Below are 115,343 nucleotides of genomic sequence, written 5' to 3' on the forward strand. Positions count from 1 at the left end.
AGAACGCAGCGTCGTCAAAGAAGAAGCACCGGCAGCCACCCCCACGCCGCAAGGTGCAGCACTGATCCGCTTTCCACTGGAACAGATTTTTGTCGATGGTATGACGGTTTATAAGGAAGAGGATATCCGCCCGCTATATCAGAAGATGATTGGCGAAGACGTGACGCTGGTCGATATCTTCGCGCTGGCGGATGCGCTGACGGTCAAATACCGCAATGACGGCTATATTCTGACCCGCGCCGTTGTCCCCGCACAGGAAATCGAAAACGGCACGGTGCGTCTGCAAGTCGTCGAAGGCTATATTGACGCCGTCAAAATCGAAGGCGATACCCGCGCTGCACATAAACGCATCCGTCATTACCTGACTCCTGTTCAGGCGGCACGGCCTTTGAATATGAAACAGCTGGAACGCGCCCTATTATTGATTAATGATCTGCCCGGTGTGACGGCACGCAATATCCTCAGCCCGTCCCTCAACACATTCGGCGCGGCTGATCTGACGCTGATTGTCACGGATACGAAAATTTTCAGTGGCAATCTGCGCGCCGATAACCGCGGCTCCCGCTATCTGGGTCCGTTACAGGTCAGCGCCACCGTCAATACCGAAAATCTTCTGAAACAGCATGACCGCATTTTCCTGCAAAGCGTCACCGCCCTGCACAGCAGCGACACGCGCGAAATGGATTATATCGGCGCGGGATACAGCCAGCCTGTCGGGCGTTTCGGCACGATCCTGTCCATTGGCGGCAATATTTCCTTTAGTGAGCCGGGTTATACGCTGACCCAGTTCAATATCGACGGACGCACCGATACCGTCAATATCGCCCTGACCCAGCCTTTGATCCGCTCCCGCCTGACCAATCTGAGTCTGACCGGCAGTTTTGATCTGATGAACACCAAGCGCACCGATAATATCAACCCCGCCCCGACCGAAGACAGGCTGCGCGTCTTGCGCCTAGCCGTCAGCGGCCACCATTTCGACCGTTTTTCCGGCGTCACCTCCGGCAATCTCCAAATTAGTCAGGGCTTGGATATCCTCAACGCCACCGAAACAGGTTCTGCCAATCTGACCCGCGCCCGCGGCGTCAGCGATTTTTTCAAAGCCACGGCACAGATCGACCGCCTGCAGCGCGTCACTGACCGTATCCAGTTTTACGGCGCGGTCACCGGCCAGAAATCAGCCCATATGCTGCTGTCATCAGAGGAATTCGGTATCGGCGGCGCGGATTTCGGACGCGCCTATGATGCCTCGGAAATAACGGGGGAAGACGCTGTTGCCGCAAAGGCCGAGCTGCGCTTTCTCAACCCGCTGCCGCTGGTCATTAAAAGCCACCAGTTTTACGGTTTCTACGATATCGGCAAGGTCTGGGATCCGGATAACAATATCGTCTCCGCGCAAACGCGTTCCCTCGCATCGGCAGGGCTTGGCGTCAATATGACGTTTTGGAAAGATGTTGCCTTGAATATCGAAGCGGCAAAACCGCTGACCCGTCCCGTTGCCTATAACGGCAGCAGTAAATGGCGCTGGTTTTTCAGCCTGAATGCGTCTTTCTAAAATTGTCCCGACTTTAGAATTGTAGTGTGCGGCACATCATATGCGGACGGGCGTTTTTCAATCCGCGCCCTGCCAGCCACAGGCTGGAATCGACATCCTGTGCCGTCAGGCCGGATTTTTCCGCCAGTTTCTCGCAGGCCACAACCGCCGCCGCACGCAGAACCGTCACTTCTGCCGCGTTTTCAGCAAACAGCTCGCGTTTTTCCAGCTTTTCCGTCAGTGCGGGTGAAAATTCCAGCACGCCGACATGATCGGCATTCAAGACCTGCGGCAAAATGTAATCCGCCGCCACGGTCAGATCGGCCACATCACAGGATACGCCGTGATGATGCACGTTCCCCGATGCCATCAGCGCCGTCAGAATGGATTTTTTGAAAAACGGATCATTGCCGAAACCCTCGGGCAGAATATCCGCCAGTTTTTCCGCAAAATCCATATAAAACACATATTGCTTGCCGTCATAGGCATCTTCCAGCAATTCCGCCACCGCCTGAAAACGGGCGGGGTCGGCAAAGGCTTTGAAAATTTCCAGCCGCTCTTCCGCAAAGGGAACATCTTTCAGCAGCGGCGCGATTTTATCCTCCACCTCATCCGCCGTAATATCGTAAAAAGGTAATGCTCCGGCATCGCGAATTTCCGCCATTTTGGCCACCATCGCCTTGGCCCCTGACCCGTCCAGATTCCATTTCTGCGCCGCGCCTTTTTCATCCGCGTAAATAAAGCCGCCCTGATTGGCTATCACCATCGCCATCTCGTAAAAGGCGCGGGTGAACTCATATCCCGTATCCGCGCCGCCATTCGCAGCGGCGCTGATATAATCTTTCCAGTCCGGCACAAAATCGGATGCCTGCATGGTTTGGGCAAATTCTTCCAGCTTGTCTTCATTGATCGTCACATCGCTTTGTGCGGCCAGAATATCTTCACAATTTTGCAGGAATGACTGATGGGTCGGGGAATAGAGTTTGCTCATAATATATATCCGTATAACAATATTGCTCTAGGGCGTAAACTACACGCCCCGGCCGCAAATGTAAATACGGGAAGATATGAATCTAGAAAGTGTCATTCAGACGAATTGATACGGGAGCACCTCGACTATCCGCCGTGGATTGAATTTTTCCCGTTGCGCCATAACCTGTCTTTTGACTGACGGAGTCACGCGCCGATGAAATAATTTTCTCTACCAGACGGCGTCCGGTCTTGCGCGCCGCTTCGATCACGCGCAGATTTTCCGCCAGAATTTCCGAGAATTTCAGACGCGCCGCCACCAGTTTTTCCTTGTCATCCTGAGGCAGCGTCGCAATATCATCCTTGCGGTCCACCAGTCTTTGAATACGTTTCTTATATTGCCGCGCCATTTCCTGTTTTTGCGGCTGCATCTGTTTGGCATCTTCAAATTTCGCCGCACGCAGCGCCTGCGTTTCCGCCTTCAGTAACAGCGCAAACTGTTCCATGAAATGTGTGACATCGGCAATATCCTCATGCAGCTTATGTTTTGTTGCGGGATTGCTGTCCATTATTTTTCTCCCTGTCCATCCTGTTGTTCCGGCGCATTCTGGGCGTTTTCCTGCGCCGAGATCATAAAGCTTTTCACTGAATCCGCGATTCCCAGCCCGCCGGCCGCCGCGATTTCCTTGCCGTATTCGCCGATCATCAGATCACGATACATGTTTTCCGCATAGCCGCCGCCGAACATGCCGTCGGTTTTGATACCGGCAAACATCTGCGTCAGCATTTGCGAGAGAAAGACGGCTTCAAATTCTTTGGCTGTCTTCTCGATATCACCGATATTCTGCGGTGCCTTCATTTTTCCTGTGGCATCAGCCACGCGGACATTTTGCATCCCTGAGACGGCTGTGCTGAAATTTGCGGCTGCTGTGTCCATCATCTTGCGCGCCCTCCCTTACATCACATCAATTTCGGCCTGCAATGCGCCTGCGGCCTTGATTGACTGTAAAATGGTGATGATGTCACGCGGACCGATACCCAGCGCATTCAGGCTTTGCACCAGCTCTTGCAGAGTGACGCCCTCCTGCATGACGGCGATGCGCTTATCCTGATCGGAGCTGATCGTCACATTGGTGCGCGGCACCACGACGGTCTCGCCGTTTTCCGAGAAAGGCTGCGGCTGTGACACTTGCGGTGTCTCGGTAATGCTGATCGTCAGATTACCCTGCGCAATCGCCACTGTTGAAATACGCACATTCTGCCCCATGACAATCACGCCCGAGCGTTCATCAATCACAACACGCGCAATCTGGTCCGGCACAATCGATAACTGTTCGATATCGGTAATCAGATTCACCAGCCCCGCACCGTAAGAAGGCGGCACCGTCAAACGGATCGAGGAGGAATTTTCAGGGAAAGCCGCCGGATGTTTCAGGTATTTGTTAATGGCATTCGCCACGCGGCGCGAGGTCGTGAAATCAGGATTCCGCAAAGACAAACGGATATTCTCCAGATCCGCCAGATTGAAATCGATTTCTTTCTCGACAATCGCCCCTGCGGCAACACGGCCGCCGGTCGGAATATTTTGCGTCACGCTTTCCCCGTCTCCGGAGGCGGAAAAACCTGCAACGGCAACCTGTCCCTGTGCAACGGCATAAACCTCGGCATCCGCACCCAGCAGCGGCGTCACCAGCAATGTCCCGCCTTGCAGGCTTTTGGCATCACCCATAGCGGAAATCGTCACATCAATGCGCGATCCCTGATTGGCAAAGGGCGGCAAAGTCGCCGTGACCATAACGGCGGCAATATTTTTCGTGTTCAAATTGGCATTACGGACATTCACGCCCAGTCTTTCCAGCATCCCGATCAGGCTTTGCTCGGTAAAAGGCGAGTTTCGAAGACTGTCCCCCGTACCGTTCAGCCCGACAACGAGGCCGTATCCGACCAGCATATTGTCGCGCACACCTTCAAAATCAACGATGTCTTTAATCCGCGTCGCCGCCGCATCAGCGGGTGCCATCAACACCAGACAGCTGAACACAGCCATCAGCATCAGCGTTTTCCGCACGGTTTTGCGCACGGTTTTTCGGGCATTTTTTACGATTCTTTCCAGCATCTCATCTCTCTCTTTCAAACATTTTTATCATTTTATAGCGTCTGAAAAGACTTATCATCTCCCCTTATATCTATGCGAAATTCATGCCAGTTTTACATTTTCGCGCCTTACTATTGAATATAAAGGATATTTTTAAACAACCCCACCCGTTTCCCATGTCTTTTTACAGGCATGCGGGCAGTTTTTGCCTGTTGGTCTTACCCTGAAAGCGCGTTATACTGGAAATATAGGGAGAAACAGCCATGAAAGTCGAAGGACCGCGCCGCGGCGCGGATAAAACCAGCAATAAGAAAGCCGTTTCCGGCAAAGATAACGGCGCTTTTTCCGCCTTGGTCAAACAGGCCGCCGATCTGCATAAGGCGCAGGATACCGGAGAAATCGGAAAAATCGCGGCTTTGCCGGTTCTTGAAGACAGCCTGTCCGGAAAATCACCCGAACAACAGGCCGTCGCAGAGGCGGATACGCTGCTATTGCAGCTGGAAACCCTGCGTCTGGGACTGCTGAGCGGCTCCCTGCCCGTCAAAGTACTGCATAACCTTTCCGCCAGTCTAAAAAAACAGCGCCCGCAAGTCAGTGACCCGCAGCTGCTGGAAATTCTGGATGAAATCGATTTACGCGCACAGGTGGAACTGGCCAAATACGACAGGCCATAAACACAGTACATTCGCTATCCGCGGATTTCCGCTTGCGTTAAGCACCGTCTTCACTAAAATAAAAATTGCTGCAAAGCACCAAAAACAAACCGCGAAAAGGATGGCCCGCAGATGGTAGAGAACGCGTCTCTTAGTGAAAGCCGTTTCAATATGTGGCGTGCGCTTGTCGCTCTTGTCCATACTGACCATAAAGTGATGGATGAGGAATGCGATTTTTTTATCAGACGCTTTGACGCCATCCCCTTTACGGAAGACCAAAAACAAATTCTGCGGCAGGATTTGGCGGATGTGCAAGATGTGTCAAAACTCTATGAGCTGATCAGCGACAAGGAAGACCGCGGCACATTCATTTACTTCGCGCGGTTGCTGTTCTGGTGTGACGGCGAATTTCATGCACAGGAAGATGCCATTCTTCAACATCTGCATCAGCAAACCATCAGCAAGCTGGATCTGGAAGCCATTATGACGGATGTCAATGCCGAGGTGCGCCGCACCATGACGGAATATGATATCGACATGGAAAGCAAACAACAAAACTCCGGCCCGTGGTCAGCCTTCCTGTTCGCACTCAGCAGCGGATTATGGCCCGCCAAAAAGATACGCGACTTCCTGAATGATTGACCGCATTGTCATCAAACCGTGTCTGTTATAAAAATTTTCTAAAAAAACAATCCTGACAGCCGTTGGCGTTATTTATTGCGCAGCTGTGTTCCGCCCGTCAGAGATTCCTCGGATGTGTTGAATTTCATGGAAGAGCGTGCCTGCAGAACCGTATTGATCTGCGCCTCCACCTCGGCAATATCTTCCAGCAATATCGCGATCAAGGCTTCATTCACAACCTGATCCTGCCGCAGAGCGCCAAGATCGGTATTACTTTTCAGCAAAGTGTCCAGATTCATGAAATATTCTTTCGAACGTGCCAGAATGGCTTCGTTATAGCTGGGTGACGCATGACGCAATGCCGCCGGAACACCCGCCGCCAGACGAATATCCTGAACCGAAACCTCATAGCCGCTATTCGGAATAGCTGAACGCCGCGCAATAATACCGGCCACCGGTTCAACGACCGCCTGACGCAGGGTCGCATAGTGGTTACGCGCATTGATTTGCTGATGCGCCTGTGCCGTCGCGACAGCGCCTGTGTAAACGGGTTCTGCGACCCGGAAATCCACCAGATTTTTCAGGATTGCCTGCGCCGCCAGACGCTCATTCGCATCATTCATATTAATTGTGTCACGGAACAGGAAGCGTTCCACATCCACATCCGCACCGCGCAGACCGGGAACACCGCCGCAACCGTTTGTTACCCCGCGGTTATCTGCGGGATCGGCAAAGATATTACAGTAATTGGCCCATTCGGTACTGTGATAAGCACGCGTACCGTTCTCCGTTCCCGAACCCGGCAGGTTCAGGGCACGGGAGGCCGATTCATGCAGCATCGCCGTTTTCATGGCACGCGTTGTTTGCAGGGCGCGCTGCAGACCCGGCGCAATTGACGCCATACTGCAAGTGTTCTCACTGGGTTTATAGCGTTCCATGGCCTCGACTTCCAGATTTTGCAGCGTATCCTGCTGCTTCGTCTGGTTCGACGCATCCATGAACTGCCCCAGAGACAGGCTTTGATCCAGAATGGAGGTGTTCCACTGTTTCGTCATATCCTGCATATCGGGCAGGTATTCGTTAAACCACCAATCCTCCATATAAGTCGCAAATTGTTCCCCGCCTTCAAAGTTCTGGGCAAAGGTCAATCCCAACTGATCCATGGTAAATTCACAGGGGTCAATACCGGTCACCAGACCTGCCAGAAACCCGAATGCCGATAGATAGCTGCTACTATCACACAGTCCGGGAAGCAGTCCCGAACCCGGACCCGTCATACAACCCGCACCAACACAGGCTCCCGGACCCGGCGGCGGCGGAATAATCACCCCGCCCGTACAGGTCGGATCAACGGTGTAATCACAAACCGGCGGCAACGCATCCATATATTCCTGCATCGTCAGGCAGGTAAAGCCGCCGACCGCATCATATTGGCGCGCCACAAAACCGGGCGGGCAACCGATATCATAAGTCGGCGCACATGTACCGCCCGGCGGATTCGGCGGGCAACCCATCGGCCCCAGCACGATATCACCGGGATTAATCGTCACAGTCGGATTTGCCGGTGCATAGGAGGTACAGCTTTCACACAGACAGGTACCGAAATCCCAGGCGATACAGCTGCCCCACCATCCGGGCGGGCCAAGACCGTCCCATGCCGTACATAAATATTGCGAACAGGTCGTGGCCTGACAGAAACTGACACCTTGTTGCGTAAGAACACTCTGCGTCGCGCCGCTAATGACGCTGGTACCGACCGGCCACATATAGGCGCGTCCGTCCGGCACGAAAACAATCGGATCAACAGGCTGTTGGAAACTATAGGCATGAACCGTACCGCAAGGCACCCAGTTCCACGTGACCGTATCCCAGCAAACATCCTGCCCCATACCGTAAGGTGCGGCATTTTGCGGCGCAATAATCGACGGCAGCGGCGTATTTGACGCAACCGGTCCGACGAAAGAACTCAAGGGCTGGGAAATAACCTGGCCACCACCACCGGCACAGCTATACAGCGTTCCGCCGGGCGCCTGCGAACAGGAACATTGCGGACCGCCGGGGAATTGTTCACGAAAACCGGGCTGAATCGCCACACCGTAAAAATTCCCTGCCGGATAGGCGGATGCGGGCGTTGTCGGCGGCGTCGGCGTTAAGCCGTAAAGATTCATATTCTGCCCGATACAACCCGTTCCCGGGTCCCACCAGCACGGATTCCAGCCTGTCGCCTGATTCCCGATCGGCACAATCGGCTCGGATACCGCATCCAGAGACGCACCTGCCGGCGGCGCTGTCGTGCCGGGCGGGAAAACAGCCGTCACAGCCGGAACTGCCAAACAAGCCGGCGTCATCAAAGGCGGGTTATCCGGAGGAAACATCAAAGGATCACAGACAAGGCGCTGCTGCGCCATGGCCGGATTTGCAAAAAATGTGGAAAAAAGCGTCAAAACGAGTGCGAGGGCGGCCAGCTTCTTTGAAAAAAGCCTCCATTTACCCCGGAAGGAATATTCTAAATTATTTTTACACTCCATACGATACACTGCAACTGCCTAAATCGCGTTCCATATCTTTCTATTATAGCATAAAAAAAAATACCTGTGTTTAAAATCAGGAATTTTTTTCTTCCCCTGATTATGTCTGAACATCCGTCGCGCCGCTATCCTGCTTGCTTTCCGGCGATTGCGGCGCCGTGTTTTTTTCTGCTTTTTCTCCCGCTGCATCCGCCGCTTTCGAGTCTTTGTTTTTCAAAAGACCCGATGCGATATTGCGGTTAATTTCAATCAGCGCCGCGATTTTTTCGGGTACGGGATTCGCCAGCACCGCAATCGTGCGTTTAAAGACAAAAACCGCCAATGTGGCGATATTGTTTTTAATCTCTTGCGGCAAAGCATGCGCATCTTCCCCCGCTTCGCTTGAAAAAACCGTCCAAAGCTTGCGGTTATAGGATAACGCCTCTTCCACTTCCATCGGCGGTACAACTTCGCCCGTTGCGAGGCGCTTGCTAAGTACGTCAAGCTTCTGCGCCGCTTTCATCAAAAGCTGTCCTTCCAGTGTCCGCTGATCCACCACGGCGGTTTTGGCATTGTTGCCATAGACATTTGTGGCGTGGGTATAGGGATTATTATGCGACATTAGATGTCAGCTCCTTTTCGTATTCGATCAGATCGCGGGCACGTTTCAGCGCGTTATAATATTTTCCTTCATAAATCATATCATTGATTTCCATGAAATAAACGGATGTGCTGGGCGCGGCATCCTGAATCATTTTCACCAGATCGAAATACTCCTTATGCATATCCTCCGGATGCGCGGACAGATACATCATCTGCAAAAACATATAGATTTTCTTACAGGGCGTATCCGCATCATCCACACGCATAATGTCTTTTTCTCGCAAAATCGGCGCAGAGCCTTCGATATGCAGACGCGTGCGTGATTTATCATTTGTAATCAGCGCAGATCCGATAATAACGCGTTCTGAGGGTTTTAAATCAATGATAAGGGCCATGAGCTTCTCTCCCGGCTAGACGTTAATATCTGGGACAATTCTTCCCGTCTTTCATCCAGTATGACACGGAAAGGTAAAAGAATGTTAAATATTTTTCGCGGCAAACGGGCGGTTTCCTTTCGATTCCGTCAATTTGTCGCGACAAAGAAGGCTTTCGGTGCGGGGTCGATCACCTTCAAGCCGTTGCTTGTGATTTGCAGAACGGCAAGACCGCGTTCGACCAGATTATCGGGGCGGAAGCGGAAAATTCCGTCAATCCCGGCAAATCCCTGCGGTGTGACAATACGGTCGCGGGCATAGGGGCTGCCGTAACCGTTATGCGTTTTGGCCAGCACGATCGCCAGCGCGGTTGAATCATAAGCCAGCGACGCCAGACGTTCCGGTTCTTTCCCGAAATTCGTGTCGAAATTGGCATCGAAATCGCGGCGCAGGGACGGGTCTGAGGCCGCAAACCACGCGCCGTGCAGAGTTTGTTCATTCACCAGCGTCGGATCATCCCACAGCCCTGTTCCCAACAGACGCACACGTTTCTGCGGCGCATTATAATAGCTGAACATATTGGACACCGATTGCAAGGTCTGCCCGCCGACCGGAATCATCACCGCGTCAAAAGGCGGCACATATTCCTGCGCGGCGGCAGCGCCTTTTTTGCCTTTTACAATGGCGGGCGCTTCCAGAAATTCGCGCACCGTTTCATGCAGATCGGGCTGCGCCATTGAAAAATTGCCGATTTTGGCAATGTGATAACCGTTTTGCTGCAGGCTGTAATGCAGTGTTCTCAGCACAATCGTCGCATATTCATTGCCCGGCCCGAAAAAGCCGATATTGTTATAGCCCTTATGCAGCGCGTAATTCGTGACCCGTATCACCTGCGAAAACGGCAGGAAACCCATCACATACGTATTGCGTCCGGCGGCTTTCCAATCCGTCGTATAGGCGATCATCGGCACGCCGCGCGGCTCCGTGACTGATTTCACAGCCTTCACGGATTCGGAGAACAGCGGCCCCAAAATCAGCTGCGCCCCTTCGGCAATCGCATCCTGCGCCGCCGCTGCGGCACCTTCGGGCGTGCCTTTCGTATCTTTGGGCATCAGGCGGAATTTACTGCTGTCCAGATCAAACAGCGCCATTTGCGCCGCCTGCATCATGGATTTCCCCAATTTCCCGTGCTGACCGGAAAGCGGCAGCAGCAAGGCAACGGCCACTTCATTCTGCCCCAGCGCCGGAACGGCTGACGGACCGCGCTCATATTCCGGACTGCCGGCAGGCGGTTTCAAAATCTCGCTGGACACCGTGCCGTCACGCCCGAAACGCTGTTGATAGCGGCGCTCCTGCTCCAATTGGCGGGAATAATCCCCGCCCTGCTGTGCGGCGGCTTCACGGGCGGCCTCATGATAATAGACTTCCAGACTTTGCCGTTTTTCCGCTGTCTGCCAGTCAATTTCAGGACGCTGCGTAGTCTCCGCCTGCGCATTCTGCTGATGCGCTTCCTGTTTTGAAAACGACCAGGGCGAGGTATAGGGGAAACCGCCATAAGATTGACACCCCGCCAAAAATAACAGGGAAAGCAGTAAGGGGAAGAGAAAGACTCGTCTGAAAGCTTGACAGCGCGGCAAGGGTAGCATAATCATAATACCTTGAAATAAAAGAATATTGCTGTTATCGGAACCGCTTCAATGAACCAGCCCACCTCTTTTTTTACACCGAATCCGTCAGGAATGCCAGAGCCGGGACTGTATATTGTCGCCACACCGATCGGAAATTTGCGTGACATGACGCTCCGTGCCGTCGATATCCTTGCCGCAGCCGATCTGATCGCCTGCGAGGATACCCGCGTCACCGCCAAATTAAAAAGCGCCTATGGCTTAAAAGCGCCGCTTTGCTCCTATCACGACCATAATGAGGAAAAAGCCACCCGCCATCTTTTAAATGTGCTCTCTGACGGCGATAAAATCGTCGCGCTGGTCTCCGATGCCGGAACGCCGCTGATGTCCGACCCCGGCTACCGTCTTGCCCGCGCCTGTATTGATGCGGGATATCCGGTTTATTCCATTCCCGGTGCCTGTGCCTCGGTCACGGCTTTGACCTTGTCAGGCCTTCCGGTCAGCCGGTTTCTGTTCAGCGGTTTTCTGCCTGCCAAAAGCACCGCCCGCAAAAAAGAGCTGGAAACACTTGCCGATATTCCCGCCACGCTGGTTTTTTACGAAAGCGCCAAACGTGTTGTTCCCTGCATGAAAGACATGCTGACCGTATTGGGTGACCGCGAAGCCGCTTTGGCGCGCGAGCTGACAAAACGCTTTGAAGAAGTGCTGCGCGGCCCGCTCTCGGAACTGATTGCCCGTTGCGAAAAAGACGGCATCAAAGGCGAGATTACACTTGTCATCGCCCCGGCGGATAAAAATGCCGCCAAAGACGCGCTGACGCAAGATGATATTGATGCGCTGCTGATCGCCGCATTGGACGGCGGCAAGGAAAGCATCAAAACCGCCTCTGCCGCAATTGCCGACAAAACCGGCCTGAAAAAACGCCTTTTATATAACCGCCTGCTTGAGCTGCAAAAACAATGACAGCCCGCCGGACAGAAAAACAGCGCGATAAACGCGGCTTCTGGCGCAAAGGATATTTTGCCGAGGAATTTTGCCGTTTTTACCTGCTGCTGCACGGTTATAGAATTCTGGCGCATCGTTACAAAACCCGTCTGGGCGAAATCGACTTGATTGCGCGGCGCGGCGGGCAGATTGCCTTTATCGAGGTTAAAGCCCGCAAAACATCGCAAGGTGGCAGCGAAGCGGTGCAGGAAAAATCCATGCGCCGCATCGACAATGCCGCAAAAATTTTCCTTGCCGCCCATCCCAAACACGGTAATTGCGATATGCGCTTTGACGTCATGGTGGTGACGTCGTTTTTGAAACGCCCCGACTGGTATAAAAATGCCTGGCAAAGCCGCTGACGCGAAAATCATTTGGGTTTTTCCTGAAAATAGAATAGAATCAGGAGTGAAGAGACAATCCGGTGCGGTGTTCTGCCGTCGCCGTTTTCACAGAATCTTTTAAAAGGAGTGACGCTTTCATGCCACGCAATGTGATAAAGAAATGCGGTAAAACTTTTTCAAAAACAGGCAAAGCCCTGTCCCTGTGCCTTATTGCCTTTACCCTGTCGGGCTGTACGCCGACCAGCCTTGCCCTGTCGGGCGGCACCGCCGTTGGCGTGGCGGCCGCACGCGAAGGCGGGTTGAAAGTTGCGGCAACCGATGCCGCCATCCGTCTGCAGATTCATGATTTATGGTTCCGCCATGATTTCGACATGTACCGGAAACTGTCACTGACGGTGCGCGAAGGCCGCGCCCTGATTACAGGCACCGTTCCCGACCCCGATATGCGCGTTGATGCCGTGCGCCTGACTTGGCTGGCTGACGGTGTCCGCGAAGTGATTAACGAGGTTAATGTCGATGACCCAAGCGGCGTCCGCGGCTATCTCGGCGACAGTCTGATCACCGCAGGTCTTAAAACAAGGCTGACTTTTGACAAAGATGTGCAATCCATCAATTACACCGTCGATACGGTTGATAACGTCGTTTATCTGATGGGCGTTGCCCAGAATGAGGCAGAGCTGAACCGCGCCATCGATCATGCCCGCCGCACAAAAGGCGTCAGCAATGTCGTCAGCTATGTCCGGCTGCGCGGCGAAATGCCCCCTGCCCTGACGGCAGCCCCCGCCAAACCGCCTGAATTCAGCTCCCCCGCCCGTCAGGAGGCCGGTTTTGAACAGGCACAAGTTAATGAAACTTTTTAAAATTTCAGGAGTATAACAAGCATGGCATTGGTCACCGGTATTTGTCTGTTGGTTCTGGCCGTTTTGTATCTGGGCGAAAGCATCAAACATGAAAGCTTTCAGAATTTTTACAAAAAGCTTGCCGCTTTCCGCGATACGATCGGCTATTGGAGCTTTCTCTACGGTATTGTCGGCAGTTTTCTGTCGATCTTTTTTGCCGCTTCGGCAAAAAGCGGATTTCTGGTCTTTATCACCAGCTTCCTGATTATCTTCCTCGCCTCGCCGATGGCCTATCCCAAGCTGCAAAAATACATCAAAGGCGATAATCCGGTCTTAAAGGAAGAGCTGGAAAAAATGGTCAATGCCGCCAATAATTACGGTTATGTCATGTCCGGCATCGCCGTCATCCTCGCCGGCGTCTGCCTCAGCACGATTTTTTAATCGCTATTATTGTGTTTTTTTGTTTGCGCGGAAGACTTTTTCGGTGCAGGCCGACACAAGTCTTTCTCATACAGCTTTAGGCTGTCACGCCCTTCGGGGCAGTAGCATGTCCCCAGCCCATACCATGGAACGTCCACAAATATTTTCTCAAATACATTCGGCGGCGGCACATATGACGGATGCCCCGTTGAAATCGTATAGGACTCAGAACGTTCATATTTTGCACACCCATAATTCTTCACAAACATCGGATAGTAATTGAACTGTACCGTCACCCTAGATGTTATGGCCAGCACATAACAAGCAGCCAAAAAATAAACGCCGACACTTTGCTGTGTCATAAAACCGTGTTTAAAATAAACGCGACCGAACCATAGAACCAGCCCCATAGGTACAAAAAACCACATCACAACGGTGACAAACCACTCCATTGTTATGCGGTAAATAGGTGTTGCAAATAGAGGAAAGAAAGAACAAATAATTCCCACACATATTAGCCCCAACAAGTAAAAAACAATCGGAAAACGCTGCCGTTGTTCAGTACACTTCTTTCCTTTTATAAAAATCCGTAACCAGTACACAGGAGGCCCTACCAACAAAAGAAGTACGGGTAATAAAATAACCAGCACTTCAGAAAAAATCAGCACGACAATCAGAAGAGCACTTGCAATGACGAGGTGGATTATCAGATCGCTCTCTTTTTTTCTCCATGACTGATAAGCAAGAAACGCAAAAGGAATAAAAACTGCCAATGGCAATGTGATGCCAAAAAAATATTTAGGTTCCGAAAACAACGGAGAAAAAGACGGCGGCTTCTCAAACACATCCAAAATAAAACCCAACATAGTCAGTAGAGCAATATAAATAATGGCCGTTTCACCATACAATTCCGCCGCGACAACAGGACGGCCTTTTCTAATATCCCGCCACATCGCAACGATGCGTATAATCAAATATAATGCTGAAGAATACAGTAACGGAAAAAAATGAGCCCGCAGATGATCGCGACCAAGACAGGCTGTATATAAAACAGCCACCGTCAACATTACACCCAAAATATAAACGTCTTTTTTTGTCCATTCCATCTGATGACGTTTTTGAAAAAACGCATAAGCGCAATACAGCGCCGCGCCCACCGGCACGGCGACCAGAACCACAAATGCTGCGATTTGCGTCAATATCACTTTGCTCTTCCCTGTTCCTTTATTATAACGCGGCTCATCCGCTTTTATGCCTCAGCACGATTTTTTAATCGCCGTCATTCTGTTTTTTCTTCCTGCTTGGACGGCTTCCTTGGCTCCGGCAGACACAGACTCTTTTCATACAATTTCAAACTGTCGCGCCCTTCGGGGCAGTAGCATATCTCTAAACCACCATGCCGTGGAATCTTTACAAATATTTTTTCAAACACATTGGGTGGCGGTACATACATGGGACGCCTCGTTGGAATCGTATAGGAGCCAGAACGCTCATATTTTGCACATCCATAATTCTTCACAAACATCGGATAGTAATTGGACTGTACCGTCACCTTAGATGTTATGGCCAGCACATAACAAGCAGCCAAAAAATAAACGCCGACACTTTGCCGTGTCATAAAACCGTGTTTAAAATAAACACGACCGAACCATAAAACCAGCCCAATAGGTACAAAAAAACACGTCACAAAAGCGACAAACCACGCTATTGTTATGCGGTGAATGGGTATTGCAAGGTTAATAGGTGTTGCAATTAGAGGAGTGAGAGAACAAAAAATTCCCACACATATTAACCCCAGCAAGTAAAAAACTATCGGAAAACGCTGTCGTTGTTCAGTACAGCTCTTTCCTTTTATAAAAATCCGTAACCAGTACACAGGAGGCCCTAGCAATAAAAGAAGTACGAGTACTAAAATAGCCAGCACTTCATCTGAAAAAATCAGCACGATAATCAAAGGAGCACTTACAATGACGAGACGGATTATCAAATCACTTTTTTTCCATGACCGATAAGCAAGAAAAGCAAAGGGGATAAACGCTACTAGAAGAGCTGTAACATGCAATAAAGATGGGGGCTCTAAAAGCAACTTAGAAAAAAGCAATGGGATAGCTTCAAATACATCTGAAATAAAACCCAGTATAACCAATAAAGAAACATAAATAATGGCTGTCTCACCATATAATTCCGTAGCGACAACAGGGCGGCCTTTTCCAATATCCCGCCACATCGCAACGATGCGTATAATCAAATATAATGCTGAAGAATACAGTAACGGAAAAAAAAGAGCCCGCAGATGTTCACGACCAAGACAGGCTGTATATAAAACAGCCACCGTCAACATTACACCCAAAATATAAACGTCTTTTTTACCCCACGCCATCTGATGACGTTTTTGAAAAAACGCATAAGCGCAATACAGCGCCGCGCCCACCGGCACGGCAACCAGAACCACAAATGCTGCGATTTGCGTCAATATCACTTTGCGCTTCCCTGTTCCTTTATTATAACGCGGCTCATCCGCTTTTATGCCTCAGCACGATTTTTTAATCGCCGCTATTTTCTGTTTTATCCTGCCAGTTTTTCCTTGCCTCGGTTTCCGAAAGGCAAAGCTTACTTTCTTCATAGCTTTTCATGTGTGTTCTCCCCTCAGGGCAGAAACACAGTCCTTTCCGTTGGTCATTATTCCGGAATATTCTTTGAAAGACATTCGGCGCCGATGAAGTAATCCGATACCCCGTTGTGATTTTCACATCTCCTCCGTTATATACGACGCATCTATATTCCTTCAAAAACATCGGATAATAATTAAAACGCACTGTCATGTATGACGCGAGTCCCATGACAAAAAGACCGATTAAAAAATAATCTGCAGAACTTCTTCGTTTCGCACGCTCTACATTATCTTTCCAAAAATACGCGCGATTAATCCACAATGTGATTGCTGGCGGTATAACAAAAAGGAAAAGAAAAAATGTAACCTTATCTGCGATACCTTGTTCCAAGAAACAGAGATACATCACAAAAGCAAAGAAAACTGCAACAAAAAATAACCCTAGCATAGCGAGAAAACGCGGTAGGTAAGGCCTCTCTAACTTCTCTATTTCCAGTTTAAACAGCCCCAAAAGAGACATAATCAATAATATGAATGGTAAAAACACCAAACCGAGTGGAAAGAAAGACTTCACGACCTTTTTAAAAATGAATGTATCAAATTTATAAAATATATCATGATGAACGTATAAACCGTAACATGCAGCCAATCCCGCAATCAAAGAAAGGCTGAAAAACAACTTATGATTTTTTGTTCGTTGCTTTGATATACGTATCGAAAACCATGACAAAAATGCTGGCAAACCAACCATTAACAAAAATTCATACCGCATCACGTGCCGCAAAAGAAATAGAGAAGGCTCGTGAAATAAAATAGCTCCCCAGATAAGAATAACCGTCATAACTCCGGCGATAGTAATGTAAAATCTTTTTAGTGTATGTGTTTCCATTTCTTTTTGGTCACGCAAGACAGTCAACAAACGAACCCCAAGATAGGTTGCACCTGCCGAAGCAAACATGAATATATACGCCATGTGAAACAGGATGGATGAATATATAATTACCAACGCGGCAATGACATAGAGATCGACCAATGATCTCCACGCCCATTCTGTTCGTTTTCGTTTTTGAAAAAACGCATAAGCGCAATACAGCGCCGCGCCCACCGGCACGGCAACCAGAACCACAAATGCTGCGATTTGCGTGAATATCACCCTCTGTTCTCCTCGTCTTTTTATTATATCATAATCTTACATGCGATGTGTTTGCTGCGGTTTAATTTTCTGGCCTCGCCGCCGCAGCAATGGTAATTTATCTGCATTATGGCTTCAGACAACACGCAAAAAAAATGGCAGTTCTGGATCGACCGCGGCGGCACCTTTACCGATATTGTCGCCCGTGACCCTGACGGCAATTTCGTCACCCATAAGCTGCTCTCGGAGAATCCCGAACACTATAAAGATGCCGCCGTGGCGGGTATCCGCGCCTTAACAGGGCTGGCGGAAACAGATGACGTGCCGCCCGCGCTGGTCGAACATGTCAAAATGGGCACAACGGTCGGCACCAATGCGCTGCTGGAACATAAAGGCGCGAAAACCGTGCTGGTCACCACCAAAGGCTTTAAAGACCAGCTGCGCATCGGCTATCAGGCGCGCCCCGATATTTTCGCACGTCATATCATTCTTCCCGAAATGCTCTATGGCGATGTCATCGAAGCGGCAGAGCGTTTCGGCGCAGACGGCGCAGAAATCTTGCCGCTGGATGAAAGCGCTTTGCAGAAAGATTTACAAACAGCCTTCAATCAAGGCTATCGCAGTTGCGCCATTGTTTTCATGCATGGCTACCGCTATACCGCCCATGAAGAACAGGCCGCAAAAATCGCGCAGGAGATCGGCTTCACGCAAATTTCCGCCAGCCATACCGTTGCGCCGCTGATCAAAATGGTCAGCCGCGGTGATACCACCGTGGTCGATGCCTATCTCTCCCCCGTGCTGCGCCATTATGTCGATCAGGTTGCGGGGGCTTTGCCCTCCATTCCGCTAATGTTCATGCGCTCGTCAGGAGGCTTAACCGATGCACATCTTTTTGCAGGCAAGGATTGCATCGTCTCCGGCCCCGCAGGCGGCATTGTCGGCGCGGCGGAAACGGCAAAGGCGGCGGGTTTTGACCGCATTATCGGTTTCGATATGGGCGGTACCTCCACCGATGTCGCGCATTACGCAGGCGAATATGAGCGCCGCTTTGACACCGTCATCGCAGGGGCAAGAATCCGCGCCCCGATGATGGATATCCACACCGTAGCCGCAGGCGGCGGTTCAATCTGTTTCTTTGACGGCATGCGCATGCGCGTCGGCCCTGACAGCGCAGGCGCAAATCCCGGCCCTGCCGGATACCGCAAAGGCGGGCCGCTGACGGTGACCGATTGCAATATCATGCTGGGCAAGCTGCGCCCTGAATTCTTCCCGCATATTTTCGGCCCCGACGCCAACCGGCCGCTGGATAAAGACACCGTCGCGCAAAAATTCGCGGAACTCTCCGCGCAGGTTTTTGAAGCCACAGGGGAACGCCGCACGCAGGAGGAACTCGCCGAAGGTTTCCTGACCGTTGCCGTTTTAAGCATGGCGGATGCGATCAAGAAAATCTCCGTCCGCCGCGGCTATAACGTCACGGAATATACGCTGGCCTGTTTCGGCGGTGCGGGCGGGCAACATGCCTGCCTTGTCGCCGATATGCTGGGCATGAAAAAGATTTACCTGCATCCTTTCGCAGGTGTTTTGTCAGCCTATGGTATGGGGCTTGCCGCCACCACAGCCATGCGCGAGAAAAGCGTCGAGCAGAAACTGGATAAAAACACCCTGCCCGCCATCGCAGAAATTCTGGACGCACTCATCACCGAAACCACGGCGGAAATGACGCATCAAAATTTCGCCGCCGCTGACCTGACCCATCACCGCCGGTTGCATATCCGCTATGACGGCACCGACAAGGCGCAGACCGTTCCCTTCGGCACCTATGACGAGATTATCAAAGCTTTCGAGGCGCAATATCTGCAACATTACGGTTTCCTGATGCCCGAAGCCGCGCTGGTGATCGAGGCCGGTGCTGTGGAAAGCATTGCCCGCGCCTATCAACAGCAGGGCGATGCGGAATTCTTTCCCGCCGAAAAAACCGACAAACCGCTGAATACGGTACAGGTCTATATGGCAGGCGCGCGCCGTGACACCCCTGTCTATAGCCGTGACACATTGCCGGCAGATCATGTCATTGACGGCCCTGCCATCATCCGCGAGGCCACAGGCACAACCGTCGTCGAACCCGATTGGCAAGCCGCGCAGGATAAAAGCGGCAATCTGGTACTGACCCGCAAAGCCGCCGCCGCCGCCGCGCAGGAAAAAATCGCCACCGATAAAGCCGACCCTGTGATTTTAGAGGTCTTCAATAATCTGTTCATGTCAATCGCCGAACAGATGGGCGCGGTTTTGGAGAACACCGCCTATTCCGTCAATATCAAGGAACGGCTTGATTTCTCCTGCGCCGTTTTTGACAAGGAAGGCGGTTTAATCGCCAATGCGCCGCATATGCCCGTGCATCTCGGCTCGATGGGCGAAAGCGTCCGCACCATCATCAATAACCGTACAGGTCAGATGAAGCCGGGTGACGCCTATATGCTGAATGATCCCTATCACGGCGGCACGCATCTGCCCGATATCACCATCATCACCCCTGTTTTCGGCACGGAAGACACGACCGCACCGCTCTTCTATGTTGCCTCACGCGGCCACCATGCCGATATCGGCGGCATTACCCCCGGCTCCATGCCCGCCTATAGCACCCATATTGATGAGGAAGGCATTTTGCTGAATGATGTCGAAATCGTGCATGAAGGCCGCTTCCGCGAAGCCGAGATTCGCGATATCTTAAGCAGCGGCAAATATCCCGCCCGCAATATCGACCAGAATATCAAAGACCTCCGCGCACAAATCGCCGCCAATGCCCGCGGCGCGCAGGAACTGCTACGCATGGTCGAGACTTACTCGCTGGATGTCGTCAATGCCTATATGCAGCATATTCAGGATAATGCGGAGGAACATGTCCGCCGCGCCATCACCGTTTTGAAAGACGGCAGCTTTATTCAAAAAATGGATAACGGCGCGGAAATCCACGTCAATATAACCATTAATCAGGAAACACGCAGCGCCAAGGTTGATTTCACCGGAACTTCCGCCCAGCTGACGGACAGCAATTTCAACGCGCCGCTTTCCGTCTGCCGCGCCGCCGTGCTGTATGTGTTCCGCACATTGGTCGATGATGCCATCCCGATGAATGAAGGCTGTCTGAAACCTGTGGAGCTGATCGTGCCGGATGCCTCGATGCTGAACCCGCAGCCGCCTGCCGCCGTCGTCGCGGGCAATGTCGAAACCTCGCAATGCGTCACCAATGCGCTCTATGGCGCGCTTGGCGTGATGGCCGCCGCGCAGGGGACGATGAATAATTTCACCTTCGGCAATAAAAAATACCAATATTACGAAACCATCGCGGGCGGCAGCGGCGCAGGGCCTGATTTTGACGGCACATCCGCCGTACAGACCCATATGACCAATTCACGCCTGACCGACCCCGAAATTCTGGAATTCCGCTACCCCGTGCGGCTGGAGGAATTTTCCATCCGCCAAAACTCGGGCGGCGGCGGCAAACACAAAGGCGGCAACGGCGTCATCCGCCGCTTGCGTTTTCTGGAGAACATGACCGCCTCACTTCTGGCCAATCACCACGAAATCCCGCCTTTCGGCGTCAATGGCGGCGGCGAAGGACAAACAGGCATCTGCCGCGTAGAGCATAGCGACGGCACAATCGAAATGCTCTCCGCCACAGGCCAAGCCAAGCTGGAAGCCGGAGACATCATCCATATCGAAACCCCCGGCGGCGGCGGTTACGGCAAAAATTAGACATTAGTGACAGTGAACAATGCCCGTCTTGTGATCCATATGGCAGCATTGTCCGGGCGGAGAGCTTTTACGGCAACCGCCGCCATGCGCAACACTATCGGATTGCATGACTTTTTGCTGGGCTGACGGCGCGGCGCTTCCGTACCCTGCGCCAAAAACCATCGCGGTGACCAAGAAAACAACTGATAAAAACTTTTTCATTTTAAAATCCTTCTTCAAAAATATGTTAGGGACGCATCCCGCCGTTCTTCGGATTACGGCGTTGCTGCACCTGCGGTTTTTGCCCGCGACCGGCTTCAAACTCTTCCAGTCTTTTCGCGATCTCTTCATGCCCGTTCTGGCGGGCGATGGTGATCGGTGAATATTTCGTATCGGTATAGGTTGCGGCAAGGCTGATATTCTCAACCTTTAACAATTCCTCCACCACATCGCTATGGCCGAAACCCGCCGCATTCATCAGCGCGGTACCGCCCCAGCGCCCAAGCCTGTTCGCGTCACAGCGCGGATCAGCCAGCAGGATTTTCACCGTGCCCAGATGCCCGCCGCGCGCCGCCGTCATCAGCGCTGTCGTGCCGCCTGCATTCAGCGTATCAACATCGGTTTCAGGGAGGGAGAGCAGATATTTCACAACATCCTCGCGCCCTTTGGCGGCGGCCGCCATCAGCGGCGTCATTTTCAGCATGCCGCGCTCATTCACATCCTTGCCTGCCGCAATGGCGCGTTTGACACCGTCAAGATTGCCCTCTTCCGCAAGGTCACACAGTTTCGAAGATCCAAAAAGATTGAACATGCTCTCTCCATCAATTTTATAAAAGGAGAGGTAAATTACAGAGAATAAGGAAATATGTCAAGTTGACGTTTATTTGCGCAAACCGCTTTTGGCCTGCTGTTTCGGTGCCGATGCCGTTTGTTTCGGCGGTTCACTGCCGGGAACGGTTTTTAAGGGGGTTTTGCTCCAATACTGGCCTTCAATCGCCCGCGGCTTACCGTCAGGTAAATCCGTGCCGTGATGCGTCACGGCCTTCGCCAGATCTTTCGCATCCATCACCGTGCCGTGCAAATCATGTTTATCTTCCAGAAAGACGGATTTGCCCTTGGTGGAAAAGAAATTCCCCATACTGTCGTCAAAGGTAAAAGACCAATGTGACATATCAAGGTCTTTGACCGCTGCAATCATCACGCCTTTACCCGCCGCACCGTCTTCAATCGCCTGTTTGACCACTGCGGGGTCGTTGGTGACACGGAAAAAAGTCGGATTTTCCCTCTCGGGTTTAACGCCGTCCGGCGCATTATCGCGCAGCCAGCTATCGGTCTGCTGACGGTCGGCATGATACAGTTGCTGGTCACGATTGCCGTTTGCATCGGCTTCGCCAATACCGCGATGCGGGTGGATTTTCTCCATCAAGGCCACAGCCTCGTCTTTCGGCAAATCCATCACTGAAGACAGCGGGTCGATTTCAGGATCATAGCCGCGGATCACGTAAAAGCCGTCCAGCGCATCCGGCTGCTGCCCGAACTTACTGCCCACCGCACCGTCTTTTTCCTGTGATTGCGAGAATTTTGTCGTCATTCCCATTTCCGACCTGTTGATAAAACTTTACCAATTCTAGCAAAAAATGGTTAAAAAAGCCTGTTATCAAGGCTTTTGCCCGCCGCCGTCTTTGGGATCGCGGCGGGTATATTGGCGGATATTCTGCTGGTTCTGTTTTTGCGCCGTATCGCGGTTCTGGCGGCGTTGCGCACCAAAATCCTTGGACAATTTACGGCGGTGTTTCGGATATTCGCGCAGCAGCGTAATCATCTCGGGCGGGGCATTACGCTTTTTCGCAAATTCGATCAGGGTTTCGCCGGGGATTTTCTGCGTTTTTTCATCTGCGCCGCGTTCCAGCAGCAATTTCACCAATGAGGTCGAGCGGCTTTGTACCGCGCCCGCCAGCGGTGTTGACCCGTCATAGGCACGGCTGTTCACATCCGCGCCGTAATCCAGCAGCTTGCGCGCCAAATCGCCGCGCCCGTTTTCACAGGCCAGCATCAGCGGCGTCATGCCTTTGCCGTCCGGCACATCGCAAGAGGCCCCGTAATGCAGCAGCAAATCAATCGCGGCATCCTGTTTGGGTGTGGAACTGTTATAACCGCCGCGTGCCGCACGAACGGCTTTCAGCAAAGCGGTTTCACCGTCATCACTGCAAATATCGGGATCCGCGCCTTTATCCAGCAAAGCCCGCACAATCGGCAAGTGACCGCCCGCCGCCGCCTTATGCAGCGCCGTCAGACCTTTATCGCGGCATTGGCTGTCAATATCCGCGCCGGATTTGATCAAAGCGACCGCAGCATCGTAAAAGCCTTGCAATGATGCACCGGCATGGGCGCTGTATTGCGGAATGGCCAGATCAAGCACCGACTGCCCTTTTCCGTTCACGGCTTTCGTATCCGCACCATGAGACAGAAGCAGCTCCGTCATGTCTTTATTGCCGTTCCTTGCCGCGACATGCAAGACGCTATTGTGGATATTGTTTTCCGGCTTTGTCGAAGCGCCCTGCTGTAAAAGATATTCCGCCGCCTTTTTACGGTCGCCCGCCACGGCATAATGCAGCGCGGTATTACCCGTGCCGTCCGTCCCGTCAATGCGCGGCTTACTCTTGCCCTCGCACAGGATTTTCAGCATTTCGACATCATTACGCTGCGCCGCCGCATGCAGGGGCGTTGCGCCGCTTGTGCTTTGCGCATCAGGCTTTGCACCTTTTGCCAACAGCATTTCGGCAATCTCTTTCCGCCCCGCCAGCGCCGCATAAAATAAAGGCGTGCCGCCTGCCTCGGAGGAAATAAACTGCTCATAACCCTGCGTTTGCGCACGGTAAGGCCCGCGCCCATCATCACCGCGGCGTTTTTTCGCCACATCCGCGCCTTTGCCCAACAGGAACTTCACAGCAACCGCATCGCCTTTGACAACGGCGCTGTGCAGCAATGTTTCACCATTCGGGGCGTAATCATTCAAAATCGCGGGTTTTTCATCCAGTACGGTCTGCAAAGCGGCATGATCGCCGCGCAATAAGGCATCCTGGGCTTTCTTGACGGGATTTTCGACAGATGCAGGCAGCAGCGGCGCGCCGCCGCCGGTAATTTCATCGGCGACGTTTTTAAAGCCTTTTTTCAGCTTATCGAGAAATGTCTTACGCTGCGGCGGATTATTCCTGCGTGGGGGCATATCGCCTCTTTTTCTTCCCATGTTCTAAAATCAATAAGCCATTGTAATAATCACGCCTCCTAAGTCAAGGCGCAAGCCGCATAAGAAAGACCCGCCTCCTTTTGGGGGAGACGGGTCTTCCAGAGTCTTGGTCTTAAAAGACGGGCGGTTTAACCGGCCACCATCTTCGCGACGATGGCGACCAGAAGAATGGCCACGATATTCGCGATTTTGATCAGCGGGTTCACTGCCGGACCGGCCGTATCTTTGTACGGATCGCCGACGGTGTCACCTGTCACAGCCGCTTTATGGGCTTCGGAGCCCTTGCCGCCATGATTGCCGTCTTCAATGTATTTTTTGGCGTTATCCCATGCGCCGCCACCGGCGGTCATGGAAATCGCGATAAAGATACCGGTTACAATCGTACCCAGCAGCATCGCGCCCAGTGCCTGGAAGCCTGATGTCATGGAACCGTCAATGCCCCAGACAACGAGGAACAGGATAACCGGTGCCAGAATCGGCAGCAGGGAGGGAACGATCATTTCCTTGATCGCCGCACGTGTCAGCATATCAACGGCACGACCGTATTCCGGTTTGGTTTTACCGGTCAGGATGCCTTTGATTTCCTTGAACTGGCGACGGACTTCGATCACGATCGAGCTTGCCGCACGTCCGACAGCCGTCATACACATTGCCGCGAACAGATAGGGCAGCATGCCGCCGATGAACAGACCGATGATAACAAAGGGCTCTTCAAGCGGGAATGTGACCGTGATGTCCGGGAAATAGTGACGCAGTTCTTCGGTATAAGCCGCAAACAGAACCAGCGCAGCCAGACCGGCGGAGCCGATGGCGTAACCTTTTGTCACAGCTTTGGTTGTGTTACCGACAGCATCCAGCGCATCCGTTACCGTACGCACTTTTTTCGGCAGATCGGACATTTCGGCAATACCGCCGGCATTATCCGTCACCGGGCCGTAAGCATCCAGCGCCACAACCATACCGGCCAGTGCCAGCATTGTCGTTGCCGCAAGGGAGATACCGTAAAGACCGGCTGCGTCATAAGCAACGAAGATACCGCCGCAAATCACGATCACCGGAAGTGCCGTGGATTCCAGCGAAATCGCCAGACCCTGAATAACGTTCGTGCCGTGTCCGGTTTCCGAAGCTTTCGCAATCACGCGCACCGGACGGTATTCCGTCGAGGTGTAATATTCGGTAATCCAGATCAGCAGACCCGTTACGGCCAGACCTGTCACAACGCAATAGTAAAGCTGCGTTCCGGTAACAACACCGCCTGACAGCAATTCCATTTCACCGTTCATGCCGATATTTTTCTTGATGATCCAGTAGATCAGACCGGCAGAAGCGATGGCACTGACAACAAAGCCTTTATACAGGGCACCCATGATATTCTCGGTTTCGCCGAGTTTCACGAAGAAGGTTCCCAGTACCGAACCGGCAATACAAAGTGCGCAGATCAGCAGCGGCAGATTCATCGCCATATCCAGCGATGCGGCTGCAAATGTGCTGGTTGCAATCAGCATTGTCGCAACGATTGTCACGGCATAGGTTTCAAAAAGGTCAGCCGCCATACCCGCACAGTCACCGACATTGTCGCCGACATTATCAGCAATACAGGCAGGGTTACGCGGATCATCTTCGGCCAGATCGCCTTCAACCTTACCGACCAGATCGGCACCGACATCCGCACCTTTGGTGAAGATACCGCCGCCAAGACGGGCAAAGATCGAAATCAGCGATGCACCAAAGCCGAGGGCAACAAGTGCTTCCAGCGTGTGACGCGTTTCAAAACCGTAATATTTCAGCGCGATGTAGTAACCGGCAACGCCCAGCAGACCGAGACCGACAACCAGCAGACCCGTAATCGCACCGGATTTGAACGCAATGTCCAGTGCCGGAGCAAGGCCTTTTTGTGCCGCATCAGCCGTACGTACGTTGGCACGTACTGAAACATGCATGCCGATATATCCGGCAGCGCCTGACAATACCGCGCCGATCACGAATCCGATGGCGACCTGCAGACCCAGCAAAATGCCGAGGCCGATGGCCACAATGATTCCGACAATGGCGATTGTCGTATATTGGCGGTTCAGATAGGCACTTGCGCCTTCCTGAATAGCGCCCGCGATTTCACGCATCCGCGCGTTACCGGCACTGGCGTTCATCACCTTGAAGCCGGCCATAAGGCCGTACAGCAAGGCCAGCACACCTGCACCGAGAATGATAACATCCGTTTGTGTCATAACCTGTTCCTTTTGTTTTGGTTTCTAGTGTTTTCGTTTTACAAACTTCAAAACTTTTAAAATTCCCACCGGCTGCCCGCAAAAATGCGGATATGCCGATGTTGTAAAGAGGAAAAAACCCCTTTGAATGCGCAAGCAAGATGCATGATAATTATCTGGAATGCAAGAAATTTATTCCGATCTGCGGAAAAGCGGATAAAAGCTGAGAAGCATTGAGCCTTCCTGCAAAACATGCTAGAAAGAAGGGCTTTATATAGCTTTACAGGTAAGAATCCCAACAAAGGAAGGCGCTCCGCGCGTTTAAAATATGACGACTGAAACAGACATCCCGCATACCGGCAGCAATATCGCCACCATTGCCATTGAAGATGAAATGCAGCGCTCCTATCTCGATTACGCGATGAGCGTGATCGTCAGCCGCGCCCTTCCCGATGTGCGCGACGGCTTAAAACCCGTACACCGCCGCATTCTTTACGCGATGAAAGACGGCGGATATGACAGTAGCAAACCCTATAAAAAATCCGCCCGTATCGTCGGTGACGTCATGGGTAAATACCACCCGCATGGCGACAGCGCCATTTATGATTCTATGGTGCGGATGGCGCAGGATTTCTCCTTGCGTCTGCCGCTGATTGACGGACAGGGCAACTTCGGTTCCATGGATGGCGATTCGGCCGCCGCCATGCGTTATACAGAGGCACGCCTGCAAAAAGTTGCGGAAACCCTGCTGGATGATATTGATAAAGACACGGTCGATTTTTCGCCGAACTATGATGAATCCGTGCTGGAGCCGGTTGTTCTGCCCGCACGTTTTCCGAATCTGCTGATTAACGGCACCGGCGGTATTGCCGTCGGTATGGCCACCAATATCCCGCCGCATAATCTGGGCGAAGTGATCGAAGGCTGCCTGCAGCTGATTGAAAACCCCGATCTGACGATCGAGGAACTGACCGAGATCATCCCCGGCCCCGATTTCCCGACCGGCGGCGAGATTCTGGGTAAAAACGGTATCCGCAGCGCCTATAATACGGGCCGCGGCTCTGTCGTCATCCGCGCAAAAACCAGTGTTGAAGATATGCGCGGCGACCGTCAGGCGATTATCGTGCATGAAATTCCCTATCAGGTGAATAAATCCCGTCTGGTTGAACGGATCGGCGAAGTAGCGCGCGAGAAAATCGTCGAAGGCATCACCGCCCTGCGCGATGAAAGTGACCGCGACGGCGTCCGTATCGTGATCGAAATCAAAAAAGACGCGATTGCCGATATTGTTTTAAACCAGCTTTATAAATTCACGCCGCTGCAAACCAGCTTTGGCTGCAATATGCTGTCGCTGCATCACGGCCGCCCGCAGATGATGAATCTGAAGGAAATGCTGGTTGCCTTCATCGAATTCCGCGAAGTGGTTATCACCCGCCGCACCGCCTATGAATTGCGCAAGGCGCGTGAGCGCGCGCATTTATTGGCAGGTCTGGCCGTTGCCGTCGCCAATATTGATGATGTCATTGCGATTATCCGCAACGCGCCCGATCCGGGCACAGCCCGTGAACAGCTGCGCGCCAAACCTTGGCCTGCCCATGATATCGCCCCCTTGATTGAACTGATTGCCGATCCTCAACACATGTTAGAGGATGACGGCACCTATCAGCTCTCCGAAGAACAGGCCAAAGCCATTCTTGATCTGCGTCTGCACCGTTTAACGGGGCTTGAGCGCGGCAAAATCGGTGACGAGCTGAAAGAGATTACCGATAAAATCCGCGAATATCTGTATATTCTGGGTGACCGCAACAAATTGCTGGATGTCATGCGCGGCGAGCTGTTTGAGATCAAAGATCTCTACGCCAATCCGCGCCGCACCGCATTGATGGAAGCCGAATTTGAAGTCGATATCGAAGATCTGATCCAGCGCGAGGAGATGGTTGTCACCGTCAGCCATGCCGGATACGTCAAACGTGTCCCGCTTTCCGCCTATCGTGCGCAGCGCCGCGGCGGCAAAGGCCGTACCGGCATGAATACGAAGGATGAGGATTTCGTCACACAGCTTTTCGTTTCCTCCACCCATACGCCGATGCTGATTTTCACCTCGCGCGGCATTGTCTACCGCATGAAAGTCTATCAATTCCCCGTCGGCACACCGCAATCGCGCGGCAAGGCCTTCGTCAATCTGCTGCCGCTGGAAAAAGGCGAGAATATCTCCGTCGTCATGCCGCTGCCCGAAGATGAAGAAGCCTGGGAAGCGCTGGATGTGGTCTTTGCGACCTCGCACGGTTCCATCCGCCGCAACACGATGGCCGCTTTCCGCAATATCCGCAAAAACGGCTTGATTGCGATGAAACTGGATGAAGAGGCCGGCGAAAAACTGATTGATGTCCGCACCTGTACCGAAAGCGATGATATCATGCTCGCCACCCGCAAGGGGAAAGCCATCCGCTTCCCGCTGACGGAAATCCGCATCTTTAAAAGCCGCGCCTCCACAGGTGTCCGCGGCATCAAACTGGCAAAAGGCGATGAAGTCGTCTCCATCTCCGTTCTGCATGGCAGCGATGCCGATATTGAAGAGCGTAACGCTTATCTGAAGGCCGCCTCCGCGCTGCGCGGTGCCGATGATGTCGATCTGGAAGGCGATGTCGGCGGCGATCTCAGCCCCGAACGCTTTGCCGCCTTGGCGGAAAAAGAAGACTTCATCCTCAGCGTCACCACCAAAGGTTACGGCAAACGCACATCATCCTACGAATACCGTACATCGAAACGCGGCGGTCAGGGCGTCTGGAATATGAAGCTGGGCAAAAAGAACGGTACCGAGGTCATCCGCTCCTTCTGCGTTGAAGACGGCGACCAGATTATGATGGTCACCGATGGCGGCCAGATTATCCGTATGCCGATCACGGGCATCCGCTTTGCCGGACGCCAGACGCAAGGCGTCACACTCTTCCGCGTTGCGGAGGATGAGGAAGTCGTCTCCGTCGCCGTTGTCCGCGATGACAGCGAGGATGAGGACACGGAAGAAAACCTCGCCGCCGAAACTGACGAAACCGCAGATGATGCGGCGGAAACAGTTGCGGAAGAGAGTGATACAGATGCGGGCGAAACGACAGAAAGCGAAGAAGAATAAATATGCGCTGTGCAGTCTATCCGGGCAGTTTTGATCCCGTTACTTTCGGGCATCTTGATATTATCCAGCGTGCGTCAAAACTGGCGGACCGGATTGTTGTCGGCATTGCCGCCCATTCCGGCAAAACGCCGCTTTTTACCGTGGCGGAGCGCATCGACCTTCTCAATGAGGTGTTGAAAGAAACCCCGCTGCCGGGAAAATGCGAAGTGGTCGTCGAAGGCTTCGATACGCTGCTGATCCATTTCATGAACAAGCATAAGGCGCAGATGGTCATACGCGGCGTGCGGCAATATTCCGATTTTGAATATGAGGCGCAGATGTCGGCCTTGAATGCGAAACTGTCCAACCGCGATATCGAGACCGTCTTTCTGGCCGCCAATCCCGAATATCAATCCATCGCCTCGCGCTTTATCAAACAGGTCGCCCAGCTGGGCGGTGATGTCTCGCCCTTCGTCCCGCCGCAAATCGTTGCCGCGCTGAACAAAAAAGCTTAAACCATATAGCCCGCTGCTGCGAATTGGGGCGGCGTCACATCGGCGAAAATTCTGCCGAAACCACCGCGGCGGTTGTCGCGGTCATATTTATTGTCATCATCGCTGTTATCCGTCATCACCATATCATGGATGGTGGAGGTCATTTCCGCCGCCGCCCAGATCAAAGCGGGGGAAAGCGTCTGCCCCGTCACAGGCCCGCCGCCGCCTGCACGGCCATAGGCGGGGCGCGGCGTATATGCTGCGGCGGAGGCAATTTCGATTGCCTCTGTTCCCGTGCCGTCTACGGCTACGGCACCCGCAGCCGCCGTCATAACGGCGTCAGAACCGCCTTCCGCGGCGAATTCTTTCAAAACATTTTTACTGAATTTTCCGGCCAGCAACGCATAAACATCGGATACGCTGCGCGCCTTGCCGCCGGCGCGGTCGTAAAAGACGGCGCTATTGGCCTTCGCGGCTTCCGGCAACAGCGCATCGGCTTTTTTCTGCGGCGCATGATCCAGCGTTTTTAAAAACTGCGTCGCCCCGCCCGCGCCTAGAAAATGCGCCATATAAAGATCGGCGGCATCAACTTTGCGCCCTAATCTGGCCTCCAGACGGCTGCCGTTTTCCGCCGCCATTTCCGCCGCCATCAGCGAGGCTTTTTCAGGGTCTTTGCGCAAATTCAGAATTTCCTGACGTGTTGCCGCATCCGCCACAACGGCGCGACCGCTTTTTGTCAGGCTGATTTTCTCGGCATAATCGCCCATACCGTGTTCTGCGCCGTATTTTTTGACCATTTGCAGCCATGTCTGGTCTAGAAACTGGAACAGCCCCGTCGCGCTGCTGGATTTTGCGCGCGCTTTCGGGTTAAAACTGCTTTCGGCGGATGCCTGCGCCATCAGATAGGAAAAATCGACCCCTGTTTTTGCGCTGGCATTTTTAATCGCGCCCAAAACCGCTTTGGGTATATTGGCGTGGATATTGGCTGTCATCTGTGCGGCACTGTTTTGTGTCATGATTTTTGCTCCGCTTTTTTGTCATCTCTCTGACAAAGAAACCTTGCAAGAAGCGTGCCAAACTCCCCATTCGCCCCCTTATTCGTCATTGCGAACGACCAACGGGAGTGCGGCAATCCAGAACCTGCTGTTACCGCTGTTCGTATGGATTGCCGCGTCGCGACCGCTCCTCGCAATGACGGAGCTAGTTACACGCGGCGATCATCCGTTGCCATTTCGTCACGGGTGAACTGCACCGATTCTCCGCAGCCGCAGGCCGAGGAAACATTCGGATTATCAAAAACAAAGCCTGATTTAAAGCCGTCATCGGAAAAATCCATGACGGAGCCGAGCAGATACATCAGCGCGCTGCGGTCGATATAAATCTTAACGCCGTTCTGTTCAACCAGCGTGTCCGCCTCCGAAACGCTGCCGCTTTTCGCATAGTCAAACTGGTATTTATGACCGGAACATCCTGCCGAAACGATGCTGACGCGCAGCCCTTCCGCCGCTTCCGGTGCGGCATCCAGCAGCTCTTTCACATGTTCCGCAGCTTTTTCCGTCAATGTAATCGCGTCTTTCATGCTTTTATCTCCTGTTATCACAATTAGATCAGTCAGTGTTCATGAGGGGCTAGGCGCAAGGCGCGACATGTACGGATATACATGAGCAACGCAGCAACAACGCCCATCTTGAACGATGGGTGATCTAAAACATGTTCAGTTGCAGCTTAGCGGTCTCTGCCATCATGCCCGGATGCCACGGCGGATCCCAAACCAGATCAACCGTCACATTCTTTTCCTGCCCGATCTCTTCCACGGTGCGTACGGCCTCTTCGACCATACCGGGCATTTCTCCCGCAACGGGGCAGCCAGGTGCGGTCAGGCTCATTTTCACAGCAACATTATTATCCTGATCAATATCAACGCGGTAAATCAGCCCCAGCTCGTATAAATTCACGGGGATTTCCGGGTCATAAACTTCGCGGATTGCCGCTTCGATTGCGGGCCACAGCGCATGCGCCTCCGGCACATCGGCAAATGGCGGTCTTGCCATCTCTTCCATCTCGTCGCCCAAAGCGTCCTCCAGCATTTCCTTGCTTGCCACGGCTTCTCTTCCCATCATGGTTTTCTACCTTATTCTCTTATTATACCATATTAACCGAACATTTTCCGCGTTTTGGCGATCCCGTCCAGAAAGCGCGTCACATCATCTTCCGTATTATACATCCCGAAAGACGCCCGCAGCGTCGCGGAAATACCGCGCGCCGCCATAAACGGATCGGCGCAATGTTTCCCTGCCCGCAGGGCAATCCCCATTTGATCCAGCACGGTTGCCGCATCATGCGGATGAATCCCGTCCAGCGAGAATGACACAATACCGCCCTTCTCCGCCGTTTTATCGCCATAGAGCGTCACACCGCCAAGATCGCGCAGCCCCGCTGCCGTCATGTCCGCCAGCGCAATTTCATGCGCCAGCACGGCATCACGGTCAAAGCCGGAGAGATAATCCAGCGCCGCACCCAGCCCATGCGCTTCGACAAAGGCCGGTGTTCCCGCTTCGAAACGCATCGGCGGCTTTTTATAGGTAATTTTTTCGAAAGTGACATTCTCGATCATTTCGCCGCCGCCCTGATAGGGAGGCATATCCGCCAGAATCTCGGCTTTCGCCCATAGCGCGCCAATCCCTGTCGGACCGTAAAGCTTATGCCCTGTCACGACATAGAAATCACAGCCCAGCGCCGTCACATCCACCGGCATATGCACGGCGGCCTGACTGCCGTCCAGCAACACTTTCGCGCCAACGGCTTTTGCAGCTTTGATAAAATCCTGCACGGGCGGAATTTCGCCCGTCACATTCGACATATGGGTCATTGCGACCAGCTTCGTCTTATCAGTGACAAGACCGGAAAATTTTTCCGTGTCCAAACCCAAAGACGGGTCTTTCAGCAGCGGCAGTACTTTAATGGTGAAACCCAGCTCCTGCGACAATAAGTGCCACGGCACGATATTGGCGTGATGTTCCAGCTCGGTGAGGATAATCTCGTCACCCTTTTGCAGATTTGCACGCCCCCAGCTGGCAGCAACCAGATTGATGGCTTCCGTTGCATTGCGGGTAAAAACAATTTCTTCCGCTGATTTTGCGCCGAGAAAATCCGCCAGCTTTTGCCGCGCCTGCTCATAGGCCAGCGTCGTCTGCTGGCTGAAACGGTACAGCCCGCGATGGATATTGGCGTAATAGGATGACATCATCTCCGTCATCGCTTCCGTCACGACATGCGGCTTTTGCGCACTGGCGGCACTGTCCAGATAGGTCAGCGGGTGGTTATTGATCTCCTGACCGAAAACCGGAAAATCCTGCCGCGCCGTTGCCGCATCAAATAAAACCGCGTCTGCTTTGCGCTGTCCCGCCATCATGCCGCATCCTCCGCTTGCATCTCGTCCAAATCCTGAATTTTGATAAAAGCGTCGCGCACGGCCTCATTGGCGATGGCTTCCAGCGCCTCGCCGAGAAAGCCCTTCACCAGCATGGCTTTCGCCGCGGCTTCAGGGATACCCCGTGATGTCATGTAAAACAATGCGCTATCGTCAAGCTTGCCTGCCGTTGCGCCATGTGCACATTTTACATCGTCTGCATAGATTTCAAGTTCGGGCTTTGCGTCGATTTCCGCTTCGGCGGAGAGCAGTAACGCATGATTAAGCTGATGTCCATCTGTCCCTTGTGCATGACGATGTACGTGTATCTTCCCTTGGAAAACTGCACGAGCCTGGTCATTGATGACTCCCTTATATATTTGCTTCGATGTAGACCGGGGTTCAAAATGCCCCATTTTTATTGTCGTGTCGCAATGCTGCCGTTCTCCCAAACGGTAAGCACCATTTACTATACACCGGATATCCTCCCCGAGTAAATCCGCAAATATTTCATGGCGCGACAAACGCGCCCCTGTCGTCAGGGTAAAGCCGTCATATTCCGCACGGTCAAAGCAGGACAGTCTTGTTGTGGTCATATGATACCCGTCCTGCACATCTTCATCCTGCCAGCGGTAATGCCCCAGTTTTCCGCCTTCCTGCACGATAATGGTTGCGGCGATATTGCTGAAAGATGCGCCGCGTCCCGTCAGATGCTCCAGCAGCGTCAGCTCTGCGCCTTCTTCAATCATGACCAGCATACGCGGCATTGACAGCAGCGTCTCACCGTCCTCCGCATTATCATTCAGGAAAGACAGCACAACCGGCGTGGAAATTTTCACATCTTTACGCACACGCAAGACAACGCCGTCACAAAGACAGGCGGCATTTAATGCCTCCAGCGGCGTATCGGCAAAATTTCCCGGAACCGCCAGCGCTGTTTCCACCCATTCTTCGTCCCAGACATCTTTCAACGCCGTAATTTCCAGCCCTTCGGGCAAGGCCGCACTATTTTTTACCAGCTTGCCGTTTACAATCTGAACGCCGTACGGATTAGGCAGGTCAAAAACCTGTGCATAGGCAGGAACCGTTGTCAGATTAGGGCTGCGGGTAAATGACATGCCGTCCAGCACACGCAGCGGTGTGTATTTCCAATCTTCCCAGACGGGTGTCGGCAGTCCCGTTGCAGTAAAACTATCTTCTGCCGTTTCACGCAAAGCCGTCACCCAGCGCGGCGCATCATCCCCTGCGGGATGCACACATCCCGCCAGCAACGGATGCAGAGTATCTTTATTATCTTTTTTGCGTGTCGCCGTCATGGTTTCGCCTTACGCCGCCTTTCCGTTTGTCTCATCCGTAAACGCCGCATAGCCTTTTTCTTCCAGCTCCAGCGCCAGTTCAGGGCCGCCACTTTGCTGAATACGGCCATAGGCCAGCACATGCACCACATCGGGTTTGATGTAATCCAGCAGGCGCTGGTAATGGGTAATCACCAGAAAACCGCGATCCGCACCGCGCAGGGAATTCACCCCTTTGGACACGATTTTCAGCGCGTCAATATCAAGTCCGCTATCGGTTTCATCCAGCACCGCAAATTTCGGTGCCAGCATCGTCAGCTGCAACACCTCGTTGCGTTTTTTCTCGCCGCCCGAAAAACCGACATTCAAACCGCGTTTCAACATTTCCGTATCAATATCCAGCGCCGTGGCTTTCTGCTTTTGCAGTTTCAAAAAGCCGATCGCATCCAGTTCTTTTTCACCGCGTGCGGTACGGATGGCATTCAGCGCGGTTTTCAAAAAATTCGTCGTCGTGACACCGGGAATTTCCACCGGATATTGAAAGGCCAGAAACAGCCCTGCCGCCGCACGTTCCTCCGGCGCCATTTCGGAGATATCCTTGCCGTCAAACAGAATGCGGCCTTTGGTGATCTCATAGCCTTCACGCCCGGCAATCACATAAGACAGCGTCGATTTCCCCGAGCCGTTCGGCCCCATAATCGCATGGACTTCACCCTGCGGAATTTCAAGATTAATCCCTTTCAGGACTGTTTTTCCGCCAACGGTCGCATGTAGATTTTCAATTTTCAGCATAATCTTCTCTTTTTTCTTTTTCGTTTTTTACCCGACACTGCCTTCAAGGCTGATGCCGACAAGTTTCTGCGCCTCAACGGCGAATTCCATCGGCAGATGCTGCATCACTTCGCGGCAGAAACCGTTGACGATTAAGGTCACCGCCTCTTCCTCGCCAATGCCGCGTTGACGGCAGTAAAACAGCTGGTCAGCGCCGATGCGTGAGGTCGTGGCCTCATGTTCCACCACTGCCGACATATTGCGGTTTTCGATATAAGGCACGGTATGTGCGCCGCAATCCTCGCCGATCAGCAAACTGTCACATTGCGTATAATTGCGCGCACCTTCCGCTTTCGGTGAAATCCGCACCAGACCGCGATAGGTGCTGTTCGATTTTCCGGCGGAAATCCCTTTGGCGATAATGCGTGACTTTGTATTCTTGCCCAGATGGATCATCTTCGTGCCGGTATCGGCCTGCTGGTAATTATTGGTGATGGCAACCGAGAAAAACTCGCCGACACTGTCATCGCCCTTCAAAATACAGCTGGGATATTTCCACGTAATCGCCGAACCTGTTTCCACCTGTGTCCAGGAAATTTTGGAGCGGTCACCTTTGCAAATACCGCGTTTTGTCACGAAATTGTAAATCCCGCCCTTGCCGTTTTCATCCCCCGGATACCAGTTCTGCACCGTTGAATATTTGATCTCGGCATCTTCCAGCGCAATCAGCTCCACCACAGCGGCATGAAGCTGGTTTTCATCGCGCATCGGTGCCGTGCAGCCTTCCAGATAACTAACATAGGAGCCTTTTTCCGCGACAATCAATGTCCGTTCAAACTGCCCTGTTTTCGCCTCGTTAATGCGGAAATAGGTGGACAGCTCCATCGGGCAGCGCACCCCTTCGGGAATATAAACAAATGTGCCGTCGGTAAAGACCGCCGCATTCAGACAAGCATGTTTGTTATCGGTCATCGGCACGACGGAGCCGAGATATTTCTTTATAAGTTCCGGATAATCATGCACCGCCTCGGAAATCGAGCAGAAGATAACCCCCGCCTCTTTCAGATTGGCACGGAAGGTCGTCGCAACCGAGACACTGTCAAAGACCGCATCCACGGCGACACCCGCCAGAATTTCCTGCTCTTTCAGCGGAATGCCGAGCTTCTCATAAGTTTCCAGCAGTTTCGGATCAACTTCGTCCAATGATTTGGGCGCATTGCCGCTTTTCGGCGCGGCATAATAATAGGCATCCTGATAATCCAGTTTCGGCATTTTCAGCTTGGCCCATTCCGGCTCCGGCATTGTCTGCCAGTGCTTATAGGCTTTCAAACGCCATTCCAGCAGCCAGTCCGGCTCATTCTTTTTGGCCGAGATAAAACGGATAATCTCTTCACTTAAGCCCTTCGGCGCCAGCTCCATCTCAATATCGGTGACAAAACCCGCATCATAGCGGTCACCGATTTTTTTGACCTGTTCAACGGTTTGTTTATCAGCCATGCGCCACCGCCTTTTCCGCCTCTTCCGCAGCAGGCGGCACAACCTGCACAGGATGCATATCCGCCAGCATTACGCGGTCAAGCACATCACAAATCGCGGTATTCACCACCGTCCACCGCCCCTGCACGGGACAACAGGCAGAGATCGCACAGGCCGTTTTAACCGGCGTTTCGATACAGGTGGTCAGCGCAATCGGGCCTTCCATCGCCTCGATAATCTGTTTAACCGACACGATGCGGCCTTTTTCCTTCTCCAGATAATAACCGCCGGTGCTGCCGCGCCGCGAGGAAACCAGCCCCGCCCGTGCCAGTGTTTTCAGGATTTTGACAAGCGTCGGCTCCGGCAGGCCGGTATCCAGCGCCAGTTGCGTGGCCGTTTTCTGCTGCGGGGCATCCTGCCAAAGGCGGAATAATGCAACAACGGCGTAATCTGTCAGACGGCTTAATTTCAGCATTTTCGCCTCATTTTCCCCGGTCTTTTTAAAAAGGACTAAATCACTCCCGCTTTGTATCGCGAATCCCCCCTCGGGTGCAAGTCTTTTTGGCGATTTTTCGCCCTTGACTTTACAGATACCCTGCTTATTATGGCGCTTTGTTGATAAACTGATTCGATAACCCGAACAAAGGATAAGAACAATGGCGAAAAAAGGCCCCCGCCAGACAGTGAAGCTGATGAGTTCCGAAGGAACCGGCCACTGCTATTACACGGAAAAAAATACGCGTGAAACAACGGAAAAACTGGTTCTGAAAAAATATGACCCGGTTGCCCGCAAACATGTGGAGTATAAAGAAGGCAAAATGAAGTAAATCATATCGCCGCTTTATAAGCAGATATAAAAAGACCGCCATTACAGCGGTCTTTTTTTTTAGACTGATTCTTCGGGCCTTACTGTATGGCCAGCGCCTGATAGTAAATATAAGGCCCTTTGCGCCCGTTGCGGAAACAGGAAAATGCGCGTCCCGGCGTTGCATAGAACGTCGTTGCATTCGCCCCCGCACGAATGGCGGCGCGGTGATCAAAGTCCAGCTTCACCTCCTGCACTGGTATTTCGGGATCAAGCCCCCATCCTTTGCGCATCTGACTGCAGATTGCAGGTTCCAGCCCTTCAAAATACATGACCACCTCGCGGCCGCGCACAGCGGCATCACTGCCCAGACCGGAGACCAGAAAACCGTCCCGCGCATCAGAGACATCAAGAACTTTCCATGCCGCCATATATCTGCCCGTCCCCATAGGTTCCTCATAAATCATGCCGCCGCCTGCAGGAGAGAACAAAGCCGTTTCATCATCCTCCGCCGCTGCGGGATCAAAATTAATGCGGGACAGCGCAACACCGTCAGCCTGAAGTTTTTCCACTCTTTTTCCGGCCTCGATTCCGAACTGGATCACTTGCGAGGCAATCATCAGATTGCGCTCATTTTCCTTGCTTCCCCCGTCACGTCCGGATTTAAAGACACCAAAAGACAAAGCTGCAAAAATCGTCAAACCGACCAAAAACAGTATCGCCATATTATGATTGCTGAGTTCTTCCTGCTGCGGAGCTGCCGCAGTTGTTTTCTTCGGCGCTGTTTTTTTAGAAGAAACTTTCTTCGGCGCGGCTTTCTTTGCGGCGGCCTTTTTAGGAGCGGCTTTCTTCGGCGCAGCTTTCTTAGGCGCAGCTTTCTTAGGAGCAGCTTTCTGGGGCGCGGATTTCTTCGATGTTGCCGTTTTTTTAGAGACGGTTTTCTTCTTCACTGCCGCTTTCTTTACCGCAGACTTCTTCGGCACGGCTTTCTTTGCGGCGGCTTTCTTCGGCGCAGCTTTCTTTTCCGCCGGTTTCTTTACGGCAGCTTTTTTTGCCGCCGTCTTTTTCGGTGCAGCCGTCTTTGCAGCGGCGGATGTCTCTTTCGCAGCGTTTTTTGCGCTACTCTTTGTTTTTTTATTTTTATCTGAAACACTTGCCATGAATTTAAATCCCGATCTCTTGCCTATTGCGGTTTTCGTTTCCCCATTCTAAACAAGACCGCGCGGGATAAAACAGAAAACTTATTTTCATAATGTTATTGCATGACTATGAAAAATATGATATACAGGTACGGAGTTTTTAAAGCAGATGCAGATCAGCATTGTCATCAGCGCCTAAAACGGCTAAAAAGACACTGCATACCGGCATTTGTGAAAATATTTATTATCACCGCACCATATCTTTAAAGGGGGATGTGACCATGGGATTGAAAGACATCTTGAAAAAAGCAAAAGACAGCGCAAAAAAAGCCGCAGACGATTTGAAAGATCCGGATAAAAAAGAGGAACTTGATATCGAGCGCACGCAAAAAGCCCTTGAAATGGCGCAGCGCGGCATGGCCGCCTATCAAAACGCCGCGGAAAAATTCGACGCCGCCAAGGAAAAAGCCGCAAAAAAACTGGAAGATCTTGAGCCCGTCGCCGAAGCGATTGACGAAAAAACCTCCAAAATCGTGAATGGCGGTAAAAAAGCCGTCAGCGGACTGGCTGACAAATGGAAAAAACTGCGCGGCGGTAAAAAACCGGCTGCCAATGAAGATACGCCGCCGCCCGCACAAAAAGACACAGGCAATAAAGGGCCGAAAACAAACGGCAACACGCCTTAACGCAAAAAAGAATCGCTTTAAAAAAGCCCGTAGAACCTATGGTTTTCCGGGCTTTTTCTTTGCCATAAGCGCAAAACTTATCCACAGGCGCGGCACCTATTGTGAAATTTTATTGCTTTCAGGCATAAAAAATGTTCAAATTAATCTAGGACGTGAGTTCTTTACGTTCTTTTAACAAATCCTCTCCAATAATAACCCACCAAGCAAAAAAACAGCCGTTCAGGCGATCAATAGAGGAGTTATGCCCGTGTCTTACGTTCGTAGAAGACCCAAAAGCGCTTTTTATGCAAAGAGCAAACCCCCGCATATCGTACCGGTAACACCTGCCGGACGCGACAAGGACCCGCAAGGCGGTTTCGGTGACTGGACCCTGCGTGCGGGTGATAAAGGCCAGTATCTTGCCCGCCCCCCCGTCACCGTCAATTTCAAAGGGACACTGCCGGAATTCCGCAATGACTCGCGATTGAGCAAAGCCCGCAATGACTTCATTAAAAAAGCCATGGCCGATGAAAAGGCCAGAAATGAAGCGGTTTTTGATCAGGCGCTGATGATTCTGTCACAAAGCCCGACAGGACGCGACCTGCTGGAACGTATGACCAAAGCAGGCTATGAGATCGTCTTTGATGACGGCCGCACGCGGTCGCTGGGCGCAGGCGGATTATGCGATCCCGCCAATAAAAAAATCATCCTCGGCTCCACCGATGATCCGGAATATCTGGCATTGGTGCTGGGTCACGAGGCCGTGCATGCGGTACAATATACGACGAATAACATCTTCCCGAATTCGTCGCATACGCCGCAAACCGCCATTAAACTGTCTTTTGCGATCGAAGCCGATGCCTATGCCCAGCAAACGCAAATCGCGCTGGAACTGGCACATGGCGACCCCGCAGGCCCGAAAAGCCAATGGACCATGGGCGGCCCGCTGGAACAAATGCGCAAACGTTTCAAAAACATCGTCGCCGCGGCGGAAAAAACCCTGACCAAAAAAGAAAATCTGACAAATGGTGCGGCTGTCGCCGCCGCCTTTGAAGGGTTCTACGATAATATCGTGCTGCGCAGCTTTTATGAAGATGCGCATATGAACTGGTCGGAAAGCCTCGCGCCGCAAATCATGCGCAAACCGGAAGACCAGAAGCAGCATTTCTTCCGCGATCTGGCCTCTGACGATATCGCCAGCAATCTGAAACATAAAGGCGTGGCCTATCTGAAACAGCATACGCCGCATATTGATTTCGGTGATGCGCGCCATTCCGGCCTGACGGATGAAACGCAGAAACGCGTCAACGGTTTCTATACCGGATTCCGCCCTGACGACCCGCAACCGAAGATGAAAACCTTCGGCGTGCATGTCAAGGATGCCGCGAAATGGATGTTCGGCCGCGATGCCGACACCAATGTCGTCATCCTGAAAAACAACACCGTGGTGCGCAACAAAAAGCGCGGCGGCCCGAAAATCTGATTTTTCGCTCTGACAAACTCAAGATGTTTCCCCGGCAAATCCGCCGGGGAAACATCCTCCTTTTTTTCCCGCCTAAAATCCGTCATAATACAGTCTCACAATACCGGGGTTTTGCCAGAGTTTCATATGACACAGGTAATTACAGATCTGCGCCTTTTCCGCTTTCGCTGCTATCACGATATCAGCCTGAAGCTGGATAACCGTGCCGTCGTCCTGACGGGGCCGAACGGCGCAGGCAAAACCAATATTCTCGAAGCGCTCAGCTTCCTCAGCCCCGGCCGCGGATTGCGTCAGGCGGCACTGGACGAGGTGACGCAGAACAGCGCGACGCCCGGCAGTACATGGGCGGTATCCGCGATGCTGGACGGGATGCGCTACGGCAAAATACGGATCGGTACGGGGCTTGATCCCGCAAGCATCGCCAAAGGCGTGAAAAAGCGCATCGTCAAAATCGACGGCGATGCCCGCAAAGGGCAAAGCGGCTTGACGGAATATCTCTCCGTCGTCTGGGTCACGCCGCAAATGGACAGGCTGTTTCTCGACGGCAGCGCCCTGCGCCGCCGCTTTCTCGATCAGGTGATTTTCAATTTTGACGGCGCGCATCTGGGACGTTTGAACAAATACGAGAAAGCCCTGCGCGAGCGGTCGAGACTGCTGCGCGAACGCGGCGCGGACGGTGCCGATCCGGCATGGCTGTCTTCACTGGAAACCGTGATGGCCGAAGCGGCGCTGGCCATCGCCGCCGCAAGACTGATTACTGTTGAGCGGCTGCAAAAAGCCGCCATTGAAAACCATCTGCACACCGATATTTTCCCGCTGCCGGTCATCCGCATCGAAGGCTGGGTCGAACGCGCTTTGGAAAACGACCCCGCCCTGAAAGTGGAGGAGGATTTCAAAGAAATGCTGCGGCGCGGACGCCCGCGCGATGCCATGGTCGGCGGCGCGGAACACGGCACGCATCGCAGCGATTTCATGGTCTGGCACAAAGGCCATAATTTGCTGGCCGATCAATGCTCGACAGGCGAACAAAAAGGCCTGCTGATGGCCGTGACGCTGGCACATGCCCGCCTTGTCGCGGCAGAGCGCGGCTTCCCGCCGATTCTGCTGCTTGATGAAATGGCCGCGCATCTGGATGAACACCGCCGCAAAACATTATTTGAAATGGTGTTTTCCCTCGGCGGACAATGCTGGATGACCGGCACGGATAAAGAGCTTTTCGCACCGCTGAAAGGACAGGCGCAATTCCTTGATATTGAAAACGCCGCCGTGACCGCCTCGACCTCGCCCGCAACAGACAGATTCATTCCCGCAACAGAAAAGCAAGAAAAAGAAGAAGACGGTACATGTCCACAGACGCGCTGATATGGGTCAGTTTTGCAGTTTTCGCCGGTGTTTTTTCCGGCGCCAATATGCTTATCAATCAATATTACAAAATTCCCGGCCTCTTGATGGTGCTGGGGTCGCGTTTGCTCAGCGTCGCCGTTATGCTGCCTTTCGCGCTCCTGATTGAATGGCCGACCGCACCCGTTTATTATCTCGCCGTTGCCGCAACGGGTGTTTTCGCGGGTTTCGGCGATATCCGCATGTATAACGTCACAGCAAGGCTGGGCGGCGGCGTTGTCTCCCGCCTGATTCCGCTGCTGGTGCCTGTGACATTCTTCAGCTGGTTTCTCTTTGCGCCCGCGCAATTGCAGGACTATCTCGCCGCGCCGGTGCAGTCTTTGCTGATTATCGCCGCGCTGGGCACCTGTGTTTATTTTGCCTCCCGCCTGCAAACCAGCTGCGCCGTCAGCCGCGAAGCGCTGAAACTGATGGCACCGACCATTCTCTGTTACGGGCTGAACGGTGCCTTTGCCAAGCTGGCGCTGCAAAATGCCGATCTCCATGCCGGTGTTTACGGCTATATGATGATCCAGACCGTCATCGCCATCGGCTTTACCGGCGGCTATTACCTGTGGCAAAAGCAGCGCAAACACCCTGCCGAAATCATTACTTTCCGCAAACATATCGACAAACGCATCTGGCTGGCCTGCGGTCTGGCATCGTTTTTCTGGCTGTCGCATATGATTTTTAAAATTTACGCCTTCAGCTTTATTCACAACCCCGCCTATGTGAACGCCGTTGTGCTGCTGGCACCGCTTTGGGTGATTTTATTCTATAAGGCCGTCGGCCATAAGGAAAACGCCGATATCAAAGCCGGAATCGGCATTCTGGCAAGTATCATCGCACTGGTTCTGCTGACAGCAAGATAAGCGGCACAAAACGCGAAATTTTCTTGTTCGCAAGGGGGCGGACGTGCTAAAAATTTGGGATGGAAAAGAAACAAAAAACGAGGAAGAGTCCCGTGCGCTATAGAATTTTGACATTGTGCCTGATGCTGTGCCTGACACTGACCGCCTGTACGGAAGGCAGCGTGAAGCGGGAAGCCTCTTATCCCACGCGTTACGATACCGGTGAGGACATCGTCTATAGCGATCAGAAGCGTGATACGATCTGGGGCGAAGGCTCCACATTCAGCGACAAGCTTTTCGGACGCGACAAACAGGATGACAGCGGCTCAGGTATCGGCGTCAACAGCTTCCTGTGGCGCGCCTCTCTGGATACGGTCTCCTTCATGCCGGTGCAAACCGCTGATCCTTTCGGCGGCGTTATTCTGACCGATTGGTATGAGAACCCGAACGTTCAAGGCGAACGTTTCAAGGTCAATGTCTATATCCTCGACCGCCAGCTCCGCTCTGACGGCGTCCGCGTTGCCGTTTTCAAACAGACCCGCGACAATGGCGGCACATGGCGTGATTCAGCTGTCGGTGACAAAACCGCACTACAGCTTGAAGACACGATTCTCACACGCGCCCGCGAGCTACGTGTCGCACAGCGCGCCAGCGAATAAGCAATATTTAAGGGCCTCTTTTTAAGCGCCCGCCTTAAAAAAACATGCAGGACTGAAAAATGACGATGGAAGACCGTTATAATATCCGTGATACCGAACAGAAATGGCAAAAAATCTGGCGTGACAAAAAAAGTTTTGAAGTCACCGAAGACCCCGATAAGGAAAAATACTACGTTCTGGCCATGTTCCCCTATCCGTCAGGGCGTTTGCATATGGGGCATGTGCGCAATTATACGCTCAGCGATGTTGTCGCCCGCTATAAAAAAGCCGCAGGCTTTAACGTTCTGAACCCGATGGGCTGGGATGCTTTCGGTCTGCCGGCTGAAAATGCGGCGATTGAAAATAACGCCCATCCGCGCGTCTGGACGGAAAACAATATCAAAGCCATGCGCGAACAGTTGCAATCCATGGGTCTGGCGATCGACTGGTCGCGCGAAGTGGCGACCTGCACCCCCGAATATTACAAACATGAACAGAAAATGTTTCTGGATTTCATGGCAGCCGATCTGGCCTATCAAAAAGAAAGCTGGGTCAATTGGGACCCTGTCGAAAACACCGTTCTGGCGAATGAACAGGTGGTTGACGGCTGCGGCTGGCGCTCCGGCGTTCCGGTCGAACGCCGCAAACTGACGCAATGGTTTTTGAAAATCACCGATTTCGCCGATGATCTGCTGGATGCCTTAAAAACGCTGGAAGGCTGGCCCGACCGTGTCCGCATCATGCAGGAAAACTGGATCGGCAAATCCAACGGCTTGCAAATGCGCTTCCATATTGTGGAACAGGATGCCCCGGCAGACTCGATTGAAATTTTTACCACCCGCCCCGACACGTTATTCGGTGCATCTTTCGTGGCACTGTCACCCGACCACCCGCTGACAACGGCACTGGCGGAAAACAATAAAGCCGTTGCGGATTTCGTCACGGAATGCCACCGCCAAGGCACCAGCGAAGCGGCGCTGGAACAGGCGGAAAAACGCGGCATTGATACGGGGCTGACGGTGAAACACCCGTTTGAGGATAAAACCATCCCCGTCTATGTCGCCAATTTCGTGTTGATGGATTACGGCACGGGCGCGATTTTCGCCTGCCCCGCCCATGACCAGCGCGATCTGGATTTTGCCCGCAAATATGACCTGCCCGTCCTGCCCGTCGTCCTGCCCGAAGACACGGGTGCTGCAAACTTCACCATCGGCGATGAAGCCTATACCGGCGAGGGAAAATTATTCAATTCCGGTTTTATGGATGGGATGAGCGTCGAAGACGCCAAAAAAGCCGCCATCAGTAAAATCGAAAAAAGCGGCGACGGCAAAGGCACGGTGACATGGCGTCTGCGTGACTGGGGCGTCAGCCGCCAGCGTTACTGGGGCTGCCCGATTCCCGTTGTCCATTGCGATGATTGCGGTATTGTTCCCGTTCCCGAGGATCAGCTGCCCATTACCCTGCCCGAAGATGTCGATTTCAGCAAACCGGGCAACCCGATTGCCAATCACCCGACATGGAAACAGTGCAAATGCCCGGCCTGCGGCAAAGATGCGGAGCGCGAAACCGATACTTTCGATACCTTCTTTGAAAGCTCGTGGTATTACGCGCGTTATTGCGATGCGCAAAATGACAATGCGGCCTTTGACCGCGCCAAGGTCGATTACTGGTGTCCGGTTGATCAATATGTCGGCGGTATCGAACATGCGGTCATGCATTTGCTCTATGCGCGTTTTTTCAACCGCGCCTTGAAAAAATGCGGCTATCTGGGTTTTGACGAGCCCTTCACCGGCTTGTTTACGCAAGGCATGGTCACACATGAAACCTATAAGGACGAGAAAGGCAAATTCCTGTTCCCGACCGATGTCAATCTGGCCGACGGCAAAGACAAAGCGACCAAACTGGACGATGGCAGCCCCGTCAAAGTCGGGCGCATCGAGAAAATGTCAAAATCGAAAAAGAATGTCGTTGACCCCAATGAAATTCTGGAGACTTACGGCGCGGATGCCGCACGTCTGTTTATCCTGTCCGACAGTCCGCCCGACCGCGATCTGGAATGGACGGAAAGCGGTATTGAAGGCGCATGGAAATTCATCCACCGCTTATGGCGTATGGTGACAAACCCCGCCGGAAAGCTGGCTGCAAGGGGGGCGGGTCTGCCCGCCAATCCCGACGCCGCCGCGCAGAACCTGCTGGAGGAGCTGCACAAAACCGTGCACAACATGTCCCAAGAGCTGGAAAAACTGCATTTCAACAAAGCCGTCGCCCATATCCGCGGCTTTGCCAATGTGCTGAGCGATTATGACGCGATGGGACGCGGTGACGGTTCCGTGCTGCGCTGCGGTTTTGAAACGCTGGTCAAACTGATTGCGCCGATTATGCCGCATCTGGGGGAAGAGCTGTGGCAAAGCCTCGGCCATGACACGCTGGTCGCGGACGAGCCCTGGCCCGTTGCCGATAAAGCCTATCTGCAATCCGATCAGGTCACGATCGGCGTACAGGTCAACGGCAAGCTGCGCGCCACCATCACATTGCCGCGCGATGCCGATAAGAAAATCGCCGAAGCCAAAGCCATGGATGATCCCGGCGTGAAAAAAGCCATCGGCGAAAATCAGGTGCGCAAAGTGATTGTCGTGCCGAACAGGATTGTGAATGTCGTTATTTAAACGCTTTTCTGCGGTTTTTCTTTGCACCCTGCTGCTGGCGACGGCGGCGGGTTGCGGTTTCTCGCCGCTTTACGCCGTGCGCACGCAAACAGCCATCGAGGCCTTCCGCGACATCACAATCGCCAATATTCCCGAACGCGCAGGGCAGCAGCTGCGCAATCTGCTGATTGATAAACTCTATGGCAGCGCCGGCCCGTCGGGGCAAAACCGTTACCGCCTTGTCGTGAATGATCTGCAGGAACGGGAGACATCTATGGGTGTCCAGAAGGATGCCACCGTCACCCGCATCCAGCTGCGCGTCAGCGGCGAATTTATCCTGCATGATCTGCACAATACGGATGCCGACGGTAATCCCGCCGTGGTTCTGCAGCGCCGTCTGCGCACATTGAACAGCTATAACGTCCTTGATAATCTTTATGCCACACGTATCTCGCGCCAGAATATTCTGGATATCAGCTTGAACGAACTTGCCGATCAGGCCGTCACGGAACTCTCGCTTTTCCTCAAAAGACAGGAAAACGGACAGCAATGAAAATCCAGACCCGCGATATTGACCGTTTTGTCCAGAAACCCGATCCCGGATGCCGCGCCTTTCTGGTTTACGGCCCCGATGAAGGGCTGGTGCGGGAACGCGCCGCCATCCTTGGCAAACATGTGGTGGAAGACCTCAGCGATCCGTTTAATGTGATTGATCTGCCCGGTACGGTCGTCGAAGAAGACCCGGCGCGGCTTGCCGACGAACTCGCCGCCATGTCGATGATGGGCGGGCGGCGCTTGATCCGTATCCGCGACGGCGCGGAAAAAGCCGCCGCCATGATCGAAGACGCACTAAAAACCGTCCACGCAGCCGGTAACGGCGGCGATAATGTTCTGGTGATCGAAGCGGGCGATCTGAAACCTGCGGCAAAGCTGCGCAGCCTGTTTGAAAAAATGAAAGACGGTGCGGCCATTCCCTGCTATGTCGATGATGCCGGTAATCTCTCGCGTATTCTGGCGCAGGATTTTTCCGCGCAGGGCTTGCAGATAGACCGTGACGCGCTGATGTCTCTCTCCGCCAAGCTGGTCGGTGACCGTGCCTTGGCGCGCAGTATGGTAGAAAAAATCATCACTTATATAGGCCCTGACGGCGGCACGGTCACATTGGATGATGTGCTAGCCTGCACAGAAGACAGCTCGCTGCTTTATATCGATGATATGACCCGCGCCGCTTTCGCGGGCGATGCCGTCACAGCCGGACAAATGCTGGAGCGGCTGTTTCAGGAAGGCACGCATGCCGTCGGCATTTTGCGCGGCCTGCAAAATCACTGTAAAAGATTATTGTTTGTGAAAGCCTTGGTTGCAGCGGGAGAAAACCAAACCGGCGCCATGAAAAAACTGCGCCCGCCGGTTTTCTTCAAAGCCGAAAAAGCCTTCACCGCACATCTTAACATCTGGGCACCCGCAGATTTAAAAATGCTGCTGGAACAATTGACGGACACCGAAGCCGCATGCAAAACCACCGGCGCGATGGATACCACCATTACCGACCGTCTGGTCTTCCGCATTGCGTTACTGGCAAAAAAATCAGGAAGCCGCCGCGCGGCTTGACGCACTGGTTCAAACAACAGGAAGACATAGCGTGATCATGAATGAAACCGGATTTTTTCGTCTCCTTTGGCGCTTTAATGCCATCGGCATAGCTGTCGCCCTCTTAATCGCTATCGCTCTGTCATTGTTTGCAGCCTTTATGATTGTAAAAGATATAACAACGAGGAATGTGACTGCTGTTATTAATGTCGAGAGTGATGAAAAAGATACGAGTACGAAACAATTCTACACTTTAGGAGATCCAGCCGGGATAAGCGGCCATAACATCGTATATATGCATCTATACTTTGCCCAAAAATATGAGCAGTCTTATTTCTCCAAAAATTCATCCAGCAATGTCGTTAATTATGTCTTTTTTGACTTTAACTCAAAGGAAACGACTTGGCTTTTTGACCACAATAACTTTTTAATACTTCAAATGCGTGAACTCTCTACAGGTTCATGGGATAAGAAAAATAAAGTCACAGACGCCTTTATCTATGCCTTGATCAAGGACGACACAAATAAAGATGGAAGACTGACATCTTCTGACATTGTGACTGTTTCTATTTATAACCCTGCTGAGAAATCCTATGCCGAGTTACTGCCGAGCATTAAGAAGCTCATGGGTATCGCACAGCCCAGTCAATCTGAGATAGCGCTCACCTTTGAAGATGATGCGGGGGTACATATCGCCGTAATATCCCTGGATACGCACCAAATACTCTATAAAACCGATATCCCTTTTGGGGAGGCAAAAGAGGCAGAGTAAACGCCCTCTTTTGCCTCACCCATTCAGGCACAAACGCGCAGAAAATTTACATCAATTAGGCCGCTTCAATACGGAAGAACAATTCCGTTTCGGAAATCTGGCGCAGGGATAATGTCATACCGAAATGCTTCATAGCGGCTGTCTCCGTCACTGTCATTCCCGTGCAAACGGGAATCTATGCGTTGTTGCAGTTTGCGGGCTGTGTATGGACTCCCGCTTTCGCGGGAGTGACGGTGATGTTGTAAGAATTTATTCAACCTGCCATACAACACATTTCGGTATTCTAATCCTGTGTTGCTGTGCCGCTCTCTTGTATTTTTGTGTGGCGGTATCCTATTTCGCATGTACCAAGATATCCGTTCTTCATCAGCACATCTATCTCGGCAGCATAATCTTCAAATGAGGGAATAATTTTTTCTTCCACGGCAATCTCCATACATTTTGGAGACGGCGTGTCATTGATACATTCTGCAAAAGGAACCGATGAATCCACGACAAACGGAATAAAAGAATACACATATTGCTCAAGCGTCTCTCCGTCCTCTTCAAGCAATATTCCGTTGCCACTATTGTACATTGTGATAATGAAAAGGTGGCGCAAATACGAAATGAAGTTCTCCGAGGCTGGCGGACGAACAATCGGCATATGTATCATGGGAACCGTCCGCGTCCATAACAGCGCCCGCGCATCCATATTGCCTTTCTTCACCCACGGCCAGACAATCTGCCAGTAATCGTCACAATTATCGGTTTCAAACAAAGCTTCGGCGCGTTTTTTATCGGCCATCCATTCGGGGTCATCCGCACCTTCAAAAACAGGCCAGGAATCATCTGCGACAGCAGGAGTGAACCATAACAGGCTCAGAAGAATAAAAACAACATAGCGCCACATATGGATTTAAGCCGCTTCGATACGGAAGGACAATTCCGTTTCGGAAATCTGGCGCAGGGATAATGTCATACCGAAATGCTTCATAAATGCGCCTGTCACATAGGCATGCACCAGCCGCGCATCAATGCTGTCGACCGCAAAATCCATTTTCAGGCACTCCTCCATCCCCGCATGCAGGGCGGGACGTTTTCCAAGGGCATGTACGGAGGCCGCAACCGCGTCTTCATCAATATACACATCCAGACGGCTGTCACCGGGATTGCATTCCTCGGCCAGTACCAGCACATTCAGCAGCACTTTGGCAAAACCTTTGGGCATATCGGAAAAATCCGTCCGTCCGTTCCAGTTGACGCTGGTACGGCTGGCGGAGACCCATCCTTCAAAAGTTGCTTTCACATCCTGAAATCCGGCCAGCGCTTCACTGCCCGCCGCGCCATAAGCCAGACGAAACAGTTTCAAACGTGCTGCGGCCTGACCGATACTGCTTTCAATCAAATCCAGCGCATCATCCGCCATATCGGCATCCATTTCACGCATCAGCTCGATACCGTTATTGACCGCACCGACAGGGCTGACAAGATCATGACAAATGCGGGAGGCCAAAAGCTCCAGCACACGGGGGTGCAGCATCGCAGCGGAAGCATCGCTGCTTGTCTGAATATCGGTTTGCAAATTACTCTGTGTCATCGGGAAGCTCCACCCCTGTTTTTTCAAGTTGTTCTGACAGCATTGTCTTCAGCCGCTCCAGACCGGCCTCATCAAAACCTTCGGCACGCGCCGTCAACACGCTTTCGGTATTGGAGGCACGCAGCAGCCACCAGCCATCCGGCGTTGTCAGACGGATACCGTCAATATCACAAATATCCCATGTATCCTCCTGCACTGCACGAAGATTTTGCAAAATTTCTTTCGGAATATCGAATTTGCGGGCTTCATCAACATGGAAACGGATTTCCGGCGTATTGTGCATTTTCGGCAGATGCGCCGTCAGCGCCGAGAGTTTCTTGCCGCTATGGCCGATCAAATTCAGCAACCGCACGGCACAGTAAGGCGCATCATCAAAACCGTAGAATTTATCGGCAAAACAGATATGCCCGGCAAGTTCCCCTGCCAGCGGTGCTTTCAACTCTTTCATTTTCGCCTTAATCACCGAATGACCTGTCTGGCACATCACCGGCTGACCGCCCAGACGTTTGATCTCGTCAAACAAGACGCGGCTGGCTTTTACATCGGCGATAATCGGCGCGCCCGGATGGGTTTCCAGCACCTCCGCCGCATAAAGCGCCATCAGCAAATCGGCCCAGAGAATATCACCGTTTTCATCCACCGCACCGATACGGTCGGCATCACCGTCAAAACCGATACCGACATCACAGCCATGCTGCTTGACCGCTGCCTGCAAATCCACCAGATTTTTCGCAACCGTCGGGTCAGGATGATGGTTCGGGAAGGTGCCGTCCACTTCCGGATATAGCAGCGTATGTTTACCGGGCAGTTTTTCGATCAATAAATCAATAATCGCGCCCGCCGCACCATTACCGATATCCCATGCGATATTCAGCTCGACACCGCAATCATAATCCGCAACCAGACGATCGGTATAAGCTTCGTAAACATTCACATCAAAACGGGCGCCGTTGCCGCTTTCCACATCTCCGCTTGCCGCCATCTCGCCCAGTTTCTGAATATCCTCGCCATAGAAGGGACGGTCAGCCAGCGCCATTTTAATACCGTTATGGGTCACCGGACTATGCGATCCGGTGACAACAACCGAGGCATCAGCCTGAAGGTGATGCAAGGCAAAATAAACCATCGGGCTGGGGCCAAGGCCGACCACATGCACATCAATCCCCGCTTTTTGCAGACCGGCAATCACGGATTCTGCGAAAACCGGAGAGGTTTCACGCCCGTCATAGCCCAGCGCAACCGATTTGCCGCCGTTGCGCGCGACAATACTGCCGAATGTCCGGCCGATGGCATAGCAGTCATTCTCTTTCAATGTCGTGCCGATCTCGCCGCGCACGTCATAGGCGCGCAGAATGCTCGGGTCAAAAAGATGGGTGAAACTGTCCATGGCGGGGGCGCCACTGTCTTGGGGTATCGGCATATGTCTTTCCTTAACACAAGATTTACTGGTAAAATATCAGGCACTATACACGGTTTCCGCCATTGCTTGCAAGAAAGTAAGACCGCCATGACAAACACCGCACCGTTAAAATCCGCGCCGCCGCTTCTCGCCGTTGCCGCCGCCATCCTCGTCAATACGGATGGCGAAATCCTGCTGGCGCAGCGTCCGGCGGGAAAAGCCATGGCGGGCTTGTGGGAATTTCCCGGCGGCAAGATCGAAACAGGCGAAACACCCGAAGCCGCGCTGATACGCGAAATGGCGGAGGAACTCGGCATTTCCATCGCTCTGCCGGATCTCTCCCCGTTCACATTTGCCTCGCACAGCTATGACAGCATTCATCTTCTGATGCCATTATATCTTTGCCGGGTATGGGACGGTATTCCAATACCGCAAGAAGGGCAGGAACTGGCCTGGGTACATCCCGAAAATCTCGGCAATTATCCGATGCCTCCCGCCGATTTGCCGCTGATCCCGCTGCTGCAGCAAGGGGTTTTTCTATGACCAAACCCGCCAAAAACCGCGGCATTCCGCCGTCTTTCTTCGCAGAATTCTACCAAACCCCTTGCGGATTATTCACAGCCGAACAGCTGACGCAACAGATTGCGGCATTATGGCCGGATTTAAAAAATTTACGCGTCCTCGCCCTCGGCTGGCCCTTCCCGTATCTGGCGCCTTTGCTGGGCAATGCTGAATCCGTTGTCGTCGCGACGCCGCATGGTACGGCAGAAGATACCGCGCTTTTGCACATGCAGAATTGTGCCGCCGCACTCGTTGAACCGGATGTTCTGCCTTTTTACGCCCGCAGCTTTGACCGTATTCTGATGGTTCACAGCGGCGAATATGCCGACAGCCTTTCCGCTTTTTTTGAACAGGCCGAAGAGCTGCTGCGCGATGACGGACGCATGATCAGCGTGTTGCCGAACCGCAGCGGTTTCTGGCACAGCGGTACGGATATGCCCTTTACCGGCGGACATGCGTTAAGTGAAAACCGCCATACCGCCCTTCTGGAAGATGCGGGATTTTCCGTTGAATACCGCAACCGTTCCCTGTTCATGCCGCCTGTCAAAAATCCGCTCTTGCTGCGATTTGCCGCGCTGTACGAGAAAGTCGGCAATATCTTCTTTCCCTTCCTGTGCGGCGTTCATTTGTGCGAGGCCCGTAAGGATATTTTATCCGGTGCCGCCGTCCAACCTGTCAAACGGACCGCCATTGCCGAAAACGCAGAGCTGGGTGCGGTTGCCGAGTAAATTTTAACGATTTTTTAACTTTTTCGGCTTTTGGTGATTGATTACCAACCCCAATCACGTTTATACTGGAAACGTAAGTCAGGTTTGCGGGTGTTCTGCCCGTTTTCCAAAAATTCCCTCCTTTTAGGCGACAAAAAACCAAGAACGGTACGGATTCCCATGATCGGAAAAGAAATAGACACCCTGATTCACCTCTTGTCGAAACTTCCGGGTATTGGCCCGCGTTCTGCGCGGCGGCTGGCCTTACAACTTCTGAAACAAAAAGACCATCTGATACTGCCCCTGTCGGAAGCATTGAAACAGGCGGCGGAAACCGTCAAGACCTGTGAGATCTGCTGCAATCTGGATACCACATCGCCCTGCGGCATCTGTCAGGATACCGCCCGCGATGACAGCACCATCTGCATTGTCGAGCAAATCGGCGACCTTTGGGCGCTGGAGCGCACGCGCGTTTACCGCGGCCGCTATCATGTTTTGGGCGGCACACTATCCGCTCTTGATAATATCGGCCCGGAAGACCTTGCCATCCCCGGGCTGGTGAAACGTGCAAAAGACGATGGCGTCAAAGAAATCATTATTGCCCTCAATGCGACCGTTGACGGGCAGACAACAGCACATTACTTGATAGACCGTCTGCAATATTGTAATGTAAAAGTCACGCGGCTGGCACATGGTGTGCCTGTTGGCGGTGCTTTGGATTACCTTGATGACGGAACTCTGATTACAGCCTTGCAGGCACGTTCCGCCTTCGCTTAAAGCCTTAAAGGAGTTTTGCGGCCATGAGGGAGTTGAACGGTCTATCTCGCTGTTTGCACAATTTTTCCGCGTTTTGCGGCGTTTCCCTGATTTTACTTGCTACAATGCCGCAACCTGCCATGGCGCAGGCAGATCCTTGCGCGCCTTACGCCAATAACGCCCCCTATTATCAACGCTGTCAGCAAATTCACCAACAATCCGCCCGCATCCGCGAAGAACAGGAACGACAAGCAAAGCACGCTGCGGAAGTGCGGGAGGAACGTCTGGGCAGATTCTACGACCCCGAAAATAAACCGCCGTCGCCGACACGCAGTAAAAAAGATGCACGTGCCGCCGCCTATGAAAAGATTGCCCCGACCCCTGCCGCGACGACAACAGCAACAACAGCACCCACAATACCGGTGACACCATCAACAACAGCAACGACGGCGCAGCAGACGATTGACGCCTCGCCGGCGACCATTGATGCAAGCGGCCCCGCACCTGCCATGCAAGGTGCCGGTTACATTGTCATTGACCCTGCGAAACTGACAACCGAACAATTACAGGCCATACTGACGATTCTGAAACAATCCTCGCCGCAGGCAAATATGACCCCTTCCGCCCAGCCGATTATGGTTGCCCCCGCCGCACAAGCGCAAGCCTTACCTGCTGCGGCAACGGCGAATGCACCACAGCCTTTTTCGCAGAGCTATCCCGCCGTCACGGGTAAGGAAGGAACAACCGCCGTCACCCTGCCGGATGTCGGTCTGGGAAGCGGCGAAATTATGGAGATCGAACCCGTCGATCCCGCAAGCCTGCATATACAACCTTAAAAAATTCCGGATACTGAAAATGGAAAAGCGTCCGCAAAACGGACGCTTTTCTCTTATTGCCTTAATTCTTTACAGCGCAGTGACCGGCTTTAAGCTTTTGCCAGTGCATCCTGTGCCTGTTTTGCCAATGCAGCAAAACCTTTCGGATCTTGAACAGCGATATCAGCCAGAACTTTACGGTCCAGCTCGATTTCCGCTTTTTTCAAACCGTTCATAAAACGGGAATAGGTCAAACCGTTCAAACGGGCTGCCGCATTGATGCGCTGAATCCACAAAGCGCGGAAATTACGCTTGCGGACGCGACGGTCGCGATACGCATATTGCAGAGCCTTTTCGACACGTTGTACCGCAATACGGAAGCAGTTTTTGCTGCGACCACGGTAGCCTTTGGCCATTTTAATAACTTTTTTGTGACGGGCATGTGCCGTCTTTCCACCTTTAACGCGTGCCATTATGATGCCTCCTGCCGTGCTGTCGTGTTAACGTTTTTCTTACGCTTCCGCGAATAGGGAAGGAAGTTCCGCAAAACAATACGCGCATCAGCCGCACATAAAAGGCGGGTTCCGCGTGCATGACGCTTCATTTGTTTGTCTTTGTTTTGCAACATATGGCGCTTATTCGCATAATTCGCCTTTACTTTGCCACTGGATGTGACAGAGAAGCGCCGCTTAGCGCTTGATTTCGTTTTCAGTTTTGGCATTTCTAAACTCCGATTTTAGGGTTTTTTCTACAAACGCTACACAAGGCATGCCATTTTGCCCGATAACGTAAAAAGCCGCGCCTGCCGCAAAGCAGACGAAAGCAAGGGGAATTATTAAGGCCGAATCGCTTTTTTGTCAAGAAAAGAATAAAGAAGCGGCCTGCAAAGCCGCAGGCCGCCTGTTACCTTTTACGCATGAACGGGTTTTACATCGCCCCGATCACCGCACCCAGTGTCGTATTCAGCGTCAATGGCGGCGCCGTTTTATAGGCCGGAATACCGCCCGGCACCAGACGTGTTGTCAAATCATTCAAGACATTCCCCAGAATCGCCGCATTCGGACCTGTCTGGTAGAATTTCTGCACATAAGCACATAAGGGCGGACGCGGTGTCGCACCACAGGCCGCCGGTGTCGGCAAGCCCGGAATAGCGCCCGTCAGAATATCCATTTCAGAGGGGTAAGCACGGCGGTAATCCCCGCCGATACCGCCTTTGGGACCTGTCCTGACCACAGGGTAAGCATTTGGATCCGTCAAGCCGCCTGTGGAGTTATCCCAGCCATCCATCATTGTTTTACAGTCAAAGACCTGACCGCCCAGTCCGGCACCGCCAAACCAGTTTGACAGCAGGCCGCCGGCCCAACCTGTCAAAAGCCCGCCAAGCAGGCCGCCGACCAGACCGCCGAATAAATCAGACAGCATCCCGGTTACGGCATCGGAGAACATACTCATCAATTCCCCCAACACACCGCTGGAAACAATGACGTTCTGAAAATCCTCGAGCAATGTGGTGCCGCGGAAACCGGGATTAGTCCCCGTATCAACACCCAGCAGGTTCAAACCGATACTGATAATACCGTTAAAACCCGCAGGAAAACTTGCCGGCATCGTATCCGAGAAAATCGACCCGGCCTGTGCCGACTGAATCAGCTGCTGGTCAAGACAGGTCATTGCCTCAACCGAATCATTCTGTTTGGTTAGTTCCTGCGCCACCGCCTGATCAACGATCTGTCTGAATTGCGCATGATTGGTTTGAATATCGCGGATATCCGGATCACAACGCGGATCAAGCGCCTGCGCCGGATGTGTGGCAATCGCCAAAGCTGCAAAGACCGTAAAAACGGCAAAAATGAAAAAACGCGTATATCTGTATTTATACATTCCGATTTTTCTCATCTTAACCCCTTATCCTTCCGTCCTTCATCAATCTTTCATCATGGCCTTTTGCAAGGCATCAACTTACCCGCTCTTACGGGCAACCGGGCGGCATAGCGCCTGTATTCCGGAATTGCACCTCGCAAATCGTATTAGCACCGGTAAAGTTCGGAATCGGTGTCGGCGGTGCCGTAATCACAGCCTGAATATTTGCCGCAACCGGTGCGATGGCACCAAGGTTGTCATCAATAAACGTACTGGCCGAACCGCCGCCAAGTGCCGTCGCGATCATGCCGTCAACATCCAGAAACTCTGCAGACTGGTTAATACCGCGGGTCACGACATCATCCCACATATCCTGCATATGCGTACAGTTAAAACCGCCGCCAAAGCCGAACCAGCTACCGATGATACCGCCAAGCGTTCCGAAAGATTCCAGAAAACTACCGACAAACTGGTTTAACAGCTCATCCACCATATCACTGATCACATTGTTCAATTCGGCCTCAAAACCGCCGGAGAAAATCGCACCGCCTTCATTCGCCGAAATCTGCGCCGCTTCGGGCCAGCAGGTCAGCGCAATCACCGTATCCATTTTCTTGACAATTTCCTGTGACGCACCCAGATCGTTCGCGACCTGCAAGGTCGCACGGTCCTTCATGTGATCCAGTTTGTTGGGATCACAGCCGGCGACTTGTGCATGGGCAGGTTTTGAAGACATAAAGACGAAACAGGATAAAACAGTTGCGATCAGTAAAGATGCAAATTTGATTCGAAACAATTTCATGCTATGAACACCCCTTCAGGTCTTGAAACCCAGATATTGCGACTTAACTACACAAGCAATGCCCGCATTACTCTCTACAAAGACGGGAATCACCCGCCCTCCGAAATATGCGCGCAGCTAAAAACAACACGTTCCTTTTATTTTAACAAATTTTTCCGCAAATGTGTTAAAAAATTAAAGGCAAATAAAATATCCCCTTCATTATTAACGGAAAAAACTAGACATAACTATGCGCATCATTGCCGGAAAGTTTCGCGGGCGGCTCTTATCCGCCCCTCAGGATCAGGAAACACGCCCCACGACAGACCGTGTCCGCGAGAATTTATTCAATATCCTTGATTCTTTTATTGAAAAATCGCTGCTGCCGCCCTGGAATGCCCTCTCCGTTCTTGACGGTTTTTGCGGCACCGGCGCCCTCGGGCTGGAAGCTTTATCGCGGGGAGCGGCACAGGCGGTTTTCATCGAAAAAAGCCGGAATGCCGCCGATATTTGCCAAAAAAACATCGCAGCCTGCAAATTACCGCCGGAGCGCGCGCATTTGCTGACACAGGATATTCTGCAACTGCCGCCGCTGAAAAAAGATACGAAAAAAGCCGATTTACTCTTTCTGGACCCGCCCTACGGAAAGAATCTCGGCATTCCCGCTTTGCTGCATCTGCGTGAAAACGGCTATCTGTCCGCACAACATCTCTGCGTTCTTGAAACGGATAAAAAACACCCCGAAGATACTCCCGGTGCTTATCAGGAGAAAGATATGCGCCTTTACGGACGCGTCCGGCTTACCATACTGCTTCCGGCGGAAAATAATTACATATCTTCGTTATAAAGACGGTTCAGAGACGGGTTTTCTTCGACGAATTTATTCACCCGCGCCATAATTCCCTGCAGCTTCTGGTGATCCATACGGTATTCCATTTTTCTGGCTTCCTTATCTGCCACGCGTTCCCCGGATGCCTCGGCAATTTTATACCAGAAATAGGCCGTTTCCGGCTGATTGAAATCCCTGTATAGCCTGCCGAGTTCAACGCCGACGGCGTGAAGACCCTTTTTCGCCAGATATTCATAGAGCTGGATGACTTCGGCCAGATATTTCGTTGCATCCTGTTCCAGAAGATATTCAGCCAGCAATTTGGTCGCGACCAGATCACCGCCTTGCGCGGCACCGCGCAACCATTGTTCCCCGACCATAGGATCCGCCTTTACGGTATCATGTCCGCGCAGGCGCATAATTGCCGCCTGTCTTGCGGCACGCATATGCCCGCTTTTCGCGGCTTTTTCAAACCATTGCAGCGCAACGGAAGACTGACGGGGGAAACCGTTCAGCCCGCGCAAATAAAACATGCCCAGATCGAATTGCGCCGGTGCATAGCCGTTATTCCCCAGATGCAGATACAGATTACGGGATTTTTCCTTGCGTATGGAAATGCGTGCACGCGTTCCGTTACGGTCGGAATAAAAGCTCTGTGCCAGAATATAAATCGCATCCAGACTACCCAGATCAGCAGCCCGCTTTAACAGGCCTTCGCCTTTTGTCACATTCGCCTGATAACACAGCCCCAGACGGTGTTCGTCAGCCAGCTCGATAATAGACTCAACATCGCCTGCCGCTGCGTTCGCTTCCAGCTTACCCAGATAATCCTTGTCTTTCAGACATGTCGAAATAATCTCCTGCGCTGCGGCTCTGCGCGCTGCAAAAATTGAAAAACACAGCGCCGACACAGCCAAGGCCAGCATAAAATTACGGGAATAATGCATCATTTTAAAAATCCATCCGTTTTTCTATTCGTCTTTTTACTTTACCTTTGCGTTCAGATATTGATTTGCAGGATAAACGCATCCATTTCTTCCTGTTTCTTCCGCATGCGCTCCGTTGCGCTTTCTATGTGTTTTTCCAACTCTTCCAGCAGGTTTTCTTCCGTATCAAGCCGTTCAAGATAACGTTTTTGCGACGAAGGATTACCCGACAGGCTACGGATATTTTCCCGCAGCCGTTTTTGGTTTTGAAAGGCGTCCTGTCTTTTGCGGTTCAGGTTATTGACCTCTTCCTGCTCATTATGAAGGCTGGCACGCATTTCCGCAAGCTTTGCAAAAACCGCCCGCGTCTTCTTGTCCAGCTTGCCGCGCCCTGCCGCATAAGAAGACATCTGTCCCGCAGACAAATTGGCGATATGCACCGACTGATAGCCGTCGCGTTCCAGCACCACTTTCAGATTAGCGACCTCACCCGCTTTGACTTTGGTCTTCAGACGGTAATGCGTGGCCGTCACTTCTACTTCTTTCGGGTCGGGGCTGACCAGCTTGTATTCCGGCATGCGCGGATGCTCCACCAGAACCGTACGTCCTTCCGCAGCAGGCGCCTTGATCGTATAATCGGTTTCCGCGCGGTATTGGATCGCGGTACGCATGATGCCTTTGGCAATCGTTACCCTACCTTCGGTCGAATGATTGGTTGTTTTGCGGTCGATTTGGGTCTTGGAATCCAGCGCATAGCTGATCAGCCGGTCTTCGCCCTGCGCCAGAATCGGCAGACTGGCATCACCGACAAAACTCGACCCTTTCAAAGCGGTGTTTTCTTCGTAAAGCGTCAGGATGCCGGGCGGAAAGCCGCTATCACTGTCGTTTTTAATCCGCACCGCCGCCAGCGGATGCGTGGCATGGGTATCAGGTTGGTACAGCGCCAGTTTTTCCATTTCCAGCTTGCGGCTGACAAACGGCAGCATCATGGTCTGTCCGGCGCGCAAATCAAATTTATGCGGAAAACGGAATAATACCTGCGTTGTGGCTTCGCTGCTTTGCCCCGCATTTGCCGCCTGCGCGATATTATCCATCTCATAACCGCCCAGTTCCTCTTCCGCCATCATTTCCATCGGCATCGGCGGCGCGCCCGCCATATCCATCATCGCCATTGGTGCGGCAGATGCCGGCGCCATCGCGCGTTTGGCTTTCATCACGCCACGTCCGCCGTAACCGCTGCTGCGGGATGAAAAATTCTGGTCCGTCTGTTCCGCCGTTGCCACGGTTCCAGTATCGGTACGCGGCATCACGCGCCCGAAGACCTCGACCGGCAGTTCCGGCCTGTCCACATAATAGGATTGATAAAGCTGCTGGCGGTACGTCACCGGATTGCCGGAGACAAGCGACAGCGACACATTCTTCCAGTCGCTATCCGTCATATTTTCAACAATCGCCCAGCCCTGCACAAAACCTTCCTGCCCGTCCTCCGACGGCAATACGGCGCGGTAGGCCGCCTTCCACAGCGGCGCATTCACAACATAAGCCACCGTGACATCGCGCGGTTTATTGCCCAGAATACGCAAGGACAAGACGCGGCGGTCACGCGTGGCATGTTCGCGTACGGCATCAAGTGCATCGGCAAGCTGTGCACGGATTTTTTCATCGGCAAAATCAATTGTCGTCAGATCTTCCAGAATATATTGCTTAATGCCCGCTGCGGTCAGCAGGCTGATACGATGACGCGTCACCGATGTTTCACTATCGGGATAGACGGTTTCCTCTTCCGTGATATTGACCAATGCGCCCGACACATGTTCATTGCCGTATTTGGCGTTAATCTGCGCGCCTTTATAAGCATTCAGAAGATTAACCAGTGAATTCAGATCCTGCGGGCGGAACGGCAGATCACGGAAAAAATGCTTCAACGGGCTGCGACCGGGCAGCGTCACCCCGCCAAGCTGTCCGGCAGGGTCAAAAACGACAAGACTTTTCAACACATCATCGACCTGTTCGAAACGCACCGGCAGAGTCATATCGGTATCTTTGCTGATATGGGCGCTATGTTCAAAATGCGCCATACCGCTGGTGGAAAGAATCACGCGGGTAACCGGAAATTCCTGCTCTGCCGCTTTCGCAACGGTACCGCCCGCCAAAGCCATGACAGAGAGCACACCCATAAAACCGATAATCCGCTGAAACATTTTCCGCCCCTTGAAATGAAATATGGTGATTTAAGTAAATGACCTGTTTGAAAATTCTTCCCTGCATCTACCACCTTACAGCGGGCGGGGTAAAAATAGTCTTAATAAGCAAAGAAGATGAGAGCCGCCACGCCGAAGCAAAGGCGGTAAATCACGAAAGGCAGGAAGGTGGATTTTTTTAGCCAGCGCATCATCAAAACAATTGATAACCATGATGCGGCGAAAGACAACAACACCGCCAAAAGCGCGTCAAAGCCCAAAGCGGCATTGCCTTGACGAATAACATCCAGCAATCCCAGAAATCCCGCACCGGCAATAACGGGAACACCGATTAACAGCGAAAACCGCGCCGCCTCCACCCGTGACAGGCCGCAAGCCCGCGCCATCGTCATCGTCACGCCGGAACGGCTTGCCCCCGGTACCAGCGCGCAGATATGCGCCAAACCGATCATCAGCGCGTCTTTTCCCGTCATCGCTTCCGCCGTTTTATCCGTTTTGCCGAAACGGTCGGCAAAAAACAGAAATAGACCAAAGACGATACTGGCCACAGACAAGACCGTGACATCCCGCACACCGTCGGGGAAATGATGATGCATCGCCCAGCCGACAATCAGCACCGGCAGGGCGGCAATACCGATATTCCAGAGTAATGTTTTGTCATTTTTTTTTGCTTTTTTGTAGAATAGTGCCGTTCCCGCCACATGGCCGATATCGCGCCAAAAAACCAGCAAAACAGCCAAAAGAGAGCCGACATGGACGGCCAGATCAATCACCAGCCCTTGATCCGCCGCACCGAAAGCTTTCGGAAAAAGCACCAGATGCGCGCTGGAACTGATCGGCAGGAATTCGGTAATCCCCTGCACGACAGAGAGCAAAAACAGGTGCAAAAATCCCATATTGAGGCTCAGCTTTCTTTCAACACGCGCTGCACAATATCACGGCTGTGCCGCGTATAGCGTTCCAGATTACACAGGGAATCGATCTCCTCCGGCGGCAGATGTTTTATAATATTGTCATTTGCCTTCAGGAAATCGGGGAAAGTCCGGTCCTGCGATTCCCATGTTTTCATGGCGCATTCCTGTACGGCACCGTAAGCCCCTTCACGGCTCATCCCTTTTTGCGTCAAAGCCAGCAACACGGCATGGGAAAAAGGCAGACCTTTCAACTGCTCCAGATTACGGCGCATATTGTCAGGATACAGCACCAGCTTATCCATGACACCGATCAACCGGTGCAATGCGAAATCCAGCGTCACGGTTGCATCAGGCGCAATCACGCGTTCAACGGAGGAATGGGAAATATCGCGCTCATGCCACAGGGTCACATTTTCAAAGGCCGGCGTGGTATAACCGCGGACAATGCGGGCAAGCCCCGTCAGATTTTCTCCTAAAATAGGATTGCGCTTATGCGGCATCGCCGAAGAGCCTTTCTGCCCTGCCGCGAAAAATTCCTCGGCCTCGCGGATTTCCGTGCGCTGCAAATTGCGTGTTTCCGTTGCCAAATGTTCAATGGAGCAGGCCACAAGCGACAGTGCCGCGAAATAAGCGGCGTGACGATCACGCGGAATGATCTGCGTGGAAACAGGCTCGATTTTCAAATCCAGTTTTTCCGCCACATAGGCCTCGACCTCCGGCGAAATCGTGGAAAACATGCCGACGGCACCGGAAATCGCACAGGTGGAAATTTCCTCCCGCGCCGCTTCCATCCGTTTTTCCGCACGTTTAAACGCCGCGTAATGCGAGGCCAGCTTTACGCCAAAAGTCATCGGCTCTGCATGAACGCCGTGGCTGCGCCCGATGCACAGCATATCTTGGGATTCCAGCATCCGCCGTTCCAGCACCGTCAAAAGCTTGCGGATACCGTCCAAAATCAGATCGGCGGCCTGCCGCAGCTGTACGGCAAAAGACGTATCCAGCATATCCGACGAGGTCATGCCCTGATGCAGAAACCGTGCCTCCTCGCCGACATATTCTGCAACATTGGTCAGAAAGGCGATGACATCATGGCGGGTTTCTTTTTCGATGTCATCGACGCGGGCGGCATCAAAATTGCCGCGTTCACGGATGGCTGCCGCCGTTCCTTCCGGTATAACGCCCAGTTTTTCCTGCGCCTCGGATGCCAGTGTTTCAACCTCCAGCCAAATACGAAACCTGTTTTCCGTTGACCATATCTCTGCCATTTCCGGACGCGTAAAACGATCCAACATCACCCGTTACTCCCTTTCCGTCTATTTTTCCGTTTGTTTACGGGCCGCTTTTTTCTTTGCCCGTGTTGCCGCCGCCTTGCCGCGTGCCGTTTTCTTGCGGCGTTTTGCCGTGCCTTTCACCGCCGGCAAAGCAAATTTTTTGACCGTTGTTTTTCCCAATGCCGTCCGGCCTGCCGCATCAAAAGCCTGACGCACAGCCTCCACATCCGACCCGCGTTCCAGAAAAGCCATATTCACGCCCGGTTTTTCACCGTCGCTGCGTACAGCCGTCAACACATCCCATAATGTCGTTTCTTCAAACGGCTTGCCCGGAATAAAACCGGGTGTACGTCCGTTCGTACGTTTCAAAATACCGTCGCTTTCCAACGCGTCCATCACCCGCGCGACCGATTTTGCCGGCACTTTCAGCGCCCGCGCCAGCGCCTCGACATTCAGCACGGGTTTATCATGGTAAAAATTCTCGGCAATCATCCGGCAAACGGAAATCGCAACGGTTTCACGCATCCGGATACTGAGAATCATATTCTGCCCCGCCGCCGCCTGATTGCTGGGGTTCTGGCAATAATAAGCAATGCTGGCCCCGACAAGCACCACCATCCATGCCAGATACATCCAGATCATAAAGAACAGCAGCGTCGCAAAAGTCGAATAAATCAGCGTATAATTGGCGGATCCCGCAATGAATTTTGCAAACAGCACCCCCAGCGTTTTCCACAAAGCCGCTGAAACCGCCCCCGCAACCAGCGCCGGAACAAGCCGTACACGCGTATTGGGGATAAAAGCATAAATAAAGGCGAAAGCCGCGGTCAAAATCAGATAGGGCAGCAGCACACTGAAATGCGTTGCCACGGTTTCCACCGTTTTGGCACCGAGCATTCTGTCAATCCAGCCTGCACCGCGCATGGACGCCGTCATACCGATGGAAATAAAAATCAGCAGCGGCCCAACCAAAAGCACGCTTAAATAATCGCTGAAACGGGCGGCAAGGCTGCGTGCCTGCACAACGCCCCAGATATTGTTAAAACTGGCCTCGGCCTTTTGCAGCAGCGACAACACGCTGAACAGCAAAAACAACAACCCGACCGTTCCCAGCACACCGACCTGAATATTATCGACAAAGCCGATGATATTGGAGGTAATCTCGATCCGTTTTTCGCCCAGCGGTTCCAGAAAATTCAGCAGCGCGGGTTCAATCTGGTTATGGACACCGAAACCTTTCAACACCGAAAAACTGATTGCCAAAAGCGGCACCAGCGACAGCAGCGTCGTATAGACAAGGCTCATCGCCCGCAGGTTCAAATCCCCCTGACGTATATCCGCCTGTACCGCCGCGCAAAGACGCAACACACGACGCAGCCAAAAGACAGGAAAGCTTTCTTCACGCGGATTGCGCCACAGCCATTTTTTGAAATCCGCAATTTTTTCCGTCAATGCAATTGCCATTTTCCTCTATTGCCCCAGCAGACCGCGAAGCAAATCCTCCGGCTTTTCGATGTTTTTCAATTCTTTCTCAATGCCTTTCAGATTTTCGAGATTTTTCTCGACCTCTTCTTTAATGACTTTGACATTTTCTTCGATTTTTTCAGGGTCGCGCAACGCATCCTGAATCACCGCCGCATAATCGGGTTTGATTTTCAGCGCCGTCCAGGGCCCGTAAATATCCACCGGCACGGCAATCCCTGTCGTTTTCAGGGTCTTCTCGCCGGTTTCAGCATTTTCCTGCATCGCCTGTTTCAGGATCATCTGCGGGGTGATGCGGAATGTCATCGCCTGCTGCGGCAGATCAACCTGTCCCTTGCCTTTCGCCTCAACCAGCGGCCCGCGCAGATAAAAATCCTCGTTTTTCATCACACCGTTCTGAATCGCAAATGTCGCATCGAAATTGGCAAATTCCGTACCGCCGTCGCCCAGCCCGACATTGCTCAGCTTTTTTTGCACCATTTTGGTGATATCGACAAAATTCACACCGTGCAGCATGCCGTCACGCAGATGAAAACCCGCTTTGCCGCCCAAAGAAGAGACCAGCGCCGCCTGCGTATTGCCCTTGGCCGTGCCGTTGAAATAGGCTGTTCCCGCGCCTGTCAGCTTATCGATATCGGCAAAAGCGATCAAAAGCGGCTGCACAGGCATGTCTTTTGATTGCAGATCAATTTGCAGCATCGTTCCCGCGCCCGCCTCTGTCAGCGCGGCATGTGCGGAGAGCGTCCCTTTATCCAGCCCCGTTTCCGGCATATCAAAGACCAGCTTACCGCCCGCCAATGTGAGTGTTACCTTCCCCGCGCCGCTTTTCAGATTTTTATAAATCAGCCCCTGATGCGACAAGACGAATGTTCCGTTCAGGGAATGCAGGGCGGACAGATCCATCACGTCACGCGACCAGCCGGCGGCTTGCGTTTTTTCCGCAGGCTGTTCCTCTGCCGCATCTTCCCCGCCGGCAAAACGCGCCATCAGCGCCGGAACATCCAACGGCACAGGCAGGGCGACATCCGCATCGATATGCGGCGGCGCACCGGCTTTCTGGCGGAAACTGACAGCGCCCTTCATTTCAAAATCATCCAGTTTCAACGCCACATTTTCAAGACGCGCCCCGAAAACCACATCCGGCGCTTTGCCCAATTGCAGCTTTCCGGTGGAAAAGCCGAGAGACGTAAAAGGAATTTCACCGCTATGCGTCGGGCTCAGCCATTTCAACAAACCGTTGATATCGCCGATCTGTGTTTCGGTTGCCGCCGTCAGGTAATTATCCGCAGATTGCAGAAATTTTCCTTCCAGCGATGTTTTGATAAAAGGCGCGACGTCAAAAACCGCCTTTCCGGCAAAGGGCTTCCCTGCGATCACAGCGCTCAGCTTGTCGGCCTGAAAGTTAAAGTTCAGCTGTCTTGCGCGGTATTGCATTTGCCCCTCTACCGCAACGGGGGCGTCCATATTGCCGGCCGCTACGGTGACGTTAATGCTGTCAAAGGCATATTTTTCGGCTTTGCCGTGATCTTCAAAATGGACAACGCCGTCCACGATCTTCAATGCGCCGAAACTTAGAGAAAAATCCTGTACCGCTGCAGCGCTTTCGGTTTTTTGCGGCTTATCCTGTTCCTCCGCCGTTTTTTCCGCCGGCGTGATATCCCAGTTATTTTGACCGTTTTTCGATGTCTCCAGATAAATACGCGGCGCACGCAGGACAAAACGGTCGATTTCCACACGTTTCTCAAATAGCGGCATCAGTTTCAGCGCGACATCCATCTCGTCCAGCGATACCATCTGTTCCGCTTTACCCCATGCGGCGTTGGAAATGGCGACACGGCCGATTTTGACACCGATATCCGGCCAGATTGTCACACGCATACCGCCCGTGATGATCAGGTCACGCCCGGTCGCAGCATGGAACGTCTCCTGAATTTTCGGTTTCAACGCCTCCAGCGGCACCATTTTTACAGCCGCAAACAAACCGCCGCCGATGAGTGCCAGAAAAACCACGAGAAAAATAAGAAATTTTTTCACTGCCCTTTAAAACCTTTCGCCAAAACTTTTTCCAAGAAAATCATATGCTGTTTTTTTATCGATCCAATGTGTTATATAGCTTAGTCGCCGCCGTCTTGAAAGACAAGAATGGTTAAAACGACTTGACATAAAACGTCAAATCCGTTATAAAAGTACATGCTGTTTTAAGGCGCCTTTTGCGCAATGTCTTTTCCTGCGACGGAAAGCAGCAACAGGGTTTATTTTTAATGTGAAAAAGACGATTTTTTCTTTAGACAACAACGGAGCATCAGAGTATGAGCAAACCGACAAAAAAAGCCGCCGCACCGGAAAAAGAACCGCTGGAAAAAGACCCGAAGGTCACAGATGATTCGAATCTTGATACCTCTGATGAGGATATTGCCCGCATTCTGGAAGGCAGCGATGATGATGATCCGGAAGTGGATGACAGCTTTCTGGATGATGAAGACAGTTTTTTAAGCCAGCTTGATGATTCCGGCCTGATGGGGAATGAATCGCTGGACGGCGACGATATGGAGCCGGAAGATACCGCCCCCGCAGCGGAAGAGGAAAGCGCCGATGTTGCCGCTTTGAAAGCCGAAATTGCAAAACTGCAAGACAAGCTGAGCCGCGCCGACAAGAAAAACGAAACACTGGCCCTGCAGCTGCATGATGCCAATACCGCGCAGGAGCGCCTAAAGGAGCAATTCACGAAAAACGCCAAGCGTCCGCTGGAAAATGCCGTGAAAAAACTGCTGGATCCGATTGATAATCTGGAACGCGCCTATGCCGCTATTCCGGATGCGGAATGCGAAGGCAATGACTTCCTGAAGAATACCAAGGAAGGTCTGCGCATGACGATTGAACAAATCTCGCAAACTCTTGCCAGCGTCGGTATTACCAAAGTCGACGGTACGGGTGCGAATTTCGACCCGAATTATCACGAAGCGGTCTCCGCAGGGCAGGATAAAGGCAAAGACGACAATACCGTGCTGCATGTCGTGCAGAACGGTTACAAAAGCGAAGAGCGCCTGTTGCGCCCCGCCAAAGTCATCGTCAACAAACTGTCCTAAACGACAATCCACGCATTTCGAAACCCGCCTTTCTTTTGAAAAGAAGGTGGGTTTTCTTTGCCTTTTAGGCGGTTTCGTTGTAAAAAGGCACGGCACAAACGACCCAACCCGTAATTTTTTGAGGTATCGCCATGCAAGACAACACGCATCCGAAAGAGCGCGCGGAAAATATGGATAACGACAAAAACAAAAATCAGAACACGCCGCCCGCCGGTGAGAGTGCCGAAACGGAACAACCCGCCGCCGCGCAGGATGAGCAAGCGCAGCGCAGCGACGCCGACGTGCTGGAAGCGCTGATGGCGGAAAATGCCGATCTGAAAGACAAGATGCTGCGTGCGCTGGCCGAGGTTGAGAATATCCGCCGCCGCAGTCAAAAAGAACGCGAAGATACGGCGAAATATGCCGTCACCTCTCTGGCCCGTGAACTGGCCGGTGTCGCGGATAATCTGGGGCGTGCCCTTGCCGCCGTACCGCAGGAGGAGCTGGAAAGCAATCCGCAGCTGCAAAATATCTATACAGGCGTTGAGGCCACGGAAAAGCAGTTGATGCGGGCGCTGGAAAATGCGCATATCAGCAAAATCACACCGCCGCTGGGCGAGGTCTTTGACCCGAATTTCCATGAGGTGATGTTTGAAACCGAAATCCCGGGCAAGGCAGGCGGTGAAATTATCGAAGTGATGGAGGCCGGCTATCTGATCCATGACCGCTTATTGCGCCCCGCGCGTGTCGGCGTGGCCAAGCGCGGCAGCCATGCCAAACCGCCGGAAGAGAGCGAAAACTCTTGACATATCACAGGAATTTATGAGATAAAGGCCCACGCAAACACCGATAGATAAATGAAGGATGCCAAGAGCATGAGCGACGACAGCACCGTAAAAAACACAGATAAAACCGTGACGGAACCGGTAACAGCCCCGCAGGATGCGGCGGAAAACACGGTCGGTAAAGAAAGCGGCGGACGCCGTTTCTGGAAAGGTTTCAACAAAACCACCAAAAACATTCTACTGGGGACGCTTGCCGTCATCGGCGTTGCGGCGCTGGTTGTTGTCGCACCGAAAGTTCTGTTGATCGGCGCACGCCTGTTGCTGCCGCTGCTGGTTCTGGGTGCAGCCGCGACCGGCGTTGTTACCATCGGACGCGCCTTGTTTTCCAATAAAAACAAGCCGGCGCAAGACGTGAAAATCGATGACAGCCGCATCCAAAGCACGCGTTCCGCCCCGGACCAAAGCCCGAAACCCTCGGTCAGCCCGAAAAACGGTTTTAATGCCGGTGCGCAAAATGATGCGGAGCAAACGGTCACGACAGCGGAGAATAACAACGAAAAACAGCCCGCAGCCCGCAAAACCGTGCAAAACAAGCTGCAAAAATAGCCCGCATTTACACACGGCAAGAATCACCCGCACGACATAAACCGCCCCGAAAACGTTGCGTAAACCGTTGATTTTATTTTAATTTTATCTGTTTTCCTTGCGCGCCGTCGTTTTCTATGTTAAAATTGATAAACAGGGTATGTCACCAAACCAAGGAGTATTGACTCTATGCCTCTTCCATTTATCGCCGTTGCCGCCGCTGGACTCGCTAAAGGTGTTGCTGCGACTGTCAAAGCTGTCGCCGCTACGGCAAAAGTTGCAGCGAAAGCAGTTGTTAGCGGCGTAAAAGCCGCCGGAAGCAGCCTGAAAGCAGCAGGACAAGGCATCGTCAAAGTCTCAAAAGCCGCAGCATCAAAACTTTCATCCGGTGCGCGGACCGTTGGCGCAAAACTGAAAAGTGCAGGCGTACAGGTCAAGCAACGCGTCAGCACATCCATCCAGAATCGTGCGTCAAAATTCGGTGACACGCAGAAACCCAGCATCCGCCAGATCAGACAGGCGTTGCAGGACAGGAAAGCGGAAAAGGCGGAGGTTGATACGCAAACAAAAGGCGAATTGCAGATGCAGCACGGTAGCGGGCAGACATTTGCTGAAATGTCCGGCATGGATAAAACCCTTGCAGCTGTTTCCAACGGCAACTACGTAAAACCCAAGCCGTCCGCCGAGCCGCAACACGATGTCGCGCCGGAAGCACAGCCGGATGCCAAACCGCAAGCCAAGGCACCGAAAATGAAGATGGGCTGATAACCGCCCCGTTTTTTGTGCGATATAAAATCACACTATCTGTTTCACGTAACCGTCACGCCGCATAGAACGGCGTGATTTTCTTGCTACTCTTTCCGGAATTTGCTATCTGTAAAGTCATTTTACAGGAGAGCAAGACAAGATGGACAAAAAACCGGAAAACGGCAAATCCCGCCCCAATTTGCGTCATTATTTCGGCAAAACCGTTCGCCACGGCGCGACATGGGCGGCAATGCTGATGGCAACGACCTTCACCGTCGGCACATTAACAACGGATGCGCTGCGCGATGATCTGGATAGGAGCAAATCCTCCCCCGAGGTTGTGCAGCAATTTGAACAGCGCATGGCGGATTTGAAATCACAACGGGCGGAGCTTGATTATCTGCAGACTCTGTCCGATGCAGGCAATTTGCCCGCTGATGCGGATTTCTCCGCAAAACAGCGCAGTTACCAAAATACGGTCTATGATTTCCTGTCCGATATTATGATTGATGATGAAGAGTCACGTCTGTCGGAGATTGAAAAAGCCGATCTGATGAACCGCTTCCAGTTCGAGGTCGATGATTTGCAAAAATTCGGCTTCTATCCCCTGACGGAAGGCGCCGCCGCCAATCTGGACCAGTTTCGCGCTCCGGAAGGCCGTTATGATACCGGCAATGAAATCAGCCGTATTGATATGGCGCAGGACATCAATAAAAATGCCTGGGGCGAGGAAAGCAGCAATATGACATGGGGCTTTCTGGCCATGATGATGTGGTCCATGCTGTTCTTTCCGAATTTGCGGCAGTGGAAAAATATGTCCGGCCCGAAGCGGTTGGCGGAAGAGCCGCCGCGCAAACCCTCTCCCCCGAAATTTAAGCATTAAATGCTTGAAAAAACCGCCGCGAATCTATAGTTTAGGCGGCGGAGAGGTGGCCGAGTGGCTTAAGGCGCACGCTTGGAAAGCGTGTATACAGCAATGTATCGTGGGTTCGAATCCCATCCTCTCCGCCATAATATGCCTGTGTGGCAATATTTAGAGAGACTGTTGCAGCAGCATTCTCAAAGGCTTTACATGAACCGTATATTTTTTTTAAAAACAAATTTTCTGACCGCAGTTTTTATTCTCGCCCTCATTGCCGCCGCCTGTTTTTTCAGTACAGAGGTCTATGCGCAAGAAGAGGGGGATCAAACCTACACAAATTCCACCTATTTCCCCGAAGTCCCGCCGCCGCCGGAATATAATCCGCATATTTTAAACTGCATTGACAAGGAAGGTTATTACATCCACGTCAAGGAATTCAGCTGCCCCATCGACAAGGAAGGTTTCCTTGCGCCCGAACTGGGGCTGCACATCACTTTCGGACGCAATCTGGATTGGGAGCCCGAGGCTCATATCGGCTATCCGCCGCCTATGCCCGTCTGCCCGACCAGCGGTGCCGTCATTACAAAACCGGTTTATGATGAGGACGAAATCGAGCTGTTGCAAATGGCCGTCAACACCGATGAGTACAAAGCCCTCTACGCAGAGAAACATGCGAGCTACTTTCTGCGGGCGGAACTGAACAGATTACTTGAAACCGATGCCGAAAACCGCTGGTGGTATTTGCTGCACGCCACATGGGAAGCCGGCCATTGCAATGCAAAAGACAAATACCGGCTTTATGCCTTAAGAACAATTGACGCCGCCAAGGCGCGTTTGGCGCAGGTTTCCGAAACCGATAACGAATATTGGGTTCTGAATATCATTATTCCAAATTTATACCGCAGAACCGCGAACTTCACTGCTGCCAAAGAATGGCTGGATGAATTGGGCAATAAACTTCCCAAAGACAAACAATCCAGAGAAAGCTTTGCCACTGCCTTTGAACTGCTGCGGACAGCTGTGGCGAAGAAAAGAACGGGACAAATCCCCATGCGTGCCCCCGGTGATGATTAAGAAAATGCAAAAAAATGCCAAAAAAAATGATTGAAAACCCCCTCCTTCTCTAACAGAATGAAGGGATGACTATCTCCTCCGCTCAAAAACAGTCTTTACCCGCCAGCATGTTTTACATGTGGCGCAGCCTGTTGCTTTTGGCTTGGGCGGATGGTGAATGCGGGCGCGAGGAAACAGCCTATTTCGCAAAAGTCTTTGACAATCTGGCACGTTATTACAATCTGACACAGGAACAGAAAGACACGCTGGCCGATGAGCTGGTCGCACCGCAAAACCGTGATATTCTCGATTTCTTGTCTTATATCAATGATCCTGATACGCGGCGGGTTCTCTATGTGTTTGCCTATGATCTGGCGCTGCTGGACGGTATTCTACATCCTGCGGAAAAAGAAATTCTCGACAAGCTGCATATTAGCGCTCCCGCTGCTATGACACAGGAAGAGATCCGCAATGTTGTTGTAGAGCTTGAAGACAAAGCCGAGCAGGAGCGTCAGGAGCTTCGAAAACATATTCGGGGAATGGGGCCGTTCTATGCGGCGCTTGATACCCTGCTAATGCGTCTTGGTATTGATCTTATCAAGTAATTTATTTTTTTCGCGCCGGCGGCTTTAATTTGCTTCTGCGCGTTTTCCGGATATCTTTTGATGTTTTTTGCATGCGTTGTGCGGAGATTTTAAACTCCGTCAATAATCCGCCCTTCAGACAATACAGCGCAAAAGCGCCGACATCCTCGGTCTTGGCACGTGTACGTTTGGCGGCATAATCAAGTCCTTTAAAGAAGCTGTCAACGCCCGCCTCCACGCTTTTATCCGCTGTTTTCTTGGCGGTTTTCGTTGTGATATCTGTTGCGGTATCAATCGCCGCATCTTCCAGCGGTTTGGCCAGTTTGCGCATCAATTTATAAATCATCCGGTATATCCTTCCCTGTTCCTTTAAAAGTCTAAAGATATTTCCGGCATTTGGACAGAGAGAAACCGACAATCCCGCTTTACTTTTTCAAGCAGGCTTCTATAGGATAGTTGCCATGAGATTATCGGAACTGGCCACAAAAACACAGAAACAGATCAGCGACAGCGATGTCAGCCGCAACGCGCAGTTTTTGACGCGGGCGGGTTATATCGGCCGTTTGATGGCAGGGGTTTATTCTTTTTTGCCGCTCGGTATGCGGGTTCTAAGCAATATCGAAAACATTATCCGCGATGAAATGAACGGCATCGGCGGACAGGAAATTTTGATGCCTGCCCTGCAGCCGAAAGATATCTGGGAGAAAACCGGACGCTGGGACAAGGTCGATATTCTGTTTAAACTGAAAGGCGCGGGCAATCGTGATCTGGCGCTTGGCCCGACACATGAGGAAGTTGTCACACCGCTGATTGCGGGATTTGTGCAATCCTACCGCGATCTGCCGAAAGCGGTTTATCAAATCCAGACAAAATTCCGTAATGAGGCACGGGCAAAATCCGGCCTGCTGCGCGGACGCGAATTCCGCATGAAGGACCTTTATTCCTTTCATGCGGCGCAGGATGATCTGGATGCGTTTTACGAACAGGCCACCGCAGCCTATCACCGCATTTTTGCGCGCTGCGGGTTGGGCGATATCACATTACTGACTTATGCGTCAGGCGGTATTTTTTCAAAATATTCGCATGAATTCCAGACGGTCACCCCCTATGGCGAAGATGTGATCTATCGCGTGCCGGGAACAAATATTGCGATTAACAAAGAGATTATCGAAGACAGGGATGTGCTGACCGAACTGATTCCGGGCTATAAACCCGGTGATGAGAAAAATCTGGAAGAGGTCAAAGCCATCGAAGTCGGCAATATTTTCAAACTTGGCACACGCTTTGCCGAATCCTTTTCCGCAGGCTTTACCGACACAGACGGCACGCAGAAATTTCCCGTGATGGGCTGTTACGGTATCGGCCCCAGCCGCGTCATGGGCACAATTGCCGAATGTCTCAGCGATGAAAACGGGCTTGTCTGGCCGGAGGAGATCGCCCCTTATCAGATGCATCTGGTGTCGCTGGTCAATGATGCCGCGGATATTGAAAAATGTGAAAAAATCTACCGGCAGCTTTGCGCGGCAGGAATATCCGTTCTGTATGATGACCGCGATGCGCGGGCGGGAGAGAAGCTCGCCGATGCCGATTTAATCGGCCTGCCGCACCGCGTTATCCTCGGCAAAAAAACGCTTGCGGAGGATTGTTTTGAATGGAAAAAACGCACAGAAACCGATAGCACCGTTCTGCCGCTGAAAAAAATCTGCGCAATCATCCCTGCACGGAGCACGGCATGACAGCGGAAATCTCCTTTGATGATTTTGCAAAAATCTCGCTTTGTGCCGGAACAATCATCCGTGCCGAGATCAATGACGGTGCGCGCAAGCCGGCTTTTAAATTATGGGTCGATCTGGGGGAAGAGCTTGGCATCAAACAATCCTCCGCACAGCTGGCCGCGCTTTACACGGCGGAAGAGCTGGTCGGCAGGCATGTGGTCTGCGTCACGAATTTTCCGCCCATGCGGATTGCGGGTTTTAAATCGGAAATACTGGTAACGGGATTTTACGATTCCGGCGGCGCGGTCGTCCTCGCCGTTCCCGATCCCGCCCATGCGGAAAAAATTGCAAACGGCGCGCGGCTGGCGTAACTTTTTCGTACATCTTTTCTTAATATCCGTCTATTATTATGAAGCCTTGCACCGCTATCCTGCGGTGCGGCGTAAAACAAGAAAATCACGGTAAAAGAGAGTTTTATGGACATACTGCCCGATTTTTTCCAGCAGTCTTTTCTGGGAACGCCCGTCTGGTTCTGGGGCTGTTTCATGGTGCTTGTCGTCATGATTCTGGTTTTCGATCTCGGCCTGTTCAACCGCAAGGATCACGAGATCGGCTATAAGGAAAGCCTGGTGATGAGCAGTATTTATGTCTCGCTGGCATTACTGTTCGGCATCTGGGTCTGGATCAGTAAAGGCAGTGAAGCGGGGCTGGATTTCTATACCGGCTATCTGGTCGAATATAGCCTGTCGATTGACAATATTTTTATGATTTCCGTCATTTTCGCCTATTTCCAGATCCCGCGCATATACCAGCACCGCGTGTTGTTCTGGGGAATCCTCGGCGTTGTCGTGTTGCGCGGATTGATGATTTCGATCGGGGCGGCGCTGATCCACGAATTTAGCTGGATTTTGCTGATTTTCGGCGCCTTCCTGATTTTCAGCGGCGCAAAAATGCTGCTGGCCGGAGATGTGGAAGAAGAGGGAATCGAAGACAGCCGCATTGTGCGTTTTCTTGAAAAACATCTGCGCGTCACGCGTGATTTGCATGGGCATGATTTTCTGGTGCGTAAAAAAAGCCCGAAAACAGGTGAGCATGTTATTTACGCCACACCGCTTTTACTGGCGCTGATTACGATTGAGCTGGTCGATCTGATTTTTGCCGTAGACAGCATTCCCGCCGTTTTTGCGATTACAACGGACAGTTTCATCGTCTTCACCAGTAATATTTTTGCCGTTCTGGGGCTGCGGACGCTTTACTTCCTGCTCGCCGCCATGGTCAATCAGTTCCGTTTCCTGCAGCCCGCCGTATCGGTGGTGCTGGTCTTTATCGGCTGCAAAGTGTTTTACGCACATTTCTTCGGCAAGGTTGATTCCGTCTTCTCGCTGGGTCTGACCCTCGGTGTTCTGGCAACGGGTGTGATCATGTCGGTGCTGATGCCGGCACGGATTGAACATGAGATCGAAGAGGAAGTCGAAGAACGCGTCGAGGAACGTCTGGAAGAAGAACACCGGAAAGAGCGCGCGGCCAAACGTAAAAAATCCTCCGGCAAAAAAGCACCGGCAAAAAAATCCGGAAGCAAGCCCGCCAAGGGTAAAGCTTAAGACGGGCGGCCTAAAACTCTTAGGCCGCCTTCTGTGTTGCTGCCGCGAGTGCCTGATCCAGATCAGCGATCAGATCAGCCGCATCTTCAATACCGATAGAGACACGCAGACCTTCAGGACGGACATCCGCCTTTAACTGCTGTTCTTCCGTCAGCTGCGAATGCGTTGTCGAAGCCGAGTGGATAATCAGTGAACGCGTATCGCCGATATTGGCGACATGACGGAACAGTTTCACATTTCCGACCAGATCAACAGCCGTATCAAAACCGCCTTTAACGCCAAAGGTAAAGACACCGCTGGCGCGTCCGTTCAAATATTTATCCGCCATGGGCTTATAGGGGCTGCCGTCAAGTCCGGCATAGCTGACCCATGCAATATCGGGATGCTGCTCAAGATGGCGGGCAACGGCCAGCGCATTTTTGCAATGCTGCTCCATGCGAAGTCCCAGCGTTTCCAGCCCTGTAAAGGTCAGAAAAGCATTCAGCGGCTGCTGACAGGCGCCCAGATCGCGCAGACCGACCGCATGGCAATAGTAAGTCAGCGCCATTTCCTGAAATTCTTTATGGAAGGCCAGACCGTGATAGCTTTCATCGGGTTTGGACAAAGCCGGAAATTTATCATTCTGCGACCAGTCGAATTTACCGCTATCGACCACCGCTCCGCCCATCGCATTGGCATGGCCGTTCAGATATTTCGTTGTGGAATAGGTCACAATTGATGCGCCCCACTCAAAAGGACGGCACAGATAAGGTGTGGCGATCGTGTTATCGACAATCAGCGGAATACCCGCCTCTTCCGCCACACGCGCAATCGCCTCGATATCGGCAATCGCGCCGGAAGGGTTGGAGAGACTCTCAATGAAAATCGCGCGGCTCTTTTCCGTGACCGCGCGTTTAAAACTGTCAATATCCCCCAGATCGGCAAAACGGCATTGCCAACCGAAACTGCGTGAGAAACTGTTACGGAACTGGTTATAAGTGCCGCCGTAAAGACGGGAGGAGGCAATAAATTCATCCCCGCTGTTCATCAGGGAAAAGAGCAGCATTTGATGCGCCGCCAGACCGGAGGCCGTGCAGGTTGCCCCTGCCCCGCCTTCCAGCGCGGCCAGTTTTTTCTCCAGCGCAGCGACTGTCGGGTTGGTCAGGCGCGAATAGGAAAATCCGGGACGTGACAGGCTGAACTTTTCCGCCGCATCATTGGCGCTGGTAAAATAAAAGGACACATTCTGGGAGATATCGGGAACCAGTGCGCCGGTTTCACTGTCAGGCGTATATCCTGCATGCACCGCCTGCGTAGAAAAGCCTTGTTTGTTTTCTTTCCTGCCCATTTGCCGTTTCTCCTTTTCCGGTTCTGTTTTGATTATGCATTTTGCAAAGACTATACAAAGCCTGCGGGCAAAAGACAATCCGGCGAAAAAACAATCGACGGAAGCCGGAAATCCGTCTATAGATGTTACTGAAATATCAGAATAATACAGGAGAGCTCCTGATGGCAGAACAAGCCGAAACATGGACACCGCCTCTGAATTTTGAGGAAAAGCTGAAAAAATATCTGCTGCCGCCGCAGATTTACATCAAACGTCTGCATGCCAAAGAGCTGCGCCGCGGTGAAAAAGAAATCGGCTTGGTGCCGTTTTTGTGTCACCCGGAAAAGTCCAGCCTTGATATCGGCGCGAATAAAGGCGTTTACGCCTATGCGATGCTGCCGCACAGTTTTGACGTTTATGCTTTCGAGCCCAATCCGAAAATGTTCGATATTCTGACCTCATGGGGGAAAGGTAAAATCAAAACCTCCGCCGCCGCCATCGGCAATGAAAACGGGCAATTTGACCTGCGCATCCCCCGCACCGCTGCCGGATTTTCCAATCAGGGCGGGTCACTGAAGGCCCGCAGTTTCGATGCCGACCACAAAACCGTTTCCGTCGAAACAAAGAAACTGGATGATTGCGGCATCGACAATATCGGCTTTATCAAAATCGATGTCGAGGGTTTTGAAATGCAGGTGCTGGAAGGCGCTGCAAATATTTTGAAAACACAGCGCCCCAATCTGCTGGTGGAAATCGAAGAAATTCATAATGACAAACCGCTATCCGATCTGATTGCGGATGTGTGCAATAATTACAATTATGATTGTTTTGCCCTGCGCCGCGGACAGCTGACGCCCTTCCGCCATCTTGATGCCGCAACGCATTTCAAGAACCGCGCGGATCGCCAAAACTATATCTTCAATTTCATTTTCCTGCCGGCATAGATTTCAGAAATGACATATCACTCCTTTATCGACGGCCTCCGCGCCATTGCTGTTATGGCAGTTATCCTGTTCCATTTTGATTCCCAGTTACTATCGGGCGGATTTATCGGGGTCGATATTTTTTTTGTTATTTCGGGCTTTCTGATTACGGGCGTGTTGACGGTCAACTTCCCTGAGAAACGCGTCTCCATCGCTGATTTCTATGAACGGCGGGCGCGGCGCATTCTGCCTGCCCTGACTGTCATGGCCGTACTCAGCACAATTGCTGCGGTCGCTTTACTGATGCCGCACGACCTTGACCTTTACGGACGCTCCCTGTTCGGCATTGCTATTTTCGCCTCCAATTTTACCTTTTTGGGGGATGTCGGCTATTTTGAAAGCTCGGCGATGATCAAGCCGCTGCTGCATACATGGTCAATCGCGGTCGAAGAACAATTTTACATTATCTTTCCCATTGTGATTTTACTGGCGCAATCTTTCGGCGCGCAAAAAAGGCGCAATCTGATTGCCGGTATTTTTGTGTTGTTTCTTGTTTCACTGGGCATGAACCTTGTTTTCATCCGTGATTATCCCGAAGCAAGTTTTTACATGCTGCATACCCGCGCATGGGAATTACTGGCGGGGGCATTGCTGTGTCTTTACCTGCAGCATGTTTCTTTAAAAAAGACTGCCGCAGAGGCCATCAGCCTGATCGGCTTCATACTGATGCTCTCGGGGATTTTTCTCTATGACCGCACCGTGCCCTTCCCCGGGGCTGCGGCGATCCCGCCCTGTTTGGGGACGGTCTTGCTGATTTGGGGCAATGTGCAATATAAAACATGGCTCAACCGGTTTTTATCCAACCGTATCTTTGTCGGTATCGGTCTTATTTCCTACGGCTTGTATTTATACCATTGGCCGCTTTTGGTTTATGTGCATTATACATTGAACCGTGCACCGGATTTGATGGAAATAACGGTTTTAATGGCGGCGGTCTTCGCCTTGGCGACGCTGTCCTATTTCCTCATTGAAAATCCTGTGCGCCGCCGGAAATGGATTACCTCGCGAAAAGCCGTTTTCCTCACATCCCTTGCCGCGCTGTCCCTGACGGCCGTATGCGGCGGCATCGGATCCAAAACGGATGGATTGCCGACACGTTTCGCAGGCAGCACGCTGCAATATGTCACCACCAATCAGGAGCAGGCTCCCCGCGATTGCATATCGCGCAAAGCCGACCAATTGACCGGACATCCTTTGTGCAAGATCGGCGACCTGTCCAAGGAAAAGCCAAGCTTTATGATTTGGGGTGACAGTCACGGCCGCGCCATGGGCCATGTCACCAGTCTGCTGGGAGAAAAACACGGCGTTTCGGGATGGAATGCCTATTACGGCGGCTGTTCGCCGGTACTTGACTTGCTGCGTGTTGATTTCCCGCATAAATACCGCTGTAAAATTTTCAATGATGCGGTTCTGGATGTGATTAAAGAAGATAATATCAAATACGTCGCTTTGGTCGGACGCTGGGATGCGATTCTGGGCTGGGAGGAAAACAGCATCGAGACAATTCTTGATAATAAATTCGGTCTGACAACCGAAAACGGTAAGGAATTAACGGATATCGCCGCTTTCGCCCATGCTTTTGAAAAAACGGTCAATGCCTTAACCGCGCGCGGCATCCATGTCTATGTCGTCAAACAAGTCCCGCCCTTTCTGTATGATGTGCCGTCCGTTTTGGCGAAATATGACCGTTTCGGCAAAGATATGACAGGGTTAAAGCGCCCTTATGACGAGGTGATCAAAAGACGGGCGGCGATTGAAAATGTTTTTGAAACAGTCCAATCACCGCTTGTCACCTATATTGATCCTTTGGAGGTATTTTGTCCGGATAAGAAATCATGTTTGCCGATGGCGGATGAGCGCTCTCTTTATGCCGATAACAACCATCTTTCCTATTACGGTGCGGAATGGAGCAGCCGCATCTGGCAGAGCTTTTTTCAAGACCTGAAAGAAAACAGCCCTTAAAGAAGGCGTCGCCCAAAATCAGGGTGAGGGTCGTTTTCCGGATCCGTAAGCCCGAGAATTTTATTCAAAATCAAATTGCCCGTCTCCGGCGTATAGTGATTATCATCACGAAACCAGCGCATGCGGGTTTCAAGATCATCGGGCTCCGGCACCGGCTCCATCGTAATGCTGTTTTTATAGCGGAAATCCCATAACGGATACGGCTTTTCGCCGTAACGCAAAGCATTTGCTTTGACAATATCCTGCACGCGGGATTTCCATTCATCCATAAAATCCATACGGCCTTTCGGCTTCATCTGCTTTTCGACGTAAGATTCATGCAAAGGCGAGATGAACATGATGACGTCAATATTGTTCCGGCGCGTAAAATCAAGCATCGCTTCCAGATGCCGGTACGTCTCGCCGCCGTCCCCGGCATAGGAGGTGGTGAATTTTGTTTCCGACATATCCCTTGCCGGCTTATCTGTTGAAAATGCCGATGCCGCACCGTTGATGCCGATACGCCACAGCACGTCATATTGCTGCAAACGTCCGTTCGGCATATAGACGGGCCGCCTTTCCAACTGCTTCATATAGCGCAGATGCCGGAACGAGGCCAATAAAGTATCAAGGGTGGGAATCGTATTATATTTATACAGATAGAATTTCAGTAGCGACAGGTTTTTCGGATTATAACGTCCGGCGGCATCCGCGCCGCGGTCAGGCTGCAATGCGTTAAAGGAAAAAATATCCAGCGTGATAATCGCCTTTTTCAACGGATGAACGGCATGGGCGAATTCAAGCGCCTGCCGCTGTTCCGCAATCGTCGATGCCCCCAGCCCCATATTATAGACGCGCAGACCGCCGAACATTTCCGGCTGCGGATCCATACCGATCATGGCGCGCGATGTTCCGGTAATCAGCACCTCGGGTTTCAGCCGCTTCACGGTTTCCGTTCTGTGAATGCGGGCATAATTCGATGCGGCGGGAAACGCGTCATTCAACCCCTTGATGATTGGCGTATCATACGCCCCCAGCGGGTTCAGGGTATAGTTAATGCCGCTGACCAGACCGAGCAGCAGCAAGACGGTGATGAAAAAAGTTCTGAAATATGACGTGATATTCATGTCTTCCCCCGCCTAGAACTGAAAATAGATAAAGGCGTTCACACGCATCAGCAGCAAAGCGGCAATCGCCGCCATCAGGCCGATGACAACAGCCCAGCTAGGCGATGCCCGCCAGACAAAGCGCGGCTGTTTCAAAGCTTCCGCCACTTTCGTAATATCCAGCGCAATATTTTTACGCATCAGCTCATGTGTTGACGGCGCAAAGAACACAGCCAGCAGTGCCAGCCAGAAAATATACCATTTCTCATTTAGCCGCAAAAGACGCGTGGCCGATTGTTTGACCTCAAAACCGAGCGTTTCCAGAACGGCCGTCATCCAGTTATCCGTATGCAGCAGGGCAATGCCGTATTTTCCGGTCGCACAGTTCAGGATGTGCCCCGCCGTCGCAAAACTGTCGGCGCGGAAAAACACCCAGGCCAGCGCCACCGATAAAAATGTCAGCGCCACAGCCAAAATATGCGGTAAACGGATTGCCGAGAACTTCCGCCAGGCATGGTTCACAATCAGATAGAAACCGTGCAATCCGCCCCATGCCATAAATGTCCAGCCCGCCCCGTGCCACAACCCGCCCAGCAGCATCGTCACCATCAGATTGGCATAGCGGCGCGCGCCGCCTTTGCGGTTACCGCCCAGCGGAATATAAAGATAGTCACGCAGGAAACGCGACAAAGTGATATGCCAGCGCCGCCAGAATTCAATGATATTGCCGGATTTATAGGGCGAGAAAAAATTCAGCGGCAGACGAATGCCGAACAGCGCTCCCAATCCGACCGCCATATCGGAATAGCCGGAAAAATCAAAATATATCTGCAATGTATAGGCAACCATCCCGACCCATGCCTCGAATACCGTCAAGCTCTGCCGCAAGGCCGCGGCGGCAAAAACCGGATCGGCGATATCCCCCATATAATCGGCAATCGCCAGTTTTTTAAACAACCCGATTACAAAGACCGTCAGCCCCATTGCCAGCATACGGCGGCTGGTCAGCTTGCCGAGCTTTTCGATGAATTGCGGGATCATTTCCTTATGATGCACGATCGGCCCGGCGATCAACTGCGGAAAGAACGTCACGAATAGTGCATAATGACGAAAATTGAACTCTTTGGTTTCACCGCGATAGGCATCAACCAGATAGGCAATCTGCTGGAAGGTGAAAAAGGAGATCGCCAGCGGCAGCAATATCTGCGGCACGCCATGTTCAACCCCCATCGCATTGAGCGTTTCAAAAAACAGCCCTGCATATTTGTAATAGCCCAGCGCGGCGAGGTTCGCAGCAATCCCGAAAACCAGATAGGTCTTGCGCTTGGATTTTTTCAAATGCTGCCGCGCCAGCTGTGTGCCGAGCGTAAAATTGAACCCGATCGAGACCAGCAGAATAAAAACATAAACAGGTTTAAACCAGCCATAGAAAAACAGCGAGGCGGCAATCAGCCATAATAATGCGGCCTCGCCCATGCGCCGCCGCTGTAAAAAGCGGAACGTCAACCAGACGACCGGCAAAAATGCGGCCACAAATATCCATGAGCTGAACAACATGGGAGGTTTCCTTTCAGCAGCAAATTACCGCCAAAGAATACGTCTCGTCAACGCTTTGATTATTCCGCTGAAAATTACGCGCGATGCGGCAAATGAAAAGAGGCGGACGGAGGATGACCGCCGCAGCGTTTTTCAATTTCCATCAATTTTTCCTCCCCGATAACTTTCGCAATAGTGTGGAGAATCTCCGTCTTGCCTGTTTGCACAAGCGCCTCGGTCACACCGGGATGAAAGGCATGGAATAACGGTTTTGAAAAAGCGTGCATCGGCGGGAATTCGTCAAAGCCGAAAACTTTATCCAGCGACGCGCCCTGCCGGATGACTTCTTTCATTGCCGCAAAACAGCCGCGCCGTGCCGCACCCATGACGATATTTTCCGACACGACATCATTTGAGACTTCGTCCGGCGTGATTCCTGCGCGGCCAAGAACGGCGAGTTTTTTCGCGTCATTCATATAGGCGGCCATCGCATAAACGCAGTCGGCATTACGGTATCCGGCGGCGGGTCTTGTTTTTTCTTCAACGGAAAACAGATCGAAACGGCGGCGCAGCTTGGCATCGTAATGGCTGTAAACCGCCTCGCGCACATCGTTCAGCACGGCTTTGTCGCAGTTCTTGCTACCCGCATATGCCGCTATATTGCGTAGAATTTTATCCTCATAAGGATTGATGTCAGGCACGGCATGGGACACAGCCAGCACAGCGCCGTCAACATCATGATTTTTCAATGCGACTTTCAGATCATCGGCGGCATTGCAGGAGTCTTTAAAATCTTTCCATGCTTTGCGGCATTTTTCTGTGAGTTTTCCCATGACGGCACTCCTTTATTCAGCTAGATTTTAATAAAACCGGTATTCATATTACATATCTAGAAATATAGCGTCAATAAAAACCGGAAAATTAAAATATTATTGCGGAGTAAACTGTGCAAATCCTTGAAAAACAGAGTACCGGAAAATACGGCAGCGACAAGCGCAATGAAGATGCCGTTGTTGTTACGGCTGATTTTGCCGCCGTTATTGACGGCGCAACCGATATCTCCGGAGCGTTGATTGACGGCGTCACGCCGGGGCGTTTTGCCGCGCAGGCGGTTGCTGCGGCTTTTGAAAAACTGGACAAACATGCCGATGCCGCCGCAACTGTTGCGTTTTTCACGGCGGCGCTGGCGAAGGCGCGACAGGCGCATCATGTACCGCAAACCGTGCGCCCGTTCTGCGTCTTTGCCTGTTATTCAAAGGCGCGCCGGCAAATTTTCCGGCTGAAAGATGTCAAAATCACCATAAACGGCGCGGAAATCGGCGGTGAAATTGCGGCTGTCGAAGCCTTGACCGAAGCGCGCCGCGCCCTGCTGCACAGCCATCTTGCCGCCGGAAAAACCGTGACCGAGCTGCTGGAAAACGATCCGTCACGCGCCGTTTATGCGGCATTTTCCGAACATAATTTCGCGCTGCTGAACAATGCGGACAACGCTTACGGTTTCGGCGCAATCAACGGCAACCCCGTGCCGGACATCTTTATCGAAACCATTGACGTGTCGGAGGGCGCGGAGATTATTCTGGCCAGTGACGGTTATCCGGTTCTGAAAAACAGCCTTGCGGAAAGCGAAGCGGTGCTGGCGGAGATTCTGGTGCAAGATCCGCTTTTGATCGGCGACTATCCGCAACCCCGTGCCATGCTGCAAAACGGCATCAGTTTTGACGACCGCAGCTTTTTACGCTTTTCCATTTAAACTTTACATCATCCCGTACGGGTGCTATTAATCCGGCATCTGAATAAAAACGGGTGTGTCATTGTCAAAGAAAATCGCGGCCTAAACGGCGGGGACGCGCCAAGAAGGAGTCTTTAAAAATGGCAGAACCGCAAAAAAACAACGAATCCCCGAAAATCCATAAAGGTCTGGTCGGTGTTTATATCGATGACAGCAAAATTTCCGAAATTACGCAGGAAACAAGTTCGCTGACCTATCGCGGCTATGCCGTGCAGGATCTGGCGGAAAACTGCAATTTTGAAGAGGTTGCCTATCTGCTGTGGCACGGCGAATTGCCCGATGCCGCACAACTGGCGGATTTCACCAAAGAGGAACGCAGCCTGCGCGCGCTGGATGATGATCTGATTGCGGTTTTGAAAACAATCCGCAAAGATGCACATCCGATGGATGTTCTGCGTACCGCGATCAGCTTTATCGGCACCAATGATTCTGAATGGGATGATGAAACACCGGAAGGCGAGCTGAAAAAAGCCGTCAATCTGCTGGCAAAAATGCCGACGATTATCGCCGCCCATGCCCGTATTTCACAGGGGCTGGACCCGATTGCGCCGCGTGACGATCTCAGCTATTCCGAGAATTTCCTGAATATGCGTTTCGGCGCCGTACCGGAGCCGGAAGTTGCCAAAGCCTTTGATGTCACAATGATGCTCTATGCCGAGCATAGCTTTAACGTCTCCACCTTTACGGCACGTACGATTACCTCATCTCTCTCCGATATGTATTCGGCGGTAACGGGTGCGGTCGGCTCGCTGAAAGGCCGTCTGCATGGCGGTGCGAATGAAGCCGTGATGAAAATGCTGGAAGAGGTCGGCACACCGGAAAATGCTGAAAGCTGGCTGGATGATGCGCTGAAAAACAAAAAAGTCGTGATGGGCTTTGGCCATGCCGTCTATAAAAACGGTGACAGCCGCGTTCCGACCCTGAAAAAGCATTTCAATGCCGTTGCCAAAATCAAAGGCGGCGAAAAACTGGTGAAAATGGCGGAAATTCTTGAAGCGAAAATGCTGAAAGATAAAAATATCCGCCCGAATGTCGATTATCCGATCGGCCCGCTTTACCACATGATGGGTTTTGACAAGGAAGAGTTCACCCCGATGTTCGCCATGGCGCGTATTGTCGGCTGGACATCCCATGTCATGGAACAGCGCGCCACCAATAAACTGATCCGCCCGCTTTGCACCTATAGCGGTGAAGAAGAGCGCAAAGTTCCGCCGATGGACCAGCGCGGTGAAAAAACGCCGGTTTCCAAACCCGCACCCGCCGTGCAAAAACAGCATGGAAAAACACCGAAACGCTAATTGCAGAATCAAAGGAGAGCCCTATGAGCGGCAAAAAAATCACCCGTAACAAAATCGCCTTGGTCGGTGCAGGACAAATCGGCGGCACACTCGCCCATTTGATCGGGCTTAAAGATCTGGGCGATGTCACCATGGTTGATGTTAATGCCGATATGCCCAAAGGCAAAGCGCTGGATATTTCACAATCCGGCGCCGTCGAAGGTTTTGATGCAAAAATTACCGGCAGCGGCGATTTCGCCGACATTAAAGATGCGGATGTTGTGATCGTCACGGCAGGCATTCCCCGCAAACCGGGGATGAGCCGTGATGATTTGATCGACATCAATAAAGGCATCATTGAAAATGTCGGGAAAGAAATCGCAAAAAATGCGCCGGATGCTTTCGTCATCGTGATCACCAATCCGCTGGATGTGATGGTTGATGTGCTGCAAAAAGCCTCCGGTCTGCCGCAGGAAAAAGTCGTCGGTATGGCAGGCGTTCTCGATTCTGCGCGTTTCAAACATTTTCTGGCCGATGAAATGGATGTCTCGGTCGAAGATGTCAGTGCCTTTGTTCTGGGTGGACACGGCGATACGATGGTGCCGTTGACGCGTTACTCGACGGTTGCCGGTGTACCGCTGGCTGATCTGATAGAGATGGGCTGGATGACGGAAGACAAGCTTGAGGATATTGTTCAGCGTACCCGTGACGGCGGCGCGGAAATTGTCGGACTTCTCAAAAACGGCTCCGCTTATTACGCCCCTGCCGCCAGTGCGGTGGAAATGGCGGAAAGCTATTTGAAAGACAAAAAACGCGTCCTGCCTTGCGCCGCACATCTGAAGGGTGAATATGGTGTCGATGACATGTATATCGGTGTTCCTGCCGTGATTGGCGCGAATGGCGTTGAAAAAATTGTCGAGGTCAAGCTGACGGCGGAAGAGAAAAAAGCCTTCGATAAATCCGTCGATGCTGTCCGCACATTGCTGGCCGCCACATTTAACGATAAAGCGGAAAAGCAAAATCAAACAAAACCGTCCGCGCCGAAAGCAAAATCACAGCAAAAGAAATCCGGCCCGCGTCGCTAAAACATTATTCGCTGCGGCGTGACAGCCGGTATTGCCGCCCTGCGGCAAAAGCGCCCTCAATCCGGCTTGTGCCGCCATCCGGCCATGCAATCTCAATCGCGGAGATGCTTTCTGCCGTATCAAGACCGAAATGCGCCAGCGGCTGGTCATAGGATTTATAGCCGCCGCTGCCTTTGATTTCACGCATCTGGCGCTTTTCTTCCCCATTCTCCTGATAGGTGATGATGATTTTTGCGCCCAGCCCGCGGGTGTTGCGGGTTTTGTCATCACGCAAGGCAATCTGTACGGCATTTTTCGCAATGCCTTTTTCATTCAGATAAATCCGCACCGGCGCATCTGTCGGCACCGCTATAATATCCAGCGCCCCGTCATTATTCAGATCAAGATAGCTATAGGCGGCAGTATAACCGTAACCGGTCAATCCGAAATCTTTCCCTGCCTCGGTAAATGTGCCGTCACCGTTATTGTGATAAAACAGCACATGATCCAGATTGGGAGAGGCGGAAAAGCCGTTGACGATAAATAAATCCTGCCAGCCGTCATTATCCAGATCGGCGAAACGTGCATTCCATGTCCAGCCGCCGAAACCGGTACCTGTTTCCGCTGCGGTATCGGCAAAGCCGCCCGCCATATTCCGTTTCAGCAAAATATTGCTGTTATCGTCATTGCCGGCTTTCAGCAATGTTTCCGCACGCAGGGTTTTATCCGCCGCATTTTGCTTTGCCTGATGCGCCTTTTGCACAACGTCACAGAAACGCATATAGCGCGTTGACGCCGCGCCGGACGCACCCGCCATAACATCCTGCGGCAGTTTCTGCACCATGCCTGCCGTATATTCCGCAGGCACACAGCGGGTGCGGTAATTGACCAGATGAGTCAGACAGGCATTTTTTTCATCCTCATCCGCTAACGCGGCGCAGGCATCGGTGACAAAATTCGCGGCACGCACCAATGCGGTTCGGAATGTGACTTCCCTGCGGCATTTCCGCAATGCCTCACCGGAAAGATTCTCCAAAGCGCAGAGACGGTCATGCGTGATGCGTTTTTTGGCGGCGGCGGAAACGGAATCATGCGCCGTCATATAGGCGATTTGTCCGATGTAATATTCAGGCTGCAGATCATTATCAATATCACCGCCGTCAATCACCATCGTTGACCGCGCGCCGGAAAATTTTTGATTGAACTCTTCTCCCGCAGGTGTAAACCCGCCTTTGCCGTCACCCAGCAACACACGGTCGGAAAATGAGTCCATGATATAGTCATGACCGACATACAGATCAAGATTGCCGTCATTGTTGAAATCGGCGAATTGCGCCGTCATGGTTTCCCCCGTCACGCCGCCGAGAACTTCGCTGTCATAGCCGCGCGGATGCTCCGTTGCACGCAGGATCATGTCGCGGGATTGCGGGGCATTGATATAATTCGGCCCCGTACTCCAATTACCGACAAACATATCCAGCCGCCCGTTTTTGGCAAGATCGGCAAAGCTGATATGCATGGTGGTACCGTCTTTATCGGGACCGAGTTTTTGCAGATTTTCTTCTTTAAACGCACCGCCGTCATTATATATGACGTAATTCGCGCCGCTATTGGCCGTAAAAATCACATCCAGCCAGTCATCTCCGTCCAGATCGGCAAGAGCGACCAGCACCACATCCGTCAATTCCTCAGGCAATGGTAGTTCCTGCCGCAGAAATCCTGCACCGCTATTCGCATAAAGCACCACATTCGGAACGGTTTCAGGATCGCCCATCAGCAGTAGATCGGGGCGACCGTCATTATGCACATCCCCCGCCGCAACCGACATCGTGTTCAGGGCAAGATTCTGCGGTAGTCCCAGCATATAAGATAAGCGATAGGGTTGCGCGATACCGATTTCCTCACCGTTAAGTCTTGCGAAAAAATCCTTCCATGGTGTTTTTTCCACCCGGGTAAAATCCGCATAGCTCACAGCCAGCCCGTCCGCATTCGCCGTCATAGCGCTTTCGGGCAATAGATCAAAAACCAGCGGCGTTATTTTCTCCTTAATCTCCTCATAAGACAGCGCTTTGTCGCTGCGCGTGATATAAGGGTCAAAATGCGCCGGCATTTCGGCCCGGACGGTTTTTTCCGCGACAATGCGTGCCGCATTTCCCAAAACTGTCGTGTCAAAATGCATGGCAATCAGTCCCAGCGCCATCCCCAGTGCCATTGTCATCCCGAACAGAAAGCAGGCAACGCGGAATGACACAAAGCGCCAGATAATCAAAAAAGCATAGATACTGAATGTTCCCAGCGTAAACAGCATCACCGCAACATATTGCAGCGGCACACCCGCCTGTAACAACACCGAGGACATAATGACATCAAAGGCAATCGGTGATGGCAGAAACGATCCCAACCCTGCCAGCGCCAGCATCACCAGCAGCATTTTTCCGAAATGCGTTTCATCACCAAGCCCGCTGAACATATCCCAGGGAACAATTGTCACCAGTAATGTGCCGAGAAACCCCGACAGGATCATCAACGGCAAAATCGTTTTTAAAAGGAAGAACAGGCTTTTGAAATAGCTTTTCACCGCCCATATAAAAGCCGCAGACCATGTACGGAATTCGCCGTCCTCCGGCACCAAAAAATCCATCTTCAAGCCTTTTCCCTCTGTCGGCGGTACGACTTCCGCCGCCGTTTCCTTTTTAAAACAAACACGGCAAGCCAGCGGAATCATCACCAGAATAAAAAACAGCGTCAGGAGAATTTTTGCCAGCCCGACATAGAAGGGAAAAATTGTAAACATCATCAATACGACCACCACATTCATGGTCGGCGAGGCAATCAGCACCGCCAGCGCGGTTTGCAGACTTGCCCCCGCATCACGGACGGCTTTGGAAATCGGTACGGCGCAATTGACGCAGACCCCCAACGGCGCGCCGACCCCCAGCCCCAGCAAGCTTCCGGCGAAACCGTTTTTAAAACGGATATTGCGCAGCAGCGGCAGCATCGCCAGCAAAAACGCGCCGAATAAAAAGGCGAATGTCATTCCCTTACGGTTGGTATCCATCCAGTTCAGCGTATCCAGCAGCACTTTTTTCCAAAAAGGAAAGTCAGGTTTGATCTCGAAGACCGGATGAAAGCCGAGACTGGATAAAGGTGCGGAAGCCGCCAGAACAGCCTTGGCATTCAAGGAAGGGTAGCGCGATGTTGTCCAGAAATGCGTCAGCAACAGCAATGCCGCAATCAGCAAGATTAAAAACGGTTTTATCCGTGCCCGATCAATCATTATTTCGCCTTTTAAAAATCATATTTCCGCATATCCTGCATAAAGAGTATATTGCGCCGATATATTTCGGCTGTCAAAAACAACTATTCTTGCATGACGGCGGCCCCCTCCTGCGCTATAATTCAAAAATTGCCGGATATGTCGCCGGCTTATTTTCTCTTGCAGGATATTTCCATGCTGATACTGCCCGAAAGGCTGAAAGAATATTCCGATAAGCTGTCCGATTGTCTGGAAGAAGGGCATTTCGAGGAAGCGAAACAGCTATTGCCGCATATTTCCTATATGCGTGTGGCAACGGCTTTGAACGAAGCACCAAAAATCGTGGTGCTGCCCTTTCTGGAATTTATCGACAAGGCACAGGCGGCGCATATCCTGTCGGAGCTGCCGCCGGAATTTGCCGCCTATCTTCTGGAAGAAGAAGTGCAGGGGAAAAATGCCGCTGCATGGCTGGCACTGATCCCGCCGCGTATCGCCGTTGATATTCTGGCGCATGTGAAGGAAGAAACACGCGATACGCTGATTGCCTCCCTGCCCAAAGAAATTGCCGAAAACGTGCTGGCACTTTCGATTTACGGTGAAGGCATGGTCGGTGCGGAGATGAGCCTTGATTATCTCGCCATTCCGGCGGGAAAAAGCGTCGCAGAGGTTCTGGATGCCGTGCGCACAATTCCGTCCACGCTGACCCATACGGGTTATCTTTATGTGGTGGACAGCAAAAAACGTCTACAAGGCGTTTTATCCCTGCGCGAGCTTTTGAGCGCAGACCCGCAAAAAAAAGTTGAAAAAGTGATGAATATCAATGTTTTTGCCGCACGCGTCAATGACGACCCCGTTGATATCGCCGAACGCATCCGTTCCCGCCATTTGAAAATGATTCCCGTGGTGACGCATAGCAATGTGCTGGTCGGTGTGGTCACGGCGGAAACGGCGATGGAACTGCTCTCCTACGAACTGGCGGAAGACCTCGCGGGAATCGGCGGTGCGGGCGCGATTGAGGAAAGTTTTTTTACACCGCCGCGTGCCGCTGTCGGAATGCGTCTACCCTGGATGGTTTTTAATGTTTTCCTGAATCTGGCAGCCGTCAGCATTATTGCGGGATTTGAAGATACGATTGCCAAAGCCGCCATCCTTGCCGCCTTCCTGCCGATGATTACCGATATGGGAGGAAATGTCGGCATTCAGGCGCTGTCGGTTTCCATCCGCAGCATGGCGCTGGGCGAAGCACGGCTGGGTGATTACTGGCGAGCCTTGCGTAAAGAGGTTGTCGTCGGTGTGATGAACGGTATTGCGCTGGGCTATCTGTTCGGTGTCATCGCCTATTTCATGGAACAGAATATCATTCTGGGCATTATTACCGGTACGGCTCTGGCGGTGAATGTCTTTGTTGCCGGTGTGCTGGGCGGCACGCTGCCGTTTCTGATCAAACGCATGGGGAAAGATCCGGCTATGATTACCGGACCGATCCTCACAACCATCACCGCCATTACCGGTGTCACAATCTATTTCGGGCTTTGCACGGTTTTTCTGTTTGCGATCGTGAAATAAGGTATAGGTGATTATTTCTATGACATTCCCGCGGCTTTTGTTTATAATTGGCAATGTGTAAGGTGTTTAAAAAAAATCTTAATGAACATGACCTTTAATAAGCTGCTTTTTATTGTCATTCTGGCCGTCGGCGTTTTTGCCGCGGGCGGCGGTGCTGCACTTGCGCAGACCGAAGGCAGCGTGTTGTTTATTTCACCGCACCGTGTCGATATTGCGCCGGATGGCCGGATTCAGGAACTGAATGTTGCCAATAAATCGGATGTGCCGCGCCGCTATGATTTGCAGATTATCAATCAGGTGATGACCGAAAGCGGCGTCACGGAACGCCGCGATACCTTTGAATATTCCGCCGAGAAAATGCTGAAATTCACGCCCAAGCGTTTCACGCTGGAACCAGGCGAACGTCAGGTCATCCGTGTCATGGTCAGACGCCCGAAAGATCTCGCCGATGGCGATTATCACAGTCATTTGCTGTTCCGTGAAGTGCCGCTGCGCAATCAGGAGCGGGACGGTAGCGGCAGCGACGGCAAACAAAAGGCCAGTTTTGAAATTCAGGCGCTTTACGGCGTCGCCGTGCCGATTGTCATCCAGCACGGAACCGTCAATTCCTCTATGGATATCGTCTCCGCCGCTCTGGCCAAAAACGAACAGGGGAATGCCGGTTTAGGTATTACCTTCAGCCGCAGCGGCAATGGTGAAGCCGCCGCCCATCTTAGTGTTGTGCACCGCCTTCCCGGAAAAGAAGATGTGCCTGTGACAACGGAACAATGGGTACGCATCTACCGCGAAGTTGACCAAATTCAAAAATTTGTCAGATTGACCCCGCCGGAAGGCCATAATCTCTCCGGCGGTCAGCTGATACTGACTCTGGTAAAAGACCCGCGCTCGCCTGAAGCACAGGTCATTGCCACAACAGAACTCTCCCTTCCCTAACAGCATCACGGCTATTTCTCTCATGCAAGAGCAGGATCCACGCCATCAAAAAGCCGCCATGACGCGTACGCAACTGGCGATGCTGATGCTGATGGGTGCCGCTTTTTCTTCGCTCATGGCAACAATCGGTTTTGCCGTCATCAAAATGTCTTGGATCGGCAATGCCGGATTGATACTGACGCTGCTGCTGGTCTGTGATGCCGTTTTGCTGCTTCGGAACGGGCGCAGCTTTTTCGCGCTGGAGGAACAGCCCTATAGCTGGTTCTATGATTTCAGATATGAGCTGGAACAACGCGGCGCAAAAAATATCCCGCAGGAGATACGGCTTGAACTGGAGCGTAAAAAACATGCCCGCTATATCGTGTCGGCAGGCGGGTTCCTGATTTTCATCCATTTTTCCATTCCTGTTGTCATCTTATCGCTGGCATTGATGGGATATGGCGGATGGCGCTGCATACAGCATTACAATGTGCTGGCCGCGTATTTCACCGCACCGGCGGAAGCGCCGGAAACTTGACAAAACAAACACGCTGCGCCAAGCTAGCCCGATAAAAACAGGGACAAAAAACATGCCTATCACGATGCCGGAATGGATGCTTGTTACTGCGACTTTTGCGGTACTGATCGGCACATTTGTCGCTTTCTCGCGGGAGCGCATGCCGCCGCATATCGTTGCCCTGACGGGAATGGTGGTTCTGCTGCTGCTGGGAGCAATCAGCACAGATGACATGCTCGCCGTTTTCTCCAATTCCGCACCGATTACAATCGCCTGCATGTTCGTGATCAGTGCCGCGCTGGATCAGACCGGCGTTATTGATGCGCTGGGACGTTTTTTGCTGAAGCTTTCCACACGTAACAAATATCTCGGCATTATCTCCATGATCGGTATTGTCATGGTGCTGTCGGCCTTTATGAACAATATTCCGATTGTCGTGATTCTGACGCCTGTGGTCATTACGCTGGCGCATAAGCTGAAAACCTTTCCGTCCAAATATCTGATTCCGCTCTCCTATGCCGCGATTATCGGCGGAACCTGCACGCTGATCGGCACCTCGACCAATATTCTCGTCAACGGTGTTGCGCAGGAATACGGGCAGGATGCCTTCGGCATGTTCGAGATTACCCTGCCCGGCATTATCCGCGCCGTGGTCGGAATCGGTTTTATGTCACTGGCAGGACGTTTCCTGCTGCCTGAGCGTAACCCGCCGCTGGATGAATTTGCGGAAGAGCGGGCGCAAAAACGCTTTATGGCCGAGGCCATTATCCCCGTTGATTCGCCGCTGGTCGGCAAAACGCTGAATGATGTCCGCTTTACCGATAGCGAGGATTACGAGATTATTGATCTGGTGCGTCAGGAAAGCGGCACGCGCATGGGCGTGGGCAAAGCCATCAAAATGCTGCTGCAGCAACTGCGCCCCGGCGCGGATGATGATGAAAATGCGCGTATCTCCACCTTCCGCGATATTCCGCTTGAGGCCGGTGACCGTCTTGTCTTTAAACTGGACAAGGACGAGCTGATCGAAATGAAACACCATATCGGTATTGAATTCGACCCGCAAAAAGCACATTTCAGCGAACCCATGCCGGCACAGAAACTGATGGTCACGGAAGGCGTTCTGGCCCCCGCATCGAATTTTGTCGGGCGGCGGGTGAAAGATCTGCGTCTGCGCCGTGCTTATAACTGCTATGTTATCGGTCTGCACCGGAAAGACAAAAGCATCACCGGTGATCTGGCGCAAACCGCGCTGATGGACGGTGATACGCTGATTCTGGAAGGACCGGAGGAAGAGCTGGAACGGCTGTTTGAGAACGAGCAGATTTTCAACGCCTCGCAAATTCGCCAAAAAACTTTTGACTGGAAAAAAGCACCGCTTGCCCTTGCCGTCATTGTCGGTATCGTTGTTTTCAGCGCGCTCGGTTTTATGCCGATTGCCGGTCTGGCCATGGCGGGGACGGTCATTGTCATTCTGACCGGCTGCGTCACGCCCGAGAAAGCCTACCGCACCATTGACTGGGGTATTCTGCTGCTGATTTTCGGTATGCTGGGCATCGGTGCGGCAATGGAAAATACCGGCGCGGCAAAACTGCTGGTCGACCAGTTTGTCTCTTTTGTGAAATCTTTGGGGCCGTTCTATATCCTGCTGGCGATTTATTTCCTGACATCGCTGCTGACGGAGATTGTAACCAATAATGCCGTTGCGGTTATTTTAACGCCGATTGTTATCGGGCTGACCACCAGTCTGGGCTATGATCCTCGTCCCTTTATCGTTGCGGTGATGCTGGCAAGCTCCGCCAGTTTTGCAACACCGATCGGCTACCAGACCAATACCTTCGTCTATGCGGCAGGGGGGTATAAATTCAATGATTTTCTGAAAGTCGGTATCCCGATGAATATTCTGATGGGTATTACCGCTGTGATTATCATTCCGCTGTTCTGGCCGTTTTCTTAAAAACGGACCGGATTATTTATCCTTCTTCCCGCGCTGATCTGCGGCAAGGGAATTTTCAAACAGCCAGCCCTTGCGGTGGAAATACCAGAGAAAGCCTCCGGCAACCGCAAACATCACGCTCAAAGCCACAGGATAACCGTAACGCGCCCCCAGCTCGGGCATATTCCACGGCGAAGCACCGGGATCAAAATTCATACCGTAAAGTCCGGTGATAAAGCCCAGCGGAATAAAAATCGTCGCAATAATGGTCAGAACTTTCATGACCTCATTCATCTTATAGCTGATGCTCGAGATATAAAGATCGCTTAGACCCGACAGCCTTTCGCGCTGGCTTTCGGCAATATCAATCAGCTGGATGACATGGTCGTGACAATCGCGGAAAAAGGCGCGGTTATCTTCCCGCACAAATTCCTGATATTCGTAAGTCAAGCCGCTGACGGCTTCACGCTGCGGCCAGATGGCGCGGCGCAGCAACAACAATTCGCGCCGCATATCATGAATTTGCGTTAATGTGTCAGGCGTGGGATTGGCGAAAACAATCTCTTCCATATCGTCAAGCGTTTCGCCGTATTCCTCCAAAACAGGGAAATAACCGTCAACAATCGTATCCAGAATGGCATAAGCCAGATAATCGGCACCCGCACCGCGAATACGTCCCTTGCCGTGACGCAGCCGTTCGCGTACGGGGTCAAGCACATCGCCTTCCCGTTCCTGAAAGCTGAGGATGTGGTTTTTCCCCAGAAAAAGACTGACCTGTTCAATATCAAGATTGCGTTCGCGTTTTTCACCGGTAAACCGCGCCATTCGCGTGACAATAAACAAATTCTCCTTATATTCTTCGACTTTGGGGCGCTGATGCACATTAATCACATCCTCCATAGCCAGCATATGGATGGAAAACGCCGCACCCAGACTGCGCAAAAGCTCGATATCGCCGAGCCCGTCAATATTGATCCATGAGGTTTCCCATTTTTTGGTAAAGGCCAGCGCCTCTTCCGCCGTTTTTAATTCCTCTTCGGCATAATTCTCGCCGTCATAACCAAAGCCCGAAATTTTCGTCGGCGCCGTATCATCAAAACTGTGCAATGTGCCGGGAGCCGTACCGGGACGGGCGCGGCGGCGGTAATCATGTTTGGCCGCCTTGTACATCTTCCGGATTCCCTGATACGGCATACCGCTTGTCCCTTTCCTGTCAGACAGGTTATTCGCTAACCGTGACCGTGATAATATCCGATGTCACGGAGGGGTTATGCACGATATGGTCGCCATCGCCCATCACCAGTTGCAGCGTATATTCGCCGGGCTCCAGCGTCAGCTCGGTTTCCGTCTGGCCTTTGCCGAAATGGATGTGATTATCATCGGCGGGAAGCGGGTCTTCCAGAAACTCTTCATCCAGTTTCGTATTAATCAATAGATGAAAATGCCCTGTCCCCGTCTCATAAGTTCCGGCGGGGGCGATTTTCATGCCCTCGATACCGAATTCAATTTTGAACGGGCTTGTCACCACATCACCGTGTTTCAAATTGACGAAATAGGCGCGCGGCAAATCATTTTCAATGACTGCCAGCTCTTCTTCACTGGGAACAGGCTCCTCCGCCATTGCCGCCGCTTCGCCGGCAGGCGGCATAACGAGATTCTCAGCCGCGGGTGGTGCTTCTTCTTCCTGTACTGCGATACGGTTCTTGTCGGATGCCGCTTCCATGACATCCGATACGGTTGCTTTTTGCGTGCTATACAGAAAAAATCCTGCGGCAGCGATAATCAGGGTACCAATAAGAACGCGGTACATAAGGCAGTCTCCTTTATTTCTCTTTACTTATTTGTTTTAAATCGGTTTTTTCCGGCAGTTCCGTTGCGCCGGTTTGCCCGGTTGTTCCGTTTTCAATTTTAGCGTCATTTTCCCGTTGTACAACAGCTTCCTGCGCGACAGCGGAATCAACGCCCCAATACCATAGAATATGTCCTTTTTCAGGCAGTGGGATGTCAAAAGACAGCGGCATCACCATCTCACGTTCCCGCCCCGGCGGCAAACCGCCTTCAAGAACGGTTGTGCCGACTCTGCTTTCAACAAGGCCGCATTTTAAATCAACATTGCCCAGAAAAAAGGATTGTGTCTTTATTTTTGCATGTTTCAGCACATCAGCGCGGTTCTCGCGGCGCGTATCTATAAAGACACCATTCTCCAGAACCCGCGGCTTTGTCTGCAGAAGTGATTTTTCATCATTAGCTTCCTTGCCGGTATCGCGCAAAACATCCCGTTCCGCTAATGCGGCTATCGCGGCCTGAAAATCCTCCGGTTCCATACAGGCCACCACCGCGATGCCGATACCGACCTCGCCAAGATGGTGGCGTGAAGAATTACGCACACGCCCGTGAAAGGACGAATCCGCCCCGTTCCATTCCAGCACCGCGTCGAAAACGGCAACTTCGGCCTGCTTAATCCGTTGAAAGGCCGTGCGCTGTTCACGGATATCGCTATCCGTCGTGAAATAAAGCAGCAGTCCGATCAGCACCGATCCCCCGACAATGTGAAGACGGTATTTCGGGAATGCCAGTAAAGATATGATAAAAATGACTGTGATGACGGCAAAACCGTGCATATTTCACCCTCCTCCCCGGAATATCCGGCAACCTGTTTCGCAACCTGTTTCATTGTAAGGATATGGAGGGTTTTGTCTAGGGAGCGTGTTTAACCTGTCTCTTTGCCGAAACTGCGCCAGTCTCCCGATGCCGCACGTTTTAAACCGGCAAAACAGCGCCCGCCATAAGGGGCCAGAATCTTTTCGCCCAGCGCCATCACCGGCGCATAATCACGCCCGTAGGCCGCGGTAAAAGCCTGTTCGAATTCCGCCGCCAGCGCGGCATCTTCACGGCGCAGTATACGCCCCAGCGCCTTGCCGTGCCCCGACCACTTGCCTTGCGCCCGCAGATAGAAATCACCCAGCTGGTTGTAAAGATTGGCCAACGTACCATACATATCTAGAGCAGCTTTGCAGGTATCCAGATCATCCAGCGTGTCGGTAATGAAATAGCGGCGGTCTTCGATTTCCGTTTCGGTCAACGGGTCAGGCCCTGCCGCTATCAGTTTTTCGGCTTTTGCACGCTGCGCCAGGGCAAGCGGTGCATTTTCAGGAAGAATCCGTCCGTTTGCGATCATATCCATCATCACACACATGCCACGCTGACGGTCACGATCCATAAAATAATCCTGCGCCTGCGCATTATGCACGAAAAATTCAAAAGGCCATCCTGCGACCACAGCGGAAAAACGGTGGATATCGGTGAAATCATCCCCGTAGAGCACAACCATATCAATATCGGATTTTTCGGTGGCTTCACCGCGCAAAACCGAGCCTGCGGCAATCGCACAGACACAGTCAGGATAATGTTCTTCCAGCGCCATCAGCGCCGCAGCTTCAAAACCGGGTTTTTCTGCCGTCATTTTTTCAGCGTGGTACGTTTTGCGGCATCAGCGGCTTTCTTTTCCTCCCAACGCTGATTGCGATGGGTTTCAAAGATTTTTTCCGCCTCTTCCAGCTTGGCTTTATCGGCATAGTCGTTAAAGCTTTGCAGGCTTGGCGCACTCGGCACAGGGTTTTCGGGAACCGACGCCGTGACCGCCACCTCATTGGCGAAGAAACTGAAGATTGTTGTCAGCGACGGCATTTTCTCACCATTGCCGGTACTGTGCGCGACTGTGAAATCATCAATCACGCGCCAGCCGTCCTGTGTGCGCATTTTCAGCGCCGTCATAGCGAATTTTTCCTCGCGCAGCACGGCATGTTCCAATGCTTTATCAATATCCGCACCGGCTTCCAGCAGTGTTTTCACTGTCCCGGCATGTCCCGCAGCAGCAGCGCGGCGCAGCGCGCCTTCATTATCGGCATGCACATCCGCACCGGCGGCAAGAAAAACCTTTACGGTATCCGTATGGCCTTTGGCAGAAGCCCAGCGCAGCGGATCATCATTTTTGACATGCACATCCGCACCGGCGGCGATCAGTTTTTCAGCAATATCGGCGCGGCCTTCCGTGGCGGCAAAGCGCAAAGGCTGGTCATTCTCCGAACGCGGATCGGCACCATGTTCCAGCAACAGATCGACAATTTCGGAATGACCTTTCAAAACCGCCATATGCAGCGCATTGTTTTCCATTGTCCCGATATCGGCACCGGCATCCAGCAGAATTTTTGCAATTGCGGCCTGACCGTTTGCGGCAGCGGTCGGCAGCGTCCAGTCAAGCGCATCTTTCCACAAACGCCCTTTTGAGCCATCCTGTTTTTTCTTTTTACTTTTTTGCGGCTTATGGTGTTTCAAATAACATTCATCAACCATCAAGCGGACATTTTCGGTATGCCCCAATTCGGTATTTTCGCGCAGCGCCTTCATCAGCGACAATCCGTCAATGCCGCGCAGCAGCTTGCGGTAAGCCGCTTCCTTTTGCTTGGGCGTTAGCGGCTTGTCATTTTTCACAGTTTTTTTCTCCGGCTGTTTTCCTTTGCCGGATTTTTTATTGACTGTTTTCTTTTCGGGCGTTTTTTTCTTCACGGTTTTTTTGGGGGCGCTCATCACTCTTCCCTTTCGCGAGATGGATATGCAGCTTATTTTTATAAAACAAAAGCCATAATACTGTCAATGTCGGAATCGAGAACCGTCTTGCGGAGAATGTCAGCCGGCGGCTTCTTCAATCTCGAAAACAGGCGGCAGCGTTTCCGGTTTTTTCTCTTCCGTGACATTCTGCTGTTCGTCTTCCAGAATTTTCAGATAGCGTTGTGATTTAATCGCCTGTTCCATCATACGCCGCGCATGGCTGGCGGCATCCAGCAGTGCCGACAGTTCGGACACGCTGACGGCCTTGCGGACGCCGGCTTTCAGCAGGGCATCTTTCAAAGAACCGCCGTCTTTTTTCAACAGCGCCAAAGCCGTTTTCGGCAAAGGTTTCCGTTCTTCCAGCAATGTCAGGAATTTTATACAGCGGTCAAGAAACTGACGGTTTTCCTTCAGCAGCGACGGCGGCAGTTTCTTTTTTTCCTGCAAAGGTACAAGCGCCTCGACCGCGCCGGACAAGCGGACAAATTCATGCAGGTAACGGTTAACGCGCAAAGCATATTGCAAACGCAGCAGCGTATCATCTGGCAGACGCTGCTGTGCCAGCGCATCGGCAAAACCGTCAATCCGCGCCGATAATTTTGCCAAAGCGGCGCGGTAACGGATCGCGGCCTGCACATCTGCGTGGAAATCATCATCATGCGTATCGACGATCACAGCCAAAGCGGCACGGGCGGCGATATTCTGCAACCGTCCCAATTCACGCACCAGCGCATCCAGCGCCATAGCGGGGATATGCAGCGTCGTATCATCCAGATAGCGCGGACGACCCTCTTCTTCCTCCGCACTCATGAAAGACCGCTCCAGAAAACGCGTCAGCATCGGCACGAAGGGAGAAAGCAGCATCACCCCCATCACATTAAAAACCGTATGAAATAAGGCAAGACTAACCGTGTCCGATGCAGGCAGATCCAATGCCTGTGTGATTTCGGCGATGAATTTCAGCATCAGCGGCAGAATCGCCAGCGCGACGATACCGGTAATCAGATTAAACAAGACATGGGCGGAGGCCGCGCGGCGGGCATCCGGCTCCGCACCGATCACGACCAGCACCGCTGTCGTACTGGTGCCGAGATTTGCACCGATCACCATCGCCGCGCCCTCCGGCAAGCCGATCAATCCGCCCGCCGTCCCCGTCAGAATCAAGGCCACGGCGGCGCTGGATGATTGCGTTGCCACAGTGGCGGCAAAACCGACAAGAAACATCATAATCAGGTAAAAACCGCCCTTGCCGTTGATGTCTTGCAGATTGATCTGATCGGCATATCCGGCAAAAGCATCTTTTAAAATATCAATCCCCAGAAAAAACAGCCCGAAACCCGTCAGCGCAAGCGCAAATGCATCGGCGCGCGGCGATTTGATGAAGACCTGCGCCAGCATACCGATACCGATCAGCGGCAGCGCAAAGGGTTTGATATCAAAATCAAGGCCGACAACCGTGACAATCCAGCCCGTCAGCGTCGTGCCGATATTACTGCCCATAATGACCCAGATCGCCTGACCGATGGTCAGGATAGCGGCATTGACCAGCCCCAGCACAATCACCGTCGTGGCGCTGGAGGACTGCAAAATCGCCGTTACGCCCAGCCCCAGCCCTAGCCCGTGCAAAGGCGTTTTCGTCCATTTTGCCATCATGCGGCGTAGGAACTCGCTTCCCGCCGATTTCAATCCGCGCGTCAAAAGCGAGATCGCCAGCAGGAAAATCCCGATGCCGCCCAAAAGATGCCCCAATGTCGCGAAATGCTGCATAAAATTCCGTCAATTCTTTTAAAACCGAAACACAACATCATAATCATATCATCGATTTGTACAAGATTCTCCTGCATCACATGCTTAGACCATGATTTTCCTTGCTTTTTATGTTATAATTATGGTAAATATTATAAGGGGCGTTTTTAAGCCTCACGGTGCAAAACAGCAGGAGTGTGCATGGCTTTCAGAACAAAAAACGGTTTTTCGAAAATGCGTCTTCGCCACCGCTTCCGCACGAGTATTATTATGGGGCTGCTTGCGATGGGGCCGATCGGCTGCATGTCGCTTCCGGAGAAGCCATCAAACGGGCACGGACGGGAGCCGATTCCGGCACAGGCACCGATCCCGACGTCACGCTGGGCGGAAGAAGATCTGGAATTCCGCAATAACTGTCTTGATCCGTTAAATGGCGACAGCCCCGAGAATGAGGCGGAACAGCGTCTAGCGGATATTCTTGACAATATTGAAGAAAAAGGCGGCGCCGCAGGCAAGGCCTTGATTGAATTTATCCGCGCGCAGAAAGATCTGCGTTTCTCGCTGGAAGAGATGCCCGCCGGTCTGCACGGCTATTACGATTCGGAACTGGAAGCCGTTCATCTGGATAAAAACAATAATGATGCCGAATTGACCGCCACACTGATACATGAGCTGGTGCATGTCTATCAAAACAAAACCGGCGCCCATAGCCGCGCAGCGATCGGGAAAGATATCCATTACGCAATGGCGATGGAGCTGGCATCGGAGGCAGGTGCGGAGGCGATTGCCGTGCGTATCGCCCATGAAATGAAACAAAACGCCGCGCCGGAAATCTGGGATGCCTATCAGAGCAACTTCCCCGATTACGCGGATATGGGCGTGGCCTATCAGGACACATATGATGAAGACATCAAAACAAAAACCCATGAAGAGGCGGCGCAATTTGCCGGCGAAATGGCTTATGAGCAGTATTTTCAGGCACAATGGCGGCTGGATTTCTACAATCTGAAAACCATGACACAAGTGATGCGGCATTATGCCGCGGCCGACAGTATCGCCGCCTATGTCGACCGCGACCAAACGGATATTGAAGCGCAAAAAATGGCCAACCTTCCGGGCGGCATCAGTTTTTCCCGCAACAGTGACGCGCTGGATAATGACGAAATTTTCGGTTTTGGCAAAAATGCGCAGATTTTGCGTTACCTTGCCGATGCTTTTGAAGCGCACCGCAAAGGCGAAAACAGCGAAACCAATGCGGAAACGCTGGATAAATTCGGACTGCTTGCAGGGGTGGATTTCAAAGCCGCCGTCAATGATCTTCTGGATAAGGAAAAAGCGCCCAATATCGTTGTCGCCCTCATCATGCAGGCACAGGCGCAGGGAATTCAGGATAAATTACTGGCGCGTCAGGCCGAAAAAATTCTGGAGCAAGCGCCGGTACGCGTTATCACCGAACCGCTGATTATCAGGATTACCCCTGCCATGAAGGAAGATGCAGGGCATCGGCACAGCCATATGCCCCGCAACACGCCGCCCAAAAAAGACCGTTAAATCATACAGGCCGGTCTTGCCTTGCCTTTGAAACAGGGTAAGATGCTTGTGGCATGAAAAACGACAAGACAGAAAAACAGAATTCGCAATGGCGTACATTAGGGACGCTAATTCCCTATCTGTGGCCGAAAGGCGAAAACGAGATCAAGCTCCGCGTCTTGCTGGCGATTATCGCGCTGATTTGCGCGAAGGTCACCAATGTCTATATGCCGCTTCTTTACAAAAAGGCGGTGGATGCGCTGACCGTCACCCCGACCGAAACCCTTGTTCTGGCCGTGCCGACGGCATTGTTGCTGGCTTATGGCGGCGCGCGTGTGATGACGGTGGTGTTTCAGGAATTGCGCGAGGCGCTGTTTGCCAAAGTCACGCAACGCGCCATGCGCCGTGTGGCACTGGAAACCTTTCAGCATCTGCATGCGCTGTCGATGCGTTTTCACATTACGCGGCAGACAGGCGGATTGAGCCGTGTCATCGAACGCGGTGTCAAAGGTATTGAATTTTTGATGAGCTTCATGCTGTTCAATATCGTGCCGACACTGGTCGAAATTTTCATGGTCTGCGGCGTGCTTTGGTACATGTTTAATTTCTGGTATGCGCTGGTTACCTTTGTGACGATCTTTGCCTATATCGCCTTTACGCTGGTTTCCACGGAATGGCGTTTGAAATTCCGCCGCAGCATGAATGAACGCGATACCGAGGCCAATACCAAAGCCGTGGACAGCTTGCTGAATTACGAAACCGTCAAATATTTCAGCAATGAAGACCATGAATCCCGCCGTTACGATGTCGCGCTGGCAGGCTATGAAGAGGCCGCCGTGAAATCCATCACCAGCCTGTCGGTCGTCAATATCGGGCAGGCGGCGATTATTTCCGCAGGGCTGGTCATCGTCATGTATATGGCAGGCGGCGGCGTGGTGGCAGGCAATATGACGCTGGGCGATTTTGTGCTGGTGAATACCTATTTGATCCAGCTCTATCTGCCACTGAACTTTCTCGGCTTTGTCTATCGCCAGATCAGGCAGTCGCTGACGGATATGGAGGATATGTTCTCGATGCTGCGTATCGACCGCGAAATTAAAGATGCGGATAATGCGAAACCGCTGGCGGTGAATGGCGGCAAAATCGAATTCGAGGATGTGCATTTCAGCTATGATGCCAAACGCGACATTCTCAAAGGCGTCGGCTTTACGGTGGAACCCGGAAAAACCATCGCCGTTGTCGGCCCCAGCGGCGCGGGCAAATCGACCATCAGCCGCTTGATGTTCCGTTTTTATGATGTCAATGACGGTGCGGTACGGATTGACGGGCAGGATTTGCGTGATGTGACGCAAGACAGTTTGCGTGCCGCCATCGGTATTGTGCCGCAGGATACGGTGCTGTTTAATGATACGATCCGTTATAATATCGCCTATGGCCGCCCCGGCGCGACGGAGGAAGAGGTCATTCGTGCCGCGAAGCTCGCCCATATTGACGAATTCATCCGCAAACTGCCCGAAGGCTATGATGCGCTGGTCGGCGAACGCGGCTTGAAACTCTCGGGCGGGGAAAAACAGCGCGTCGCGATTGCCCGCACGATTTTGAAAAACCCGCCGATTTTGCTGTTTGACGAGGCCACCTCCGCCCTCGATTCCGCAACCGAGCAGGATATTCTCAAAAGCCTGAAAGAAGTCTCCGAAGGCCGCACCACTTTGGTGATCGCACACCGCCTTTCCACCGTCACCTCCGCCGATGAAATCCTCGTCCTTGACGAAGGCGGCATTGTCGAGCGCGGCTCCCACAAACAACTGCTCAAGAAAAAAGGCGTCTATGCCGATATGTGGCAGCGGCAGCAGTAAGGCATTTTGCAAAAGGCGGTTTACTGACCCGTCAGCAGCATTTTTAAAATCGTGAATATATTTTAATTCTTTTAGGTGAGGGCAAGATGAAAAAATTGGCAATTATTGCTCTGATGATCATCACAGCTTTTGCCAACACGGTGTTCCTCTACGCCGCAAATAGTGATGAGCCAAACGAAATATATGCATTAACTGAAGCACAGAAAGCAAAGATCGACAAGGCTTATAACGCAGCTGACATTGTTGTCTTGGGAACTGTGCACGATTCTTCTGTGCCAGAGGATGAGTTTAGACATCCGGCAATAGAGGTCGAAGAGATATTCAAACTTCCTGCTGGAGCAACAATCTTAGTTTCACAGCAAATGCCGATTTTGTTTAACTATCCGGATGGTGTTGATTACTTTAGAGAAAAAGAAAGTTTTGGAAAGAAATATATTATTTACGGTCGTGGCACATCTTCGATTGTGGTTGACAGAGCCTATGAAGTAGCACGTCAAGAATACATACAAAAAGCCAAAGCTGACTTGGTCTTTCTTGGCAGATTTGTATCTAGTTTTTCATGGAACGACAAAGATAAAGACGATGATGGTCATCTTTTTTACACTATGCCTATCACGCCGATAAGAATCCTGAAAGATCAATCAAAAGACTGGCAAACAGTCAAGAAAGACCAACCCATTCTTGTGAGATTCAGCCGACCTCACGGCAAAGAAAACAGAATCTACAAGTTGGCATGGTGGAGAATTTGGCATGAACATGTAGTAATAACCGATGCTAGGGAAACATTCTGGATCTCCGCAGATAAAATTCCGGGAACGGATTATTACGATGCAGAATTTCTGGGCACAGAGATGACTGCAACGATTGACTATCTACGCCAAAAGCACGAAGAACAATAGAAGCAGTATGAAGGGGGATAGGGTATGTTGCGCGGGGATAACTGAAAAGGCCGTATAGGAAAATACGGCTTTAACGGGTGACGGTTTCCGCCGCTTCGGAAAGTTCCAGCCAGCGCAGCTCGTAACGCTCCAGCTTGGCCTCCGTTTCCGCCAGTGCTTTGACGGCGGCGTGGAACTTTTCAGGGTCGCTGGCGTATAAATCGGCATCCGCCAATAACTCTTTTAATTCCGTAATGGTTGCTTCGGTCTTTTCGATTTTTTTCGGCAGTTGATCGAGCTCGCGCTTGTCCTTATAGGTCATTTTTTGCGGTTTTTGTTGCGGGGCGTTTTCCTGATTTTTATCTGCGGCGGCTTTTTTCTGTGCGGGTTTTTGCGGCGCATCCAGCAGCTCGCCTTTTAATGCCGCGAGGTAATCGCTATAGCCGCCGATCACACGCATCACCTCACCGCTGCTGTCAAAGGCCAGAATTTGCGTCACGGTCTGGTCAAGGAAATCGCGATCATGCGACACCACCAGCAGCGTGCCATTGTAATTGACCAATGCCTCCTCCAGCATATCCAGCGTATCCATATCCAGATCATTGGTCGGCTCGTCCAGCAGTAGCAGATTGCCGGGATTGGCGAGAATTTTCGCCAGCAGCAAACGGTTTTTCTCCCCGCCCGATAAAGTGCCGACGGCGCGGTGAATATCGGAGGGGTCAAACATGAAATTCCGCAAATATCCCGCAACATGGCGCGGCTTGCCGTTGACATCGACATATTCGCCGCCCGACGGGCACAGCGTTTTCCACAATGATTGCGTGGGCACAAGGTCCTGCCGTTTCTGATCGAAATAGGAAATTTCCGCCGTTTTTGACAATTTCACACTGCCGCCATCGGGCTGAATCTCCCCTGTCAGAAGTTTCAAAAATGTGGTTTTGCCCGAGCCGTTCTTGCCCAGAATACCGATACGGTCGCCGCGTTTTATTTTGATGCTGAAACCGTTCATCACCGGAATGCGCCGCCCGTCTTCCGTCCGGAAGTTTTTCGACACATTGTAAAATTCCGCCATCACCTGCGAGGTTTTTTCGATATCCGCCAGCGGTGCCAGCGTCACCTTTGCCGTGGCGCGGCGGTAGGAGCTTTCATCCGCTTTTAATTTCGCGCGCATTTCCTGCACCCGCGCCATGCGGCGCATATTGCGTTTCACCCGCGCCTTCACCCCGCGCGAGGCCCATTCGATTTCCTCGGCGACAAAGCTTTTGCGGTTCCGCAGTTCCCGCGCTTCCTGATCCAGCAGCTCCGCCGACCATTCATCAAAATATTTAAAGCCGCGCGGCGAGACTTTGACCGCGCCGCGATCCAGCCAGAAAACCTTATCGGTGACATTGCTCAAAAATGCCCTATCATGCGATACGCACAGCACCGTGCCGCGATAGGCGTTGAGATAATTTTCCAGCCATTCGATGGTGGCAAGATCAAGATGGTTGGTCGGCTCGTCCAGCAGCAGGATATCCGGCTCCTCCACCAGCACACGCGCCAGCGCGGCGCGGCGCAGCTGCCCGCCGGAGAGCCGCTCCATCGGTGCGGTTTTATCCAGCTCCAGCGCCTCCGTTACGATGTCGATTTTATATTCATGCGCAGCTTTTTCATCTGCCGTAATTTCCTCAAGGATATAGTCAAAAACCGTTTCTCCGGCTTTGGGAATGATATCCTGTTTCAGATAGCCGACAGCGATGCCCGGCTCCTGCCAGCGCTCGCCTGCATCCAGTTCCTGCTCGCCGGTAATCATCCGCATCAGGGTTGATTTGCCTGCACCATTTGCGCCGACCAGTGCGATTTTATCTCCGGCATGAACATGGAAAGACAGCGATTCAAAAACCGGTTTGCCGGAAAAGGCAACGGCGGCATTTTCAACGCTGAGGAGAAGAGTGGAGGCCATCTTTAATAATCCCGCTTCCAGAACACACCGACACCCGTTGTGCCTGTCGTGCCGGTCTTGCTTTCTACCGTAATATCAGGGGTGACTTCAATCTGAATCTTGGCCGCGCCGCCTGTTTCTCCGCTTCCCGTCTCTGCCTCGACATAAACTTTATCCGTCACATATTTCCCTGCACCGACCGTGACCCCGCCTTCCGCATCGCCGCCGACGCGCAAATCATCCAGCCCTGCCGCGCTGCGAATATCACCGACCGGATCAAAACCGCTGCGCTCCCCCGTTGTTAAACGACGGATGGCCGATGCCAGCTGCACCGCCTGAAAGGGCGAAATCGCGCCCGCATCCCGTCCGAACAGCAATTGCGCAATCACCTCATCCTGCGGGCGCGGCGGATCGGAGGTAATGGTAATTTGCGGCGCTTCCGCCGTGCCGGTAATGCCTATACGCGGCTTGATATCGCCTGCTTTGGTTTCCGTCAGAATATCCAGATAGGGCGATGGCGGAATTGTGCCTTGAAAGCGCAGATCGGCGCGCAAAATATTGAAATTCTTGCCCAGTTCTTCATAACGGCCGCGCACAAGGCCCAGCGTGCCGCGCACATCCGGTTCTTCCAGCGTGCCTGTCACCGCCAAAGCGCCTTTCAGTTCCGCATCCAGACCCCAGCCGCGTATAAAGACCTTATGATCGGCTTTCAGCGTTAAATCCAGCGCGACGCGGTCAAGCATACCGGCTTTTTTTTCTTCGTCCTTTGTCACGATATTCAGCGCAGGAATGGATTTTTCAAACCGCTCCGGCAGCGTAATCAGAACCGTATCCAGCAGCACATTGCCTTTCACAAGATACAGATACCGCCCGCGCTGCGGCAGAACGGAAACATCACCGCTGAGTATGGAGCTGGCATGTGTTGCGCGGACAAGATGCATGCCTTGTAAATTCACCTGCGCCGTGACATCCGGCACATCGCGCCCCGCACCCATGCCGATTGTGCCGGTCATCGACATCTTGCCTGTGCCGCCATCCGTTGCCGTCAGGCTTTCCAGCACCATTCCCGCCTGATCAAAATGCATCGCGCCCTTCATATCCTTTAGCAAAATACCCGTTTCGGCATCACGGAACGCCGCTTTGGCTAAGGTCAGACCGCCGTCATAAACAGGCTCTGCAAGGCTGCCGGATAAGGAAGCATCCAGCTTCACCGCGCCGGATAAATCCTGCCCCGCCGACAGGAACGGTGCGATCACCTGCTCAAGATCAAAATCACCCTTGGCGCGGCCTGTGATTTTTGCCGCCTCAGGCAGATCAAATGCAAACGGATACAGCGATAAAGACACCGGCAGCGATGCCGCCGCTTCAAAACGGCGCACGCCCTGCCCTTTTCCGGTTAGCGCGATTTCCGCCGCGCCGTTTTTATAATGCCCTTCCGCGCTCAGTCCCGCATCGCGGACAGCGCGCATCCGTCCGGTGATATTTGCCGATACCGCCAGTTCCGGATTTTGCGGCGTACCTGTTAATGTGATCTTCCCGCTTGTGATTTTCGCCGGATAGTTTTCCAGCGCGACAAAAGGCACAGCATCGGGGGAAATATTTTCCAACACAGCATCCAGCGCCAGCTTTTCCATGCCGAGACTGCCTGAGAGAGCAACGCTTCCTTTACCGAGCATCAAATGCGCTTGTTCCAACATGGCTTCCCGTGCCGTCAAATCGGCAACCAGCGCCCCCTCCGCCTTGAAGGGCGCCCGATCATATCCCTCAACTGTAAAAGCGGCATGATGACGTCCGTCCTCCTGCGCGGTCACATGTATTTTGGCGTTTTTAAGAGATGTGCTGCCATATTTCACATCCCGCAAGCTGATATCCCCTGCGATTTCCTGCCTGTCCTGCGGGTGGGTCAGCGTTACGGCGAAACTGCCGCTGCCTTGCAGGTTCTTGACACCAAACAGCGCTTCCGCCAGCCCGAAATGCGCCGCTGTCAGTTTGACCTCTCCCTCTGCCAGCTGCGTTTCGCGGTTCAGTCGTAATGTCCCTGCCGCCTTTATACCGGGAAGCTGTGCCGCAAGTGACGGCAATTCCAGAAAATTATCCCGCAGCGCAAAGGGCAGAACGGCAGAGATGTCCTCGCCCGCCATCTGTCCCGCCAGTTTCAAAGCACCTTCCGCCGCATCTGTTTTTCCTGCCGCATTCAGCTCAACGCGCACTTCCTGCCCGATTTCGCTGCGTATCTGCTGACGGAAGGCTCCTTTTGCCAAAACATCAAAAACCTGCTCTGCGCCGTCATATCCGCCTGCCAGATCAAACACGTACAACCCGCGTTTCTGTACGCGTGCATTCTCCAGTTTCAGTTTCGTGCCGCCCCATTGCCCCGCCGCCTTGTAAACAGCCTGTTCCGGCAAATACTGTGCCGCCGTACCTTGCGGGTTATCCAGCACAATAACAGCTGTCAATTGCGGCGCGTCACCCAAAGACAGTTTCTGTACGCTTTCCAGCCCCAATATCAAACCACCCGCCACGACCTCCGGCGACAGCCTCAAATGCGGCAAACGCAAATCCAGTGACAGGGTGTGAAAATAGATATCCGGTTTTTCCGGCAACTTAAATGCCGCGCTTTCTCCTGCATTTTCCTGCACTTGCGGCAAACGCAGCAGATCAAGGGAAGCGGCATCAATATTGACGGAGATGTGACGCAAGGCCAGCGGAAAAACATTCAAACGCAGATCAAGGTTTTTCGCCGTTGCAAAAATACCCTGCCCGTCCGCAATACCCAGATAAGACGCACGTACACCGTACGGCCCGTGCAGACGAAAATCCTGCAGCGTTATTTGATAACCCGTATTGCGGGATGCCGCCGCCAGTTTTTGCGCCAGCCAATCCGCACCGCTTTGCGAATTCAGCCAGAACAGAAACAGCTGTAACGTGACACTCGTCACAATCACTATCAGCAAGCATAGCGAGAATATGCCCCAGACCAGCTGACGGAACAGTTTCAACCCGCGCTTTTTTTTCGGTACGGCGACTGCGCCGCCCTGCTTCCGTTTTGCTGTCATATCCTTTTGCTTTATCATCAAAATGCCTGCCCGATACTGATATAAAACTGCCAGTTGCGCTGCGTCTGGTCGCGGTTATTCAGCGGCACGGCCAAATCAAAACGCAGCGGGCCAAAATCCGTGTAATAACGTGCGCCTACCCCTGCACCGATATAATACCCCCCTTGAAAATCAGGGAATTCCGCATCATAAGCGCCGCCGCCATCGATAAAAACCGCGCCGCCGATTTTTTCCTTTAATTTAAAACGCAGCTCTGCCGATGTTTCCAGCACCGAGCGCCCGCCCAGCGGATCACCATTTGCCGCAACAGGCCCTGCCTCCTGATAACCGAAACCGCGTACCGAGCCGCTACCACCGGCATGGAAACGTTTGGACGCGGGAATATTGCCCGTACCGCTGCCCAGAATACTGCCGAGCTTACCGCGCACCGCCAAAATCGTATCCCTGTCCTGATCCAGCCCGAAATATGTCGCGGCTTCGATTGTGCTTTTTAAAAACGGATCAGCTTCCCCGAACAGATCAAGATTCGGCTCGCTCCGTAATTTAAAGAACATGCCTTTTTTCGGGTCAAGCTTGTCATCACGGTCATCAAAAGCCAACTGCCCCGAGAGAGAAAACAACGCAAAATTCCGTGAAAGAGTCGTTGTTTCATCACGGATGCGGCTGATTTCAAACCCTGTACCCAGCGCCGCCGTCATTTTTCCCGACAGCTTGCGTTCCACATCCGCCGTATTTTTAAAACTGAGCTTTTCATAAGCATCGGTATCCTCCCGCCCGAGTGTCGAGGACAGTTTCAGCTTTTGATCATCCCGCATAAAATAGGGTTTTGCAAAAACCGCACTGGCGGCCTGTTCCAGAAAATTCCCGTTCACGCCAAGGGATAATTCCTCGCCGCTGCCGAAAAAATTCCGGTGCCGCCATTCCGCTGTTAGACCGGGGCCTTCATCTGTGTAAAAACTGCCGCCCAGCAGCAATGTCCGGCGCGCCGTTTCGCGCAGGACAAAACGCACCGCCACTGTCCCGTTTTCATCCGGCACCTCCGGCAGAACTTCATTCACCGTACTAATCAGCCCCGTGCCGATCAATGCCGCTTTTGTTGCTTCAATTTTCGCGGCATCCCAGCAATCACCCTGCTTATATTTCACAAAACGGCGCAAATGTTTGTCATCTATAAAGGGCGCACCTTCAAAAACCGTGTCGCCAAAAACCGCAGATTGTCCCGCATCCGCCACAAAGCTTACCTCCGCGCTCCGGCTGTCATGGTCCAGCACGACCTCATTGCGCAGCTTTAGACGGAAAACACATTTTTCCTTTCGAATCGCCGCCGCCAGTTTTTTTTGCGCCGCCAGCACTTTTTCCGCTTCCAGCGCATCCCCCGCCGCGATGCCTTCCACGGTCACGCCGTCTATTCCCTCCAATTTGATCGCCGCAATCGTGTAAAGCGGTCCTGCATCAATCTTCAAGACATTTTGCGTTGCGGCGGTAAAACTGATTTCGGGACGGTAATAACCTTTGGCATGCAGCGCCTTTTCCGCATCGCGGCGGATACCGGCATAGCGGATGGACGGTTCCGCCCCTTCGGGCAGTTCGCGGTTTTTGTATTTTTCAATCACGGTTTCGCTGAGCCACCGGTAAAGCGGCGTATCCGGCGGCACACCGTCAAGACGCACAGGCTCCTGTGCCAATGCCACAGCAGTTAAGACCCAGACAAGCAGAACGGGCAGAACAAGAATGTACAAAACCCTCATTTTCATCGCTTTTATTTTATAGCACAGCGGAGTGTGCTATCTATAGACAAAAGGCACAGAGTTTAAAGGAGAACCGCCGCGTGTTGCGCATTATTATCGCCCTTCTTGTCACATTTAACCTGACCGCAGGCGCGGTCTATTTTTTCAGCAAAGACCGTGTGATTGCAGAGGTCATCGCCGCCGCCCATGCGCGGAACGCCACCGCTCTCTCCGCCCGCATTGACTGGGAGGGTTTGCGTGTTTTTCTGAAAGAGGATATCAGCAAAATGAAGCGCACACTGGGCAGCAAAGGCGGCAATGTCGGCCCGTCATTGTCACAGGTGGATGCGGTGGTCGATTACTATGCACAGCCTGAAAATCTCGGTTTGCTGTATCATTACCGCGATCTGCTGTTTCCGAAACTGCCGGAAGAAGCCTTTATCGACAGTATCGGTTTTTTTCCGCCTTACGGATTTTATATTGTGCTGGCCTATCCCGCCGCGGGCGGCCCCGCTTTAGGTGATATGGGAGCCCTCATGAAAGACCGCCTGAAAGCACGTGTCGTTTTTCGGCTGGACGGGCTGACATGGAAGGTCAGCGAATTGCATCTGCCGATTTTCCTTGTCCCGCGCCAAAGTTTCTCCGTTCCCGCCATCGAATATTTCGGACGCGGCGTGCATTTTGACAAATACTGGCCGGAAGAAGCGGAGGAATAAGACCTATTCCGGCGCCGCGCTGTTCCCGAGGCTGTAGCTTTTGAAAAAGCGCCACATCATTTCATTGGCATCGAAATCGCGGCTGGTTTTGCCGACAATGGCGCGATGCGCCTGACAGAATTTCTGTACCGGCAAACAATCTTTCTCCGGTGAACCCGGCCATGTATGACCGCCTTCATAGATCGTGCAAACCGCAACGGCACTGCCGCCCGTGCAGTCTGATGAACGGCGACACAGCGTATCGCCGTTTTTGAATGTTACTGCGGCCTCCGCGCTGCAGCCATTCACTTCGCGCCAGAACATATCCTGCTGCGCGACCCCCATACAGGGAAAGGGCTTCTTTTTCGGTGTCAGCTTTGTCGCGCCTGCAATGGCATCTTCCCAGCAACCGCCGCAAGCCTCGCCGCCTTCATAAAGCGCACATTTATCTGCCGTGCCGTGAATAATCATCACCGGAACCGGACGGGACGGCTTGCATTCCGGCGGCATACCGGGGCCGCCGACCGAAGAAATAGCTGCAATTTTATCCGCTAATTTGCAGGCCAGCACATTGGCCATTAAACCGCCATTCGAAATACCTGTTGCATAAATGCGGGCAGGGTCAAGCGGGTAGTTCTGCGCTGCTTCCTCCAGCATTTCCGCAATAAAACCCGCATCATCAATATTTTCCTCTGCCGCCGCACCGCAGCAAAATCCGCCATTCCATGTCGCCAGTTTTTTCCGTAGCACTTTCTTGGCCGTGCCTTCGGGATAAAACACCAGAAAACCTTCGCGCTCCGCCAATTCTTCAATCTGTACATGATCGCGTATCTGCAATGCGTTACCGCCGCCGCCATGCAGCATCAGAACGGCGGGATAAGTTGCGCCGTTTTCTCCCGTTGCCGATTCAGGAACATAGACGTAATAAAGCCTTTCCAGCCCGTCTTTTGTTTTGATGAGATTTTCATGCAGACCGGAGAGGTCTTGTTCTTCCGCCGCCGCCTCTTCCATAGCAGTAGCCTCAACAACTGTATCACCGGCAACATCTTCCGGCATTTGCCCCCATATTGCCGTTGACGGCAGGCAGAGTGATATAACAGAGAAAAAACATAAAAACAGGGCTGTGCGCAGCATCAGAATCCTCGCTTTATTTTTGTCACAGGATAATGTGCCGACTATAACATTCCGGTCAAAAGATGAAAAGAGTGCTACGCTTCACCCGGATTTCAGCGCCGCTTTTTCCGTACAGATGAACAGTTTACGCGCCCGTTTCAGCCGTGCCTCGATAATGCGGGTCTGCGCCTCCAGCGCCAGTACCGGATTACCGGTTGCCAGCGCTGCGATTTTTTGCGCCGCCGCGTAATAAGCCTCATCCGCGTCAATATCCGCCAGCTTTTCTTTCAGGCTGGGTTTCGGCAATTGCCCCGTTTCCCGCATCACATCTTCAAGAAAACCGAACAGTTCTTGCGAATCTTCCGGCATTTCAATGGCGCGGACGATAAATTCCTGCAGCAGGTTCCCGACAAAAACCTGATGCAGAGGCGATTGCTCGGCCACTGCCGCCAAGGCGGCATGCAGATGACGCGCTTTCAGCCAGCCGCCGTCATTGATACGGGCGAAAATGCGGGCAAATTCCGCCGTATCGGCACGACCATCGCGGATCCCTTCGGTCAAAACAGCCACAGCCGTGTTTTTGCGCCGCCCCTCCGGTGACAGCAGTGCCGCCGCGAGGCACACCCGCGACATTTCCGTCCATGGGCGGTTAAATTCAAATAACGGACGCAGGAATGCGCCATCCGCACCATTGCCGCCGCTATTGATGCCATCCATGATATTGCGCAAGCCGACGGTAAAATATCCGTCCAGATTAAGCGGCCACAACATCGCCAGCCACGCCACAGCCCAGCTGCATGTCAGATCGGTGCCGCCGTCTTCATCCCGCAAAATACGGTGCATCGTTGCGGTGGGGATGCGGCGGTAATCCGTCGGCAGATCCCCCAGAATCATTTTCTTGGTATTGCGGAACAGCGATTTCGCCACACCGGCAAG

At 52.4% G+C, this 115,343-nt stretch carries 104 protein-coding genes and 1 tRNA gene (2 of these 105 cut by a window edge); 50 read left to right on the plus strand and 55 right to left on the minus strand.

The window, feature by feature from the left end; translation table 11 throughout:
- Positions 1-1,555 carry the 3' portion of a ShlB/FhaC/HecB family hemolysin secretion/activation protein gene (locus HND56_10425; GenBank protein QKK06076.1) on the plus strand. The gene continues 155 nt to the left of window position 1, outside the view, so the window shows 1,555 of its 1,710 coding nt (coding positions 156-1,710); its start codon lies beyond the left edge, outside the window; the stop codon is at positions 1,553-1,555.
- A 13-nt stretch (positions 1,556-1,568) separates the two neighbouring features.
- Here the strand turns inward: HND56_10425 and HND56_10430 are convergent, their stop codons facing one another.
- From HND56_10430 to HND56_10445, 4 genes are all read right to left on the minus strand, one after another.
- The gene (locus tag HND56_10430; protein QKK06077.1) at positions 1,569-2,525 is read right to left on the minus strand and encodes a hypothetical protein; all 957 of its coding nucleotides are present in this window, start codon (positions 2,523-2,525) and stop codon (positions 1,569-1,571) included.
- A gap of 82 nt (positions 2,526-2,607) precedes the next feature.
- Positions 2,608-3,072, minus strand: coding sequence for a hypothetical protein (locus HND56_10435; GenBank protein QKK06078.1), 465 nt, complete (start codon positions 3,070-3,072; stop codon positions 2,608-2,610).
- On the minus strand, positions 3,072-3,440 hold the full coding sequence (locus HND56_10440) for a flagellar biosynthesis protein FlgJ (GenBank protein QKK06629.1): 369 nt from the start codon (positions 3,438-3,440) through the stop codon (positions 3,072-3,074). The genes HND56_10435 and HND56_10440 overlap by 1 nt, the downstream gene beginning before the upstream one ends.
- 18 nt (positions 3,441-3,458) lie before the next feature.
- Positions 3,459-4,619 carry a flagellar basal body P-ring protein FlgI gene (locus HND56_10445; GenBank protein QKK06079.1) on the minus strand — a complete coding sequence of 387 codons (1,161 nt, stop codon included), beginning with the start codon at positions 4,617-4,619 and terminating at the stop codon, positions 3,459-3,461.
- Between the two features lie 242 nt (positions 4,620-4,861).
- Here HND56_10445 and HND56_10450 point away from each other — a divergent pair, with 242 nt between their 5' ends.
- Together HND56_10450 and HND56_10455 are read left to right on the plus strand one after the other, a co-directional pair.
- The gene (locus tag HND56_10450; protein QKK06080.1) at positions 4,862-5,272 is read left to right on the plus strand and encodes a flagellar assembly protein FliX; all 411 of its coding nucleotides are present in this window, start codon (positions 4,862-4,864) and stop codon (positions 5,270-5,272) included.
- A gap of 111 nt (positions 5,273-5,383) precedes the next feature.
- The gene (locus HND56_10455) at positions 5,384-5,893 is read left to right on the plus strand and encodes a TerB family tellurite resistance protein (GenBank protein ID QKK06081.1); all 510 of its coding nucleotides are present in this window, start codon (positions 5,384-5,386) and stop codon (positions 5,891-5,893) included.
- Positions 5,894-5,961: 68 nt separating this feature from the next.
- Here HND56_10455 and HND56_10460 read toward each other — a convergent pair whose 3' ends face one another.
- The 4 genes from HND56_10460 to HND56_10475 all read right to left on the minus strand — a co-directional run bounded on the left by HND56_10460 (position 5,962) and on the right by HND56_10475 (position 11,008).
- On the minus strand, positions 5,962-8,280 hold the full coding sequence (locus HND56_10460; protein QKK06082.1) for a hypothetical protein: 2,319 nt from the start codon (positions 8,278-8,280) through the stop codon (positions 5,962-5,964).
- Between the two features lie 220 nt (positions 8,281-8,500).
- Complete coding sequence (flaF, locus tag HND56_10465) at positions 8,501-9,001, minus strand: flagellar biosynthesis regulator FlaF (protein QKK06083.1); 501 nt, start codon at positions 8,999-9,001, stop codon at positions 8,501-8,503.
- Positions 8,991-9,377: a flagellar biosynthesis repressor FlbT gene (gene flbT / locus HND56_10470; GenBank protein ID QKK06084.1), complete on the minus strand. Its 387-nt coding sequence runs from the start codon at positions 9,375-9,377 to the stop codon at positions 8,991-8,993. The genes flaF and flbT overlap by 11 nt, the downstream gene beginning before the upstream one ends.
- A 128-nt stretch (positions 9,378-9,505) precedes the next feature.
- The gene (locus HND56_10475) at positions 9,506-11,008 is read right to left on the minus strand and encodes a penicillin-binding protein activator (GenBank protein QKK06085.1); all 1,503 of its coding nucleotides are present in this window, start codon (positions 11,006-11,008) and stop codon (positions 9,506-9,508) included.
- A 45-nt stretch (positions 11,009-11,053) separates the two neighbouring features.
- Between HND56_10475 and rsmI the strand changes: the two genes are divergently transcribed.
- The 4 genes from rsmI (at position 11,054) to HND56_10495 (ending at position 13,589) form a co-directional block, all read left to right on the plus strand.
- The gene (gene rsmI / locus HND56_10480; GenBank protein ID QKK06086.1) at positions 11,054-11,944 is read left to right on the plus strand and encodes a 16S rRNA (cytidine(1402)-2'-O)-methyltransferase; all 891 of its coding nucleotides are present in this window, start codon (positions 11,054-11,056) and stop codon (positions 11,942-11,944) included.
- Entirely contained in the window at positions 11,941-12,327 is a 387-nt protein-coding gene (locus HND56_10485) for a YraN family protein (protein ID QKK06087.1), read from the plus strand. The genes rsmI and HND56_10485 overlap by 4 nt, the downstream gene beginning before the upstream one ends.
- A 119-nt stretch (positions 12,328-12,446) precedes the next feature.
- Positions 12,447-13,169 (plus strand): BON domain-containing protein, encoded by a 723-nt coding sequence (locus tag HND56_10490; GenBank protein ID QKK06088.1) that lies wholly within the window; start codon positions 12,447-12,449, stop codon positions 13,167-13,169.
- A 21-nt stretch (positions 13,170-13,190) separates the two neighbouring features.
- Complete coding sequence (locus tag HND56_10495) at positions 13,191-13,589, plus strand: hypothetical protein (protein ID QKK06089.1); 399 nt, start codon at positions 13,191-13,193, stop codon at positions 13,587-13,589.
- Here HND56_10495 and HND56_10500 read toward each other — a convergent pair.
- The 3 genes from HND56_10500 to HND56_10510 all read right to left on the minus strand — a co-directional run bounded on the left by HND56_10500 (position 13,586) and on the right by HND56_10510 (position 17,332).
- Positions 13,586-14,767 (minus strand): hypothetical protein, encoded by a 1,182-nt coding sequence (locus HND56_10500; protein QKK06090.1) that lies wholly within the window; start codon positions 14,765-14,767, stop codon positions 13,586-13,588. The genes HND56_10495 and HND56_10500 overlap by 4 nt on opposite strands.
- 80 nt (positions 14,768-14,847) lie before the next feature.
- Positions 14,848-16,041 (minus strand): hypothetical protein, encoded by a 1,194-nt coding sequence (locus HND56_10505; protein ID QKK06091.1) that lies wholly within the window; start codon positions 16,039-16,041, stop codon positions 14,848-14,850.
- A gap of 70 nt (positions 16,042-16,111) precedes the next feature.
- Entirely contained in the window at positions 16,112-17,332 is a 1,221-nt protein-coding gene (locus tag HND56_10510) for a hypothetical protein (GenBank protein QKK06092.1), read from the minus strand.
- Between the two features lie 108 nt (positions 17,333-17,440).
- Here HND56_10510 and HND56_10515 point away from each other — a divergent pair, with 108 nt between their 5' ends.
- Entirely contained in the window at positions 17,441-21,064 is a 3,624-nt protein-coding gene (locus tag HND56_10515; protein QKK06093.1) for a 5-oxoprolinase, read from the plus strand.
- Between the two features lie 3 nt (positions 21,065-21,067).
- On the opposite strand, the gene HND56_10520 is transcribed toward HND56_10515, so the two are convergent.
- The 5 genes from HND56_10520 to HND56_10540 form a co-directional block, all read right to left on the minus strand.
- Entirely contained in the window at positions 21,068-21,265 is a 198-nt protein-coding gene (locus HND56_10520) for a hypothetical protein (GenBank protein QKK04156.1), read from the minus strand.
- A gap of 25 nt (positions 21,266-21,290) precedes the next feature.
- Positions 21,291-21,854: an ankyrin repeat domain-containing protein gene (locus tag HND56_10525; GenBank protein QKK06094.1), complete on the minus strand. Its 564-nt coding sequence runs from the start codon at positions 21,852-21,854 to the stop codon at positions 21,291-21,293.
- Positions 21,855-21,923: 69 nt separating this feature from the next.
- Positions 21,924-22,634, minus strand: coding sequence for a hypothetical protein (locus HND56_10530; protein QKK06095.1), 711 nt, complete (start codon positions 22,632-22,634; stop codon positions 21,924-21,926).
- 66 nt (positions 22,635-22,700) lie between these two features.
- A complete protein-coding gene (locus HND56_10535; protein QKK06096.1) occupies positions 22,701-24,269 on the minus strand; it encodes an ankyrin repeat domain-containing protein in 1,569 nt (522 codons plus the stop codon).
- Positions 24,270-24,418: 149 nt separating this feature from the next.
- Positions 24,419-26,515 carry a sodium-translocating pyrophosphatase gene (locus HND56_10540; GenBank protein QKK06097.1) on the minus strand — a complete coding sequence of 699 codons (2,097 nt, stop codon included), beginning with the start codon at positions 26,513-26,515 and terminating at the stop codon, positions 24,419-24,421.
- Between the two features lie 307 nt (positions 26,516-26,822).
- On the opposite strand from HND56_10540, the gene gyrA reads away from it, so the two are divergent.
- Both gyrA and coaD read left to right on the plus strand, forming a co-directional pair.
- Positions 26,823-29,624: a DNA gyrase subunit A gene (gene gyrA / locus HND56_10545; protein ID QKK06098.1), complete on the plus strand. Its 2,802-nt coding sequence runs from the start codon at positions 26,823-26,825 to the stop codon at positions 29,622-29,624.
- Positions 29,625-29,626: 2 nt separating this feature from the next.
- Positions 29,627-30,118, plus strand: a complete 492-nt coding sequence (gene coaD, locus HND56_10550; protein QKK06099.1) for a pantetheine-phosphate adenylyltransferase — start codon at positions 29,627-29,629, stop codon at positions 30,116-30,118.
- On the opposite strand, the gene HND56_10555 is transcribed toward coaD, so the two are convergent.
- From HND56_10555 to HND56_10590, 8 genes are all read right to left on the minus strand, one after another.
- Positions 30,115-31,113, minus strand: coding sequence for a transglycosylase SLT domain-containing protein (locus tag HND56_10555; GenBank protein QKK06100.1), 999 nt, complete (start codon positions 31,111-31,113; stop codon positions 30,115-30,117). The genes coaD and HND56_10555 overlap by 4 nt on opposite strands.
- A gap of 188 nt (positions 31,114-31,301) precedes the next feature.
- Positions 31,302-31,676, minus strand: a complete 375-nt coding sequence (locus HND56_10560) for an iron-sulfur cluster assembly accessory protein (GenBank protein ID QKK06101.1) — start codon at positions 31,674-31,676, stop codon at positions 31,302-31,304.
- Positions 31,677-31,800: 124 nt separating this feature from the next.
- Positions 31,801-32,184, minus strand: a complete 384-nt coding sequence (locus HND56_10565) for a DUF59 domain-containing protein (protein ID QKK06630.1) — start codon at positions 32,182-32,184, stop codon at positions 31,801-31,803.
- 65 nt (positions 32,185-32,249) lie between these two features.
- Positions 32,250-33,506 carry a SufS family cysteine desulfurase gene (gene sufS, locus HND56_10570; protein QKK06631.1) on the minus strand — a complete coding sequence of 419 codons (1,257 nt, stop codon included), beginning with the start codon at positions 33,504-33,506 and terminating at the stop codon, positions 32,250-32,252.
- On the minus strand, positions 33,506-34,822 hold the full coding sequence (sufD, locus tag HND56_10575; protein QKK06102.1) for a Fe-S cluster assembly protein SufD: 1,317 nt from the start codon (positions 34,820-34,822) through the stop codon (positions 33,506-33,508). Before sufD ends, sufS begins: the two co-directional genes overlap by 1 nt.
- A 9-nt stretch (positions 34,823-34,831) precedes the next feature.
- Positions 34,832-35,593, minus strand: coding sequence for a Fe-S cluster assembly ATPase SufC (sufC, locus tag HND56_10580; GenBank protein ID QKK06103.1), 762 nt, complete (start codon positions 35,591-35,593; stop codon positions 34,832-34,834).
- Positions 35,594-35,620: 27 nt separating this feature from the next.
- Positions 35,621-37,069: a Fe-S cluster assembly protein SufB gene (gene sufB / locus HND56_10585; GenBank protein ID QKK06104.1), complete on the minus strand. Its 1,449-nt coding sequence runs from the start codon at positions 37,067-37,069 to the stop codon at positions 35,621-35,623.
- Positions 37,062-37,523: an SUF system Fe-S cluster assembly regulator gene (locus HND56_10590; protein ID QKK06105.1), complete on the minus strand. Its 462-nt coding sequence runs from the start codon at positions 37,521-37,523 to the stop codon at positions 37,062-37,064. The genes sufB and HND56_10590 overlap by 8 nt, the downstream gene beginning before the upstream one ends.
- A 181-nt stretch (positions 37,524-37,704) precedes the next feature.
- Between HND56_10590 and rpmG the strand changes: the two genes are divergently transcribed.
- Entirely contained in the window at positions 37,705-37,875 is a 171-nt protein-coding gene (gene rpmG / locus HND56_10595) for a 50S ribosomal protein L33 (protein ID QKK06106.1), read from the plus strand.
- 79 nt (positions 37,876-37,954) lie between these two features.
- On the opposite strand, the gene HND56_10600 is transcribed toward rpmG, so the two are convergent.
- Positions 37,955-38,578: a hypothetical protein gene (locus tag HND56_10600; protein QKK06107.1), complete on the minus strand. Its 624-nt coding sequence runs from the start codon at positions 38,576-38,578 to the stop codon at positions 37,955-37,957.
- A 7-nt stretch (positions 38,579-38,585) separates the two neighbouring features.
- Between HND56_10600 and HND56_10605 the strand changes: the two genes are divergently transcribed.
- From HND56_10605 to HND56_10650, 10 genes are all read left to right on the plus strand, one after another.
- The gene (locus HND56_10605) at positions 38,586-39,065 is read left to right on the plus strand and encodes a hypothetical protein (GenBank protein QKK06108.1); all 480 of its coding nucleotides are present in this window, start codon (positions 38,586-38,588) and stop codon (positions 39,063-39,065) included.
- A 208-nt stretch (positions 39,066-39,273) separates the two neighbouring features.
- Positions 39,274-39,678 (plus strand): hypothetical protein, encoded by a 405-nt coding sequence (locus HND56_10610; GenBank protein ID QKK06109.1) that lies wholly within the window; start codon positions 39,274-39,276, stop codon positions 39,676-39,678.
- A gap of 247 nt (positions 39,679-39,925) precedes the next feature.
- The gene (locus HND56_10615; protein ID QKK06110.1) at positions 39,926-41,140 is read left to right on the plus strand and encodes a hypothetical protein; all 1,215 of its coding nucleotides are present in this window, start codon (positions 39,926-39,928) and stop codon (positions 41,138-41,140) included.
- Between the two features lie 126 nt (positions 41,141-41,266).
- The gene (gene recF / locus HND56_10620; protein ID QKK06111.1) at positions 41,267-42,502 is read left to right on the plus strand and encodes a DNA replication/repair protein RecF; all 1,236 of its coding nucleotides are present in this window, start codon (positions 41,267-41,269) and stop codon (positions 42,500-42,502) included.
- Positions 42,484-43,392 (plus strand): hypothetical protein, encoded by a 909-nt coding sequence (locus HND56_10625; GenBank protein QKK06112.1) that lies wholly within the window; start codon positions 42,484-42,486, stop codon positions 43,390-43,392. Before recF ends, HND56_10625 begins: the two co-directional genes overlap by 19 nt.
- 59 nt (positions 43,393-43,451) lie before the next feature.
- Positions 43,452-44,030: a DUF3576 domain-containing protein gene (locus HND56_10630; protein QKK06113.1), complete on the plus strand. Its 579-nt coding sequence runs from the start codon at positions 43,452-43,454 to the stop codon at positions 44,028-44,030.
- A 59-nt stretch (positions 44,031-44,089) separates the two neighbouring features.
- Positions 44,090-46,675, plus strand: coding sequence for a leucine--tRNA ligase (locus HND56_10635; GenBank protein ID QKK06114.1), 2,586 nt, complete (start codon positions 44,090-44,092; stop codon positions 46,673-46,675).
- Positions 46,662-47,207: a hypothetical protein gene (locus tag HND56_10640; protein QKK06115.1), complete on the plus strand. Its 546-nt coding sequence runs from the start codon at positions 46,662-46,664 to the stop codon at positions 47,205-47,207. Before HND56_10635 ends, HND56_10640 begins: the two co-directional genes overlap by 14 nt.
- Positions 47,204-48,262 carry a DNA polymerase III subunit delta gene (locus tag HND56_10645; protein ID QKK06116.1) on the plus strand — a complete coding sequence of 353 codons (1,059 nt, stop codon included), beginning with the start codon at positions 47,204-47,206 and terminating at the stop codon, positions 48,260-48,262. The genes HND56_10640 and HND56_10645 overlap by 4 nt, the downstream gene beginning before the upstream one ends.
- Before the next feature lie 31 nt (positions 48,263-48,293).
- Positions 48,294-49,013: a hypothetical protein gene (locus HND56_10650; protein QKK06117.1), complete on the plus strand. Its 720-nt coding sequence runs from the start codon at positions 48,294-48,296 to the stop codon at positions 49,011-49,013.
- A gap of 283 nt (positions 49,014-49,296) precedes the next feature.
- On the opposite strand, the gene HND56_10655 is transcribed toward HND56_10650, so the two are convergent.
- From HND56_10655 to HND56_10665, 3 genes are read right to left on the minus strand one after another with little or no spacing between them, the layout of a single operon-like run.
- Entirely contained in the window at positions 49,297-49,905 is a 609-nt protein-coding gene (locus HND56_10655) for a hypothetical protein (protein QKK06118.1), read from the minus strand.
- A gap of 6 nt (positions 49,906-49,911) precedes the next feature.
- Positions 49,912-50,592 carry a hypothetical protein gene (locus HND56_10660; GenBank protein QKK06119.1) on the minus strand — a complete coding sequence of 227 codons (681 nt, stop codon included), beginning with the start codon at positions 50,590-50,592 and terminating at the stop codon, positions 49,912-49,914.
- Positions 50,579-51,979 (minus strand): phosphomannomutase/phosphoglucomutase, encoded by a 1,401-nt coding sequence (locus HND56_10665; GenBank protein ID QKK06632.1) that lies wholly within the window; start codon positions 51,977-51,979, stop codon positions 50,579-50,581. The genes HND56_10660 and HND56_10665 overlap by 14 nt, the downstream gene beginning before the upstream one ends.
- Between HND56_10665 and mutT the strand changes: the two genes are divergently transcribed.
- The 4 genes from mutT to HND56_10685 all read left to right on the plus strand — a co-directional run bounded on the left by mutT (position 51,962) and on the right by HND56_10685 (position 54,851).
- Positions 51,962-52,534, plus strand: coding sequence for an 8-oxo-dGTP diphosphatase MutT (gene mutT / locus HND56_10670; GenBank protein ID QKK06120.1), 573 nt, complete (start codon positions 51,962-51,964; stop codon positions 52,532-52,534). The genes HND56_10665 and mutT overlap by 18 nt on opposite strands.
- Positions 52,531-53,280 carry a hypothetical protein gene (locus HND56_10675; GenBank protein QKK06121.1) on the plus strand — a complete coding sequence of 250 codons (750 nt, stop codon included), beginning with the start codon at positions 52,531-52,533 and terminating at the stop codon, positions 53,278-53,280. The genes mutT and HND56_10675 overlap by 4 nt, the downstream gene beginning before the upstream one ends.
- A gap of 159 nt (positions 53,281-53,439) precedes the next feature.
- Positions 53,440-54,036, plus strand: coding sequence for a recombination protein RecR (recR, locus tag HND56_10680; GenBank protein ID QKK06122.1), 597 nt, complete (start codon positions 53,440-53,442; stop codon positions 54,034-54,036).
- 119 nt (positions 54,037-54,155) lie between these two features.
- Positions 54,156-54,851, plus strand: coding sequence for a hypothetical protein (locus HND56_10685; protein ID QKK06123.1), 696 nt, complete (start codon positions 54,156-54,158; stop codon positions 54,849-54,851).
- 89 nt (positions 54,852-54,940) lie between these two features.
- Here HND56_10685 and rplT read toward each other — a convergent pair whose 3' ends face one another.
- The 4 genes from rplT to HND56_10705 all read right to left on the minus strand — a co-directional run bounded on the left by rplT (position 54,941) and on the right by HND56_10705 (position 57,492).
- The gene (rplT, locus tag HND56_10690; protein ID QKK06124.1) at positions 54,941-55,303 is read right to left on the minus strand and encodes a 50S ribosomal protein L20; all 363 of its coding nucleotides are present in this window, start codon (positions 55,301-55,303) and stop codon (positions 54,941-54,943) included.
- On the minus strand, positions 55,303-55,551 hold the full coding sequence (gene rpmI / locus HND56_10695) for a 50S ribosomal protein L35 (protein ID QKK06125.1): 249 nt from the start codon (positions 55,549-55,551) through the stop codon (positions 55,303-55,305). Before rpmI ends, rplT begins: the two co-directional genes overlap by 1 nt.
- A gap of 206 nt (positions 55,552-55,757) precedes the next feature.
- Positions 55,758-56,726 carry a hypothetical protein gene (locus HND56_10700; protein ID QKK04157.1) on the minus strand — a complete coding sequence of 323 codons (969 nt, stop codon included), beginning with the start codon at positions 56,724-56,726 and terminating at the stop codon, positions 55,758-55,760.
- Positions 56,727-56,799: 73 nt separating this feature from the next.
- Complete coding sequence (locus HND56_10705) at positions 56,800-57,492, minus strand: hypothetical protein (GenBank protein QKK06126.1); 693 nt, start codon at positions 57,490-57,492, stop codon at positions 56,800-56,802.
- Between the two features lie 229 nt (positions 57,493-57,721).
- Here HND56_10705 and rsmD point away from each other — a divergent pair, with 229 nt between their 5' ends.
- Positions 57,722-58,318 carry a 16S rRNA (guanine(966)-N(2))-methyltransferase RsmD gene (gene rsmD / locus HND56_10710; GenBank protein QKK06127.1) on the plus strand — a complete coding sequence of 199 codons (597 nt, stop codon included), beginning with the start codon at positions 57,722-57,724 and terminating at the stop codon, positions 58,316-58,318.
- Here rsmD and HND56_10715 read toward each other — a convergent pair.
- The 6 genes from HND56_10715 to HND56_10740 all read right to left on the minus strand — a co-directional run bounded on the left by HND56_10715 (position 58,300) and on the right by HND56_10740 (position 67,128).
- A complete protein-coding gene (locus HND56_10715; GenBank protein QKK06128.1) occupies positions 58,300-59,250 on the minus strand; it encodes a sel1 repeat family protein in 951 nt (316 codons plus the stop codon). The genes rsmD and HND56_10715 overlap by 19 nt on opposite strands.
- A 50-nt stretch (positions 59,251-59,300) precedes the next feature.
- Positions 59,301-61,427 (minus strand): DUF4139 domain-containing protein, encoded by a 2,127-nt coding sequence (locus tag HND56_10720; protein ID QKK06129.1) that lies wholly within the window; start codon positions 61,425-61,427, stop codon positions 59,301-59,303.
- A 101-nt stretch (positions 61,428-61,528) separates the two neighbouring features.
- On the minus strand, positions 61,529-62,323 hold the full coding sequence (locus HND56_10725) for an undecaprenyl-diphosphate phosphatase (protein QKK06130.1): 795 nt from the start codon (positions 62,321-62,323) through the stop codon (positions 61,529-61,531).
- An 8-nt stretch (positions 62,324-62,331) separates the two neighbouring features.
- Positions 62,332-63,633 carry an adenylosuccinate lyase gene (locus HND56_10730; GenBank protein QKK06131.1) on the minus strand — a complete coding sequence of 434 codons (1,302 nt, stop codon included), beginning with the start codon at positions 63,631-63,633 and terminating at the stop codon, positions 62,332-62,334.
- A 21-nt stretch (positions 63,634-63,654) separates the two neighbouring features.
- Positions 63,655-65,076: a YihY family inner membrane protein gene (locus tag HND56_10735; protein QKK06132.1), complete on the minus strand. Its 1,422-nt coding sequence runs from the start codon at positions 65,074-65,076 to the stop codon at positions 63,655-63,657.
- A gap of 6 nt (positions 65,077-65,082) precedes the next feature.
- Positions 65,083-67,128 (minus strand): AsmA family protein, encoded by a 2,046-nt coding sequence (locus HND56_10740; protein ID QKK06133.1) that lies wholly within the window; start codon positions 67,126-67,128, stop codon positions 65,083-65,085.
- Between the two features lie 275 nt (positions 67,129-67,403).
- Here HND56_10740 and HND56_10745 point away from each other — a divergent pair, with 275 nt between their 5' ends.
- The 8 genes from HND56_10745 to HND56_10780 all read left to right on the plus strand — a co-directional run bounded on the left by HND56_10745 (position 67,404) and on the right by HND56_10780 (position 72,796).
- Positions 67,404-68,180 (plus strand): nucleotide exchange factor GrpE, encoded by a 777-nt coding sequence (locus tag HND56_10745; protein ID QKK06134.1) that lies wholly within the window; start codon positions 67,404-67,406, stop codon positions 68,178-68,180.
- A gap of 170 nt (positions 68,181-68,350) precedes the next feature.
- Entirely contained in the window at positions 68,351-68,965 is a 615-nt protein-coding gene (grpE, locus tag HND56_10750) for a nucleotide exchange factor GrpE (GenBank protein QKK06633.1), read from the plus strand.
- 69 nt (positions 68,966-69,034) lie between these two features.
- On the plus strand, positions 69,035-69,550 hold the full coding sequence (locus HND56_10755; protein ID QKK06135.1) for a hypothetical protein: 516 nt from the start codon (positions 69,035-69,037) through the stop codon (positions 69,548-69,550).
- A 168-nt stretch (positions 69,551-69,718) separates the two neighbouring features.
- Positions 69,719-70,294 carry a hypothetical protein gene (locus HND56_10760; protein QKK06136.1) on the plus strand — a complete coding sequence of 192 codons (576 nt, stop codon included), beginning with the start codon at positions 69,719-69,721 and terminating at the stop codon, positions 70,292-70,294.
- A gap of 142 nt (positions 70,295-70,436) precedes the next feature.
- Entirely contained in the window at positions 70,437-71,159 is a 723-nt protein-coding gene (locus HND56_10765; GenBank protein ID QKK06137.1) for a hypothetical protein, read from the plus strand.
- A gap of 40 nt (positions 71,160-71,199) precedes the next feature.
- Positions 71,200-71,287 (plus strand) — tRNA-Ser (locus HND56_10770).
- A 61-nt stretch (positions 71,288-71,348) separates the two neighbouring features.
- Positions 71,349-72,212, plus strand: a complete 864-nt coding sequence (locus HND56_10775; GenBank protein ID QKK06138.1) for a hypothetical protein — start codon at positions 71,349-71,351, stop codon at positions 72,210-72,212.
- 65 nt (positions 72,213-72,277) lie between these two features.
- Positions 72,278-72,796 carry a TerB family tellurite resistance protein gene (locus HND56_10780; GenBank protein QKK06139.1) on the plus strand — a complete coding sequence of 173 codons (519 nt, stop codon included), beginning with the start codon at positions 72,278-72,280 and terminating at the stop codon, positions 72,794-72,796.
- A gap of 1 nt (position 72,797) precedes the next feature.
- Here HND56_10780 and HND56_10785 read toward each other — a convergent pair whose 3' ends face one another.
- On the minus strand, positions 72,798-73,121 hold the full coding sequence (locus HND56_10785; protein QKK06140.1) for a hypothetical protein: 324 nt from the start codon (positions 73,119-73,121) through the stop codon (positions 72,798-72,800).
- Positions 73,122-73,236: 115 nt separating this feature from the next.
- Between HND56_10785 and HND56_10790 the strand changes: the two genes are divergently transcribed.
- From HND56_10790 to HND56_10800, 3 genes are all read left to right on the plus strand, one after another.
- The gene (locus tag HND56_10790) at positions 73,237-74,511 is read left to right on the plus strand and encodes a prolyl-tRNA synthetase (GenBank protein QKK06141.1); all 1,275 of its coding nucleotides are present in this window, start codon (positions 73,237-73,239) and stop codon (positions 74,509-74,511) included.
- Complete coding sequence (locus tag HND56_10795) at positions 74,508-74,861, plus strand: tRNA-binding protein (protein QKK06142.1); 354 nt, start codon at positions 74,508-74,510, stop codon at positions 74,859-74,861. Before HND56_10790 ends, HND56_10795 begins: the two co-directional genes overlap by 4 nt.
- Positions 74,862-74,966: 105 nt before the next feature.
- Positions 74,967-76,091 carry a TerC family protein gene (locus HND56_10800; protein ID QKK06143.1) on the plus strand — a complete coding sequence of 375 codons (1,125 nt, stop codon included), beginning with the start codon at positions 74,967-74,969 and terminating at the stop codon, positions 76,089-76,091.
- A 19-nt stretch (positions 76,092-76,110) separates the two neighbouring features.
- Here the strand turns inward: HND56_10800 and HND56_10805 are convergent, their stop codons facing one another.
- Positions 76,111-77,418: an O-acetylhomoserine aminocarboxypropyltransferase/cysteine synthase gene (locus tag HND56_10805; protein QKK06144.1), complete on the minus strand. Its 1,308-nt coding sequence runs from the start codon at positions 77,416-77,418 to the stop codon at positions 76,111-76,113.
- A gap of 161 nt (positions 77,419-77,579) precedes the next feature.
- Between HND56_10805 and HND56_10810 the strand changes: the two genes are divergently transcribed.
- Both HND56_10810 and HND56_10815 read left to right on the plus strand, forming a co-directional pair.
- Entirely contained in the window at positions 77,580-78,341 is a 762-nt protein-coding gene (locus HND56_10810; protein ID QKK06145.1) for an FkbM family methyltransferase, read from the plus strand.
- Positions 78,342-78,350: 9 nt separating this feature from the next.
- Positions 78,351-80,342 (plus strand): acyltransferase, encoded by a 1,992-nt coding sequence (locus tag HND56_10815; GenBank protein ID QKK06146.1) that lies wholly within the window; start codon positions 78,351-78,353, stop codon positions 80,340-80,342.
- Here the strand turns inward: HND56_10815 and HND56_10820 are convergent.
- The 3 genes from HND56_10820 to HND56_10830 form a co-directional block, all read right to left on the minus strand.
- Positions 80,339-81,448, minus strand: coding sequence for a hypothetical protein (locus HND56_10820; protein ID QKK06147.1), 1,110 nt, complete (start codon positions 81,446-81,448; stop codon positions 80,339-80,341). The two genes, HND56_10815 and HND56_10820, sit on opposite strands and share 4 nt — an antisense overlap.
- 12 nt (positions 81,449-81,460) lie before the next feature.
- On the minus strand, positions 81,461-82,984 hold the full coding sequence (locus tag HND56_10825; protein QKK06148.1) for an MBOAT family protein: 1,524 nt from the start codon (positions 82,982-82,984) through the stop codon (positions 81,461-81,463).
- Between the two features lie 74 nt (positions 82,985-83,058).
- Entirely contained in the window at positions 83,059-83,796 is a 738-nt protein-coding gene (locus HND56_10830; protein ID QKK06149.1) for a hypothetical protein, read from the minus strand.
- A gap of 113 nt (positions 83,797-83,909) precedes the next feature.
- On the opposite strand from HND56_10830, the gene HND56_10835 reads away from it, so the two are divergent.
- From HND56_10835 to mdh, 3 genes are all read left to right on the plus strand, one after another.
- Complete coding sequence (locus HND56_10835; protein QKK06150.1) at positions 83,910-84,713, plus strand: hypothetical protein; 804 nt, start codon at positions 83,910-83,912, stop codon at positions 84,711-84,713.
- Between the two features lie 119 nt (positions 84,714-84,832).
- Positions 84,833-86,050, plus strand: coding sequence for a bifunctional 2-methylcitrate synthase/citrate synthase (locus HND56_10840; GenBank protein ID QKK06151.1), 1,218 nt, complete (start codon positions 84,833-84,835; stop codon positions 86,048-86,050).
- A gap of 38 nt (positions 86,051-86,088) precedes the next feature.
- Positions 86,089-87,114 carry a malate dehydrogenase gene (mdh, locus tag HND56_10845; protein ID QKK06634.1) on the plus strand — a complete coding sequence of 342 codons (1,026 nt, stop codon included), beginning with the start codon at positions 86,089-86,091 and terminating at the stop codon, positions 87,112-87,114.
- Positions 87,115-87,118: 4 nt separating this feature from the next.
- On the opposite strand, the gene HND56_10850 is transcribed toward mdh, so the two are convergent.
- The gene (locus HND56_10850; GenBank protein QKK06152.1) at positions 87,119-90,370 is read right to left on the minus strand and encodes a hypothetical protein; all 3,252 of its coding nucleotides are present in this window, start codon (positions 90,368-90,370) and stop codon (positions 87,119-87,121) included.
- A 174-nt stretch (positions 90,371-90,544) separates the two neighbouring features.
- Here HND56_10850 and mgtE point away from each other — a divergent pair, with 174 nt between their 5' ends.
- The 4 genes from mgtE (at position 90,545) to HND56_10870 (ending at position 95,298) form a co-directional block, all read left to right on the plus strand.
- Positions 90,545-91,915 (plus strand): magnesium transporter, encoded by a 1,371-nt coding sequence (mgtE, locus tag HND56_10855; GenBank protein ID QKK06153.1) that lies wholly within the window; start codon positions 90,545-90,547, stop codon positions 91,913-91,915.
- An 87-nt stretch (positions 91,916-92,002) separates the two neighbouring features.
- Entirely contained in the window at positions 92,003-92,848 is an 846-nt protein-coding gene (locus HND56_10860) for a fimbria/pilus periplasmic chaperone (GenBank protein ID QKK06154.1), read from the plus strand.
- A gap of 22 nt (positions 92,849-92,870) precedes the next feature.
- Positions 92,871-93,365, plus strand: coding sequence for a hypothetical protein (locus HND56_10865; GenBank protein ID QKK06155.1), 495 nt, complete (start codon positions 92,871-92,873; stop codon positions 93,363-93,365).
- Positions 93,316-95,298 (plus strand): SLC13 family permease, encoded by a 1,983-nt coding sequence (locus tag HND56_10870; protein QKK06156.1) that lies wholly within the window; start codon positions 93,316-93,318, stop codon positions 95,296-95,298. The genes HND56_10865 and HND56_10870 overlap by 50 nt, the downstream gene beginning before the upstream one ends.
- A gap of 12 nt (positions 95,299-95,310) precedes the next feature.
- Here the strand turns inward: HND56_10870 and corA are convergent, their stop codons facing one another.
- From corA to HND56_10900, 6 genes are all read right to left on the minus strand, one after another.
- Positions 95,311-96,471 (minus strand): magnesium/cobalt transporter CorA, encoded by a 1,161-nt coding sequence (gene corA, locus HND56_10875; protein ID QKK06157.1) that lies wholly within the window; start codon positions 96,469-96,471, stop codon positions 95,311-95,313.
- A gap of 28 nt (positions 96,472-96,499) precedes the next feature.
- Positions 96,500-96,925 carry a DUF4399 domain-containing protein gene (locus HND56_10880; GenBank protein QKK06635.1) on the minus strand — a complete coding sequence of 142 codons (426 nt, stop codon included), beginning with the start codon at positions 96,923-96,925 and terminating at the stop codon, positions 96,500-96,502.
- Positions 96,926-97,100: 175 nt separating this feature from the next.
- On the minus strand, positions 97,101-97,898 hold the full coding sequence (locus tag HND56_10885; GenBank protein QKK06158.1) for a hypothetical protein: 798 nt from the start codon (positions 97,896-97,898) through the stop codon (positions 97,101-97,103).
- A gap of 89 nt (positions 97,899-97,987) precedes the next feature.
- Entirely contained in the window at positions 97,988-98,740 is a 753-nt protein-coding gene (locus HND56_10890) for a nucleotidyltransferase domain-containing protein (protein QKK06159.1), read from the minus strand.
- The gene (locus HND56_10895; protein QKK06160.1) at positions 98,737-99,864 is read right to left on the minus strand and encodes an ankyrin repeat domain-containing protein; all 1,128 of its coding nucleotides are present in this window, start codon (positions 99,862-99,864) and stop codon (positions 98,737-98,739) included. The genes HND56_10890 and HND56_10895 overlap by 4 nt, the downstream gene beginning before the upstream one ends.
- 99 nt (positions 99,865-99,963) lie before the next feature.
- The gene (locus HND56_10900; GenBank protein ID QKK06161.1) at positions 99,964-101,652 is read right to left on the minus strand and encodes a Na/Pi cotransporter family protein; all 1,689 of its coding nucleotides are present in this window, start codon (positions 101,650-101,652) and stop codon (positions 99,964-99,966) included.
- Between the two features lie 180 nt (positions 101,653-101,832).
- On the opposite strand from HND56_10900, the gene HND56_10905 reads away from it, so the two are divergent.
- The 3 genes from HND56_10905 (at position 101,833) to HND56_10915 (ending at position 105,916) form a co-directional block, all read left to right on the plus strand.
- The gene (locus tag HND56_10905) at positions 101,833-103,182 is read left to right on the plus strand and encodes a hypothetical protein (protein QKK06162.1); all 1,350 of its coding nucleotides are present in this window, start codon (positions 101,833-101,835) and stop codon (positions 103,180-103,182) included.
- A 53-nt stretch (positions 103,183-103,235) separates the two neighbouring features.
- Positions 103,236-105,017 (plus strand): ABC transporter ATP-binding protein/permease, encoded by a 1,782-nt coding sequence (locus HND56_10910; GenBank protein ID QKK06163.1) that lies wholly within the window; start codon positions 103,236-103,238, stop codon positions 105,015-105,017.
- A gap of 86 nt (positions 105,018-105,103) precedes the next feature.
- The gene (locus tag HND56_10915; protein QKK06164.1) at positions 105,104-105,916 is read left to right on the plus strand and encodes a hypothetical protein; all 813 of its coding nucleotides are present in this window, start codon (positions 105,104-105,106) and stop codon (positions 105,914-105,916) included.
- 70 nt (positions 105,917-105,986) lie between these two features.
- Here HND56_10915 and HND56_10920 read toward each other — a convergent pair whose 3' ends face one another.
- The 3 genes from HND56_10920 to HND56_10930 are packed head-to-tail and all read right to left on the minus strand — an operon-like array spanning position 105,987 to position 112,620.
- Positions 105,987-107,837 (minus strand): ABC-F family ATP-binding cassette domain-containing protein, encoded by a 1,851-nt coding sequence (locus HND56_10920; GenBank protein ID QKK06165.1) that lies wholly within the window; start codon positions 107,835-107,837, stop codon positions 105,987-105,989.
- A 2-nt stretch (positions 107,838-107,839) separates the two neighbouring features.
- The gene (locus tag HND56_10925; GenBank protein ID QKK06166.1) at positions 107,840-110,872 is read right to left on the minus strand and encodes a hypothetical protein; all 3,033 of its coding nucleotides are present in this window, start codon (positions 110,870-110,872) and stop codon (positions 107,840-107,842) included.
- Between the two features lie 17 nt (positions 110,873-110,889).
- Positions 110,890-112,620: a BamA/TamA family outer membrane protein gene (locus HND56_10930; GenBank protein QKK06167.1), complete on the minus strand. Its 1,731-nt coding sequence runs from the start codon at positions 112,618-112,620 to the stop codon at positions 110,890-110,892.
- Positions 112,621-112,700: 80 nt separating this feature from the next.
- Here HND56_10930 and HND56_10935 point away from each other — a divergent pair, with 80 nt between their 5' ends.
- On the plus strand, positions 112,701-113,315 hold the full coding sequence (locus HND56_10935) for a hypothetical protein (protein ID QKK06168.1): 615 nt from the start codon (positions 112,701-112,703) through the stop codon (positions 113,313-113,315).
- 3 nt (positions 113,316-113,318) lie between these two features.
- On the opposite strand, the gene HND56_10940 is transcribed toward HND56_10935, so the two are convergent.
- Positions 113,319-114,428, minus strand: a complete 1,110-nt coding sequence (locus HND56_10940) for a hypothetical protein (GenBank protein QKK06169.1) — start codon at positions 114,426-114,428, stop codon at positions 113,319-113,321.
- An 81-nt stretch (positions 114,429-114,509) separates the two neighbouring features.
- On the minus strand, positions 114,510-115,343 hold the 3' portion of the coding sequence (locus HND56_10945; protein ID QKK06170.1) for a hypothetical protein. The gene runs 1,065 nt beyond the window's last position; the window shows 834 of its 1,899 coding nt (coding positions 1,066-1,899); its start codon lies beyond the right edge, outside the window; it ends in the stop codon at positions 114,510-114,512.

Source organism: Pseudomonadota bacterium, assembly GCA_013285465.1.
GTDB lineage: Bacteria > Pseudomonadota > Alphaproteobacteria > Micavibrionales > CSBR16-224 > CSBR16-224.

Coding starts and splice junctions, on each gene's coding strand:
- HND56_10430 (QKK06077.1), bottom strand. CDS start 2,525: ATGAGCAAACTCTATTCCCCGACCCATCAGTCATTCCTGCAAAATTGT.
- HND56_10435 (QKK06078.1), bottom strand. CDS start 3,072: ATGGACAGCAATCCCGCAACAAAACATAAGCTGCATGAGGATATTGCC.
- HND56_10440 (QKK06629.1), bottom strand. CDS start 3,440: ATGGACACAGCAGCCGCAAATTTCAGCACAGCCGTCTCAGGGATGCAA.
- HND56_10445 (QKK06079.1), bottom strand. CDS start 4,619: ATGCTGGAAAGAATCGTAAAAAATGCCCGAAAAACCGTGCGCAAAACC.
- HND56_10450 (QKK06080.1), top strand. CDS start 4,862: ATGAAAGTCGAAGGACCGCGCCGCGGCGCGGATAAAACCAGCAATAAG.
- HND56_10455 (QKK06081.1), top strand. CDS start 5,384: ATGGTAGAGAACGCGTCTCTTAGTGAAAGCCGTTTCAATATGTGGCGT.
- HND56_10460 (QKK06082.1), bottom strand. CDS start 8,280: ATGGCGCAGCAGCGCCTTGTCTGTGATCCTTTGATGTTTCCTCCGGAT.
- flaF (QKK06083.1), bottom strand. CDS start 9,001: ATGTCGCATAATAATCCCTATACCCACGCCACAAATGTCTATGGCAAC.
- flbT (QKK06084.1), bottom strand. CDS start 9,377: ATGGCCCTTATCATTGATTTAAAACCCTCAGAACGCGTTATTATCGGA.
- HND56_10475 (QKK06085.1), bottom strand. CDS start 11,008: ATGATTATGCTACCCTTGCCGCGCTGTCAAGCTTTCAGACGAGTCTTT.
- rsmI (QKK06086.1), top strand. CDS start 11,054: ATGAACCAGCCCACCTCTTTTTTTACACCGAATCCGTCAGGAATGCCA.
- HND56_10485 (QKK06087.1), top strand. CDS start 11,941: ATGACAGCCCGCCGGACAGAAAAACAGCGCGATAAACGCGGCTTCTGG.
- HND56_10490 (QKK06088.1), top strand. CDS start 12,447: ATGCCACGCAATGTGATAAAGAAATGCGGTAAAACTTTTTCAAAAACA.
- HND56_10495 (QKK06089.1), top strand. CDS start 13,191: ATGGCATTGGTCACCGGTATTTGTCTGTTGGTTCTGGCCGTTTTGTAT.
- HND56_10515 (QKK06093.1), top strand. CDS start 17,441: ATGGCTTCAGACAACACGCAAAAAAAATGGCAGTTCTGGATCGACCGC.
- HND56_10520 (QKK04156.1), bottom strand. CDS start 21,265: ATGAAAAAGTTTTTATCAGTTGTTTTCTTGGTCACCGCGATGGTTTTT.
- HND56_10525 (QKK06094.1), bottom strand. CDS start 21,854: ATGTTCAATCTTTTTGGATCTTCGAAACTGTGTGACCTTGCGGAAGAG.
- HND56_10530 (QKK06095.1), bottom strand. CDS start 22,634: ATGACGACAAAATTCTCGCAATCACAGGAAAAAGACGGTGCGGTGGGC.
- HND56_10535 (QKK06096.1), bottom strand. CDS start 24,269: ATGCCCCCACGCAGGAATAATCCGCCGCAGCGTAAGACATTTCTCGAT.
- HND56_10540 (QKK06097.1), bottom strand. CDS start 26,515: ATGACACAAACGGATGTTATCATTCTCGGTGCAGGTGTGCTGGCCTTG.
- gyrA (QKK06098.1), top strand. CDS start 26,823: ATGACGACTGAAACAGACATCCCGCATACCGGCAGCAATATCGCCACC.
- coaD (QKK06099.1), top strand. CDS start 29,627: ATGCGCTGTGCAGTCTATCCGGGCAGTTTTGATCCCGTTACTTTCGGG.
- HND56_10555 (QKK06100.1), bottom strand. CDS start 31,113: ATGACACAAAACAGTGCCGCACAGATGACAGCCAATATCCACGCCAAT.
- HND56_10560 (QKK06101.1), bottom strand. CDS start 31,676: ATGAAAGACGCGATTACATTGACGGAAAAAGCTGCGGAACATGTGAAA.
- HND56_10565 (QKK06630.1), bottom strand. CDS start 32,184: ATGCTGGAGGACGCTTTGGGCGACGAGATGGAAGAGATGGCAAGACCG.
- sufS (QKK06631.1), bottom strand. CDS start 33,506: ATGGCGGGACAGCGCAAAGCAGACGCGGTTTTATTTGATGCGGCAACG.
- sufD (QKK06102.1), bottom strand. CDS start 34,822: ATGACGGCGACACGCAAAAAAGATAATAAAGATACTCTGCATCCGTTG.
- sufC (QKK06103.1), bottom strand. CDS start 35,593: ATGCTGAAAATTGAAAATCTACATGCGACCGTTGGCGGAAAAACAGTC.
- sufB (QKK06104.1), bottom strand. CDS start 37,069: ATGGCTGATAAACAAACCGTTGAACAGGTCAAAAAAATCGGTGACCGC.
- HND56_10590 (QKK06105.1), bottom strand. CDS start 37,523: ATGCTGAAATTAAGCCGTCTGACAGATTACGCCGTTGTTGCATTATTC.
- rpmG (QKK06106.1), top strand. CDS start 37,705: ATGGCGAAAAAAGGCCCCCGCCAGACAGTGAAGCTGATGAGTTCCGAA.
- HND56_10600 (QKK06107.1), bottom strand. CDS start 38,578: ATGGCGATACTGTTTTTGGTCGGTTTGACGATTTTTGCAGCTTTGTCT.
- HND56_10610 (QKK06109.1), top strand. CDS start 39,274: ATGGGATTGAAAGACATCTTGAAAAAAGCAAAAGACAGCGCAAAAAAA.
- recF (QKK06111.1), top strand. CDS start 41,267: ATGACACAGGTAATTACAGATCTGCGCCTTTTCCGCTTTCGCTGCTAT.
- HND56_10625 (QKK06112.1), top strand. CDS start 42,484: ATGTCCACAGACGCGCTGATATGGGTCAGTTTTGCAGTTTTCGCCGGT.
- HND56_10630 (QKK06113.1), top strand. CDS start 43,452: ATGGAAAAGAAACAAAAAACGAGGAAGAGTCCCGTGCGCTATAGAATT.
- HND56_10635 (QKK06114.1), top strand. CDS start 44,090: ATGACGATGGAAGACCGTTATAATATCCGTGATACCGAACAGAAATGG.
- HND56_10640 (QKK06115.1), top strand. CDS start 46,662: ATGTCGTTATTTAAACGCTTTTCTGCGGTTTTTCTTTGCACCCTGCTG.
- HND56_10645 (QKK06116.1), top strand. CDS start 47,204: ATGAAAATCCAGACCCGCGATATTGACCGTTTTGTCCAGAAACCCGAT.
- HND56_10655 (QKK06118.1), bottom strand. CDS start 49,905: ATGTGGCGCTATGTTGTTTTTATTCTTCTGAGCCTGTTATGGTTCACT.
- HND56_10660 (QKK06119.1), bottom strand. CDS start 50,592: ATGACACAGAGTAATTTGCAAACCGATATTCAGACAAGCAGCGATGCT.
- mutT (QKK06120.1), top strand. CDS start 51,962: ATGGGTGAAACTGTCCATGGCGGGGGCGCCACTGTCTTGGGGTATCGG.
- HND56_10665 (QKK06632.1), bottom strand. CDS start 51,979: ATGGACAGTTTCACCCATCTTTTTGACCCGAGCATTCTGCGCGCCTAT.
- HND56_10675 (QKK06121.1), top strand. CDS start 52,531: ATGACCAAACCCGCCAAAAACCGCGGCATTCCGCCGTCTTTCTTCGCA.
- recR (QKK06122.1), top strand. CDS start 53,440: ATGATCGGAAAAGAAATAGACACCCTGATTCACCTCTTGTCGAAACTT.
- HND56_10685 (QKK06123.1), top strand. CDS start 54,156: ATGGCGCAGGCAGATCCTTGCGCGCCTTACGCCAATAACGCCCCCTAT.
- rplT (QKK06124.1), bottom strand. CDS start 55,303: ATGGCACGCGTTAAAGGTGGAAAGACGGCACATGCCCGTCACAAAAAA.
- rpmI (QKK06125.1), bottom strand. CDS start 55,551: ATGCCAAAACTGAAAACGAAATCAAGCGCTAAGCGGCGCTTCTCTGTC.
- HND56_10700 (QKK04157.1), bottom strand. CDS start 56,726: ATGAGAAAAATCGGAATGTATAAATACAGATATACGCGTTTTTTCATT.
- HND56_10705 (QKK06126.1), bottom strand. CDS start 57,492: ATGAAATTGTTTCGAATCAAATTTGCATCTTTACTGATCGCAACTGTT.
- rsmD (QKK06127.1), top strand. CDS start 57,722: ATGCGCATCATTGCCGGAAAGTTTCGCGGGCGGCTCTTATCCGCCCCT.
- HND56_10715 (QKK06128.1), bottom strand. CDS start 59,250: ATGATGCATTATTCCCGTAATTTTATGCTGGCCTTGGCTGTGTCGGCG.
- HND56_10720 (QKK06129.1), bottom strand. CDS start 61,427: ATGTTTCAGCGGATTATCGGTTTTATGGGTGTGCTCTCTGTCATGGCT.
- HND56_10725 (QKK06130.1), bottom strand. CDS start 62,323: ATGGGATTTTTGCACCTGTTTTTGCTCTCTGTCGTGCAGGGGATTACC.
- HND56_10730 (QKK06131.1), bottom strand. CDS start 63,633: ATGTTGGATCGTTTTACGCGTCCGGAAATGGCAGAGATATGGTCAACG.
- HND56_10735 (QKK06132.1), bottom strand. CDS start 65,076: ATGGCAATTGCATTGACGGAAAAAATTGCGGATTTCAAAAAATGGCTG.
- HND56_10745 (QKK06134.1), top strand. CDS start 67,404: ATGAGCAAACCGACAAAAAAAGCCGCCGCACCGGAAAAAGAACCGCTG.
- grpE (QKK06633.1), top strand. CDS start 68,351: ATGGATAACGACAAAAACAAAAATCAGAACACGCCGCCCGCCGGTGAG.
- HND56_10755 (QKK06135.1), top strand. CDS start 69,035: ATGAGCGACGACAGCACCGTAAAAAACACAGATAAAACCGTGACGGAA.
- HND56_10760 (QKK06136.1), top strand. CDS start 69,719: ATGCCTCTTCCATTTATCGCCGTTGCCGCCGCTGGACTCGCTAAAGGT.
- HND56_10765 (QKK06137.1), top strand. CDS start 70,437: ATGGACAAAAAACCGGAAAACGGCAAATCCCGCCCCAATTTGCGTCAT.
- HND56_10775 (QKK06138.1), top strand. CDS start 71,349: ATGAACCGTATATTTTTTTTAAAAACAAATTTTCTGACCGCAGTTTTT.
- HND56_10780 (QKK06139.1), top strand. CDS start 72,278: ATGACTATCTCCTCCGCTCAAAAACAGTCTTTACCCGCCAGCATGTTT.
- HND56_10785 (QKK06140.1), bottom strand. CDS start 73,121: ATGATTTATAAATTGATGCGCAAACTGGCCAAACCGCTGGAAGATGCG.
- HND56_10790 (QKK06141.1), top strand. CDS start 73,237: ATGAGATTATCGGAACTGGCCACAAAAACACAGAAACAGATCAGCGAC.
- HND56_10795 (QKK06142.1), top strand. CDS start 74,508: ATGACAGCGGAAATCTCCTTTGATGATTTTGCAAAAATCTCGCTTTGT.
- HND56_10800 (QKK06143.1), top strand. CDS start 74,967: ATGGACATACTGCCCGATTTTTTCCAGCAGTCTTTTCTGGGAACGCCC.
- HND56_10805 (QKK06144.1), bottom strand. CDS start 77,418: ATGGGCAGGAAAGAAAACAAACAAGGCTTTTCTACGCAGGCGGTGCAT.
- HND56_10810 (QKK06145.1), top strand. CDS start 77,580: ATGGCAGAACAAGCCGAAACATGGACACCGCCTCTGAATTTTGAGGAA.
- HND56_10815 (QKK06146.1), top strand. CDS start 78,351: ATGACATATCACTCCTTTATCGACGGCCTCCGCGCCATTGCTGTTATG.
- HND56_10820 (QKK06147.1), bottom strand. CDS start 81,448: ATGAATATCACGTCATATTTCAGAACTTTTTTCATCACCGTCTTGCTG.
- HND56_10825 (QKK06148.1), bottom strand. CDS start 82,984: ATGTTGTTCAGCTCATGGATATTTGTGGCCGCATTTTTGCCGGTCGTC.
- HND56_10830 (QKK06149.1), bottom strand. CDS start 83,796: ATGGGAAAACTCACAGAAAAATGCCGCAAAGCATGGAAAGATTTTAAA.
- HND56_10840 (QKK06151.1), top strand. CDS start 84,833: ATGGCAGAACCGCAAAAAAACAACGAATCCCCGAAAATCCATAAAGGT.
- HND56_10850 (QKK06152.1), bottom strand. CDS start 90,370: ATGATTGATCGGGCACGGATAAAACCGTTTTTAATCTTGCTGATTGCG.
- mgtE (QKK06153.1), top strand. CDS start 90,545: ATGCTGATACTGCCCGAAAGGCTGAAAGAATATTCCGATAAGCTGTCC.
- HND56_10860 (QKK06154.1), top strand. CDS start 92,003: ATGACCTTTAATAAGCTGCTTTTTATTGTCATTCTGGCCGTCGGCGTT.
- HND56_10865 (QKK06155.1), top strand. CDS start 92,871: ATGCAAGAGCAGGATCCACGCCATCAAAAAGCCGCCATGACGCGTACG.
- HND56_10870 (QKK06156.1), top strand. CDS start 93,316: ATGTGCTGGCCGCGTATTTCACCGCACCGGCGGAAGCGCCGGAAACTT.
- corA (QKK06157.1), bottom strand. CDS start 96,471: ATGCCGTATCAGGGAATCCGGAAGATGTACAAGGCGGCCAAACATGAT.
- HND56_10880 (QKK06635.1), bottom strand. CDS start 96,925: ATGCCGCCTGCCGGCGAAGCGGCGGCAATGGCGGAGGAGCCTGTTCCC.
- HND56_10885 (QKK06158.1), bottom strand. CDS start 97,898: ATGCACGGTTTTGCCGTCATCACAGTCATTTTTATCATATCTTTACTG.
- HND56_10890 (QKK06159.1), bottom strand. CDS start 98,740: ATGACGGCAGAAAAACCCGGTTTTGAAGCTGCGGCGCTGATGGCGCTG.
- HND56_10895 (QKK06160.1), bottom strand. CDS start 99,864: ATGAGCGCCCCCAAAAAAACCGTGAAGAAAAAAACGCCCGAAAAGAAA.
- HND56_10900 (QKK06161.1), bottom strand. CDS start 101,652: ATGCAGCATTTCGCGACATTGGGGCATCTTTTGGGCGGCATCGGGATT.
- HND56_10905 (QKK06162.1), top strand. CDS start 101,833: ATGGCTTTCAGAACAAAAAACGGTTTTTCGAAAATGCGTCTTCGCCAC.
- HND56_10910 (QKK06163.1), top strand. CDS start 103,236: ATGAAAAACGACAAGACAGAAAAACAGAATTCGCAATGGCGTACATTA.
- HND56_10915 (QKK06164.1), top strand. CDS start 105,104: ATGAAAAAATTGGCAATTATTGCTCTGATGATCATCACAGCTTTTGCC.
- HND56_10920 (QKK06165.1), bottom strand. CDS start 107,837: ATGGCCTCCACTCTTCTCCTCAGCGTTGAAAATGCCGCCGTTGCCTTT.
- HND56_10925 (QKK06166.1), bottom strand. CDS start 110,872: ATGACAGCAAAACGGAAGCAGGGCGGCGCAGTCGCCGTACCGAAAAAA.
- HND56_10930 (QKK06167.1), bottom strand. CDS start 112,620: ATGAGGGTTTTGTACATTCTTGTTCTGCCCGTTCTGCTTGTCTGGGTC.
- HND56_10940 (QKK06169.1), bottom strand. CDS start 114,428: ATGCTGCGCACAGCCCTGTTTTTATGTTTTTTCTCTGTTATATCACTC.